Below are 84,198 nucleotides of genomic sequence, written 5' to 3' on the forward strand. Positions count from 1 at the left end.
CGCCACCGCCCGCCGGAGCCGGGCCCCTCCCCCGCGGCCGGCGAACCGTCGCCCCCCGCGCCGCCCGGCCCGGGCCCGACGCCCCGCCGCCCCGCCCCGCCCCAGTCCATGCTGCGCAGCGGCCTGCGCTCGCCGCTTGCCCGCCGCATCATCGGCATCAACATGATCGCGCTCGGCGCGCTGGTCTGCGGCATCCTCTACCTCACCCGCTTCGAGGACGCGCTGCTGCGCGAGCGCACCAGCGCGCTGGCGACCGAGGCCCGGCTGGTGGCCGGCAGCATCGCCATGCGCCCGGGCAACGAGCTGAAGGACCGCCTCCTGCCCGCCTTCGAACAGGCCCGGCTGTTCCAGCAGGTGAGCGGCAGCCGCCTGCAGATCTTCGACCGCGCCGGCAGGCTGGTGGTCGACACCGGGGAGGAGCCCGCCGCCCTGCCGAACCTCGAGGTGCCCCTGCCCCCCGAGATGCACGACGGCATCGAGGGCGCCGCGCGGCCCGACCTGTTCACCCGGCTCGGCGCGCTCATCACCGACCCCGACACGCCGGACGCCTCCGCCGCCGCGGCGGCCGCCGACAGCCTCGCCGGTGCCGCGCCGAGCGACGATCCCCGGGTGCGCGCCGCCCTCGTCGGACGCTCGGGCATCTACCACGAGACCGGCCCCGACCGGCAGACCATCATCGCCGCCGCCATCCCCATCGAGGTGGCCGAGGGCATCATCGGCGTGGTGCGTGTCGCCACCCGGCGCGGCGACATCGACGATCTCATCCGCTACGAGCGCAACCGCATCATCCAGATGGCCGCCGTGGCCGCCGCGATCTCGGTGCTGCTCTCGCTGGTGCTCGCCAACACCATCGCCCTGCCGATCCGCCGCCTCGCCGCCGCCGCCGAGCGCGGCCAGGGCCGCTCGCGCCGCTTCCTCGACCCCGGGCGCATCCAGATCCCCGATCTCACCGCCCGGCGCGACGAGATCGGCCATCTCTCCGGCGCCATGCGCGGCATGACCGCGGCGCTGCTTGAGCGGGTAGAGGCCACCGAGCGCTTCGCCGCCGACGTGGCCCACGAGATCCGCAACCCGCTCACCTCGCTGCGCTCCGCCGTGGAAACCCTGCGCGTGGCGCCCGGGCGCGGGCCCGCCCGCCAGCGCCTGATGCGGGTGATCGAGACCGACGTGATGCGCCTCGACCGGCTGGTGACCGACATCTCCAACTCCTCCCGCCTCGACAGCGAGATGGGCCGCGAGGACCGCACCACCTTCTCGCTCACCGGCCTGCTGCGCATGCTCACCGAGGTGGAGGCCCCGCCGGCGGACGGCCGCCGCGGCCACCTGCTCGCCGACCTGCCGGCCGACCCGCTGCTGCTCACCGGGCTCGAGACCCGCCTCGCGCGCGTGTTCATAAACCTCATCGACAACGCCGTCTCCTTCCTGCCCCCCGGCGGGCTGGTGGTGGTGAGCGCGCGCCGCGCCCCGGGCGGCGACATCGAGGTGAGCGTGCGCGACACCGGCCCCGGCCTGCCTCCGGAAAACCTCGACGACATCTTCCGCCGCTTCTACTCCGAGCGCCCGGAGCAGGAGTTCGGCGGCCATTCCGGCCTCGGGCTGAGCATCTCGCGCCAGATCGTCGACGCCCACGGCGGCCGCATCTGGGCCGAGAACCGCCCCGCCCGCCCCGACGGCAGCCCCGGCGGCGCCTGTTTCCGCGTGGAGCTGCCGCGATGAGACCTCCCCTGCCGCCCCCGCCCCCCGGCCGCATGACCCTCACGCAGGCAAGCTGCGTGGCGGTGGGCATGCGCGGGCTGCTGGTCACCGGCGCGCCGGGGGCGGGCAAGTCGCTCCTGTGCCTGCGGATGATCGCGCTCGGTGCCCGGCTGGTGGCCGATGACGGGGTGATCCTGCGCCGCGCCGGCTCGCGGCTGATCGCCGTCGCTCCCGCCGCCATCGCCGGGCGCATCGAGGCGCGCGGCATCGGCCTCGTGCAGATGCCGCGGGTGCGCGACATCCCGCTCGAGCTGCATGTCGACCTCGACGAGCCCGAGCCGGACCGCCTGCCGCCGCCGCGCTTCCGCAGCCTGCTCGACGTGGAGCTGCGCAGCCTGCGCGGCCGCGGCCACCCCGACCTCGCCGCCACGCTCACTGCCGCCCTGCGCCCCGGCGCCCGCCTGCTGGAGATCCCATGAGCACCGACCCGCGCGACAGCGCCTCCCACCCGTCGCCGCATGTGCCGCCCGGGCGCGACACCCAGGTGGTGGTCTTCGTCACCGGCCCGTCCGGCGCCGGGCGCAGCACCGCCATCCGCGCGCTGGAGGACCTGGGCTTCGAGGTGATCGACAACCTGCCGCTGAGCCTGGTGCCCCGGCTGCTGCAGGGCTCCGACACCTCCGGCCGGCCGCTCGCCATCGGCATCGACGCGCGCACCCGCGGCTTCACCCCCGGCGCGCTGGCCGAAACCGCCCTCACCCTGCGCGACGTGCCCAACCTCTCCGGCACGCTGCTCTACCTCGACTGCGCCGACACCGTGCTGCTGCGCCGCTTCTCGGAAACCCGCCGGCGCCACCCGCTCGCCCCCGGCGGCAGTCCCGAGGCCGGGCTCGCCCGCGAGCACGCGCTCCTCCACCCGCTGCGCGAGATGGCCGACATCCTGATCGACACCACCGACCTCACCCCGCACGAGCTGAAGGCCGAGCTGCAGAGCTGGTTCGGCGGTGCCGCCACCCAGGGGCTGGCGGTCTCGGTGGTGTCCTTCTCCTACAAGCGCGGCATCCCCGGCGGGCTCGACATCATGTTCGACATGCGCTTCCTGTCGAACCCGCACTGGATCCCCGAGCTGCGCCCGCTCGACGGCCGGGACACGGCAGTTGCCGAGCATGTGACCGCCGACCCCCGCTTCGAGACCTTTTTTTCACGTTTTACCGGTCTCATATCAGACCTCCTCCCGGCCTACCGGGATGAAGGCAAGGCATACCTGAGCATCGGCTTCGGGTGTACCGGCGGGCAACACAGGTCCGTCTGCGTGGCCGAGGCCGCCGCAAAACGGCTTGAACTCGCAGGCTGGCCTGTGTCTATTCGCCACCGTGAACTCGAGCGGCTGGGCAGGAGCGCAAATGCCCGGAAGGGGAAGTGACCGATGATCGGTCTTGTGATCGTGGCCCATGGCGGACTTGCTCGCGAGATGCTCGCGACGCTCGAGCACGTGGTCGGCAAGCAGCCCGGCGCCCGCGCCATCGGCATCGCGCCCGACGACGACCTGCGCGCCAAGCAGGAGGAGATCCGCCAGGCGGTGCGCGAGGTGGAGGACGGCTCGGGCACGGTGGTGATCACGGACATGTTCGGCGGCACCCCCTCCAACCTCGCCATGGGCACCTGCCGGATGGGCAACGTGGAGGTGATCTACGGCGCCAACCTGCCGCTGCTGGTCAAGCTGGGCAAGACCCGGCACCTGCCCCTGGGCGAAAGCGTGGCGCTCGCGCTCGACGCCGGGCACAAGTACATCAACTCCGCGGGCGCCATCCTCTCCGGCGGCCGCACCGAGCCCGTCCAGCAGTGACCCCGTCAGGCAGCGAAGGCGGCAGAGCCCCGCAGATGATCCCCAGATGACCCTGAGCCTCGAGATCCGCAACGAGAAGGGGCTGCACGCCCGCGCCTCGGCCCGCTTCGTCGAAACCGTGGAGCGGTTTGACGCCAGCGCCCGGGTGAGCCGCGACGGCATGACCGTCTCGGGCGACAGCATCATGGGCCTGCTCATGCTCGCCGCCGCCAAGGGCACCTCCATCGAGGTGGAAACCTCCGGCCCGGAGGCCGAGGCCCTCGCCGAAGCCCTGAGCGCCCTCGTCGCCGGCCTGTTCGGCGAAAGCCGCTGAAGCCACCCCGAGGGGCGCGCCGCGCTACTCCGCCAGCCCGTCCTGCTCCAGCAGGTGCCGGCCCTCGCGGCTCTCGACCTCGATCACCCAGATGTCGGGATCGAAACCGCGCTGGCGGGCGATGGCGGCATCGACCTCCGGCTCCGCGCCCTCGGCCAGCACGTCCCAGCGCCGGCCCTCGAGCGTGGTGATGCGGTGGAAGCACCGGGCGCGGCCGTCGAGCGTGCAGAGCTTCACCAGCACGGCGCCGGCCTCCTCGTCTCCGCGGGCGGTGACATAGACCGGGATGTCGGCGAGCCGCAGGCGCTGCAGGTAGGCGCCCACCCAGAAACCGGAGGCGAGCCGGGCCATCACTCCCCCCCGGCGGCAGCGCCGCGACCGGCCGGGCGCAGCGCCTCGGGGGGCATCGAGCCCCCGCTCGGCGCTCGCCACGCCCGCTCCGGGGCGCGGCGGGACCCGCCAGGACCGGAGGGCCCGCAAGGGCCCGACGCGCGTGCCGAGGCGGAGGGGGCCTGCCCCCTCCCCGAGGCGCGCGCTCGCCCTCTCATGCGCCGTCCTTGAAGTCGAGCCCCATCTCGGAGTAGCGCTCCGGCTCCTCCAGCCAGTTCGGCCGCACCCGCACCTGCAGGAACAGGTGCACGTCGCGGTCGAGGAACTCGCGCAGCTCGGCCCGGGCGGCGGAGCCCACGGCCTTGATCGTCTCGCCCTTCGCCCCCAGCACGATGCCCTTGTGCCCGTCGCGCGCCACGTAGACCACCTGGTCGATGCGCACGGAGCCGTTGTCGTGCTCCTTCCAGCTCTCGGTCTCCACGGTGAGCTGGTAGGGCAGTTCCTCGTGCAGGCGCAGGGTGAGCTTCTCGCGGGTCATCTCGGCGGCGATCATCCGCAGCGGCAGGTCGGCGATCTGGTCCTCGGGGTAAAGCCAGGGGCCGGCGGGCATGCGCTCGCCCAGCCAGGCCTTCAGGTCCTTCACGCCGTGGCCGCGCTCGGCCGAGATCATGAAGGTGGCGGCGAAGTCGCGCTTCGCGTTCATCGCCTCGGAGAGGGCGAGCAGCGCCTCGGCCTTCACCCGGTCGATCTTGTTGATCGCCAGCACCACGGGGCGGGTGCCGGCCTGCTCGGCCAGGGTCTCGAGGATCGCCTCCACCCCCGGGGTGATGCCGCGATGCGCCTCGATCAGCAGCACGATCACGTCGGCGTCCGAGGCGCCGGTCCAGGCGGCGGCCACCATCGCGCGGTCGAGCCGACGGCGCGGGCGGAACAGGCCCGGCGTGTCGACGAACACCACCTGCGCCGCCCCCTCCAGCGCCACGCCGCGGATGCGGGTGCGCGTGGTCTGCACCTTGTGCGTGACGATGGAGACCTTCGCCCCCACCATGCGGTTGAGCAGGGTCGACTTGCCGGCATTCGGCTCGCCGATCAGGGCCACGAACCCGCAGCGGGTCGCTTCCTCATTCATCTCCGGTCTCCAGTGACTTGAGCAGCGCAGAGGCCGCCGATTGCTGTGCCGCACGTTTCGACCGGGCCTGGGCCACGGCGCGCTCACCGCTCGCCAGCCGGACCTCGATGGTGAACACCGGCGCATGCGGCGGCCCGCTGCGCCCGATCTCGCAATATTCGGGCGGCACCTGGCCACGCCCCTGCGCCCATTCCTGCAGCGCGCTCTTCGCATCCGCCGCCCGGGCCTCCGCGGTCTCGATCCGCCCGGCCCAGGCGCGCAGGATGAAGGCGCGCGCCACGTCGAGCCCGGCGTCGAGATAGACCGCCGCGATCACCGATTCCATCGCGTCGCCCAGGATGGCCTGCTTGCGCCGCCCGCCCGAGAGCATCTCCGAACGCCCCATCACGATGGCCGCACCAAGGTCGAGCGCGCCCGCAACCTCGGCGCAGGTCTCCTTGCGCACCAGCGCGTTGAGCCGCGGCGCGAGCACGCCCTCGGCCGCGCCGGGATCCTGCTCGAGCAGCGCCTCGGCGATCACCAGCCCCAGCACCCGGTCGCCCAGGAACTCGAGCCGCTGGTTGTCCGGGCGCACGGCGGTGGAGAAGGAGGCATGGGTGAGCGCCTCGTCGAGCAGGGCGATGCGGGCAAACACGTGCCCGATCCGTGCCTCGACACGGGCCAGAACCTCGGCGCGCGCAGCCATCAGGCGCGGCCGGCCCGCCGGCCGGCCTGCGAGAGCCCCGCGAGGGGCCCGGCGGATGCGCGCGCGCCGCTCACTCGACGGCCTTGAAGAAACGGTCGGCGCGCCAGTCCCAGAAGGCGAGCAGGCTGTCGCCGGCGGAGGAGAAGATGATCCGGTCCGCCCGGCCGATCAGGTTCTCGAAGGGCACGAACCCCACCCCGCCCTCGGACTGCGAGAAGCGGCTGTCGATGGAATTGTCCCGGTTGTCGCCCATGAAGAAATACTCCCCCGGCGGCACGGTGAACTCGACCGTATTGTCGCCCCGCGTCTCGGTCACATCAAGGATTTCATGCGTGACACCGCCAGGCAGGGTCTCGGTGAAGGCGCGCTTCACGCAATCGGCGCCCTGGGCCACCGGGCCGTTGATGCAGTTCGGCCGCGAGCCGGGATGGGTCTGCAGCCCCTGGGCCACGTAGGGCTCGACGAAATCGGGGGCGACCTGCGTCTCCACGGCCGCGCCGTTGATGTAGAGCTGCGACTCCTTCACCTGCACCCGGTCGCCCGGCAGGCCGATGAGCCGCTTCACGTAATCCTCGCCGGTGCGCGGGTGGCGGAACACGATCACGTCGCCCCGCTCCGGCTCGCTGGCCCAGATGCGCCCGGAGAAGGGACAGGCCGAGAACGGGCAGGAATTGCGCGAGTAGCCGTAGGCGAACTTGTTCACGAACAGGAAATCGCCGATCAGCAGCGTCGGCTTCATCGAGCCCGACGGGATCCAGAACGGCTGGAACAGCAGGGTGCGGAACACCGCCGCGATGAGCAGCGCATAGACCACGGTCTTGACCAGTTCGACAATGCTGCTGCTTCCGCTCTTCGCCTTGGTGCTCATCTCGTTCCGTTCCATCGGAGCCCGCGCAGGGACGCGACCGGGCTGGTCAATCGGTGCCCGCCGCAGGACGCGGGAGGGCTGGTCAAATCTGTGCCCGGCGCGGGGGCGCGGCCGGGCGGGTTGTCGCGCCTCGGGCGGGCGCTGTCAAGGAAGGCCCGGCCCCTGTCACGGCGCCGCGAACCCCTGCCCCGCCCGGCCCCCCTCCGGCCAGGCCTCGATCACCACGAAGGCCTGCGCCCAGGGGTGATCGTCGGTGAGCGAGACATGGATGTGCGGCGCATGCCCCTCGGGCAGCATGCGCGCCAGCCGCTCCGCCGCGCCGCCCGAGAGCCGCATGGTGGGCTGGCCGGTGGGGAGGTTCACCACCTCCATCTCGATCCAGGCGATGCCCATGCGCAGGCCGGTGCCCAGCGCCTTGGAACAGGCCTCCTTCGCCGCCCAGCGCTTGGCATAGGAGGCAACGCGCTCGCGGCGGCGCTCGGAGCGGTTCTGCTCGATCTCGGTGAAGACACGGTTGACGAAGCGGGGGCCGAAGCGCTCCAGCGTGCCCCCGATCCGCTCGATGTTGGCAAGGTCGGTCCCGACCCCGAGGATCATGCGGCGCCCGCGTCGCCGAATGCCTCGCGCCGGGCCTCGTCCATCAGCGCGCGCATGCGGCGGATGGCGCTGTCGAGCCCGGAGAAGATCGCCTCGCCGATGAGGTAGTGGCCGATGTTGAGCTCCATCACCTGCGGGAAGGCGGCGACGGGCTTCACGGTCTCGTAGGTGATGCCGTGGCCGGCATGCACCTCGAGCCCGATGGAATGGGCAAAGGCGGCCATGTCGCGCAGGCGGGCGAGCTCGGCGTCGCGCGCCTCGAGGCGGCCCTCGTTATGCGCGTCGCAATAGGCGCCGGTGTGCAGCTCGATCACCGGGGCGCCGATGCGCGCGGCGGCCTCGATCTGGCGCTGGTCGGCGGCGATGAAGATGCTCACCCGGCAACCGGCCTCGCGCAGCGGCGCGATGAAATGCGCCAGCCGGTTCTCCTCGCGCGCCACCTCCAGCCCGCCCTCGGTGGTGCGCTCCTCGCGCCGCTCGGGCACGAGGCAGACGGCATGCGGGCGGTGGCGCAGGGCGATGGCCTGCATCTCCGCCGTCGCGGCCATCTCGAAGTTCAGCGGCACGGTGAGGGAGGCGACCAGCCGCTCGATGTCGGCGTCGCCGATGTGGCGGCGGTCCTCGCGCAGATGGGCGGTGATGCCGTCGGCCCCGGCGGCTTCGGCCAGGCGCGCGGCGCGCACCGGGTCCGGCGTGTCGCCGCCGCGCGCGTTGCGCACCGTGGCGACATGGTCGATGTTCACCCCGAGCCGCAGCCGGCCCAGGGGCCTTGCGGGGGGTGTGGCGGGCGTGTCGGTGGCCATCTCGGTCGGGTCCTCTGGTCGGCGTGCCGTGGACCGGGCCCGGTGGCGCGGTGCCTCGCGGCGGTGATCTCTCGGCGCGGGACGGGCCCGCGGGACAGTTTCGCGGGGGTGCCCGCGGGGGGTATCGCGGCGCAAGGCGCGCGCCGCGGGACGGTCACTCGGCGGGGTCGATCTTCGGCGTGAGCCCGGATTTCCCCTGCTGCTCGGAGCGTTTCCGCGCCGCAGCTTCCATCTTCTGCTTCACGCGCGCAAGCATCTGGCCGCGGCGGCGGCGCTGGTAGGCGCCCACGAGCACCCGGCAGATCACGTAGATCACCGCGCCGCAGCCGAGCCCGGCGATGGTGCCGCCGAGGAAATACGGCAGGAACACGTCGTGGAAGAACAGGAACAGCCGGTCGAGCGCGCTGGGGCCGTAGCCGAACCAGCTCTGGAACGTCTCCCAGATGCCGCCGAAAGCCTCGCCGAAGGCATGGGTCACCTGGTTGAAGGTCGAGCCCTCGTCGCCCCGACCCAGCAGCCAGCGGCCGATGCCCAGCGAGGTGATGGCGATGAAGGGGAAGGTGAGCGGGTTGCCCACCGCGGTGCCGATCAGCGAGGCAATGACATTGCCGCGCACCAGCCAGGCCACCGCCGCGGCATAGAGGAAATGCAGCCCGAACATCGGGCTGAACGACACGAAGGCCCCGGCGGCGAAGCCCATCGCGATGCGATGCGGGCTGTCGGGCAGCCGCTTCACCCGGTGGCCGAGATACTCGATGCCCCGCCGCCAGCCCTTGCGGGGATAGAAGAACTCCCGGGCCCGGTCTGCCAGGGGCAGCCTGTCACGCCGCTTGAAGACCATCAGCGCCCCCGGGACGCGCGCGATCCGCTACGCGTTCCGGGCGCGCGGGCTCCGCGCATGTCCCGGTCTACAGGCTCCACTCCACCGTCAAGCATTGCAGCCATCGCAGCTCGCTCTGCCTCCCCTTGTCTCCGGACGGACATCGCCCGGACGCGCCCGATCACTCGACCCCGGCCGTCACCCCTACGGCACTCTGGCGCACACGCGTGACCTGAGTGATAACCGACTCGGCCTCAAGCGCACGAATGATATGGTGAAGGTGTTTCACATCCCGCAACTCGAGATCAACATGGAGGCGGTAAAAATCGGTCTTCCGCTCGGTGAAGTCGATGTTCGAGATGTTCGCGCCCAGCTCTCCGAACAGGGTGCACACCCGCCCCAGTGCGCCGGGGTCATTGGCTAGAACGATCTCGAGCAGCGCATGGTTCGATGCGTTCCGCCCCGCGTCCGGATTCCAGCGCAGGTCGATCCAGCGCTCCATCTGGTCCTCGAAGGCGCCGAGGGAGGGGCAGTCGATGGCATGGATCACCACGCCGCGGCCGCGCTCGGCGATGCCGATGATGCGCTCGCCGGGCAGCGGGCTGCAGCAGGGGCCGGCGATGGCGTCCTGCCCGGCGGCGAGACCGATGTAGATCGGCCCCTCCAGGCTGGCGCGCAGCGGCTCGGACACCGTGGGAGTGGCGAGGTCGGGGTAGAGGCAGGCGACCACGTCATGCCCGGTGATCTCGGCCGAGCCGAGCTTGGCCAGCAGGTCGTCCCCCCGCCCCACCGCGAGGCTTTTCGCCGCGGTGTCGAGCGCCTTGTCGGTGGCCTGCTTGCCGATGCGCTCGAAGGCGATGCGCGCGATCTCGCGGCCCATGCGGATGTCGGCGGCGCGGCGGTCGTTCTTCAGCGCCCGGCGGATGGCGGATTTCGCCCGGCCGGTGACCACGATCTCCTCCCAGGAGGACTGCGGCCGCTGGCCCTCGGCGCGGATGATCTCCACCGCCTGGCCGTTCTTGAGCTTGGTCCACAGCGGCACGCGCCGGCCGTCGACCTTCGAGCCCACGCAGGAATGGCCGATGCGGGTGTGGATGGCATAGGCGAAGTCGATCGGCGTGGCGCCGCGCGGCAGTTTCACCACCTCGCCCTTGGGCGTGAAGCAGAACACCTGGTCCTGGAACATCTCGAGCTTCACGTGCTCGAGCAGCTCGGCCGGGTTCTCGGTGGTCTCGATCTCCTCGGCGAGCTGGCGCACCCAGCGGAACGGGTCGACCGCGAACGGGTTGTCGGAGGGCACGCCGTCACGGTAGGCCCAGTGCGCGGCCACGCCGGCCTCGGCGACCTCGTGCATCTCGCGGGTGCGGATCTGCACCTCCACGCGCTTGGCGTTGCGCCCCGACACGGTGGTGTGCAGCGAGCGGTAGCCGTTCGACTTGGGCTGCGAGATGTAGTCCTTGAACCGCCCCGGCACCGCCACCCAGCGCCGGTGCACGGCGCCCAGCGCGCGGTAGGTGTCGTCCACCGAGCGGGTGATGATGCGGAAGCCGTAGATGTCCGACAGCCGGTGGAAGGCCTCGCCCTTCGCCTCCATCTTGCGCCAGATCGAATAGGGGCGCTTCTCGCGGCCATAGACCTCGGCCTCGATCCCGGCATTGGCCAGCGCGCCGTTGATGTCGTCGGTGATCTGGGTGATCAGGTCGCCGCTTTCCTTGCGCAGGGTGGCGAAGCGGTGGATGATCGACTTGCGGGCATCGGGGTTCAGCACCTGGAAGGACAGGTCCTCCAGCTCCTCGCGCATCCACTGCATGCCCATGCGGCCGGCGAGCGGCGCATAGATGTCCATGGTCTCGCGCGCCTTGCGCTCCTGCTTGTAGGGCTTGAGGTGCTTGATGGTCCGCATGTTGTGCAGACGGTCGGCGAGCTTGACCAGCAGCACGCGCACATCGCGCGACATCGCCATCAGAAGCTTGCGGAAATTCTCCGCCTGCTCGGTCTCGCGGGAGGTGAGTTGCAGCTTGGTGAGCTTGGTCACGCCGTCGACGAGATGGGCGATCTCCTCGCCGAAGATCTCCGCCACCTCCTCGGTGGTGCAGCCAGCATTGTCCTCCACCGTGTCGTGCAGCAGCGCGGTCACGATGGTGCTGTCATCGAGCCGAAGATGGGTGAGCATCTTCGCCACCTCGATGGGGTGGTTGTAATAGGGCTCGCCCGAGGCACGGAACTGCCCGGCGTGCGCCCGGGCCCCGTAGACCCAGGCCCGTTCGATCAAAGCCTCATCTGTGTTGGGATTGTAGGCCTTGACGAGGTCGATCAGCTCGTCGGGGCGGGTCACCACACCCTTCACTCCTGCCAAGGGCGCGTCGGGGGCGGCCATGCTCCGGCTGCCCCCCTGCGTCGTCATTTCGGGTCCTGCGCCTCCATGAGCGCACGCAGGAGCTTCTCCTCGGAGAGGTCGTCTTCCTTGGGCGCCGGGGCGTCGGCCAGCAGCAGGGCGGCCATCTCGTCCTCCTCCGGCTCGTCGACCTCGATCTGGCGCTGATGGCTCTCGATCGCGGCCTCGCGCAGGTCATCGACGAGAATGGTCTCGTCGGCGATCTCGCGCAGGGCGACGACGGGGTTCTTGTCGTTGTCCCGATCGAGGGTCAGCGGGGCGCCGGTCGCGATCTCGCGCGCACGGTGGGCGGCGAGCATGACGAGCTCGAACCGGTTCGGGATCTTGTCGACGCAATCTTCGACTGTCACGCGGGCCATGTGCTGATGCTCCACTTGGTTCCGGAATTACGAAGGGGATGTATCTAAGGCCTCGCCGCGGCCAAGGCAAGAGGCGAATCATTCAACCCTGAAGCTCAATGACACCCTCCAGCGCCGCCTCCGGCAGGCGCGCATGCATCTCCCGCACGCTCAGCCCGGTGAGGGGATGCACCCAGTCCGGCGCCACGTGCAGTAGCGGGGCGAGCACGAATCCGCGCTCGTGCATGCGGGGGTGCGGCAGCACGAGATGCTCCGGCGCCGGCAGGTTTCCCGCCTCCAGCCCGAGGGCCATCAGGCGCTCCACCTCCGCCCTGTCGGGGGTCACGATATCGTTCCAGGCCAGCAGGTCGAGATCGATCACCCGCGGGCCCCAGCGCGTCTCGCGCACGCGGCCGAGAGCGTTTTCAACGCGCTGCAATGCAGCGAGGGTCTCCTCGGGGCCGAGCTGTGTCTCGGCGAGAAACGCACCGTTCACGAAATCGGGACCTATTCCCGCTGGCCATGCCGGGCTGCGGTACCACGGCGAGACTATCCGCGGGCGGATCGATTCGTGTATGATCGCCGTCAGGGCCGCGGAGAGCGGATCCGCGGCCCCGGCAGCGTCGGGACGCCTGTTTGACCCTACGGCAACATAAATCAGATTCATGTGTCCTCCACGCTAATCGCCTTTCCTTCTTCGGGCCAAATGCCTAAAACCGCGCTGTTGCCACGGGGGGATGTGGATGTCTCACCACGAAGCCCGCGGACAAAATCTATTTGGAGGTTCCCCAGATGTTTTACCGCGATGAACGCCTGGCGTTGTTCATAGACGGCTCCAATCTCTACGCGGCGGCCAAGGCCCTCGGGTTCGACATCGACTACAAGCTCCTCCGTTCCGAGTTCATGCGGCGCGGCAAGCTTGTCCGGGCCTTCTACTACACCGCGCTGATCGAGAACGAGGAGTATTCCCCCATCCGCCCCCTGGTGGACTGGCTGGACTACAACGGCTTCACCATGGTCACCAAGGCCGCCAAGGAATTCACCGATTCCATGGGCCGGCGCAAGGTGAAGGGCAACATGGACATCGAGCTCGCGGTCGACGCGATGGAGATGGCCCCGCATATCGAGCACATGGTGCTGTTCTCCGGCGACGGCGACTTCCGCCCGCTGGTGGCCGGCATCCAGCGCCACGGCGTGCGGGTGTCGGTGGTCTCGACCATCCGCTCCTCGCCGCCGATGATCGCCGACGAGCTGCGCCGCCAGGCCGACAACTTCATCGAGCTCGAGGAGCTCAAGGACGTGATCGGCCGCCCGCCGCGCCCGCAGCAGGCCCAGCCGCGCGAGGACGCCGAGATCAACGGCGACTGACGCCGACTGACCGGGGCCGCCCCTCCGGGGGCGCCCGCGTGCCCGGCCCCGCCCGGGTGCGCTCCCCTTGCCCGCGCCCGGCCCCCCGCGCTCCGCGCCCGCCGGACACCAGCAGGAGCTCCAGCCCTTGCCCGCCAGCCTCCCCGCCATCGCCGCCGCCCCGGAAGCCGAGCCCGGCTGCACCCTCTGCCCCCGGCTCGTCGCCTACCGCGAGGAGGTCCGCGCCCGCGAGCCCGGCTGGTACAACGGCGCCGTGCGCTCCTTCGGCGATGCGGACGCCCGGCTGCTGGTGATCGGCCTCGCCCCCGGCGTGACCGGGGCGAACCGCACCGGCCGCCCCTTCACCGGCGATTACGCGGGCGACCTGCTCTACGCCACGCTCACCCGCTTCGGCTGGGCGAACGGCAGGTTCGACGCCCGGCCGGACGACGGGCTCGTCCTCACCGATTGCATGGTCACCAACGCCGTGCGCTGCGTGCCGCCGCAGAACAAGCCGGTGGGCGCCGAGATCAACACCTGCCGGCAGTTCCTCGCGGCGCGCATCGCCGCCCTGCCCCGGCTGGAGGCGATCGTCTGCCTCGGGCGGATCAGCCACGAGAGCACGCTGCGCGCCCTCGGCGCGAAGCTCTCGGCCCATCCCTTCGGCCATGCCGCGCGCCACGAGATCGGCGGGCTGAAGCTCTTCGACAGCTACCATTGCTCGCGCTACAACACCAACACCGGCCGGCTGACCACGGAGATGTTCGAGACCGTCTTCGCCGCCGTGCGCACCGAACTGGGCTGAGCTGGGCTGAGCCGGGCCGAGCCCCGCGTTCACGATGCCGCGGGGCGGTTTCCTCCGCCCTCCACGCGCGGTAAGCTGCGCCCGACATCCGCCTTGGGAGACATTCATGCCTGAGCCGCTCATGCTCTATCTCGCCGCCCCCCGCGGCTTCTGCGCCGGGGTCGACCGGGCCATCCGCATCGTCGAGATGGCGCTGGAGAAATGGGGCGCGCCGGTCTACGTGCGCCACGAGATCGTGCACAACCGCTTCGTGGTGGACGGGCTGCGCGCCAAGGGCGCCGTCTTCGTGGAGGAGCTCGACGACTGCCCGGCCGACCGCCCGGTGGTGTTCTCCGCCCATGGCGTGCCGAAGGCCGTGCCGGCGGAGGCCGCGCGCCGCGAGATGCTCTTCGTCGACGCCACCTGCCCGCTGGTCTCCAAGGTTCATGTCGAGGCCGAGCGCCACCATGCCGCCGGCCTGCAGATGGTGATGATCGGCCACGCCGGCCACCCGGAGACGCTGGGCACCATGGGCCAGCTCCCCGAGGGCGAGGTGCTGCTGGTCGAGACCGCCGAGGATGTCGCCACCCTGACCCCGCGTGACCCCGAACGCCTCGCCTTCATCACCCAGACCACGCTCTCGGTCGATGATACCGCCGGCATCGTGGCGGCGCTGAAGGCCCGCTTCCCCGCCATCGTGGGCCCGCACAAGGAAGACATCTGCTACGCCACCACCAACCGCCAGGAGGCGGTGAAGGCCGTGGCGCCGAAGATCGACGCGCTGCTGGTGATCGGGGCGCCGAACTCGTCGAACTCCCGCCGGCTGGTGGAGGTGGGCAAGCGCGCCGGCTGCGCCTATTCCCAGCTCGTCCAGCGCGCCGCCGACATCGACTGGCGCGCCCTTTCCGGCATCCGCGCCGTGGGCATCACCGCCGGGGCGAGCGCGCCCGAGGTGCTGGTGAACGAGGTGATCGACGCGTTCCGCGCCCGCTACGACGTGACCGTGGAACTGGTGGAGACCGCGCAGGAGAACGTCGAGTTCAAGGTGCCCCGGGTTCTGCGCGAGAAGGTGGCCTGAGCTGCCCGCCGCAGGCGCGGCCGGCGAGCCCGACCGCGCCCCTGCACCAGCCGCCGGCCCTCGTCACCCGCCAGGCATGCCGCACAACTGCCCGTCCTGCCCCGCCCCTGCCAGCCGAGCCTGACACCTGACCCTTCGCACCAAGCCTGCCAGTCTGCACCGAGCCCGGCAGGCACGCCCGGTACCAGGCCACTCCGCCCCGCCTGCCACCACGCCCGCCCGTCCCGACCCGCCACGCAGCCCCGGAGCCTCCGCATGACCGACAGCCCGCCCGTCCCGGACACCCCCGCCACCATCACCGGCGGCTGCCAGTGCGGCGCGGTGCGCTACACCATCGGCGGGGCGCCGCTGGGCATGGCGCGCTGCCACTGCACCGCCTGCCAGGCGCAGAGCGCCTCGGCCTTCGGCCTGTCGCTGTTCGTGCCAACGGAAGGCTTCACCCTGACCGGCGAGACCGCCTTCTTCGAGGCGAAGGCGGATTCCGGCCGGGTGAAGCACTACCATTTCTGCCCGTCCTGCGGCACGCGCATCTACCACATCAACGCCGGTGGCGCGCCGAGCATCGCGGTGAAGGGCGGCACGCTCGATGCCGGGCACGGCTTCCGCCCGGCGGCCGACCTCTTCACCGCCCGGCGCCTGCCCTGGGTGGCGCCCATCCCCGGCGCGCTCGACTTTCCCCTGCAGCCGCCCGACATGAACGCCGTGTTCGACGCCTTCGCCACCACCCGCTTCTATGACAGCGAGGCCGCCACCTACGCCGCCTGGTCGACGCCCGAGCGCGTGCCCGGCAGCCTCGCGCGCTTCCTCGGCCGCTTCGAGGCGCCCTCTGACCTGCTCGACCTCGGCTGCGGCGCCGGCTGGGCGGCGGCGGAGATGCGGGCCCGCGGCCACCGGGTGAGCGCCATCGACGCCTCCCCCGGCCTCGCCGCCGAAGCCGCCGCGCGCCACGGGCTTGCCGTGCGCATCGAGCGCGTCGAGACCCTCGCCGACACCGCCGCCTTCGACGGCATCTGGGCGCATTACAGCCTCCAGCACGCCGCCCGCGCCGCGATGCCGGACATCCTCGCGCGCATCGCCCGCGCCCTGCGCCCGGGCGGGCACCTGCTCATCGGCCTGCAGGCCGGCACCGAGGACCGGCGCGACGGGCTCGGCCGCCACTACGCCTACTACGCACCGGAGGACCTGCGCAGCCTGCTCGCCGCCGCGGGTTTCACGGACATCAGCATCGACAGCCGGCCCGGAAAGCATTACGACGGCCACCCGTCCGAGAACCTGACCATCGAGGCCCGCCGCAATGCCTGAACTCTTCGCCTACACCGACGGTGCCTGCTCCGGAAACCCCGGCCCCGGGGGCTGGGGCGCCCTGCTGGTGGCGCGCGAGGGCGATGCCGTGCTCAAGGAGCGCGAGCTCAAGGGCGGCGAGGCCCAGACCACCAACAACCGCATGGAGCTGATGGCCGCGATCTCGGCGCTCGAGGCGCTGGAGCGGCCCACCACCGTCACCGTGATCACCGACAGCAACTACGTGAAGGGCGGCATCACCTCCTGGATGTTCGGCTGGAAGAAGAACGGCTGGAAGACCTCCGACAAGAAGCCGGTGAAGAACGAGGACCTCTGGCGCCGGCTCGACGAGGCGCACCGCCGCCACAAGGTGACCTGGGAATGGGTGAAGGGCCACGCCGGCCACCCGGAGAACGAGCGCGCCGACGCGCTGGCCCGCGCCGGCATGGCGCCCTTCAAGCCCGCCCGCGCCCGCGGCTGATCGGCTGATCGGCTGAGCGGCTGAGCGCCCGCCCCCGCCGGCGAGAGCGCCGGCACAGGCGCGGCGCGGCTCCCCCGCAGGGTGGCCCCGGGCCGGGCCCGCCTGCGGCTGGCCACGCGGGCTCGCACCCGGCTCGGGAGCGCCCCCGGCCGGCGGCCGGCTCAGTCCCGCCCGGCGGCGCGCCCGCGCCAGGTCAGCCAGCCGTTGAGCATCAGCAGCGCCAGAACCACCAGCGGCGGCACCGCATGGGCATGTTCGCCATTCGCCACGACCGTCACGGCGGCGGCGATCATCACCCCCGCGCCGAGCAGGCTGCCCGCCAGCCGGCTGAACGGCACCACGAGCAGCGCCGCCGTGACCCATTCGAGAATGCCGGTGACGATGTGGAAGGAGGCCGGGTAGCCCCAGCGCACGTAGTCGGCGCGGATCTCCTCGGAGGGGAAGAGGTTCAGCGAGCCGCCGAGCACGAAGAAGGCGGCGAGCAGCCCGGCACAGAGATGGCGCCAGGGAAAGGTCTTCACGGATAGGGTTTTCACGGGCGATGCGTCCTGTACCGGGGCGCGCCGGCGGCGGTGCCGCCGGGCGCGAAGCCTTGATGTCTTGCGCAGCGGGCTCACAGCGGCCTCACACCGCAGAAACGGCGATCGTGCCAGACCAGCGGCGCGCGGGTCTTGTCGAAATCGATGCGCCTGGGCACGGCGGCGAACAGCCGGTGCCCGGCCATCACCGCCTCGTCGCTCACCGTGCAATCCATGCAGGCCACCGCGCCCAGCAGCCGCGGGTGGCCCGAGGGCCAGGCCCGCCAGTCGCCGTGGCGGAAGCGCTGCTCTGCCGGCGTGCCGCCGGCGAAGGCCTCTGCCACCGGGCGCTGCACCTCGCCCAGCATGGCGAAGGACAGCCCGCCGGTGCGGCCGATCACCGCCGCGAGCTCGGAATCGGCCCGGATCGAGACCAGCACGCTCGGCGGCTCCACCGCCAGCGAGAAGGCCGCGGTCACGATGCGCCCGGTCCGCCGCCCGTCCCCGGCGGCGGACACGAGGCAGGTGGTGGCCGCCAGCGCCGCCATCGCGTCGCGAAAGCGCTGCGGGTCCGGCGGGCCCGCGGCTGCGGCCGGCGTGTCTGGAGAAGGGGTCATGATCGGTCTCCGCGCCCCGGTTCGGGCGAAAAATGGCTCTGCAGCTTGCCCGGCACCCCGTCCATGGCCTCGGCGTCCGGCGGCGGGGTGCCGGGGGTGTCGATCACCGGCCAGAGGGCCGCGTAGCGGCGGTTGAACGCCACCCAGCGCTCCATGTCCGGCGCGGTGTCCGGACGGATGGCATCCGCCGGGCACTCGGGTTCGCAGACCCCGCAGTCGATGCATTCCCCGGGGTCGATCACCAGGGCGTTCTCGCCCTCGTGGAAGCAGTCGACGGGGCACACCTGCACGCAGTCCATGTACTTGCAGGCGATGCAGTTCTCGGTGACGACGTAGGTCATGGCGCCTCGGAGGGTCGGTGTCGGGCGCCCGTCCCGCGCCCGCCGCGCGGGACGGGCTCGGGACGGGCTCGGGACGGGCTCGGGGCCGCTCAGCCGAGGTTGGCCTCGGCGAACTCGTAGTTCGCCAGGTTGTCGAGGAAATTGGCCACGTAGTCCGGCCGCCGGTTGCGGAAATCCACGTAGTAGCTGTGCTCCCACACGTCGAGGCCCAGCAGCGCCGTGCCCTCCCCGGTGGCCAGCGGGTTCACGCCATTGGGGGTCTTCGTGACACCGAGGCGCCCGTCGGGCTTGCGGATCAGCCAGGCCCAGCCAGAGCCGAACTGCCCCACCGCCGCGGCCTTGAACGCCGCCTTGAACGCGTCGACCGAGCCGAAATCCTCCACCAGCCGGGTCTGCAGCCGCGCGGGCATGCGGCCGCCCTCCGGCGAGAGCGCGTTCCAGAAATGGATGTGGTTCCAGTGCTGGCCGGCCTGGTTGAACACCCCGGCGCGCGCCGTGTCGCCATAGGTGAGGGTGACGATCTCCTCGAGCGTCTTGCCCTGCAGGTCGGGCTGGGCCTCCACGAAGCCGTTGAGCGCGGTCACGTAGGCCTGGTGGTGCTTGTCGTGGTGCAGCTCCAGCGTCTCCTGGCTCATGCCCCGCCCTTCCAGGGCGGAGGCGGAATAGTTCAGTGCGGGCAGGTCGAAGGCCATCTCGGTTCTCCTCTCGCGCCGGGCTTGCGCCGGGCCGCGCGCTTCGATATTAAAACAAGCAACATCTTTGAAAAAGATCGGAGCCATTATGTCAAGACATGACTTGGATAATTCCGCATGGTCGCCGCGGGCCCCTTCCGAGCGCATCCTGATGGCGCTGAAGATGCAGGGCGCCCTCACCTCCGCGCAGCTCGGGCACCGGCTGGAGACCACGGGCGAGGCGGCGCGACAGCAGCTCCAGAAGCTGGCGGAGGACGGGCTGGTGGCCGAGGAGCGCCGTGCCTCCGGGCGGGGGCGGCCGGCGGTGTGGTGGCACCTCACCGACAAGGGTCACGCCCGCTTTCCCGACAGCCACGCCGCGCTCACTGTCGACATCCTGCGCAGCATCTCCGAGGTGCTGGGCGACGCGGCGCGCGACAAGGTGATCGCCGCGCGCGAAGCCACGACCCGCAGGCTCTACGAGGCCGAGATGACCGGCTGCGCCAGCCTGGCCGCCCGGGTGGCGAAGCTGGCCGAGCTGCGCAGCGCCGAGGGCTACATGGCCCATGCCGAGGCCTGCGAGGACGGCAGCCTGCTGCTGATCGAGAACCACTGCCCGATCTGCGCCGCCGCCAGCCATTGCCAGGGTTTCTGCCGGGCCGAGCAGGCGGTGTTCGAGGCGGTGCTGGGCGAGGAGGCGGCGGTGAAGCGGGTGGAGCATATCGTGAGCGGCGGCCGGCGCTGCACCTACGTCATCAGCCCGGCGGGCGCGCCCGGCGAGGCGGGTCGATGAGCCGGCCCGCGCGCCCGCCCGTGCCGCCGGTGGCAGAGGCGCTGGCCGAGGGGCTCGACGAGGCGATGATCGGCCGGGTGGTGGCGCGATTCTACGACCTCGCCCGCGCCGACCCGGTGATCGGCCCGCTGTTCCGCGCCCATGTGCCGGATGCGAAATGGGCCACGCATGTGGCGCGGGTGGAGGATTTCTGGTGCTCCGCCCTGCTGGGCACGCGCGCCTACGACGGCAGGCCCATGCAGCGCCATCTCGGCATCGCCGGGCTGGAAGACGCGCAGTTCCGCCGCTGGCTGGCGCTGTTCCGCCACACGGCCACCACGCTCTGCCCGCCGAAGACCGCCGAGCTGCTCATCGGCCGCTCCGAGCGCATCGCCGAGGCCTTCCGGGTGAACATCGCCATGCACAGCCGCGACGGCATCACCTTCCCCAGGCCGCTGACCCGCGAACCCTGGCCCTGAGCCGCCGCGGCCGCACCCCCGGCCTGCGGGGGGGCTCGGCGGCCCTCTCGGGGCAGAAGAAACCGCAGCCGGCCCCGCCACCGCGGGCGCGCTTTGCCGGCGCCGGGGCGAAGACGTCCACACAGGGCCTGATCCGGCAGGCAGCAGGCAGCAGGCAGCAGGCAGCAGGCAGCAGGCAGCAGGCAGCAGGCAGCAGGCAGCAGGCAGCAGGCAGCAGGCAGCAGGCAGCAGGCAGCAGGCAGCGAGGATGGCTCAGGCAGGGCGGGCGATGGCAAGTCCGCCGGCGGAGCGGCCTGTCCCGGCGCTGCGGTTTGCGCGGGGCGGCGCCGGGAGCGCGGGCACGTCAGGCACCGGCGGCACGGGGCGCCGCGGCCGCAACGGGAGACGTGAGTGCCGGCGAGCGACGTCCCGGCTCAGTCGAACCGGGAGCCCGCCGCCAGCGGGAAGCCGCGCAGGAAGTCCTCTGCCTGCATGGCGCCCTTGCCCGAGCGCTGCAGCCGGGTGAGGCACACGGCGCCCTCGCCGCAGGCCACGGTCACCCCCTCGGGCCCGGTGGCCAGCACCTCGCCGGGCTCGCCCGCGCCGGGCACGACGCGGCTCGCGAGGAATTTCACCCGCTCGGGCGCAGGCCCGGGGCCCGTCTCCGCCCAGGCGCCGGGGAAGGGCGAGAGGCCGCGCACCAGCCGGTCGACCTCCGCCGCGGGGCGCGTCCAGTCCACCTTTGCCTCGGCCTTGTCGATCTTGGCGGCGTAGAGCACGCCTTCCTCCGGCTGCGGCTCGGGGGTGAGGCCGGGCTGCGCCAGCGCCTCCACGATCAGCCGCGCGCCGAGGGCGGAGAGCCGGTCGTGCAGGGCGCCGGTGGTCTCCTCCGGCCCGATGGCCAGGGCCTCGCGCAAGAGCACCGGGCCGGTGTCGAGCCCGGCTTCCATCTGCATGATGCACACGCCGGTCTCGGCATCGCCCGCCATCACCGCGCGGTGGATGGGGGCGGCGCCGCGCCAGCGCGGCAGCAGGCTCGCGTGGATGTTGAGACAGCCGCGCGCCGGCGCGTCGAGCACCGCCTGCGGCAGGATGAGCCCGTAGGCCACCACCACGGCGATCTCGGCGCCGAGCGCGGCGAAGGCCTCGCGCTCGGCCGGGTCGCGGAAGTTGAGCGGGGTGCGCACGGGCAGGCCCAGCGCCTCGGCCCGCGCCTGCACCGGCGAGGGGCGCGGCTTCTTGCCCCGGCCCGCCGGGCGCGGCGGCTGGGAATAGACGGCGGCCAGCTCGTGGCCCGCCGCCACCAGCGCCTCGAGCACCGGCACCGAGAACTCGGGCGTGCCCATGAACACGAGCCGCATCAGCGCCTCCCGGCCCGGGCCCGGGCCTTCATGTATTTCGCGAGCAGCATCTGCCGTCGCGCGGGCTTGAGCCGGTCGAGGTAGACGAGCCCGTTCAGGTGGTCGATCTGGTGCTGCACCGAGGTTGCCTCGAGGTGCACGAAATCGCGCTCCACCCAGGCCCCGCTCTCGTCCATGTAGCGCACGGTGACGGCGCGCGGGCGCTCCACCTCGGCATGGAGGCCGGGCAGGTTCGGGCTCGCCTCGGTGTGGGTGCGCGGCTTCACCGAGGCGTGCAGCACCTCGGGGTTCGCCATGCGGATGGGAGAATTCTGCGCCTCGGAGCAATCGACCACCGCAAGGCGGCGCATCACGCCGATCTGGCAGGCGGCGAGGCCCACGCCGGGCATCGCGTACATGCTCTCGAGCATGTCCTGCCAGGTGGCGCGCACGTCGTCATCCACGGCCTCCACCGGCTCGCAGGGCGTGCGCAGCCGCTTGTCGGGCCACTGGAGGAACGGGCGGATCACGCGCGCTGCCGCTTCAGCTTCTTCATCTTCGAGGTGATCATCGAGCGCTTCAGCGCGCTGAGATAATCGATGAACAGCCGGCCGTTGAGATGGTCGAGCTCGTGCTGGGCGCAGGTGGCCCAGAGCCCGTCGAACTCGCGCTCCTGCGGCTTGCCGTCCATGTCGAGGAAGGCCATGCGCACGCTCGCGGGGCGGGTGACGTTCTCGTAGATCTCGGGGATGGAGAGGCAGCCCTCCTCGTGGGTGTTCACCTCCTCCGAAGCCCAGGTGATCTCGGGGTTGAACAGCACCATCGGCTCCTCGCCCTCGTCCTTGCCCGAGCAGTCCATCACGAAGACGCGCGAGAGCACCCCCACCTGCGGTGCGGCGAGCCCGACGCCGGGGGCGTCGTACATGGTCTCCAGCATGTCCTCGGCGAGGCTGCGCATCTCCGGGGTGACCTCGGAGACGGGATCGCAGACCTTCTTCAGGCGGGCATCCGGATGGATGAGGATGTTGCGCGTGCTCATGCTCGCGATTTAGGCGATGCCGCGCGCGGGCGCAAGCACAGGCACCCCGGCGTTGCATCGGGTGCAACGGTGGCCGCCCTCCGGCCTTGGATTCGGCGGTAGCCGCCCTCCGGCTTTGGATTCGGCGGTAGCCACCCTCCGGGTGGACGCAGCTTCCTCCCCCGCGCCGCGCCGCAGACATCTTGCGCCCGGCGCTGCATCCGATAGCGTGGCGGCCGGAGAAGGAGTACCCCCTGATGAGTTTTGATTTCGACACGGTCGTCGACCGTCGCAACACGCATTCCGCCAAGTGGGACAATCTCGAACAGATCTACGGCGTCTCGCCCGACGAAGGGCTCGCCATGTGGGTGGCGGACATGGAGTTCCGCGCCCCCGACTGCGTGAACGAGGTGCTGGCCGAGGCCGTGCGCCACGGGGTGCACGGCTATTACGGCGCCGATGCCTCCTACCGTGCGGCGATCATCGGCTGGATGAAGCGCCGGCACGGCTGGGACGTCGAGAAGGAGTGGATCCACACCGCGCACGGGCTGGTGAGCGGGCTGGCGCTGTGCCTGCAGGCCTATACCGAGCCGGGCGACGGGGTGATCCTGTTCACCCCGGTCTACCACGCCTTCCACCGCATCATCCGCGCCAATGACCGGGAGGTGGTGCAATCCCCCCTCGTGCAGCGCGACGGGGTGTTCCACATGGACCTCGAGGCGCTGGCGGCGGAGCTCAACGGCCGCGAGCGCATGGTGGTGCTGTGCTCGCCGCACAATCCCGGCGGGCGGATCTGGACCCCGGAGGAGCTGCGCGCCCTCGCCGCGTTCTGCGCCGAGCATGACCTGATCCTGGTGGCCGACGAGGTGCACCACGACCTCGTGCTGCCGGGCAACACCCACACGGTGACGGCGCTGGCCGCCCCCGAACACCTCGACCGCATGGTGCTGATGACCGCGGCATCGAAGACCTTCAACCTCGCCGGCGGCATGACCGGCAACGTGATCATCCCCGACCCCGATCTGCGCCGGGCCTTCGCGGCGCGGCTCGCGGCCTCGGGCGGCTCGCCCAACCGCTTCGGCATGCTGATGGCCGAGGCGGCCTACACCGGCGGCGACGCATGGCTCGACGCGCTGGTGGCCTATATCGCCGGCAACGTCGCCCTGTTCGACGCGGCGATGAACGCGCTGCCCGGGGTGCGCTCGATGCCCATGCAGGCCACCTACCTCTCCTGGGTCGATTTCGCCGGCACCGGGATGAGCCCGGAGGAGTTCACCCGCCGGGTGGAGAAGGAGGCGAAGGTGCTGCCCAACCACGGCACCCCCTTCGGCGAGGGCGGCGCCACCTGCCTGCGCTTCAATCTCGCGATGCCGCGGGTGCAGGTGGAGGACGCGATCTCGCGCATCTCCGCGGCCTTCTCCGACCTGCAGTGACGGCAAGCGCGCACCGATCCGGGCGGGGGAACGCCTGCCTCGCCGAGGGCGCCTGCGGCGCCCGCAGCTCGGCAGGCGTGGCGAAGGGCCTCCCGGCCCTCCGCCCCGGGCGGCGGTGTCCGTCCCGGCAACCTTGCCGGACCGATGGCGCAGGACGGGCAGGCCGGTGCCCCGCGCACCGGCCCGCAGCGCGGGCCGGCACGGCCCAACGCGGAGGCGGCTTCCGCGCGCAGCGCGGCTGACCGCCGGAGGGGCGGGAGGCCCCCTGCCCCGACCCGTCTGCCTGGCCCTCCGGTGCCCGGATCTGACCTGCCCCATGCGGACCTGATGTAGCGAGCAGCCCCGCCGGAAGCTGAGGGCTGAGGGCTGAGGGCTGAGGGCTGAGGGCTGAGGGCTGAGGGCTGAGGGCTGAGGGCTGAGGGCTGAGGGCTGAGGGCTGAGGGCTGAGGGCTGAGGGCCTGCATGCCCCCGCCCGGCCTGCAACCGCCACGTCCGCCCTCTCCAACCCGCGTGTCCGGGGATCTCCGCCGGGCACGGAGGGTCGCGCCCGACCCCGGATGGGCGCAACACCACTCGTGATCGGCGGTTTACCCCGAAACTCCCGGACGAAAGGTGAGCGGCACAGCGAGATCGCCATCGCGCCTTGCCGGCGGGGTCGGGCGCGGCCGGGGCCGGTCGCCCGGGCGGTCGGGGGGAGCGGCGGCGGGAGTCAGTAGATCGTCACCGCCACGGGGATGCGCCGCGGCACGCCCTGGCCGCTGCGCTCGAGCAGCACGAAACGGTCCTCCCCGGTCGCGTCGCCCGCCGTGTAGGTAAGGCGCACGCCGGGGACCGGGCGTCCGGGACAGCCCGGGGGAGCGCCGGCGCCCGCGGCGACGGTGCCGCGCTCCTCGCGCACCAGGCCGAGGCGCGGGCCGGCACTTTCCGGCGCATACTCGGCATGGCCGGTCACCGAACAGCCGGGCCCGACCAGCGCCTGGATGCCAAGGCTGAGCCGTTCACCGGGCCGCAGGGAAAGGCGGGCGGAACCGGGGCTGCCCTCCGGCCCGGGCCCGTCCGAGGCGGGCGCGGAGACAGCCGCGAGCGGCGAGGCCGCACGTTCGGCACCGGTCTCGGCCGCGCAGGCCGAGAGCATGGCGACGGCGAGCGGAGCGAGGGGGCGAAGGGCACGGGCTGACACGGGCGGGAACCTCTCGGGTGCGCGGGAACATGCGAGAGGCTAGAGACCCCGACACCCGGCTGGCAAGCCACCGGCGCGCGCAGGCCGCACTGTCGTGCCCGCCGTGGCCGGGGTGCCGCACCGGTCGCGACAGCCGACGGCCCGGGTCGGCCGGGAGGATCGGGGCGCATCGCGGCGCAAGCCGCCGGGCGGCGGCTCAGGCACCACCGGGCGCAGGGTGAGCCGTCGGAACGGCCGCCCGGTCACGCCCCGGCCGGCAGGACGCGCCCGAGAGAAGGGCCCGGCGGTTCGAAGCGGCCGGCAGGCCGCCCCGTGGGCCAGGCAGGAGGTTCAGGCGGCGGCGTCCGGGCGCTGCGGCTTCGTCCGGCGCCCGGCCTCGGCCCGGGCGAAGGCCGCCGGCCAGTAGAGGATGGAGGCGATCTGCCCGGCCTCCTCGCCCAGCAGGTCGGCCCAGAAGGCCGCCGGCGCCGGGGCGAGGGCCAGCGCGCCCTCGGCGTCGCCATCCTCGAAGGACATGTTCAGCCCGGCCTTGCGCGCCACCGCGATCATCGGCCGGTTGTTCTGACTGGTGAAGATGCGGATCGCCTTCGCGCCCAGGGCCTGGGCGCGGCGGCGGGCGCGCTCAAGCAGCATCAGCCCGATGCCGCGGCAGCGGAACTCCGGCTCCACCGTGAGGGCGGCCTCCACGTCGTCCGCGCCGAAGCGCAGCTCGGCGGTGCCGCGCAGCACGCCGTCGCGGAACCAGCCGATCACCTGGCGGTCGCGGCGCAGCGGCTCGGCGGAATACTCCTCGAGGATGTCATGTGCGGGCAGGTTGCAGAAGCGGCGGCGCAGGTCGTCGGCGGGCAGGCGTTCGAGATGCGCGAGCAGGACCGGCCCCTCCCAGGGCATGAGCGAGCGGAAGCTGCCCGAAACCGAAGTGTTCATGTCGATCGTCTCCTGCACGTGTCGCATCTGCCGCCCCTCCACGCGGCCGTGTTCCCCGGGGCTGCCCCCGGTGGCGTTGCCGCCTATGTAGAGCCGCGCCCCCTTCCCCGCACCCCATATTCGCGCAATGCTGCTATGCCGCGCCAAGCCGCCGCAGGGGGCTGGCCACGGCCCGGAACCGACAGCTGGCCCCGCCCCGCGGCCGCGAAAGTTGACAGCTGTCAACGCAATATTCTAACCGTGATGTTAACAAATCCGGAATTTCCTTCCCCAGAGAGGTCACGATGAGCTTCAAGGTCCAGCCCGCTCCGCCGGCGCGTCCGAACCGCTGCCAACTCTTCGGCCCCGGCTCGCGCCCGGCGATCTTCGAGAAGATGGCCGCCTCGGCCGCGGACGTGATCAACCTCGACCTGGAGGACAGCGTCTCGCCGGCCGACAAGCCGGAGGCGCGCGCCAACGTGATCGCGGCGATCAACGACATCGACTGGGGCACGAAGACCCTCTCGGTGCGCATCAACGGGCTCGACACGCCGTTCTGGTATCGCGACGTGGTGGAGGTGCTGGAGCAGGCGGGGGAGCGGATCGACCTCATCATGATCCCCAAGGTCGGCTGCGCGGGGGATATCTACGCGGTGGACGCGCTCGTTTCGGCCATCGAGGCGGCGAAGGGCCGGGCAAAGCGCATCGGCTTCGAGGTGATCATCGAGACCGCCGCGGGCCTCGCCCATGTCGAGGAGATCGCCGCGGCGAGCCCGCGCATGCAGGCGATGAGCCTCGGGGCGGCGGATTACGCGGCGTCCATGGGCATGCAGACCACCGGCATCGGCGGCACCCAGGCGGGCTATTACATGCTGGCCGACGGGCCGGGCGAGCGCGCGGTCTCCCAGCCCGATCCGTGGCATTACCCCACCGTGGCGATCGTGGCCGCCTGCCGCACCCACGGGCTGCTGCCGGTGGACGGGCCTTTCGGCGATTTCTCCGACGATGCCGGCTTCACCGCGCAGGCCCGGCGCTCGGCCACGCTGGGCATGGTGGGGAAATGGGCGATCCACCCCAAGCAGGTGGCGCTGGCCAACGAGGTGTTCACCCCCTCCGAGGCCCAGGTGAGCGAGGCGCGCGAGATCCTCGCCGCCATGGCCGAGGCCGAGAAGGCCGGCCAGGGCGCCGCGGTCTACAAGGGCCGGCTGGTCGATCTCGCCTCCATCCGCCAGGCGCAGGTGATCGTGCGGCAGTCGGAGATGATCGGCGGCTGAGGGGCGCTGCGGCCCGCGCGTGTTGCAATCCGGCACCCGTTCAACATATATCGCGGCTGAGCGATGCGAACGGGTGCCCCAGTGATGCAGAACTATCTCGATTTCGAAAAAGGCCTCGCGGAGATCGAGGGCAAGGCGGAAGAACTCCGCGCCCTCTCCCGCAAGAACCCGGATGCGCCGGTGGAGAAGGAAGCCGCGGCGCTGGACCAGAAGGCCCATGACCTGCTGCGCGACCTCTACGCGAATCTCGACGCCTGGCGGAAGTGCCAGGTGGCCCGGCACCCGGACCGCCCCCACACCGCCGACTACATCCGCGCCCTGTTCACCGAGTACATGCCGCTGGCCGGCGACCGCAACTTCGCCGAGGACCGCGCGGTGCTCGGCGGGCTCGCCCGGTTCGACGACCGCCCGGTGGTGGTGATCGGCCACGAGAAGGGCAACGACACCCGCTCGCGCATAGAGCACAATTTCGGCATGGCCCGGCCCGAGGGCTACCGCAAGGCGGTGCGCCTGATGGACCTCGCCGACCGCTTCCGCCTGCCGGTGATCTCGCTGATCGACACCACCGGCGCCTACCCCGGCAAGGGTGCGGAGGAGCGCGGCCAGTCCGAAGCCATCGCCCGGTCCACCGAGAAGTGCCTCGCCATCGGCGTGCCCTTCGTGTCGGTGGTGATCGGCGAGGGCGGCTCGGGCGGCGCGGTGGCCTTCGCCACCGCCGACCGGCTCGCGATGCTCGAGCACTCGGTCTACTCGGTGATCTCGCCGGAGGGCTGCGCCTCGATCCTGTGGAAGAACGCGGAGAAGATGAAGGAGGCCGCGGCCGCCCTGCGTCTCACCGCGCAGGACCTGCTGAAGCTCGGCGTGATCGACCGCGTGATCCCCGAGCCGGTGGGCGGCGCCCAGCGCCACCCCGACGAGACGATCTCCCGCGTGCGCGAGGCCATCGCCTCCATGCTGGCCGAGCTCTCGGGCATGGCGCCCGAGGCGCTGCGCAGCGCCCGGCGGCGCAAGTTTCTCGACATGGGGTCGAAGTCGCTCGTCTGAGCGGCTCTCCCCCGGAGCACCGAGCGCGCCCGCCCCTCCCGGCGGGCGTTTTCGTCTGCGCCCTGCGCCGGCGGCGCCGCCTGCGCCTTGCCGGCTGCCGCCGGGCACGGAGGGCCGCGCCCGACCCTGGGTGGGCGCACCCACGCCTGTGGTCAGCGGTTTATCGTGAAAGCCCCGGACGAAGGCTGTGCGGCGACCGACATCGCCATCGCGCCCTCCCGGGGGGAGGGTCGGGCGCGGCCCGGGCTGGGCGCCCGGGCGGAAGGGGTAAGCGGGGAGTTCCTGAAGCATCCGCCCCCGGACGCGGGGGAGCGGGCGCGACGGTCTGGCTCAGTCCTGCGGGCGGAAGCCGGCCTCGGCCTCGAGCGCCTGGCTTGCCTCCTCGATCTCCACTGTCACGCGCTTCATGAAATCGCCGATGGGAAGGCCCTGCGGGACCGTCGGGAGAAACTCGATCACCGCGGTGCCGGGCCGGCGCCAGAGGCTGTTGCGGCCCCAGAACACGCCGGCGTTGGTGGCCATCGGCGTGCAGTCGAGCGCCATGCGCTGGTAGAGCACCCCGGCGCCGATCTTGTAGGGCGCGGTGACACCCGGCGCCACGCGAGTGCCCTGCGGGTAGATCACCACCTGGCCGGGGTCGTCGGCGGTGCCGGTCACGTCCTGCACCATCTGGCGCATGGCCGCCCCCTTGCGGTTGCGCTGCACCGGGGCACAGCCGATGCGCATCGCGTACCAGCCCAGCACCGGCGCCCATTTCAGCTCGGCCTTCATCACGAATTTCGGCCGCTCGAGGCAGTTCACCAGCATCAGGATGTCGAGGAAGCTCTGGTGCTTGGCCACCACCAGCGCCTCGCCCGAAGGCGGCGTGCCGCGCACCTCGGTGCGCAGGCCGCAGATCACCCGCAGCAGCCAGAGCGCGATGCGGGTGTAGCGCTTCACCGCCCAGTAGGCGCCATCGCGCGAGGCCAGCGCCAGCGGCGCGCAGAGGATGCCCATCACGGCCATCAGCCCGTAGAAGCAGGCGTCGAACAGGAAGGAGCGCAGCAGGATCATCGGGTCTCCCGGGGCGGCGGCGTCACAGCACCTGGCGCAGCGCGTAGCGCGTTGCCCAGCGCGTGGACCAGAAGGCGGCGAAAGCGGCGGTGAAGGGCACGAGCGGCATCATCAGCCAGCCCCAGCCGGTGGGCGTGAGCCCGGTGATGAAGGCGTCCTCGCGCCCCGCCCCGGGCAGGGCGAAGAGCACGATCAGCGCCAGCACGGTGCCGGCCAGCCCGCCGGCCAGCGCCCGCAGCGTGAAGCGGCGCACGAAGGCGCGCATGATGAAGGCATCCCCCGCCCCGATCAGCCGCAGGGTGAGGATGACCGACTGGTTCGCCGCCAGCGACGAGCGCGCCGCCAGCATCACCATCACCGCCATCAGCAGCACCACCAGCGTCACCGCCACCACGGCGAGCATCTGCATGCCGCCCGCGGCGCGCAGCAGCGGCCGTCGCCAGCGGGAATGGTCGTCGTAGATCGCGCCGGGCACCTCGCCGGCGAGGCGCTGGCGCAGGCTGTCGCGGTCCGGGCCGGCGGCGCTCTCGATCACCTCGATGAGCCGCGGCACCGGCAGGGCGTCGAAGGGGATGCCCTCGCCCAGCCAGGGGGTGAGCAGCGCGCGCTGCTCGCCTTCGGTGAGGGCCCGGGCCGAGACGATGCCGGGCGTCGCCTCCAGCAGCTCCAGCGCCGCACTCACCCGGGCGTCGAGCTCGGCCGAGGGGCCGGAGATGCGCACCGTAGCGGCATGGGCGAACTCGGTGGACCAGCGGTCGGCCAACCGCGCCGCGGCGAGGCCGAGGCAGATGGCCGCCACGGCGAGAAACGCCATCGCGGCCGAGGAGAAGCCGACCATGAGCGCGCTGAAGCCGGTGGCCGGCACCACGCCGTCGGCCTCCCGGTCGCCGGTCACGAGGCGGGTGATCTCGGCCCGGGTCACAGTGCTGCCCCGGCGGTGAGGATGCGCCCGCGCGAGATGCGCAGCACCCGCGCCTCCACCTGGCTCTTGGCGGCGCGGATCAGGTTGAGGTCATGGGTGGCGACGAGGATGGTCTTGCCCAGCCGGTTGAGCTCGATGAGCAGGCGCAGGATGCGCTGGCCCATCTCCCAGTCGAGGTTGCCGGTGGGCTCGTCGGCGAGCACGAGATCGGGCGAGCCGATCACGGCGCGGGCCAGGGCGGCGCGCTGGCGCTCGCCCCCCGAGAGCTCGGGCGGCAGCGCCTCGCCGCGCTCCTCCAGCCCCACCCAGGAGAGCAGGTCGGCGAGATCGTCGACATAGCTCTCCTCCGGGCGGCCGAGCACGCGCAGCGGCAGGCCCACGTTCTCCACCAGCGTGAGATGGTCGAGGAACTGGCAGTCCTGGTGGACGATGCCGATGCGCCGCCGGGCGCGGGTGATGCCCTCGCGGTCGAGTTCCTCGACCGGGGCGCCGAAGGCCAGCATCCGCCCTTCCGAGGGCCGCAGCGCGAGGTAGCACAGCTTGAGGAAGGTGGTCTTGCCCGAGCCCGAGGGCCCGGTGAGGAAGTGGAACGAGCCGGGCGCCAGCGACAGGTCGATCCCCTCGAGGATCGGCCCGATGCCATAGCTGAACCCGGCCTTCTGAAAGCTGATCACCGCGAACCTGTCCCCGCATGGTAAAGCGCGCCTCCGGCGCCGGGCGGACAATCGCAGAGCTTCGGGCCAATCTCAACCACCCGCAAGCCCCCGCGGCTGCGGCGCGAAGGCCCGGAGTCCGCTTGGCATGCGGGGGCGCACCGTCTATCTCTGGGGGCCGAGCACCGGCGCGCCGCCCGCGGCGCCCCCAGCGGCCAGAGGAACGATGCGACTTCAGTGCCCAAATTGCAGCGCCCGCTACCAGGTGCCGGACAGCGCCATCCCGCCCACCGGGCGTTCGGTGCAATGCTCCGCCTGCGGCACGTCCTGGACCCAGCCGGGCCTTCTGCCGCTGGAGGACCCCGAGCCGGCCCTGCCGATGCGCGAACGGCCGGCCGAGGACGGCGGCTGGTCGGTGCTGGGCCCGGACCCCGCGCCTCCCCCGGCCGAAGCCCCTGCTGATTCGGGCACGCGCGCGCCCTCCGGCCGCGACCCGCTCGATCTGGCGGTTGCCGCGGCGCTGGCCGCCGAACTCGGCCGCGGCCTCGAGAGGCCGGTGCCGCGCGATGCCCCGCCGCAGGACCAACCCCCCGCTGGCATCGCCCCCACCGGGCCCGAGCCGGCCGCGCCCGAGGACGCGGAACACGAGACCGCCCTGCCCCCGCTGCCCGACGGCGCCCGCCGTGCCCATGAGCGCGAGGACGCGCTGATACGGTCGCTGCAATCCCGGCTCTCGGAGCGCGAGCGCCGGGCCGAGGCGACAGCCGTGGCGGCGATCAGCACCCTGCTCTCGCGCCAGGAGGCGGCGCAGGAGGCAGGCCCCCGCCGCCCCGAACGTCCGCACGCCGAGCCCCCCCGCTCCGCGCCCCCCGCGCCGCCGCGCAGCCTGCCGGTGCGCGTGGCTCCGGCCGAGCCCGAAGCGGCCGGGCGCGCCGCGGGCACGCAGGGGCGCTTCGCCCTCGGCCTCGCGATCCCGCTCACGATCTTCGGCCTCGCGCTGCTGCTCTACGTGCTGCATGAGCCGGTGGGCACGCTGGCGCCCGGCGCGGCCCCGGCCCTGGGCTCCTATGTCGAGGGCATCGACACCGCCCGCGCCGCGCTGCAGGACGGCTGGCAGACTGCCGTGGCCTCCGTGCGGGAGCTGGCCGGGCGCTGAGCCCCCCGCCCCGGCGGGCCCGCGCTCTCGGCAGCCGTGCTCCGGCGCGTCGGGTCGTCGCCCCGGCGATGCTGCAGGGTGACGGAGCCGGCATCGCGCGGGCGTCTTTCAGGAATTTTCCCCGGCCCTTAGGGGTGGAGCGGCCGCGCGAGGCCAGGTTTGCGGCCTGTCGCCCGGCCGACAGGGATGACCCGCAAGGGGGCCACGCCGGACGGCGCCATTTCCGTGACGAACGACCGTCCCTGCCCCGCGATGCTCCGGGGCAGGCCGATGCCCCCGTCTCCGACCGCCGCGCCCGGCGGTGGCCTGTGTTCGCGATGCGCCCCGGCATGGCGCGGGAAGCGGCCGCCCGCAGGCCGCGGGTGCGGGCTTCCGGCGCCGCGCGCGCTTCGCAGCGCATTCCCTGTCCGCTCGCGGGGGAAGGCCGCTCGCAGTGCCCGGCCGGACGGACATCGGAGCAGGCGGGCCGCCGCTTCGCGCGCAGGACGCGCCCGGCCCCTTGCCTTCCGGCGGAGCGGCAGCGAGGGCACGGGGCGCGGCGGGCCCTCTCGGGGCCCGGGCCGGCTCAGAAACGGTCGAGCAGGCGGCGCAGGTAGTCGAGCTCGGGCTCGGGACGGTCCTGCTCGCCGGCGCGGCGGCGGATCTCGTCCTGCAGCTGGCGCGAGCGCTTCCAGGCCTCGGTGCCGGGGATCTGCACGTCGTTGCCCTCGATGTCGCCCTGGCTGCCCGTGGGGCGGCCGAGGGGGTCGCGCGGCTCGCCGGGGGCGTTTTCCGCCCGTTCGGGGCCGCCGGGGGAGCCCGGCTGGTTCTGGGCCTGCTGGCGCATCGCCTCGTCGAGCGAGCGCATGCCCTCGCGCAGGTTGTCGAGCGCCTGGGCCTGGTCGTCGACCGCCGAGCCGGGGTCGCCGTTTTCCAGCGAATCGCGGGCCGAGCCCATGTCGCGCTCGGCCTGCTCGAGCGAGCGGCGGGCCTGCTCGCCGGGGTCCTGGCCGTTCTGGCCGGGCATGCCGCCCTGGGGCATGCCGCGGCGCAGCTCCTCGAGCAGCTGGCGCAGCGCCTCCTGCTGGCGGCCCAGCGCGCCCGAGCCGTCGCCCTGCTGCTGGCCCTGGCCCTGCTGGCCCTCCTGCCCCTGCTGCCCCTGCTGACCCTGCTGGCCCAGCTGGCCCTGCTGGCCGAACTGGCGCTGCAGTTCCTCGAAGGTCTGGTCGCCCAGTTCCTGCTGCTCGCGCATAAGGTCCTGCAGGCCCTGCATCATCTGCTCGCCCTGGCCGGGCTGCGGCTGGCCGTTGCGCATGGTCATCTGGAGGTTTTCCATCAGCCGCTGCAGCTGCTGGAGCAGTTCCTGCGCCTCGGCGCGCTGGCCGTTCTGCATCATCTCGTTCATGCGGTCGAGCATCTCCTGCAGGTCCTGCATGGACATGTTCGGCTCCGCCTGGGCCTGGTCCTGGTCCTGCGGGTTCTGCTCCTGGTTCTGCAGCGCCTGGCGCATCATCTCCTGCAGGTAGTCCTGCATGGCCTGCTGCATCTCTTCCATCAGCCCGGCGATCTCCTCGTCCGAGCTGTCGGGGTCCTCCAGCGCCTGGGAGAGGCGGTCCTGCGCGCGGCGCAGCCGCTCCAGCGCCGAGGAGAGGTCGCCGTCCTCCACCAGCAGCGCCGCGTGCCAGAGCATGTCGGAGACCTCGGGCCGGCGCTCGGCCACGGCATTGCCCTCGCGCGCGTAGTCGAGCCGGCGGATGGCGGTGCGGGTGGCGAGATAGGCCTTGGTGTTGTCGAAGATGTCGTCGGGCCGGTGGGTGATCGCCTTCAGGAGCTGGCTCACCCGCGTGGTGTTCTCGAGGCTCCACAGCAGGTCGCGGCGCTGCTCGACGAGGGCGCGGGCCAGCGGCTCGTAGAAGCGCCGGCCGGGCAGAACCACCTCGTAGGGCTCGGAGACCGTCTCCTGCCCCGCGGCGTCACGCGCATGCAGCACCACCTTCACCGGCAGGCCCGCCCAGGGGTGCTCGGAGAGGTCGATGATCTCGCGCTCCTCGAAATCCTTCGCGACGCCGGTGCGCGGCAGGGCGAGGTCGAACTCGATGGGCTCGCGGGCCTCGGGCTCGGCCACGAGGCCATGCGCGCGCTCGATGCGCTCGAGGTCCAGCGTCACGCGGGCGAAGGCGGCGGTGATGCCGTAATCGTCCGCCCCGCTGTAGACGAACTGCGCGGCGCCCTCGGAGGTGCGCTCCGGCGGCTCGACCAGCGCGATGACGGGCGGTGCGTCGGGGGTCACGGTGAAGGCCCAGTCGCCCAGCGTGGTCCCCTCGTCGGAGATGGTCACCTGGCCGTTGCGGGTGACGGTGAACTCCGCCTCGGCGAGGCCGGGCTCGCCGGTGAGCGCGGCCGGGCTCGCGCCGCCGGACACCGCCTCCTCCAGCGCCGGGGCCTCGGAGCCGCCGTAGAGCCGCAGGGTGACGGTGGAGCCCACGGGCACCTCGAGGCTGTTCGCGTCGAGCTCGGAAAGGTAGACGACCGGGCGGCCGGTGTAGGCCGGCGGGCTGGCCCAGGCTTCCAGCACCGGGCCGGTCTCGTCGGCCGCCGCGGGAGGCAGCACGGCGCGGGGGTCGAGCTGCTCGCGCACCGAGCCCTGCCCGAAGACGAGCGCGGCGAGGAACAGCACCAGCGCGCCGTAGCGCAGCGCGCGGGGGTCGCGCGCGGTGAGGTTGATGTCGGGGAAGCGGGCGCGGGCCCGGTCGGCCTGGGCGGCGATGCGGGCCATGTGGATCTGCCACACGGCGCGGGCGGCGGGGTCGTCCTGCCCCAGCTCCTGCCGGTCGCCCAGCGAGGAGACCGGGCGGCCGGGCAATTCGTCGTCCAGCCGGCGCACCGCGTCACCGCGGCCGGGCCAGCGGAAGCTGCGCACACCGCGCACCGCGGCCCAGCCGAAGCCGGCGACAAGGGCCAGCAGCACCAGCAGGCGCAGCCACTCGGGCAGGATGCCGATGAGTTCAAGCCGGATGAGGGCGAAGGCAAGGAAGGCGATGCTCCACACCGGCCAGAAGGCCTGCGTGATGCGCTCGATCACCAGGGCCGCGCGGGTCTGGTCGATCCGCCTGCGCAGCCGGGCGAGCGCGTCCTGCGCGCCGGTCAGCGCCTGGCCGGCAGGGCTGCGGACAGCAGTCTGGCCCGAAGTCTGGGAGGACCTGGAGGAGGGAGTCGCCTGCTTCTCACCCTTCATTTCACCTCTCAATCGGCGGGCGAGGGGGGGATTCCCGACTCAGCCCATCCACGAGGGTATCGTATCGCGTGCCAGCATTTCCTCAATGGAGGGCCGGGCCCTGACCACGTCAAAGTGATCGCCCGAGACCAGCACTTCCGGCACCAGCGGGCGGGAGTTGTACTCCGAAGCCATTACCGCCCCGTAAGCGCCGGCCGAGCGGAAGGCCACCAGCGCCCCGGCGGAGAGCGGCGGCATCGGCCGGCCGCGGGCGAAGGTGTCGCCGGTCTCGCAGACCGGGCCGACGATATCCGCCGGCTGCGGCTCCAGGCCCGGCGCGGGCTCGACCACCGGCAGCACGTCGTGGTGGGCGTCGTACATCGCCGGGCGGATGAGGTCGTTCATCGCCGCGTCGAGGATGAGGAAGCGCCGGCCCTCCCCCTCCTTCACGTAGATCACTTCGGAGACCAGCAGCCCCGCGTTGCCCGCGATCAGCCGGCCCGGCTCGATCTCGATCTGGCAGCCCAGGTCGCCCACGGTGCGGCGGATCACCTCGCCGTAGTCGAAGGGCAGCGGCGGGGCCTCGTTGGTGCGGGTGTAGGGGATGCCCAGCCCGCCGCCGAGGTCGAGCCGGCGGATGTCGTGGCCGGCCGCGCGCAGGGTGCGGGTGAGCTCGGCCACCTTGGTGAAGGCGGCCTCGTAGGGGGCGAGCTCGGTGAGCTGCGAGCCGATGTGCACGTCGATGCCCACCACCACGATCCCCGGCAGCGCGGCCGCGCGGGCATAGACCTCCGGCGCGCGGGAGATCGGGATGCCGAACTTGTTCTCCGACTTGCCGGTGGCGATCTTGGCATGGGTCTTCGCGTCCACGTCCGGGTTCACCCGGATGGCGATCGGCGCGGTGGTGCCCATGGCGGTGGCGATCTCCGAGATCGCCTCCAGCTCCGGCTCGCTCTCCACGTTGAACTGGCGGATGCCGATGGTCAGCGCCTGCGCGATCTCGGCCCGGGTCTTGCCCACGCCGGAGAACACGATGCGGCTGCCCGGCACGCCGGCGGCCTGCGCCCGGGCGATCTCGCCGCCCGAGACCACGTCCATGCCCGCGCCGAGGTCGCCCAGCAGCTTGAGCACCGCGAGGTTGGAATTGGCCTTCATGGCGTAGCAGATCAGGTGGTCCATGCCGGCGAGCGCTTCCTCGAACACCCGGTAGTGCCGGGTGAGCGTGGCGCAGGAATAGACGTAGAAGGGCGTGCCCACGGCGGCCGCGATTTCCGGCAGGGCGACATCCTCGGCATGCAGGATGCCGTTGCGGTAGGTGAAATGGTCCATCGGTCTCGGCTCGCCCCGGCATGAAAGAGGGCCGGGCGCGCGGGGGCTCCGGCCGGGTAAGGATGCCGGCCCCGCGGGGCGCGCGCCACCGCCGGCCGGAGCGCGACGGTTAGCCCGCGGGGGGCTGCGTTTCAACCCTGTTGCACGCTTGTTTCCGGGCGTCGGGGGCCTGCCGCGGGCCGGAGGGCAACCCGCGCGCGAGGGGCGTGGCGCCGACATGCTGCCGGACCGGCGTCGCAAGGGAGGGCAGCCTGCAGGCGCGGGCCGCCCCCTGCCCCTCCCGGCCGGCCCGGGTGCGCGGCCCGCGCCAGCGGGCCGTTTCCCGAGCGGGGGCTCGATGCCCCCCGAGGGAAAGCCCCGGCCGGGCCCCTCGGGAAGGCGGCGACACCCCGCGGCTGCGGCCTACTGCACCTTCATGTGGAAGATCGACCAGATCCAGTAGTCGTCGTTCATCTCGGCGAGGTCGTCGCGCTCGGCCCGGGGAAAGACGATCTGCGTCGGGCCGAAGCCGCCGATGCCCATGGGCGCGCCGTCGCGCTTGAGCGCCAGGATGGCGCCGTTGCGCACCAGGTAGCTCACCGGCACCTCGATGGCGTAGCCGTCGAGCGCCATGGCGGTGAGCGTGTCGCCGTCCGCGCCCGCGGCCTCGAGCACCGCGGCGATGCTCGGGCCCTCGAACTCGTGCTCCTCGCCGCCCTTGGGGAAATCGGCGCGCACCTTCACCATGTCGAGCTTCTCGAGGCTGAGGTAGTCGAAGCCGGTGCCCTCGCCGAATTCCACCGCGTTGTGGCCGAAGAACTTGTCCACCTCGGGGTCGTAGCCGCCGCGGTTGGGCTTGGTCACGTCGCCGGTGACGGTGAGGATCACCGGCCCGCGCTCCTGCGCCGCCGCCCGTCCCGCGGGCCCGGAGGCAGAGGCGGCCGCGAGCGCGAGCCCGAGAGCCATGGCCAGCGCGGCCGGCCGGTGAAGGTTGAGAAAAGTGCCAAACATAATATCGGAACTCCCTGGCGGCTGCGCGATATGCTCCGCGCCGGCCGCCTTCCCTGTTGAAACGGGTGAGGGAGCCCCGATCGGCACAGACCGGGGGTCAGGACCTTGCGGGGTCCCTCACGGGTTGGGCCCCGTGGTGGCCTCCTGTCGGTCGGGCTGGTGCGGCGTCGGGGCGACGGGGTCGCCCTTCTTGCCGCACCCGGCGAGCACGAGGAACACCGCGAGAAACACCAGCCCGGCATAGCGTATCATGCGAGGTCCTCTTTCCAGCGTGCAACCTGCGCACGAACGCCTGCGGGTGATGTTCCCCCGTAGCTTGCCCGACTCGCGACAGAGTTGTCCACACCCAAGACTTCGAACACCCCTGCGTTGATACCCTGGTTAACCGCGCGCATTTCTTCCAGCGTCAGGTCCGGCAGGTCGCAATTCTTGTCTTCTGCCAGTTTCACCAGCGTGCCGGTGACGTGATGCGCCTCGCGGAACGGCAGTCCGAGCTCGCGCACCAGCCAGTCGGCGAGGTCGGTGGCGGTGGAGAAGCCCGAGCCCGCGGCGGCGCGCAGGTTGTCGGCCCGCGGCGCCATGTCGCGCACCATGCCCTCCATGGCGGCAAGCGCCAGCATCAGGCTGTCGGCGGCGTCGAAGACCTGCTCCTTGTCCTCCTGCATGTCCTTCGAATAGGTCAGCGGCAGGCCCTTCATCACCGTGAGCAGGCTGATGAGCGCGCCGTTGATGCGGCCCACCTTGGCGCGCACCAGCTCGGCCGCGTCGGGGTTCTTCTTCTGCGGCATGATCGAGGAGCCGGTGGAGAAGCGGTCCGACAGCGCCACGAAGCGGAACTGCGCCGAGGACCAGATCACCAGCTCCTCCGCGAAGCGCGACAGGTGCGTGGCGCAGATCGAGGCGAGGGAGAGGAACTCCAGCGCGAAATCCCGGTCCGACACCGCGTCGAGCGAGTTGGCCGCCGGCCGGTCGAAGCCCAGCGCCTGCGCGGTCATGTGCCGGTCGATGGGGAAGGAGGTGCCGGCAAGCGCCGCGGCGCCGAGCGGGCTCTCGTTCATCCGTGCCCGGGCGTCGCGCACGCGGGAGCGGTCACGGGCGAACATCTCGACATAGGCGAGCATGTGGTGGCCCCAGGTGACCGGCTGGGCGGTCTGCAGGTGGGTGAAGCCGGGCATCACCATGTCGGCCCCGGCCTCGGCCTGGGCGACATAGGCGCGCATCAGCGCGGTGAGCGCGCCATCGAGCGCGTCGAGCTGGTCGCGCACCCAGAGGCGGAAGTCCACCGCCACCTGGTCGTTGCGCGAGCGGGCGGTGTGCAGGCGGCCCGCCGCCTCGCCGATCAGCTCGCGCAGGCGGTTCTCCACGTTCATGTGGATGTCCTCGAGTGCCGTGGAGAACTCGAAGGTGCCGCCCTCGATCTCTGACAAGACCGTGAGCAGGCCTTCCCGGATCGCCTCCGCATCGCTATCCGTGAGGATGCCCGTGGCGCCCAGCATCGCGGCATGGGCGCGGGAGCCTTCGATATCCTGCCGGGCCAGACGCTTGTCGAAGCCGATGGAGGCATTGATCGCCTCCATGATCGCGTCGGGGCCGGAGGCGAAGCGCCCGCCCCACATCTGGTTCGAGGATCTGTCCTGTGTCATACCCGCATTCCTGTCATCCTGGAGGAAGAGACACCATGAAGCGTCGGGCGCCCCTCCTTTCCGCCCTGCTATACGCGGCGGCGCTGGCCGGCGCAAACCCTGCCGCGGCGCAGGAGGTGACACCGGAGCTGCTGGCCACGCTGAAGGCCGGGCTCTCGGGCGACATGCGCAAGCTCGCCCTCGCCGAGGCGCCGGGGCGGAGCTACGACGCAGGCTTCAGGACGGCGGCGGGCGAGGACACCACGCTCGCGGCCGAGGCCGCGGGCCGCATCGCGCTGGTGAACTTCTGGGCCACCTGGTGTGCGCCCTGCCGCGAGGAGATGCCGGCGCTGAACGCGCTGGAGAAGGAGCTGGGCGGGCCGGATTTCACCGTGATCACCATCGCGACCGGGCCGAACAACCCCGCGAAGATCGACAGGTTCATGGAGGACGAGGGCATCGACGCCCTGCCCCGCCACACCGACCAGCGCGCCGCCCTCGGCCGCCAGGCGGGGGTGCTGGGCCTGCCGGTGACGATGATCCTCGACCGGGAGGGGCGCGAGCTCGGCCGGCTCACCGGCGGTGCGGACTGGGCCTCGCCGGAGGCGCGCGCCCTGATCGAGGCGCTGATCGCGGGCGAGCCGGCGTCCTGAGGCCAGGCGGTGTTCCGGGGTTCGGAACGGCAGCGCAAGCCTTGAGGAAGCCTTCCCCTCGGGGGGCATCGAGCCCCCGCTCGGGGAACGATCCCGCCTGCGCGGGACGGGCGCCCTGCCCCGGCCGGGAGGCAGGACCGGGCGCGCCTGCCCCGGAGCTTGCTTCGGCGGCTCCCCCAGAGCCGCGTTTCACCCGGCAGCGTCGCGCCCTGGCCTTTCGCCGGATCGCCCCGCTCAGGCCCGCTTCGCCCGCGCCCGGCGCCGCCAGGCGAGGAGCAGCGCCAGCAGCCCCGAGACGAGCAGGCCCAGCCCGCCCAGCGGCAGGCTGACGAGCGCGAGCCAGCCGGCGACGCCCATGGCATAGAGCGTCTCGCCGAGGTTGGCGCCGAGCAAGACGCAATCATGCGCCGAGCCCTCGTCGAGCCGGCAGCCGAGCGCACCGGCGATGGCCGCCGCAGCCAGCACGCTCAGGATCGGCAGCAGGGCGACCAGCGCCGACAGGGAGGCGCCGGCAAGCAGCAGCCGGCGGGGTGTCACCGGGCGAGATCCGCGTGGCGGTGGCAGGTCACCACATGGTCGTTCACCATGCCCACGGCCTGCATGAAGGCATAGACGATGGTGGGGCCGACGAAGCGGAAGCCCTCGGCCTTCAGCGCCTTCGACATGGCGCGGGATTCGGGCGTCTCGGTGGGGACGGCGGACATGTCGGCCCGGGCGGGCTGCAGCGGCGCGCCGCCCGTGAAGGCCCAGAGGAAGTCGGAGAAGCCCTCGCGCGCCTCGATGCGCTCCCAGGCGCGGGCGCCGTCGATCGCCGCCTCGATCTTGCCGCGGTGGCGCACGATGCCGGGGTCGGCGAGGCAACGGGCCACCTCGGCCTCGCCCCAGCGGGCGATGCGCGCGGGCTCGAACCCCTCGAAGGCGCGGCGGAAGTTCTCGCGCTTGCGCAGGATGGTGATCCAGGCGAGCCCGGCCTGGAAGCCGTCGAGCATCAGCTTCTCGTAAAGGGCGCGGCCGTCGCGCTCAGGCACGCCCCACTCGGTGTCGTGGTAGGCGACATAGAGCGGGTCTGTGCCGCACCAGGCGCAGCGGGTGTCTGGGGTCATGTGGCTCTCGCTCCCTCGGGCGGATGGACGGTATCGGAACGGACATAGAACAGGCAGCGGCGATTCACAAAGCGAAAGGATTTCGGGCGTAGGAAAGGCGCAGCGGGACGCGGGCAAGGGGCGGCGAGACATGACGGATGAGGATGGCGTGGCGGGCTGCGGGACCGGGGGCGACAGCGTCGCGACCGGGCTGCTGAAGAGCTTCGGCGTGCGCCTCTACGAATGGGACCTGGCGAGCGACGCCATGCGCTGGGTCGGGGCGGATGGCCCGTTGCCGCAGGTGCCCGGCCTGGGGCGGGTGGGCGACGGCCATGCCTTCGCCGGCCTGCGCGCCGACGGGGCGGAGCGCACCGCCTGGGCCCTGCGCGCGGCGCCGGGAGAGATGAAGCGCTTCTGCTTCTCGGTGCCCAGCGGGCCGGTCACCCTCGCCTGGTTCGAGGACAGCCTGCGCCGCCTGCCCGACCCCGCAACCCGGCGCTTCGGCGGCATGCTGCGCCGCATTCCGCCGCCGCGCGCGACCGGCGTCGCACCGGCGCTCTCCGGCAGCATGGCGCCGGTCCATCCGCCCGTGGCACCGGTGCAGGAGGCCCGGGCCGCCCGCGCCCGGCTGCGCGAGCGGCTGGCCGGCGTCTCCCTCTCGGAGGACCGCTACTACGTGGTGCTCGGCGTCGACAACCTGCGCGACCTCAACCGCACCCTCGGGGCGGACGTGACCGACGAGATCCTGGAGGAGGTCTTCGCCCGCATCGCCCGCGCCCGGCCGGACCACTCGATCTGCGCCCGGGTGTCGAGCTCGAAGGCCGGTCTCGCCCTCTCCGGCCCCGCGCCGGAGGCCCTCGCCGCCGGGCTGCGCGCGGTGATGGAAGCGGTGGGCCGCAACACCATCGACACCGGCGCCGGTCCGGTGGCGGTGACCATATCGGCCGGCGTGCTGCACACGCCCCCCGGCGCGGTGCTGCCGCCCGACCCGCTCGCGGAGGCGCTCGTCGCCTTCGACCAGGGGCGCTTCGGCCGGGTGGAGGCGCTGCGGCTCACCCGCGGCGACGCCGCGCAGAGCCTGCAGCGCGAGCGCATGAGCGCCAGCGCCCGGCTGGTGATGGACGCCGTCTCCCGGGGGGGCATCGCGCTGGCCTTCCAGCCCGTGATGCGCGCCGGCGGCGCCGGCACGGTGGCCTTCCACGAATGCCTGGTGCGCATCCTCGACGCCGGCGGGGCGGAGGTGCCGGCCGGCGCCTTCATGCCCGCGATCGCCAATCTCGGCCTGGTGCGCCAGGTCGACCGGGCGGTGCTGCGCCACGCCCTGTCGGCCCTGCGCCGCAACCCCGGCCTGAGGCTGTCGGTGAACCTCTCGCCGCAGTCGATGCAGGACAGCGAATGGCTCTCCGCGCTGGAGGAGGCGGCCGCCGGGACGCCGGACGCGGTGGAGCGGCTGATCCTCGAGATCACCGAATCCTACGCCATCATCGACCCGATGCGCACGCTGGAATTCATGACCCGGGTGCGCGCGCTCGGCTGTGCCTTCGCGCTCGACGATTTCGGCGCCGGCTACACGTCCTTCCGCCATTTCAGGGACTTCCACTTCGACGCGGTGAAGATCGACGGCAGTTTCGTGCGCGGCATCGCGACGAGCGAGGACAACCAGATCCTGGTGCGCACCCTCGTCTCGATCGCCGGGCATTTCAGCATGTTCACGGTTGCCGAATGCGTGGAGACCGCGCAGGACGCCGCGCGCCTCACGGCCATGGGCATCGACTGCCTGCAGGGCTACCATTTCGGCCGCCCGCGCATCCGCGAGGACTGGTACCGCGGCGACGACCGGCCGACCGACCAGCGCCGCGCCTGAGGCAGGCCGGGCGGCGCGCGCCCGACCCGTTGCTCAGGAGAAGCGGCTCAGGGCTTGCCGACCAGCTTGGAAAGCTGCGCCTGCATCTCGGCGAGCTGGGACTTCATGTCCTCGAGCTCGGTGTCGCGGGCGGCGGGGGCGCTGCGCGGCTCGCCCCCCTCCTCCGCCGCCTTCTCGTTCTCCGCGGCCCGCGCGGCCCCGGCGAAGGGCGCGAACATGCGCATGGCGTTCTCGAACCACTCCATGTTGGTGCGCGCCATGGTCTCGAAATTCGCGAAGGCGGGATTCGCGTCGAAGGCGGCCCGCACCTTCTCGCGCATCGCCTCCTGGTTGGAGGCGAAGGTGTTCATCGAGGCTTCGAGGTAGCCCGGCACGAAGCCCTGCAGCGTGTCGCCGTAAAGCCGGATGAGCTGGCGCAGGAAGCTGATCGGCAGCATGCTCTGGCCGCGCGACTCCTCCTCGAAGATGATCTGCGTGAGCACGGAGTGGGTGATGTCGTCGCCGGTCTTGGCATCGTTCACCACGAAGTCGGTGCCCTCACGCACCATCTCCGCCAGATGCTCCAGCGTCACGTATGTCGATTTGGAAGTATTATACAGCCTCCGGTTGGCATATTTCTTGATGACAACCGGCGCTTGTTTCTCGGCATCCAACACGAGGCTCCTCCCCTATCCGCAGCCGGTTGAGACCGGTGCCCGTCATTGATAGGAGCACTTTACTACCCGGTTGCGGCATCGCAACGCAATTTTTGCATACGCGAGTGCGCGCCACGGGTTATAGGCTGTTCGAATGCAACGGAAAGAGGACCAGGCAGATGAAGGGGCGGAGGCCGCGGCGGCGGATCCTGAGCGCGCATCTGCCTACCTCGATCTCTGGGAGCGCAACATTTCTCGGCTGGCGGAGGAGGGTCCGGCGCCCGAAACCACCCCCGCCTGACCGCAGCGGCTTCCCCGCACCGCTGATCTTCCACCTCGCCTCGGGCGCCGCCATCCTGGAGAAGGGCGTGGCGCTCTCCCCGCTCTCGGGCGACGAGCGCTTCCCCTGGGCGCCCTCGCTGCTGGAGCGCGGCCGCGACATCGGTCGGCTGGAGCCGGTGGATGTGGCCCGAGAGGCCGCGCGCCGGCTGGGCGAATTCGTGGCCGGGGTGGAGCGCTGGCAGACCCACCCGCATGCCCGCACCCTGCCCGACCCGCCGGCGCTCTGGCGCGGCGGCGCTTCCCGGCTGCTCGATTTCGGCGGCGAGGGGCCGGCCGTCATCGCCATCCCCTCGCTCATCAACCGCGCCTACGTGCTCGACCTCTCGGCCGAGACCTCGCTCATGCGCCATCTCGCGCGCAGCGGGTTGCGGGTGTTCCTGGTCGACTGGGGCGTGCCGGGCGCGGCGGAGGCGGGGTTCGACCTCACCGCCTGGCACGACCTGCGCCTCGCCCCCATGCTGGAGGCGGCGCGCGCGGCCGCCGGGCCGCCGGCGCTGCTGGGCTATTGCATGGGCGGGGCGCTGGCCGCCGCCGCGGCGCAGATCGCGCCCGCCGGCCTGCGCGGGCTCGCGCTGATCGGCACGCCCTGGAGCTTCGAGGGCGGGCCCGGCATGGGCCCCACCCTGCGCGGCATGGCGCGCGAATACGGCGCCGAGCGGCTCACGCAGGAGCTCATGTCGATGGACAAGGCCTTCGGCGCCGTGCCCTCCGACCTGCTGCAACTGCTGTTCGCCCTGCTCGACCCCGGGCTGGCGCTGGCGAAGTTCCGCCGCTTCGCCCGCATGGACCCCGGCTCGGCCGAGGCGCGCCGCTTCGTGGAGCTGGAGGACTGGCTGAACGACCCCGTGCCCCTGCCCGGCCCCGCCGCGGTGGAAATCCTGGTGGACTGGCAGATCCGCAACCTCACCGGCGCGGGGCGCTGGTGGCTCTCGGGCAATCGCATCGCCCCGGAGCGGCTGGCCCTGCCCGCCCTCGCCTTCTGCTCGCGCACCGATCGCATCGCGCCGCAGGCCAGCACCCTGCCGCTGGCGCGGGCGATTCCGCACGCCCGCATCCTCGAGCCGATGTCGGGCCACGTGGGCATGATCGTGGGCAGCCGGGCGCGCCGCGAAGTCTGGGAACCGTTGAGGGATTTCCTTGCAGACCCCACGGAGGGGTACCAATATAGGAACAGTTGACCCGTGACAGGGCCGGTTCCCGCAACTATGTTGCGCCGCACAAACGACTGCGATGGGGAGCCCGCATCTGCGGGTCCGAAAGGAGAAACGCATGACGAACGTAGTGATCGCCTCCGCTGCCCGCACGGCGGTGGGGAGTTTCAACGGGTCCTTCGCCAACACGCCGGCCCATGACCTGGGCTCGACCGCGATCAAGGCCGTGCTGGAGCGCGCCGGCGTTCCCGCCGAGGACGTGTCCGAGACCATCATGGGCCAGATCCTCACTGCCGGCCAGGGCCAGAACCCCGCCCGCCAGGCCCATATCAACGCCGGCCTGCCCGAAAGCTCCGCCGCCTGGGGCATCAACCAGCTCTGCGGCTCGGGCCTGCGCGCCGTCGCCCTCGCCTGCCAGCACGTGATGCTGGGCGATGCCGACATCGTGGTGGCCGGCGGCCAGGAGAGCATGTCCATGGCGCCCCATGCAGCACACCTGCGTGCCGGCCAGAAGATGGGCGACATGAAGTTCATCGACACGATGATCAAGGACGGGCTCTGGGACGCCTTCAACGGCTACCACATGGGCCAGACCGCCGAGAATGTGGCCGAGCAGTGGCAGATTTCGCGCGAGATGCAGGACGAGTTCGCGGTGAAGTCGCAGAACAAGGCCGAGGCCGCGCAGAAGGCCGGCCGCTTCGCCGACGAGATCACCCCCTTCACGGTCAAGACCCGCAAGGGCGACATCGTGGTCGACCAGGACGAGTACATCCGCGCCGGCGCCACGCTGGAGAGCATGCAGAAGCTGCGCCCGGCCTTCGCCAAGGACGGCTCGGTGACCGCGGGCAACGCCTCGGGCATCAACGACGGCGCCGCCGCCGCCCTGCTGATGACCGACAAGGAAGCCGAGCGCCGCGGCATCGAGCCGCTGGCGCGCATCGTCTCCTACGCCACGGTGGGCCTGTCGCCCAAGATCATGGGCGTGGGGCCGATCTACGCCTCGCGCAAGGCGCTGGAGAAGGCGGGCTGGAAGGTCGGCGATGTCGAGCTCGTGGAGGCCAACGAGGCCTTCGCCGCCCAGGCCTGCGCGGTGAACAAGGACATGGGCTGGGACCCCGAGATCGTGAACGTGAACGGCGGCGCCATTGCCATCGGCCACCCGATCGGGGCCTCCGGCGCGCGCGTGCTCAACACCCTGCTGTTCGAGATGAAGCGCCGCGACGTGAAGAAGGGCCTTGCCACGCTGTGCATCGGCGGTGGCATGGGCGTTGCCATGTGCGTCGAGCGTCCCTGACGCTCCTGACCTCGGCCGCAGCCGGGCGCCCGTGCCCGGCTGCGACCGATTTTCCATTTAAACACTTGAAAAACACGATAGAAAAAGACTGCCTAACAGAGAGGAATCCCTACGAATGGCACGAGTTGCACTAGTCACGGGGGGCTCGCGCGGGATCGGCGCGGCCATTTCCAAAGCCCTCAAGGAGGCCGGCTACACCGTCGCGGCGAATTATGCCGGAAACGACGCGGCAGCGGCGACATTCACCGAGGAGACCGGCATCAGGACCTACAAGTGGTCCGTGGCCGACTACGAGGCCTGCAAGGCGGGCATCGCCGCGGTGGAAGCCGATCTCGGCCCGGTGGACATCCTGGTGAACAACGCCGGCATCACCCGCGATGCCATGTTCCACCGCATGACCCCCGAGCAGTGGCGCGAGGTGATCGACACCAACCTCTCCGGCCTGTTCAACATGACCCACCCCCTCTGGACCGGCATGCGCGAGCGCAAGTTCGGCAGGGTGATCTCCATCTCCTCCATCAACGGCCAGAAGGGCCAGATGGGCCAGGCGAACTACTCCGCCTCCAAGGCCGGCGACATCGGCTTCACCAAGGCGCTGGCGCAGGAAGGCGCGCGCGCCGGCATCACGGTAAACGCCATCTGCCCGGGCTACATCGCCACCGACATGGTGATGGCGGTGCCCGAGAAGGTGCGCGAGGGCATCATCGGCCAGATCCCGGTGGGCCGGCTGGGCGAGCCGGAGGAGATCGCGCGCTGCGTGGTGTTCCTCGCCTCCGAGGAGTCGGGCTTCATCACCGGCTCCACCCTCACCGCCAACGGCGGCCAGTACCTGGCCTGACGAGGACCCCCGGCGGGCGGCGCGCGCCGCCCGCCCCTGCCCCGCGAGAGAGCCGATTGCTCCCGCCGCGCGTTGCGATATTGTGCGCCGCAAACGGAGGCAGGCCATGCGAATCGGAATTCTCGAAACCGGCGATATCCCCCCCTACCTGGTCGCGGCCGAGGGCAGCTACCCGGCGATGTTCGCCCGGATGCTGCTGGCGGAAGACCCGCGCCTGAGCTTCCAGACCGTGAGCGTGGTCCACGGCGAGCAGCCGGCCGACCCGCGCCAGGCCGATGCCTGGATCATCACCGGCTCGCGCCACGGCGTGTATGACGGGCTGCCCTTCATCGAGCCGCTCAAGCAGTTCATCCGCGACTGCGTGGCCGCGGGCGTGCCGATGGCCGGCATCTGCTTCGGCCACCAGATCCTGGCCGAGGCGCTCGGCGGCAGCGCGGTGAAATCGGACAAGGGCTGGGGCCTCGGTGCGCAGGATTACCCGGTGGTGAACCGCCCCTCCTGGATGGCGGGCAGTGCGGCCGGCTACACCGGCCTCGCCGTGCACCAGGACCAGGTGGTGGCGCTGCCGGATGACGCGACCGTGCTCGCCGCCTCGCCCTTCTGCGAGATCGCCGCCGTGGCCTATGGCGATGCCGAGCGCCCCGCCGCCATCTCGGTGCAGAGCCACCCGGAGTTCAGCCCGCCGGTGGTGCGCGCCATCGTCGAGGACCGGCGCGGCCTGGCGGTGCCGGAGCCGGTGGCCGAGGCCGCACTCGCCAGCCTCGAGACCCCGCCGGCCGACAACCCCTGGCCGCGCTGGATCCTGTCCTACTTCCGCCGCATGGCGCTGGCCCGCGCGGCGTGAGCCGGCAGCGCGCCACGCTGATCGGCGGCATCGCCATCCTGCTCTGGGCGTCGCTCGCCCTGTTCAGCGTCGGCGCCGCCCCGGTGCCGCCCTTCCAGCTCAACGCCATGTGCTTTGCCGTGGGCGCGCTGGTGGGGCTGGCTTGGATGCGCGCCGGCGGGAGGCGCATCGCACTGCCGCGGCTGGCGCCGCGGGTGTGGGCGCTCGGCGTGGTCGGGCTCTTCGGCTACCACGCGCTCTACTTCACCGCCCTGCGCAACGCGCCGCCGGCCGCGGCCGGGCTCATCGCCTATCTCTGGCCGCTGCTGATCGTGATCTTCTCCGGCCTGCTGCCCGGCGAGCGGCTGCGCTGGCCGCATCTCGCGGGCGCGCTGGTCTCGCTCGCCGGCGTGGCGGTGCTGCTCGGCGGGGGGGCTGGCTTCGGCGCGGGCAACACGCTGGGCTATGCCGCGGCCTTCGCCTGTGCGCTGTTCTGGTCGGGCTACTCGGTGCTGAGCCGCCGGGTGGGCGATGTGCCCACCGATTGCGTGATGCTGTTCTGCGCCGTGACGGCGCTGCTCTCCGTGCCCTTCCACCTCGCTTTCGAGGAGACCGCCTGGCCGGTGGGCGCCGCGGGCTGGGCCTCGGTGCTCGCCCTAGGCCTCGGTCCGGTGGGCCTTGCCTTCTATGTCTGGGACGTGGGGGTGAAGCGCGGCGACATCCAGCTTCTGGGCGTGCTGTCCTATGCAGCACCGCTGCTCTCCACCCTGCTGCTGATCGTGACGGGTGTGGCGGCGGCGGAGGAGAGCCTCGCGATCGCGGCTCTCCTCGTTGTCAGCGGGGCCGCTCTGGCGGCCTGGGGCTCGGCCCGGCGCTGAGGGAACGCACCGGGCGGGAGACCGGATTCCTGCCTACTGGAGCTCCACCGAAAGGCGGGATATCTCCTCCTTGAGCCGCAGCTTCTCGCGCTTGAGCTCGGTGAGTTTCAGACTGTCGGTGGAGGGGCTGCGCGCCTCCATCTCGATACGCTCGGACAGCGTCTCGTGCTTCTTCTGAAGTTGGGAGATATGCGAACTCAGGCTCATGGAAGACTCCTCTCCAGTCCGTTGATCGTGCTCCGATTAGAGCATTGATTCTTTTTTGTGTCATCAGCGGAGTTTCGCGCATTGCGCGACAACTTGCCGATCATTGCGCGGACACCGTGTGCCACGCAATATACCAAGGCACTCCACCCGACAGCTGCAACGGTAGTGGAGGAATTCTGAATAAATCGTGATCCTGCACTGCAACCGTTCCGGGGTATCCGGGGAGGGCCACACGCGCGCGGGCGCTGTCCCGTTGCGCAGCAGCCATTTCCGGAGGACGACATGCTGAAGACCACTCTCCTTGCCGCCACTCTCGCCTGCCCTGCCGGGCTCGTTCTGGCCCAGGACACGCTGCCGCCCGCGGAAGTGTCCGACCCGATCACCCTGCGCCAGCACGCGATGGAGAACATCGGCAAGGCGATGGGGCTCGCAGGCGCGATGATGAAGGGCGAGGCGCCCTATGACGCCCGCGTGGCCGATGCGGCGCTGCGCGCCTTCAACAACGGCGCGCTGGGGTTCGGGCTGATGTTCCCCGAGGGCAGCAGCGAGGGCGAGACCGCTGCCGCCCCGGCGATCTGGGAGGACAGCGAAGGCTTCGAGGCCGCGGTGCAGAAGTTCATCGACGACACCGGCGCCGCCGTGGCCGCCGCCCCGGCCGACCTCGACGCGTTCAAGCCGGTGTTCGGCCAGGTGGCGCAGAACTGCCGCGCCTGCCACGAAGACTACCGCATCAAGCGCAACTGATGCTGAAGCTCGCTGCCGCCGGATGCCTTGTCCTCGCCGCCGGGGCGGCCTGGGTGCTGAGCGCGCCGCAAGTGGTGGAGGCGGAGGACCTGCCCGCCTACACCGCCGATGCGGGGCGCGGCGAACGCATCTTCGACATCGGCGGCTGCGCCTCCTGCCATGCCGCCGAGGAGGCGGAGGGGGATGCGCGGCTGGTGCTGGAGGGCGGGCGCGGCATCGTCTCGGATTTCGGCACCTTCCGGGTGCCCAACATCTCGCCCGACCCCGACGCGGGCATCGGCGGCTGGAGCGAGGCCCAGTTCGTCTCGGCAATGATGCACGGCACCTCGCCGGAGGGGCGGCACTACTACCCCGCCTTCCCCTACACCTCCTACGCGCGCATGCGCGAGGAAGACGTGCGCGATCTCTTCGCCTACATCCTCACCCTGCCGCCCTCGGGGCGGGCCGACACGCCGCATGACATCCCCTTCCCCTTCTCGGTGAACCGGGCGATCGGCTTGTGGAAGCTGCTCTACCTCGCGCCCGAACCGGTCATGGAGCTGCCGCAGGCGGATGACGCCGTGCTGCGCGGCCGGTACCTCGCCGAGGGCCCCGGCCATTGCGGCGAGTGCCACACCCGGCGCGACCTGATCGGCGGACCGGTGAGCGCCGCCTGGCTGGGGGGCGGGCCCAACCCGGACGGGCCGGGCCGCATCCCCAACCTCACGCCGGCCGGGCCGCTGGAGAGCTGGTCGGCCTCCGACATCGCCTATTACTTCGAGACCGGCTTCACCCCGGACTACGACAGCGTGGGCGGCTCGATGGCCGACGTGGTGACCAACCTCTCCCGCCTTCCGGCGGAGGACCGCGAGGCCCTCGCGGCCTACCTCAAGGCCCTTCCCCCGGTCACCTCCGAGGGCGCCCGCTGAGCGGGTGCCGGCGGGCGGGCAACGCCCGCCTCGCCGAGGGGGCCTCCCGGCCCCCGCAGCTCGGCGGTCGTGGCGCAGGCCCTTGCGGACCTGCGCCACGGAACGTCCCCGGAGGTACCCGTGATCCGGGCAGCGTTGTGGCCTCGGCAGGAGAGAGCCCCGGGGACCCGAGGCCTCGACGTACCCACCGCCCCTTCCCGCCTTCTCCACGCCGGACGCCGCCGGCGGAGGACCTCGGGTCCTTCGCCACGCCTGCCAAGCTGCGGGGGCCGCAAGGCCCCCTCGGCGCGGCGGGCGTCCCCCCGGCCGGGGCAGCGCGGTTCAGCGGTCGTTCGCGTCGTCGCGGCCGGACGGACGGCTGGGGGTCACCTCCACGTCGGAGAGGCCCAGCCCGTCGAGCACGTTGCGGAAGATGGTGCCGGTCATGCTGTCGGCATCGGGGTCGCTGCGCCGCGGCCGGTCGTCGGCGAAGAGCAGCGCGGGGGATTTCGGCTCCGGGGCGATGGCGGGCAGCGGGCGCGGCGGGTGGCCGGCCTCGATACGCGCCATGGTCTCGTGGAAGATGTCCGCCGGCAGCCCGCCGCCGGTGACACCGGTGAGCGGGCGGTTGTCGTCGTAGCCCATCCACACGCCCACCACGTAGTCGGCCGTGAAGCCGATGAACCAGGCGTCGCGCGCCGCGGAGGTGGTGCCGGTCTTGCCCGCCACCTCGCGGTCGGGCAGTGCCGCGCGCTGGCCGGTGCCCTTGCGCACCACCTCGCGCAGCATCCAGGTGACCAGCCCGGCCTGCTGCTTCGTGAGCAGCTGCTCCGGTTCGGCCCGGTCGGAGCCCATCAGCTCGCTGCGGTCGCTGCGCAGGCGGATCTCGCTCAGCCCGTAGGGCCGCGCCTGCCGGCCCTCGTTGAGGAAGGTGGCGTAGAGCCCGGTCATCTCCAGCAGCGGCGCCCCGGTGGTGCCGAGCGCGATCGCCGGCCCCGGCGCCATGTCGCCGCTCATCCCCAGCCTGCGCGCCATCGCCCGCACCTTGTCGCGCCCCACGTCCTCCGACACCCGCACCGCGGCGGTGTTGATCGATTTCGCCAGCGCCGTGGTGAGGGTGATGTGCCCGAGGTAGGAGCGCGTGTAGTTCTTCGGCGACCACTGGCCGTAGCCGGGCACGTCGATGGTGAGCGGCGCGTCCTCCACCAGGTCCTCGGGCGACTTGCCCGCCACGATGGCGGCGGCGTAGATCACCGGCTTGAACACCGAGCCGGTCTGCCGCGTGGCCTGGGTGGCGCGGTTGAAGGCGCCCGCGGTGGGGGAGATGTCGCGCCCGCCCACCATGGCGCGCACCGCACCGTCGGGCGAGAGCACCACCACCGCCGCCTGCGCCTCCGAGCTCTCCTTCACCTTGGTCTCGAAGACATGTGTCACCGCGGCCTCGGCGGCCTGCTGGATCTTCGGGTCGAAGGTGGTGAGGATGTCCACGTCCTCGCTGGTCTGGCGGGTGAGATAGGCCGGGCCGCTCTCCATCACCCAGTCGGCGAAATAGCCGCCGGCGCGCGCCTGGGCCGCGCCCGAGAGCTGCGCGGGGTTCGCCCGCGCCTCCGCCACCTGCGCGGGCGTGAGATAGCCCTGTTCGCCCATCAGCCCGAGGATGACCGAGGCCCGCCCCTCCGCCGCCGCGAGGTTCGAGGTGGGCGAGTAGCGCGAGGGTGCCTTCAGCAGCCCGGCCAGCATCGCCGCCTCGGCCGGGTTCACCTCGCGCGCGCTCTTGCCGAAATAGCGCTGTGCCGCGGCCTCGAACCCGTAGGTGCCGGCGCCCAGATAGACCCGGTTGAGATAGATCGAGAGGATGTCGTCCTTGGCGTATTTCAGCTCCATCGCCAGCGCGATGGGGATCTCCTTGAGCTTGCGCTCCAGCGTGCGCTCGTTGTCGAGGAACACCACCTTCGCGGTCTGCTGGGTGAGGGTGGAGCCGCCCTGCACCGCGCGCCCGGCGGCGATGTTGGCGGCCATGGCGCGCAGGATGCCCATCGGGTCGACCCCGGGATGGGCGTAGAAGCGCCGGTCCTCGGTGGCGATCACCGCGTCGCGCAGCCAGGGCGACACCTCGGTGGCGCGCAGCTGCCCGCCATACTGGTCGCCCCGCCAGGCGAAGACATCGCCCGAGCGGTCGAGCAGCGTGACCGAGCCGCGCGAGCGCCCGTCCAGCAGGTCGGTGAGCGGCGGAAGCCGGGCGTAGAACCAGGCCGTCGCCCCGCCGACGATGAGCAGCACGATGATGCCGACACGCAGCCCCACCCACCAACCGATGCGGAAGATGCCGCGCAGCAGCCGCCGCAGGCTGCGCTCGATCAGGCCGGGCTTGCGCCCGCCTGCCCCGCCCTTCGGCTTCGCCGCCGCGCCGGCCTTGCGGCCACGTCCCGGCTCATGCCGCGGCGCCGGCCGCTCGCGCGCCCGGCCGGTTTTCGTCTCACGCGTCATTGCCCGCCTTCGTCTGCTCGATGCGTCGCCTTGTTTGCGGTGCAGGATAAGGGCAAACGCCGGCTTTGTGGAGCCCGGGCGGCAAGATATAGCGGATGCTGCGCAAAAACATCGCGCCGCCCCCGGCCGGAGCCGCGCGGCACAACACTTTCTTAGCAGCCCTGTGGGACCAGTGAGGCAAGCAGTCGGAACCGGGGGCCCACACATGTCACTTGCCGGACGCATCCTGCGCATCACCCCCGTCGCGATCGGCGGCATGCTGCTCGTCGCCGTCATCGGCATCGTCGGCGACATGGTGCAGTCACGGTTCGAGCGCCGGCAGAGAGAGGCGGAAGACCTGGCGCTCGGGGTGGTGGAGCTCGAGCGCAGAATGCTCGACACCCGGCTGCTGGAGATGCAGCTCCTGCTCACCCGGGCGCCGGAGACGATAGAACAGCTCCGCGCGTTGCACGAGCGGATGCCCGCGCGGCTGGAGGCCCTCTCCGCCCGGCTCGCCGCCTTCCTGCCGGACGCGGACGGCAGCGCGCTGCAAAGCCTCACGGGCCACTGGACGCAGCATGCGCAGGAAACCGCGGAGCTGGTCGACGATCTCGTCCGCCTCGGGCTGGACGAGGACAGCGGGCTGCAGGGCCGCCTGCGCGAGGCCGTGCACGCCGCGGAGCAGAGCGTGGCCGAGGGCGCCACGCCGGAGCTCATGGTCAAGATCCTGATGCTGCGCCGGCACGAGAAGGATTTCATCCTGCGGATCGAGCCCAAATACGTCGAGCGGTTCCGCGAGCGGATGGACGAGATCCGCGCCCTGCCCGTGGCCGCCTTCGGCACGGCGGCACTGCGCGAGGAGGTCCTGGGCAACCTCGCGACCTACGAGACCGCCTTCGGCGAGTTCGCGACGCTGAGGATGCAGGCGCGCTCGGCGCGCGGCGCCGTTGCGGAGAGTTTCGCCGCGGCGCAGCCCGCGCTGGACGCGATCCACGGGCTGGCGATGACCGAGCTTGCGCGCGCCGAGGCCGCGGGCACGCGGGTCACCCTGTTGCGCTGGGTCGCGGTGGCGCTGATGATCTGCGGCGCCGTCGTCGCCGTGACCCTCATCACCCGGCGGCTCGCCCGGGCGATCAGCACGCCGCTGGCGGAAACCACCGCCGCGCTCTCCGCCTTCGCGGAGGGACGGACGGACGCCAGCCTCGGCGGCCGCAGGCGCGAGGACGAGATCGGCGAGATCGCCCGCGCCTTCGAGCGGTTGCAGCAGCGCATCCAGGCCGAGAGCGCCCGGCGCGAGGCCGAGATCCGCGCCCGCGCGGAAGCGGAGCAGGCCCGCTCCGAGGCGGAGAGCGCGCGCACCCGCGCCGAGAAGGACGCGCTGGACGCCACCCTGTCCCGGCTCGGCACCGCGCTCGACCGGCTGGCGCGCGGCGATCTCGCGGTGCGGGTGGACCAGGGCGTGGCCGGAGAGTTCGCGCCGCTGCGCACCGCCTTCAACGACACGGCCGACCGGCTGTCGGTGCTCGTCCGCCGCATCTGGAGCGCGACGCATGCCATCGCGGACGCCACCGGCCACATCGCCGGCGATGCGGCCGACCTCACCGAGCGGGCCACCAACCAGGCCGCCTCGCTGGAGGAAACCGCCGCCACCATCGAGCAGATCTCCGCCACCGTGCGCACCAACGCCGACGCCACCGGGCGCGCCGACACCGCCACCGGCGAGGTGGTGCGCCGGGCCCGTGCCGGGGGCGAGGTGGTACGGGAGGCCGAGACCGCGATGAACCGCATCGAATCGAGCGCCGCGCGCATCGCCGAGATCAATGGCGTGATCGGCTCCATCGCCTTCCAGACCAACCTCCTGGCGCTCAACGCGGCGGTCGAGGCCGCCCGCGCCGGCGAGGCGGGCAAGGGCTTCGCCGTGGTCGCCGCCGAGGTGCGCACCCTCGCCCAGCGCGCCTCCGAGGCCGCAAAGGACATCGGCACCCTGGTCCAGGAGAGCTCGGGGCATGTCGGCGAGGGCGTCCGCCTCGTGCGCGAAACCGGCCTGGCGCTGAGCCGGATCAACGATGCGGTGGGCTCGCTCACCACCGACATCACCGACATTTCCGCCGCCAGCCGCGAGCAGGCCAGCGCCGTGGCGGAGATCGCGACCAACGTGAGCGCCATGGACGCGATGACCCAGCACAGCGCCGAACTCGCCGAGCAGAGCGCGGCCCGCGCCCGCGACCTCGAGCGGGAGAGCGCCGGCCTGCGCGAACTGGTGGGCTACTTCGAGCTGGAGGCCGGGGGAAGGCTGAGCAGCGCCGCCTGAGCGGCGGGACATTCCCCCGCGCGCCGCCCGGCGCACCCCCGGCCGGAGCCCGCTCCGGCCGGCCTTCGCCTGCGCGGGTGCATCCGGCCTGTCTGACCGGAATCGGTCAGATGCCGCGAAATCAGGCAGTGTGGTTGACGCAACCGTGAGCGACCGGGCTGGTGCCCGAATGCAACCCCATGGAAATTCGCCGCTTTCGGCGAGTTTTTTCGTTTGGCACGGTCCTTGCATGGAGCTTAGCTGTCAAAACTGCAATGCAATCACGCTTCAGGAAAACGGACGCGGGGGATCTGATGAAACTGATCATAGCCGTCATCAAACCCTTCAAGCTCGAGGAGGTGCGCGAAGCGCTCACCACCACGGGCGTGCAGGGCCTGATGGTCTCGGAAGTGAAGGGCTACGGGCGCCAGTCCGGCCATACCGAGATCTATCGCGGCGCGGAATACGTGGTGAACTTCGTTCCCAAGATCAAGCTGGAGATGGTCGTTTCCGACTCGATGGTCGAAAAGGTGGTCGACACCCTGGCCGCCACGGCCAAGACCGGAAAGATCGGCGACGGGAAGATCTTCGTTCTCGACGTGGAACAGGCGATGCGGGTGCGCACCGGCGAGATCGGTGAAGACGCGCTCTGAGCCGTCGGGAAAACATCATCATGAGAGGGATGCAATGAATACCATCAGCAAATATCTCGGCCTCGCGGCCGGAGTGGCGCTCTTCGCCCTCCCCGCGTTCGGCCAGGATGCACCTGCCGAGGCGGCGGAGGCCCTGCCGCCGGTGCCGGGCGAAATCGGCTACATCTTCACCACGTTCATGTTCCTGGTCACCGGCTTCTTGGTGATGTGGATGGCCTGCGGCTTCGCCATGCTCGAGGCCGGCCTGGTGCGCTCCAAGAACGTCACCATGCAGCTCACGAAGAACATCGTGCTCTTCGCGCTCGCCGCCATCATGTACTACCTCGTCGGCTACAACCTGATGTACCCCGGCGACGGCTGGACCATCCCGAACTACCTCGGCGCCTTCTCCTCCACCGTGCTCGAGCCGGTCGGCCTCGAGGGCACGGAGACCGACCTCACCTACGCCTCCGTGGGCTCGGACTTCTTCTTCCAGCTGATGTTCTGCGCCACCACCGCCTCGATCGTCTCGGGCACGCTGGCCGAGCGCATCAAGCTCTGGCCGTTCCTGATCTTCACCGTGATCCTGACCGCCTTCATCTACCCGATCCAGGCCTCCTGGAAATGGGGCGGCGGCTGGCTCGACGCCGACTGGGGCTTCCTCGACTTCGCCGGCTCCACCGTGGTGCACTCGGTCGGCGGCTGGGCGGCCCTCGCCGGTGCCATCGTGCTCGGCCCCCGCATCGGGCGCTACCGCGACGGCCAGACCGTGCCGATGCCGGGCTCCAACCTCACCCTCGCCACGCTGGGTACCTTCATCCTGTGGCTGGGCTGGTTCGGCTTCAACGGCGGCTCGCAGCTCTACATGAACACCGCCGGCAACGTGGCCGACATCTCGCGCATCTTCGCCAACACCAACGCGGCCGCCGCGGGCGGCGTCGTCGCGGCTATGCTCACCACCATGGTGCTGTTCAAGAAGCCCGACCTCACGATGATCCTGAACGGCGCGCTGGCCGGCCTGGTCTCCATCACGGCCGAGCCGCTCACCCCCGGCCTCGGCGGTGCGACGCTGATCGGCGCCGTGGGCGGCGTGCTGGTGGTGATCGCGGTTCCGATGCTCGACAAGATGAAGATCGACGACGTCGTCGGCGCCATCCCGGTCCACCTCGTGTGCGGCATCTGGGGCACCCTCGCGGTCTGCCTGTCGAACCCGGACGCCTCCTTCTCCGGCCAGCTCGTTTCGATCATCGCCGTGGGCGTGTTCGTGTTCGTGGTGTCGCTGGTGCTGTGGCTCATCCTCAAGGCGGTCATGGGCATCCGTGCCAGCCAGGAAGACGAGGTCGCGGGCATGGACGTGGCCGAGCTGGGCATGGAAGCCTACCCGGAATTCTCGAAGTCCACGAGCTGAGGCTTCGGGAACGAAATCCCCAGGGAGGCCGGAGCGGCCTCCCCGACTTGAGCCCGGGCCCTGCAAGGCCCGGGCTTTTTTGTTGCCGACACACGAAAAAGGGCCCCCGCGGGGGCCCTTTGTGCTGTGCCGCGGAGGCGGGCTTACTCGGCGGCCTGGGCCATCGGGCTGCCGCCGGCACGGAAGGCGGCGAGCAGTTCCTCGCGGCGCTTCTCGGCCGCCGCGGCGTTGGCTGCCTTCACATGGCCGAAGCCGCGGATCTGCAGCGGCAGGCGGGCCAGCGCCTCGGCCACCTCGGCGGTGCGCGGGTCGATGCCGGGCATCAGCGCGGCCATGTCGGCCTCGTACTGGGCGATGAGCGCGCGCTCCATGCGCCGCTCCCCGGTGCGCCCGAACGGGTCGAACGCGGTGCCGCGCAGGCCCTTGAAACGGGCGAGCATTCCGAAGGCGCGCAGCATCCAGGGCCCGAAAGTGGATTTCACCGGCCGGCCCTGCGCGTCCTTGCGGCCCAGGATCGGCGGGGCGAGGTGGAATTTCAGCCGGCCCGTATCCTCGAACTGCTCGGCCAGCGCCAGCTCCAGCGTCTCGGCATGCAGGCGCGCCACCTCGTATTCGTCCTTGTAGGACAGGAGCTTGTGATAGCCCAGCGCCACGGCCTCGCCGAAGGCATCGCCGTGCTTGCGCGCTTCGGCCACGAGGGCGCGGTAGCGCGCGGCCAGCGCCGCGTCCTGGTATTTCTCCAGATGCGCGGCGCGGATGTCGATGCGGGTGTCGAGGCTTTCCTCCTCCGGGTGCACCTCGGGGGTGAGCGTCGCCTCGGCCTCGCGCGGGGCGAAGACCGCCCAGCGGCCGATCTCGAAGGCTGCGAGATTGCCCTTCACGCCCGCGCCGTTGAGCTCGATCGCCCGGCGCAGCGCCGCGCCCGAGAGCGGGATCAGCCCGGCCTGCCAGGCGGCGCCCAGCATCAGCACATTGGCGTAGATCGCGTCGCCCAGCAGGCGCTCGGCGAGCCTGGTGGCGTCGAAGAAGCGCGCCGCCTCCTCGCCGATGCGGGCGCGCAGGGCGAGCATCAGCCGGTCGGTGGGCAGGGCGAACTCGGTGTCGCGGGTGAAGGCGCCGGTGATGATCTCATGCGCGTTGCACACCGCGCGGGTGCGGCCGCGGGCCATCAGCCCGAGGGTCTTCGCCCCCGCCGCCACCACGAGATCGCCGCCGATCAGCCCGTCGGTCTCGCCCACGGCCACGCGCACGGCGGAGATGTCCGACGGCGTCTCGGCGATGCGGCAGTGGATGTGCACCGCGCCGCCCTTCTGGGCGAGGCCGGCCATCTCCATCATGCCGGCGCCCTTGCCCTCGAGATGGGCGGCCATCGCGAGCAGCGCGCCCACGGTCACCACGCCGGTGCCCCCCACCCCGGTGATGACGAGGTTCCAGGTGCCGTCGATGGCGGGCAGCGCGGGCTCGGGCATCTCCGGCAGGGTGAGTTCGGCGGCCTTCGCCTTGCGCAGCGTGCCGCCCTCCACGGTGACGAAGCTGGGGCAGAAGCCCTTGAGGCAGGAGAAATCCTTGTTGCACGAGCTCTGGTCGATCTGGCGCTTGCGGCCGAACTCGGTCTCCTTCGGCAGGATCGACACGCAGTTCGACTGCACGCCGCAGTCACCGCAGCCCTCGCAGACGGACGGGTTGATGAACACCCGGCGGGCGGGGTCGGGGAAGGCGCCGCGCTTGCGGCGGCGGCGCTTCTCGGCGGCACAGGTCTGGACGTAGACGATGGCCGAGACGCCGGGCACCTCGCGCAGCTCGCGCTGCACCGCGTCGAGGTCGTCACGCGTGGCGAAGGAGACGGTGCCGGGGAAGAGCGCGCGGTCCACCTCCTCCTTCGGGTCGGTGACGCAGGCGACCTTGCGCACCCCCATCGCCACCAGCTCATGCGCGATCTGCTGGGGCGAGAGGTCGCCCTCGTTGTGCTGGCCGCCGGTCATCGCCACGGCGTCGTTGAACAGGATCTTGTAGGTGATGTTGGTGCCCGCGGCGAGGGCGGCGCGGATGGCCTGCACGCCGGAGTGGTTGTAGGTGCCGTCGCCGAGGTTCTGGAACACGTGCCCGCGCGAGGAGAAATGGCTCTCGCCGATCCAGTTCGCCCCCTCGCCGCCCATGTGGGTGAAGCCCTCGGTCTCGCGGTCCATCCACTGCACCATGAAGTGGCAGCCGATGCCGGCGTAGCCGCGCGAACCGTCGGGGAGCTTGGTGGAGGTGTTGTGCGGGCAGCCGGAGCAGAACCAGGGCAGGCGTGCCGCGATCTCGGGGGCGTTGTCGGAGCGGGCGGCCGCCTCCAGCCGCTCGCGCGCGGCGGCGAGCGCTTCCGAGCCGTGGCCCTCCTCCTCCAGCACCTTGCCGAGCTGGCGGGCGATCAGCACCGGGTCGAGCGCGCCCTTCACCGAGAAGAGGAGATCGCCGTTCTCCTTCTTCCAGCCGATGATCCGGCGGCCGTGGCGGTCGTTGAAGATCGCCTCCTTCATCTGCACCTCGAGCAGCTTGCGCTTCTCCTCGACGCAGATGATGAGATCGAGCCCCTCCGCCCAGTCGCGGAACGAGGTCATGTCGAGCGGCCAGACCATGCCCACCTTGTAGGTGGTGATGCCGAGGCGCTCGGCCTCTGCCGCATCGATCCCCAGCAGGTCGAGCGCGTGCACCGTGTCGAGCCAGCTCTTGCCGGCGGAGACGATGCCGATCTTCGCGCCCCGCTTGCCGGACATGCGCCGATCGAGCCGGTTGGCGCGCGCGAAGGCCTCGGCGGCGAAGCGCTTGTAGTCGTGCAGGCGCGCCTCCTGGGGCACGCGGTCATCGCCGAGGCGGATGTTGAGCCCGTCCGCCGGCATGTCGAAATCCTGCGGCAGGCGGATGTCGAGCCGGTCGGGCCGGCCGTCGACCACCTCGGTGACCTCGATCGTGTCCTTCACCGCCTTCAGCCCCACCCAGCAGCCCGAGTAGCGCGACAGCGCCCAGCCCAGGATGCCGTAATCGAGGATTTCCTGCACGCCCGCGGGGCTGAGCACCGGCATCAGCGCGTCGACGAAGGCGAATTCGGAATGGTGGAGGGTGGTGGAGCTCTCGCCGGTATGGTCGTCGCCCATCACCGCGATCACGCCGCCGTGGCGCGAGGTGCCGGCCATGTTCGCGTGGCGGAAGACGTCGCCGCAGCGGTCGACACCGGGGCCCTTGCCGTACCACATGCCGAAGACACCGTCGAAACGGCCCTCGCCGCGCAGCTCGGCCTGCTGGCTGCCCCAGAGGGCGGTCGCGGCGATGTCCTCGTTGAGCCCGGGCTCGAAGGTGACCTGTGCGGCCTCGAGCAGCTTCTTCGCTTTGGCCATGTTGAGGTCGACACCGCCCAGCGGCGAGCCGCGGTATCCGGTGACGTAGCCGGCGGTGTTGAGCCCGGCGGCCGCGTCGCGCGCATGCTGCATGAGGGTGAGGCGCACCAGCGCCTGGGTTCCGTTGAGAAGCACCTGCCCGGCATCGAGGTCGTAGCGGGTGTCGAGGGTAACGGGACGAAGCTCCATGTTTCAGCCTCCCTGGCTTTGGGGGGCACTCACATGTCACCCCCTCGCTCCGCGCTGTTGGCCGCGCGTGATGCAATTTAGGGAAGCAGGCTTGACCCATCCTGTCAAGCGCCGCGGGCTTCCCTCCCCCGCGGCGCCCCTCCCGGGCCTAGAGGCCCGAGAGCACCGAGGCCACGGTGTTCATCGAGATCGCGGCTTCCGAGACCCGCTTGGAGGCGGGCTGGCAGACCTCGGGCTTCACGATATAGCCGCGCGCGCATTGCACCGAGACCATGAGCACCTCGCTCTCCTCCGCCACCCGGGCCTTGTAGGCGGCGAAGCGGCCGCCGCGCTGCACCTCGTCGATCTTGCGCAGCACCTGGTCGCAGGTGACGTTCTGGCCGCGCAGCGCCTCGCCCAGCACCGCGGGCTTGTAGGAGGAGGCGCAGAGCTTCCACAGCACGTCGGTCATCACCATCGGGAACAGGCCGAACAGCGGGCGGAAGCGCGGCTCAAGGCTCTCGTAGCCGAAGGCCACGCCCTCGGGCGGCCAGAACGGGTAGGAGATCAGGAAGGTGTCGGGGTCGACCACGCGCTTGCGGTAGGTGGGCGGCTGGTAGCCGGCGGGCACCTGCGGCACCTCCACGTCGGGCGGCAGGAAGACGAGGGCGTTGGTCTCGTCGATCACCGGCTGACCGGAGGCGTCGAGCGGGATGGCGATCATCCGCAGGCCCACGGCCTCCGGAAAAATCCGGATCTTCACTTTTCGTTGAGGAAACTCGATCACCGTCTCCGCGGCGGTGCCTGTGGAGGGGGCGTCGAACTCGGCGACGGTGCCGTTGGAATCGGTGAAGCGTCCGCGCAGTCCGCCTCCGGAGGGCGTGATGTCCAGCCGCATGCCCTGGGCCTCGGCCACGCCCAGGTAAGTGCCTTTCAACCTTTCCACCTGTGCCTGCGCCGGTGTAAGAACGGCCGAAATCACCAGGACGGCCAGGAGGGTTCCCAGGGTCCGGAAGAAGTTGGATGTCACGAAAAAGCTCCCGTTGATGCTCGCGCCTCTTGGCATAGAAGCATAAATAGGGCGATTGTGCAGCTTGTCCGCCGCCAGGGGAGAGTGAGAAGAAATGGGACTGACGATGGATTGGGACAGGCTGCGCATCTTCCATGCCGTGGCGGATGCCGGCAGCCTCACCCACGCGGGGGAGAGCCTGAACCTGAGCCAGTCGGCCGTCTCGCGGCAGATCCGCCACCTGGAGGAGGCGCTGGCCTGCACGCTGTTCCACCGCCACGCCCGCGGCCTCATCCTCACCGAGCAGGGCGAACTGCTGTTCGAGGCCACCAAGTCGATGGCCAAGCGGCTCGACAGCGCCACCGCCCGCATCCGTGATGCGGAGGACGAGGTGTTCGGCGAGCTGCGCGTCACCGCCACCACCGGTTTCGGCACGCTGTGGCTGGCCCCGCGCCTCGGCCGGCTCTACGACCAGTACCCCAACCTCAAGATCCAGCTCCTGCTCGAGGAGCGCGTGCTCGACCTGCCGATGCGCGAGGCGGATGTCGCCATCCGCATGAAGGAGCCGAGCCAGGCCGACATCATCCGCCGCCGGCTGATCGACATCCGCATGCGGCTCTACGCCTCGCCGGACTACATCGCCGCCAAGGGCCTGCCCCGCACGGTGGATGAGCTGTCGGACCACCGGCTGCTGTTCTTCACCATCGACAGCCACCAGGTGTCCGCCGGCCGGCAATGGATGCAGCGCTTTGTCGACAACGAGAACACCTCGCGGCTCTCGGTGAACAATTATTTCGGTGTCCTGCAGGCGGTGCGGCATGGCCTGGGCATCGGCGCGCTGCCGGAATACCTCGCCGTCGATTCCCCCGACCTGGTGAATGTGCTGCCCGAGGAGGCCTCGGACACGATTCCGGTCTATTTCGCCTACGCCCAGGAACTGCGCCAGTCCAAGCGCGTGGAGGCGTTCCGCGACTTCGTGCTGGCCGAAATTTCCGGGCTGCGCAAGGCCTTGGGGGGCTGAGCCCGGCGTTTTCAAACTGCCCAATAGATATGCATTTGCGCCATATCAGCCATGCATCTCGCATTTGCGGCATATTCCGACTTGATCTGCGGGGCCGACTCTCCTATCTCACCCTCATGACGAGCCGGGACGCAACACTGTTGCATTTCAGCACGTCATACCTCCCTGTTGGACTTGGGCCGAGCTTTGCTCGGCCTTTTTTTTGGCCGATTGCCATCTGAAGCAGTGCGGACGCTGCCGGGCTGCGCGCCATGGTTGCATTCCGGGTGGCACGGCCGGCCGGGGCCATGGCAGAAATACATCACAGCGGCGTGAACGAATGCCGTTCACCGCCTCTTAAAGACAAGCTGTCGAAGATGCCGCCGGCTTCACCATTTCCAAAGGCTGAGTGGCCATTGATAGGGCACGCGGGCGCTGCGCATTCCACGCTTCCCCCCTCGCGCCGCAATGACTAAAAGACCCGTGAATCGCAAGAGGAGCGAACGGTGACCGAACCCGAAGTGAACCCGGCCCTTGCAGCCGAGCATGGCCTCAAGCCCGACGAGTACCAGCGGATCCTCGACCTGATCGGCCGTGTCCCGACCTTCACCGAGCTCGGCATCTTCTCGGCCATGTGGAACGAGCACTGCTCCTACAAGTCGTCGAAGAAATGGCTCCGCACCCTGCCCACCAAGGGACCGCAGGTGATCTGCGGCCCGGGCGAGAACGCGGGCGTCGTCGATATCGGCGACGGCCAGGCGGTGGTCTTCAAGATGGAGAGCCACAACCACCCCTCCTACATCGAGCCCTACCAGGGGGCTGCCACCGGCGTGGGCGGCATCCTGCGCGACGTGTTCACCATGGGCGCGCGCCCGATCGCGGCGCTGAACTCGCTCTCCTTCGGCAGCCCGCGCCACCCGCGCACCAAGGCGCTGATTTCGGGCGTGGTGCGCGGCATCGGCGGCTACGGCAACGCCTTCGGCGTGCCTACCGTGGGCGGCGAGCTGCGCTTCCACTCCGCCTATGACGGCAACTGCCTGGTGAACGCCTTCGCCGCCGGCATCGCCGACGCCGACAAGATCTTCTATTCCGCCGCCTCGGGCGTCGGCATGCCGGTGGTCTACCTCGGCGCCAAGACCGGGCGTGACGGCGTGGGCGGCGCCACCATGGCCTCGGCCGAGTTCGACGACACGATCGAGGAGAAGCGCCCCACCGTGCAGGTGGGCGACCCGTTCACCGAGAAGCGCCTGCTGGAGGCCTGCCTCGAGCTGATGGAAACCGGCGCGGTCATCTCCATCCAGGACATGGGGGCCGCCGGCCTCACCTGTTCCGCGGTCGAGATGGGCGACAAGGGCGACCTCGGCGTGCGCCTCGACCTCGAGCGCGTGCCGGTGCGCGAGGAGCGCATGACCGCCTACGAGATGATGCTCTCCGAGAGCCAGGAGCGCATGCTCATGGTGCTGCGCCCGGAGAAGGAGGCCGTGGCCCGCGCCATCTTCGAGAAATGGGACCTCGATTTCGCCATCGTCGGCGAGACCATCGCCCAGGACCGCTTCCTGGTGATGCTGAACGGCGAGGTGAAGGCCGACCTGCCGCTCAAGGCGCTCTCCGGCACCGCGCCGGAATATGACCGCCCCTGGGTGGAGCCGGCCGCTCCGCCGCCGCTCACCGACATCCCGGAGATCGACCCCTCCACCGCCCTGCTCGCGGTGATGGGCAACCCGAACTACTGCTCGCGCGCCTGGGTGTGGGAGCAGTATGACCACATGGTGCTGGCCGACACGGTCGTCCGTCCCGGGCAGGATGCGGCCGTGGTGCGGGTGAACGGCGGGCCCAAGGCCCTCGCCTTCACCTCCGACGTGACCCCCCGCTACTGCAAGGCGAACCCGGTCGAGGGCGGCAAGCAGGCGGTGGCCGAGGCCTACCGCAACCTCTGCGCCACCGGTGCGACGCCGCTCGCCACCACCGACAACCTCAACTTCGGCAACCCCGAGAAGCCGGAGATCATGGGCCAGTTCGTGGGCTGCGTGAAGGGCATCGGCGAGGCCTGCCTCGCCCTCGACATGCCCATCGTCTCGGGCAACGTGAGCCTCTACAACGAGACCGACGGCACCGCCATCCTGCCCACCCCCACCATCTGCGCCGTGGGCCTGCTGCCCGATCTCGACGCCATCATCCCCACCGCCCCGCAGGAGGGCGACGTGGCGATCCTGATCGGCGAGACCACCGGGCACCTGGGCCAGTCGGCGCTGATGGCCGAGCTCTACAAGGCCGAGGAGGGCGACGCGCCCCCGGTCGATCTCGAGGCCGAGCGCAAGGCGGGCGAGCTGGTGCGCGCGCTGCATGCCGCAGGCCTGATCACCGCCGCGCATGACCTGTCGGACGGCGGGCTGGCGGTGGCGGCGGGCGAGATGGCGCTGGCGGCCAACATCGGCGTGATCCTCGCGGACAACGACCTGCTCACCGCCGCCGAGTGGTTCTTCGGCGAGGACCAGGGCCGCTACCTGATCTCTGTGCCGGCGGAGCGCCTGCGCGAGACCATGTCGCAGATCCTCGACGCCGAGGTGCCCTGCACGCATGTGGGCCATTTCACCGGCCACCGGCTGGACTTCGCCGGCCGCGCCATCGACCTCGCGGACCTGCGCGCCGCCCATGCGGGGGGGCTCGCCGCCTTCGCGGGCTGAGCCCCCGCCCTTGCGCGTGCCCCCGCGCCGTTCTACATCGGAGGAGATGCAGGAAGTGCGGGAGCATGCTGAATGGCGATCGAAGCGGCGGAAATCGAGAAGCTGATCCGGGAAGCCTTCCCGACGGCGGATGTCACCATCACCGACCTGGCCGGTGACGGGAACCACTACGCGGCAAACGTGGTGGCCGAGGAATTCCGCGGCATGAACCGGGTGCAGCAGCAGCGCGCCGTCTACGCCGCCCTGAAGGGCAAGATGGACGGCGCGCAGGGCGAGCTGCACGCGCTGGCGCTCACCACCAAGGCGCCCGACTGACGGAAGATACGCCGCGGCCCCGGCCCCCGGACCCGGCGAAGCGAACCCCAGAGCGCCCGCGCGGCGCGGACAAGGAGCATGGAACATGACCGATGCGGCGACCACGGATGTCCAGGCAGCGATCAAGGCCGATGTCGAAGGCAATGACGTGGTGCTCTTCATGAAGGGCACCTCCAGCATGCCGCAGTGCGGCTTCTCGGCCCGCGTGGCCGGGGTGCTGAACTACATGGGCGTCACCTTCAAGGACGTGAACGTCCTGGCCGACCCCGACCTGCGCCAGGGCATCAAGGATTTCTCCGACTGGCCGACCGTGCCGCAGCTCTACGTGAAGGGCGAGTTCGTCGGCGGGTGCGACATCATCACCGAGATGACCCTCTCCGGTGAGCTCGACGCGCTGTTCGACCAGAAGGGCGTTTCCTACAACAAGGAAGCCGCCGAGAAGATCCGCGAAGCCAACGGCTGAGCCGACGGCACCGCGATGCGGAAAGGGCGCCCCCGGGGCGCCCTTTTTCGTGTCCGCCCCCTGCCCCGGCCTCAGAAGAAGTCCAGCGGCCCGGGGTGGGTGCCCACGGGGAGCAGGTGGGTGGTCAGGCCCGCCCCCTCGCGCCAGTGGTGCAGCAGCAGCGCCGGCGGCTCGATGAAGGAGGCGGGCTCCGCCCCCGGCTCCAGCCGCAGCGCGATGGCTGTGGTGGTGCTGGGCGCGGTCATCAGCAGCGTGCCGCCGAAGCCGGTCACCACGTGGCGGTGCACGTGGCCGCAGAGCACGCGCAGCACCTCCCCGTGGCGGGCCAGCAGCGCGGCGAGCCGCCGGGCGCCGAAGCAGCGATAGGTGTCGATGCAGCTAATGCCGATCTCCACCGGCGGCTGGTGCATCACCAGCAGCGCGGGCCGGCCGCCGCCGCGCGCCAGCGCCGCCTCGAGCCAGGCCTCGGCGGCGTCGTCGAAGGCGCCGTGGTGCTCGCCGGGCACGGTGATGTCGAGCCCGAGCAGGCGCAGCGGCCCGGCCTCGGCCTCGAAATGCGCCGGGCCGGCGGCCGCCATGCCCGGCTGGCCGGCGAAGCAGGCGCGGAAGCCTTCGGGGCTGTCGTGGTTGCCGGGGATGGCCAGCAGCGGCGCGCGCAGCCGGGCGAGGGTGGCGCGGGCCTGCGCATAGTCCGCCGCCGTGCCGGTGTCGGTCACGTCGCCGCTCAGCAGCACCACGTCGGGCTGCGGCGTGAGGGCGTTGAGCGTGTCGATGGCCGCGTCGAACATCGCGTTCGAGGGCACCTGCCCCTGGTAGAGCAGGCCCGCGGCCCGCAGGTGCGGGTCGGATATCTGCGCGATCAGCATGGAAAAGGGCCCCTCCCCTCGCGTGGAAGGAGCACCCTAGGGCGAAAACGGCGCGAGGGGAAACGCTCTCCCCGGGCCGGGCTCAGCTCTCGGCCGGCTCCAGGCTCTCGGCGATGGCCTCCAGCCGGGCCGCGGTGCGGTCGAGCAGGTCGACCGCCTGGTCGGCGAGGTTCTCGATCTCGATGGCGCGGGGGTCCGGGGCGGCGTGATGGGCGGTCACGGCGGATTCCGCGGCGCGCAGTCGCGCCCGGGTTTCGCGCAGGGCCTCCTCGGTGCCGCGGTGGCGCGATTCCTGGCCGATCATCCGGTCGGCCAGCATCAGGCCGGCCATCAGCAGCATGCGGCTCTCGGGCACGGTGCCGATCGCCTTGGAGAGCGCGTCCGCCTCGGCGTCGAGCAGGCCCGCGGCGTCGCGCAGGCGCTCCTGCTCGCCGTCCTCGCAGGCCACGCGGAACTGCCGGCCGCCGATGTTCAGGGTAATGTCAGCCATCAGGAACGCTCCAGCAGGGGTCGCAGGTCGGCGAGAATGGCGGAGACGTCATCGGCGTCCTTGCGGCGCTCGGCCCGGATGCGGGCGAGGTCGTCGCGCAGGGCGGCGATCTCGGCGCTCTGCGCCTCGCCGGCGCTGGCCATGGCCTGCAGGGCCGCCGGCTCGGGCCGCTCGCCGAGCGCGGCCTCGATCCGTGCGAAGGCGGCATCGAGGCGCGCCTCCAGTTTCGTGAGTTTCGACATGGCTCTCCTGCCTCCTGGAGATCTTGGTGCCCGGGCTCCGTGCACGGATTTTTCCGCATCACGGGTGGTCTCGGACATTGCGAATCGCTGCGCCCGGCCGTCTGTATGACAGTCTAGCCCGATCCGACAGAGGTCAACCAGCCCGCGCCCCCTTCCGCGGGGTCGCACGCCGCAGCGCTTGACCGTATCGGGCGGGCTGCTAAACAGCCAGCAACCTTAACCGGCGCCGTCCGCGGCGCAAGACGACAGCGAGGCCCGAAGGTGGATATTTCCGAGCGGCGCAAGGCGCACCCCGAACACTGGATGAAGGCCGCGGCGCTCCGCGTGCTGGCCATGGACGCGGTTCAGGCCGCCAATTCCGGCCACCCGGGGATGCCCATGGGCATGGCCGACGTGGCGACCGTCCTGTTCGAGAAGCACCTGAAATTCGACGCGAGCACGCCTGACTGGGCCGACCGTGACCGGTTCGTGCTCTCCGCCGGCCACGGCTCGATGCTGCTCTACGGGCTGCTCTACCTCACCGGCTATCCGGAGATGACGCTCGAGCAGATCAAGAACTTCCGCCAGCTCGGCTCCATCACCGCCGGCCACCCCGAGTACGGCCACGCGCCGGGCATCGAGACCACCACCGGCCCGCTCGGCCAGGGCATCTCCAACGCCGTGGGCATGGCGATGGCCGAGGCCTCGATGGCCGCGCGCTTCGGCCGCAAGGTGGTGGACCACTACACCTACGTGATCGCGGGCGACGGCTGCCTGATGGAGGGCATCTCCCACGAGGCCATCGGCCTCGCCGGGCGCCAGAAGCTCGGCAAGCTGATCGTGTTCTGGGACAACAACGGCATCTCCATCGACGGCGAGGTCTCCAAGGCCGACGTCACCGACCAGATCGCCCGTTTCAAGGCCTCCGGCTGGGACACCGCGTCCATCGACGGCCATGACCCGGAGGCGATCGACGCCGCCATCACCGCCGCGAAAAAGACCCGTAAGCCCACGCTCATCGCCTGCAAGACCCATATCGGCTACGGCTCGCCCAAGAAGCAGGACAGTGCCGGCGCCCACGGCTCGCCGCTCGGCGCCGAGGAGATCGCCACCGTGCGCGAGATCTACGGCTGGAGCCACGAGGCCTTCGACATCCCCGCCGAAATCCTGAAAGCCTGGCGCACCATCGGCTCGCGCGGGCTGGGCACGCGCGCGGCCTGGGAGGCGGAACTCTCCGGCCTCTCCGCCACGAAGCGCGCCGAGTTCGAGCGGGTGATCTCCGGCGCGGTGCCCAAGCGCCTCTCGGCCACCATCAAGGCGCTGAAGAAGCAGATCTCCGAGGAGAAGCCGAACATCGCCACCCGGAAATCCTCCGAGAACGCGCTGGCGGCCATCAACCCGGTGATGGGCGAGACCATCGGCGGCTCGGCCGATCTCACCGGCTCCAACAACACGCTCACCAAGGATCTCGGCACCTTCGAGCCGGAGAACCGCAAGGGCCGCTACGTGTATTACGGCATCCGCGAGCACGGCATGGCGGCGGCGATGAACGGCCTCGCGGTGCACGGCGGCTGCGTGCCCTACGGCGGCACCTTCCTCACCTTCTCCGACTATGCCCGCGGCGCCATGCGCCTCTCGGCGCTGATGGGGATCCGGGTGGTCTACGTGATGACGCACGACTCGATCGGCCTGGGCGAGGACGGCCCCACCCACCAGCCGGTGGAGCATCTCGCCGCCCTGCGCGCCATCCCCAACATGCACGTGTTCCGCCCGGCCGACGCGGTGGAGACCGCCGAGGTCTGGGAGCTCGCGCTCACCATGCAGGATGCGCCCTCGGTGCTGTCGCTCACCCGGCAGAACCTGCCCACCCTGCGCACCGAGCACAAGAACAACAACCTCTCCGCCCGCGGCGCCTACGTGATGGCCGAGGCGGAGGGCAAGCGGCAGGCCATCCTGCTCGCCACCGGCTCCGAGGTGGAGATCGCCATGCAGGCCCGCGAGATGCTGCAGGCCGAGGGCATCGGCACCCGCGTGGTCTCCATGCCCTGCTGGGAGCTGTTCGAGGCCCAGGACGAGGCTTGGCGCAAGAAGGTGCTCCCGGCGGGCCCGGTGCGCGTCGGCATCGAGGCCGGCCTGCGCTTCGGCTGGGACAAGTGGCTCTCCGGCGAGCGCGGCCTCGACCGCAAGGCGGGCTTCGTGGGCATGGAGGGCTTCGGCGCCTCCGGCCCCGCGCCCGAGCTCTACAAGCATTTCGGCATCACGCCGGAGGCGACCGTGGCCCGGGTGAAGGCCCTGCTCTGATCGCGGGCCCTGCCCCGTACCGACCCGTCCTGATCTGCGGCCCGTCCCCTTCCCCGGGGGCGGGCCGCCTGCATTTGCGAAGGGGTCGCCTCGGTGCGCCCTGCCCTGCACCCTCGGCATACCACCTTTGCACGAGTGGCAATCTGCGCCTTTCTCGGCTGGCGCAAAGACTATATAGAGCCTAGCAATGCAGTCCTGCGGGGAGGATCCCCGCGCATTAACGGGAGCGAAAGATGGCAGTGAAGGTCGCAATCAACGGATTCGGTCGCATCGGGCGCAACGTGCTGCGCGCGATCGTGGAATCGGGGCGCACCGATATCGAGGTCGTCGCGATCAACGATCTCGGCCCGGTCGAGACCAACGCTCATCTGATGCGCTACGACAGCGTGCACGGCCGGTTCCCCGGCACCGTGACCGTCAACGGCGACACGATGGACGTGGGCCGCGGCCCGATCAAGGTGACCGCGATCCGCGACCCGAAGGAACTTCCCTGGGGCGATATCGACGTGGCGCTGGAGTGCACCGGCATCTTCACCGCGAAGGAGAAGGCGGAGCTGCACCTGGCCAACGGCTCGAAGAAGGTGCTGGTCTCGGCGCCCGCCTCCGGCGCGGACAAGACCATCGTCTTCGGCGTGAACGACAAGACGCTCACCGCCGCCGACAAGGTGGTCTCCAACGCCTCCTGCACCACCAACTGCCTCTCGCCCGTGGCCTATGTGCTCAACAACGCCATCGGGATCGAGAAGGGGTTCATGACCACCATCCACTCCTACACCGGCGACCAGCCGACGCTGGACACGATGCACAAGGATCTCTACCGCGCCCGCGCCGCGGCGCTGTCGATGATCCCGACCTCGACCGGTGCGGCCAAGGCCGTGGGCCTGGTGCTGCCCGAGCTCAACGGCAAGCTCGACGGTGTCGCGATCCGCGTGCCGACCCCGAACGTCTCGGTGGTCGACCTCACCTTCATCGCCTCGAAGCCGACCTCGGTGGAAGAGATCAACGCCGCGATCAAGGAGGCCGCCGAGGGCGAGCTGAAGGGCATCCTCGGCTACACCACCGAGCCGCTGGTGTCCTCGGACTTCAACCATGACCCGCATTCCTCGGTGTTCCACATGGACCAGACCAAGGTGATGGAGGGCACCATGTGCCGCATCCTGACCTGGTACGACAACGAGTGGGGCTTCTCCAACCGCATGGGCGACACCGCCGTCGCCATGGGCAAGCTCTGAGACCGACCGGCCGGCCGGGGGCAGCCCCGGCCGGCCAGGCCCGCCTGCGCGCGGGCCCTCGTGCCGCTGCGGGCGGCCGTGCACGCTCCGGGCCTCCCTGCCCGTGACGCCCGGGCCGCCGCCCCGCATCCCCGACCCTGGAGAGAGAACATGGCCTGGAAAACGCTCGACGACATGGATTTCGCCGGCAAGCGCGCCCTCGTGCGCGTTGACATCAACGTGCCCATCGAGGCCGGCCGCGTGACCGACACCACCCGCATCGACCGCATCGTGCCCACGGTGAAGGACATCCTCGCCAAGGGCGGCCGGGTGCTGCTGCTGGCGCATTTCGGCCGGCCGAAGGGCAAGGTGGTGCCGGAGATGTCGCTGAAGGTGACCGTGCCGGCGCTGGAAGCCGCCCTGGGCCAGCCGGTGGTCTTCTCCGAGGACGGCACCGCGGAGGGCGAGGTGGTGCTGATGGAAAACACCCGCTTCCACCCCGGCGAGGAGAAGAACGACCCCGATTTCGCCGCCTCCCTGGCGAAGCTGGGCGACATCTACGTGAACGACGCCTTCTCCGCCGCGCACCGCGCCCATGCCTCGACCGAGGCGATCGCCCGGCTGCTGCCGGCCTGCGCCGGCCGGCTGATGGCCGAGGAGCTGGGCGCGCTGGAGAAGGCCCTCGCTCACCCGGTGCACCCGGTGGTGGCGGTGGTGGGCGGCGCCAAGGTCTCGACCAAGCTCGATTTGCTGGGCAACCTGCTCTCCAAGGTCGATGCGATCGTGATCGGCGGCGGCATGGCCAACACCTTCCTCGCGGCCGAGGGCAAACCGGTGGGCAAGTCGCTCTGCGAGCATGACCTTGCCGACACCGCGCGCGAGATCATGGCAAAGGCGAAGGCGCAGGGCTGCGAGCTGGTGCTGCCGGTCGACGTGGTGGTGGCGCGCGAGTTCAAGGCCGGTGCGGAGTGCGAGACCGTGGCCGCCGACGCCTGCCCGGAGGACGCGATGATCCTCGACGCCGGCGCCCAGTCGGTCGCCGAGGTGGCGGAGCGCTTCAACGCCGCGAAGACGCTGGTGTGGAACGGCCCGCTCGGCGCCTTCGAGATCCCGCCCTTCAACGCCGCGACCGATGCGGCCGCCCTGCATGCGGCCGAGCTCACCGTGGAGGGCAAGCTGCTCTCGGTCGCCGGCGGCGGCGACACGGTGGCGGCGCTCAACAGCTCGGGGGCGGCGGCGAAATTCTCCTATGTCTCCACCGCCGGCGGCGCCTTCCTCGAGTGGCTGGAGGGCAAGACCCTGCCCGGCGTGGCCGCCCTCGAAGGCTGACCCCCCTGCCCCGGGGCCGCGCGCCGGCCCCGGGCACTCCGCCTGTCCGCCCCACGCCCCCAATCGCCCCCGCGCCTGCACCGCCCGGCCCGGGGGCCATGGCGGTCGGCCCTCAGGCTCAGGCTCAGGCTCAGGCTCAGGCTCAGATCCAGAAGATCCGGATCGCCGCCAGCGCCATCCCGAAACACACCAGTGTCACCGGCCATCCGGCCCGGGCGAAATCGGCGAAGCGGTAATGCGCGATGCCGAAGGCGAGCGTGTTGTTGTGATGCCCGAAGGGGGTGACGAAATCGAGCGAGGCGCCCAGCGAGACCGCGATCAGCAGCGGCTCGGGCGGCACGTTCGCGATGCGCGAGAGCTCGAGCGCGATGGGCGCGAGCACCACCGCCGTGGCCGAATTGTTCACGAAGGGCGTGACGAGGATCGCGATCCCCAGCAGGGCGGCGGTGAGCGGCAACGCTCCCGCCCCGGGCAGCGCGGTGCCGATCATCCCGGCAAGCTCGCGCGCCGCCCCGCCGCGCGCCACCGCCTCGCCGAGCGGGATCATCGCGGCGAGCAGGATGAGGATCGGCCAGTTCAGCTCGGCAAGTGCCGCCCGCAGGTCGAGCGCGCGGGCGAGGCAGAGCACCAGCACCACCGCGCCGAGCGCCACCGGGATCGGCACGAGGCCCAGCCCCGCGGCGAGGATGCCGGCGGCGAACACCGGCACCGGCAGGCGGGCGGGCGAGCGCGGCCGGGCGCGCGGCAACGGCGAGACCTGCAGGGCGCCCGCCTCCTCCAGCGCGTCGCGGATGGCGCCGGGGTGGCCGCGCAGGAACAGCACGTCGCCGATGCCGAGGCGGATATCGGCGAGCCGGCCCTCGATGCGCGGCGTCTCCACCGCGAGCGCCTCGATGGCGATGTCGCGCTCGGCAAAGCTCTCCAGCGTGGCGATGCGCGAGCCCACGAGCAGGCTCTGCGGCATCACCACCGCCTCGGCCCAGCCCTCGGGCCCCGGCGCGCCGGCAGGCGCACCCGGCCCGGGCAGCCGCAGCCAGCCCGCGCCGAGCCCCTGCTCCAGCCGCTCCAGCGTGGCCTCGACCAGCAGCATGTCGCCGGGGGCGAGGGCGGTGTCGGCGCGCAGCGGGAACAGGCGGCGGCCGGCGCGCAGCACGCCATGCACCTGGCCGTCGAGGGCCACGGACACCGCCTCGGGGCTGGCGGGGGCGCTGTCGCCACCAGCCAGCAGCACCTCGCTCACCACCCGGCGCGGCGCGCTGTCTGCCGCAGCGCCGCCCTCGGCCGTGAGCCCGCGCGGCACGCGCCACAGGATGACCGCGAGACCGGCGAGCGCCACCGTGACACCCACCGGCGCGAAATCGAAGAAGCCGAAGCCCTGCCCCCGCTCGGAGGCGAGGGCCGCGCTCACCACCAGGTTTGCCGGGGTGCCGATGGCCGAGCACAGCCCGCCGAGCAGCGTGGCGAAGGAGAGCGGCATCAGCAGCATGCGCGGGTCGCGGCCGCGGGCGCGGGCCACTTCCAGCGCCACCGGCAGCATGAGGGCGAAGGCGCCGATGTTGTTCATGAACACCGAGAGCCCGGCGCCCAGGCCGCAGAGCGCCACCAGCAGGCCGGTGTCGCCCGGCATGCGCGCGTCGATCCAGCGGGCGGCGGTGTCGAGCAGCCGGGTGCGGGCGAGCGCGCGCACGATGAGCAGGATCTCCACCACGGTCACCACCGCGGGGTTGGCAAAGCCCGAGAAGGCCTCCGCCGGCGGCACGAAGCCCGCCGCCACGCCTGTCGCGAGGCCGCAGAGCGCCACGAGCTCGATCCGCCAGCGGTCGAGCGCGAAGACCGCCAGCAGGGCGATCAGGAGGAGGATGAGGCCGATCTGCTCGAGGGTCACCGGTTTTCCCGTTGTGTCCGGAGCGCGCGCATCGGCGCTCCGGACCGGGAGAATGCCCCATTCGCGCGGGGCGCGAAACGGGGATCTTCAGGCGCGCCGCTCAGGCCGTGCGCACCGCGGCGCGCATGGCCACCAGGTCGCGCAGGGTCTCGGCCGCGCGGGCGGTCTGGCCGAGGATCTCCGGCACGCCGGTGATCTCGAACAGGCTGCCCTGCCCCAGCGGGCCGATGGCGAAGAGGCCCGAGAGATCGTCATCGGGCACCCACACCCGGCCGTCGGGCGCCACCTTCAGGCCGATGCCCAGCGGGTCGGGCACCGCGAGGCCCTCGCGCAGCAGGCCGCGCAGCAGCGGCGCCTCCATGTCCGGCCGGTGGCCCGAGCAGTCGAACACGATGTCCGCCAGCAGGGTTTCCGGCACGCTCTCACCGCGCCAGACCACCTCCAGCCGGGCCGGCTGGCCGGGCCGCGCCGCCACCACCCGGCCGGCGCGGTGGCAGGTCTCGGGCTTGTCGAACTCGGCCATCAGCCGCGCGTGCTGGCCGGCGGGCAGCCGGTGGCGATGCGCGTCCCAGATCCGGCGCAGGTGGCGCATGAAGCGGCTGCGGTCGGCCTCCGAGAGGGTGCGCCAGATGTCCTGCGCGAAGGGGCGCAGGCGGTTGATCTCGCCCTGCCAGGGCCGGCCCTCGGCCTCGGCCCGGGCCACGGCGCGGCGCAGCTCGGCATAGAGCACGCGCAGCGAGACGCCCTCGGTTACCTGCCAGGCCGGCGGGCGCACCGAGAGCGGCGCATGCGGCTGGGGCATCAGCCCGCGCCGCGAGATCACCGTGATCTCGGCGCGCGAGCCCATGGCCCGCAGGCGCAAGAGCGTGTCGACCATCGAGAGGCCGGAGCCGACGATGGCGATATGCCCGGCGTTCTCCAGCTCCGCCGCCTCGATGCCGGCGAAGGGCGAGCGGCCGAACCGGCCCTGCGCCTCGCCGTAGCCGGTGGCGAGCACCACGGCCTCCACGCTCACGCCCAGCCCCGAGACGAGATCGACCCGGAAGCCGCCGCCCGGGCGGCGGGCGATGCCGATCGCCTCCTCGCGCACGGTCTCCACCGTGACATGCGGCGAGCGCGACACCAGCTCGTCGAAGCGCCGGCGCAGGTAGTCGGAGAAGGCCGCGCGCGGGGCGAAGCGCTCACCCGCCGCGGCGAGATCGTCCCGTGTCGGTGCGCCGCCGGAGGTGAAGCCGGCCAGCCAGTCGGCGAAATCGCCGGGGTGGCTGGCGAGCAGCCCGAGGTCGCGGGCGCGCACGTTCAGGAGCTCCCCCGCATGGGCCCGGCCGAAGGCGAGCCCGCCGGCGCGGGCGGCATTGCCCTCGATCATCACGATGTGCAGCCGGTGATCCACCGCCTCGATGAGTGCCGCGGCCATCGCCATCCCGGAGAAACCGGCGCCGATGATCGCGATGCGGCCTTCCTGGCGGCGGGCAACCATCGCGTTCACCCGGGCCATCGCGCGTGTCCTCACGTCAAGCATATTTCACCTCCAGGGGGCGGTGCCCCTCGTCTGCGGCGGGCTCGGGATAGAGCCGCCAGTTGGTGGGACGGAACGTGATCGTGTCGCCGGTGCTCACCTGCTCGCCGGCGGGAATGTCGATCTCGACCCGCTCGCCATCATCCGGGCCGAGCGCGAGCTCGACCCGGCGCAGCCCGCCCACGCGCCGGTACGAGACCACCGTGCCGGACAGGCCTTCCCCCGGAGAGACGATCCGGGAGATCTCGTGCGGCCGGAAGTAGAGCGTGGAGGCCCCCCTCCCGTGCGCGCGCAGCCCCAGCGGGCGGCCCGCGTGCCGGATGATGCCCTGGCCGATCTCCACCGGCAGCTTGACGGACTCGCCGATGAACCCGTGCACGAAGGCCGAGGCCGGCGCGTCATGGATCTCGTCGGGCGTGCCCACCTGCTCGATGCGGCCCTGGCTCATCACCACCACCCGGTCGGCGAGCTCCATCGCCTCCTCCTGGTCGTGGGTGACGAAGATGGTGGTGTGGCCGGTGCGGTCATGCACCTCGCGCAGCCAGCGGCGCAGGTCGCGGCGCACCTGGGCGTCGAGCGCGCCGAACGGCTCGTCGAGGAGCAGCACGCGGGGCTCGATGGCCAGCGCACGGGCCAGTGCCACGCGCTGGCGCTGCCCGCCCGAGAGCTGGGCCGGATAGCGCCCGCCCAGCCCCGGAAGCTGCACGAAGTCGAGCAGCTCCAGCGCCCGGCGCCGGGTTTCCGACGCCGTGGGCCGGCTGGCGCGCGGCCGCACCGAGAGACCGAAGCTCACGTTTTCCAGCACCGTCATGTGGCGGAACAGCGCGTAATGCTGGAACACGAAGCCCACCCGGCGGTCCTGCACGGGGCGGCGGGCGGCATCCTCCTCGCCGAACATCACGGTGCCGGCGGAGGGGGTTTCCAGCCCGGCGATGAGCCGCAGCAGCGTGGTCTTGCCGGAGCCCGAGGGCCCGAGCAGCGCGATCAGCTCGCCGGAGCGGATGTCGAGCGAGAGCTCGTGCAGTGCCGCCGTGCTGCCGAATTCCTTGGCGATCTTGCGAAGGGTGACGTCCATGATCCTGTCTCCTGTGGGAAGGGTCAGTGCTTGCGGGTGGCGGCAAGCGCCGCGCCGTAGCGGATTTCGAGCAGGGTTTTCACCGTGAGGGTGACCAGCGCGAGGCAGGCCAGCAGCGAGGCCACGGCGAAGGCGGCGACGAAATTGTATTCGTTGTAGAGGATCTCGACATGCAGCGGCATGGTGTTGGTCTCGCCCCGGATATGGCCCGAGACCACCGAGACCGCGCCGAATTCGCCCATCGCACGCGCCGTGCACAGGAGCACGCCGTAGAGCAGGCCCCAGCGGATGTTGGGTAGGGTGACGCGCCGGAAGGTCTGCCAGCCGGAGGCGCCGAGGCTGAGTGCGGCCTCCTCCTCCGTCGTGCCCTGGTCCTGCATGAGCGGGATCAGCTCACGCGCAACGAAGGGGAAGGTGACGAAGATCGTCGCCAGCACGATGCCCGGCACCGCGAAGAGGATCTCCACCCCGTGATGCGCGAGCCAGGGCCCGATCAGGCTGCCCGAGCCGAAGAGCAGCACGTAGACCAGCCCCGAGATCACCGGCGACACGGAAAACGGCAGGTCGATCAGGCTGATGAGCAGCGCCTTGCCGCGAAACTCGAACTTCGCGATGGCCCAGGCCGCCGCCACGCCGAACACCACGTTGGCCGGCACCGCGATGGCCGTGACCGTGAGGGTGAGGCGCATGGCGGCGAGGGCGTCGGGCTCGGTGAGCGCGGCGAGCCAGGCCGCCGGCCCCTGCCGGAACGCCTCGGTGAAGACGGAGGCGAGCGGCAGCGCGAGGAACAGCGCGAGGAAGCCGAAGGCGGCGAGCATCAGCGCGCGGCGGGCCCAGGGGGCTTCCGTGGTGGGCGCCGGGATGCCGGCCCCGAGGGCGAGCGTGTCAGACGGCATGGCCATACCTCTTGCGGCTGCGGGCCTGCACCCAGTTGATGAGCAGGAGCATCGAGAAGGAGATCGCCAGCATCATCGCCGCGATCGCGGTGGCGGCGGGGTAGTTGAACTCCTCCAGCCGGATGACGATGAGCAGCGGCGCGATCTCGGAGGCATAGGGGATGTTGCCGGCGATGAAGATCACCGAGCCGTACTCCCCCACCCCGCGCGCCAGCGCCAGCGCGAAGCCGGTGAGCAGCGCGGGCGTGAGCGAGGGCAGCAGCACCCGCGCCACGGTCTGGAAGCGCCCGGCGCCCAGGGTGGCGGAGGCTTCCTCGACCTCCTTGTCGATCTCCTCCATCACCGGCTGCACGGTGCGCACCACGAAGGGCAGGCCGACGAAGATCAGCGCGAGCACGATGCCCGCCTGGGTGTAGCTGATGCGGATGCCGAGGGGCTCGAGCAGCCCGCCCACCCAGCCGTTCGGGGCATAGAGCGCGGTGAGGGCGATGCCCGCCACCGCGGTGGGCAGCGCGAAGGGCAGGTCGACCAGCGCGTCGACCACCCGGCGGCCGGGGAAGCGGTAGCGCACCAGCACCCAGGCCACCAGCGTGCCGAACACCAGGTTCACCAGCGCCGCGATGAACGCGCTGGAGAAGCTGATGCCCAGCGCCGCGAGCGTGCGCCGGTCCATCGCGAGCGCCGCGAACTTCTCCCAGCCCAGCGAGGCGGACTGGAAGAAGATGCCCGAGAGCGGCACCAGGATCATCACCACGAGCCAGACCAGCGTGACTGTCATTGCCAGCCGGAAGCCGGGGATGATGCCCGGCTTGCGGAAGCGCCAGACCGGGGCGCGGACGGCCGGAGCGGGCGTGCCCATGCTCAGTTTCCTTCCGCGAAGATCTGGTCGAACACGCCGCCATCGGCGAAATGCGTCTCCTGGATCTGCTTCCAGGAGCCGAAGACATCCTCCACCTTCACGCGCTCCACCTCAGGGAAACGCTCCATGTCGGCGGGGTCGGCCAGCTCCGGCTCGGCGGGGCGGTAGAAGTTCTTCGCCGCCAGCGTCTGGCCATCCTCCGAGTAGAGATACTCGAGATAGGCCTCGGCGAGCTTGCGGGTGCCCTTCTCGTCGACATTCGCGTCGACCAGCGCCACCGGCGGCTCGGCCAGCACGCTCACCGAGGGCACCACGATCTCGAAGGCGTCCGGGCCCAGCTCCTCGAGCGAGAGATAGGCCTCGTTCTCCCAGGCCAGCAGCACGTCGCCGATGCCGCGCTGCACGAAGGTGGTGGTGGCGCCGCGCGCCCCGGTGTCGAGCACCGGCACATGGCGGTAGAGCTCGGAGACGTATTTGCGCGCCGCCTCCTCGGAGCCGCCCGGCGCCTTCAGCGCGTGGATCCAGGCCGCGAGGTAGTTCCAGCGCGCGCCGCCCGAGGTTTTCGGGTTCGGCGTGATCACCTCCACCCCGTCGGCCAGCAGGTCGTCCCAGTCATGGATGCCCTTGGGGTTTCCCTTGCGCACCAGGAACACGATGGTCGAGGTGTAGGGCGCGCTCGCATGCGGCAGGCGGCTCTGCCAGTCGGGCGCGACGCGGCCGGTCATCTCCACGATCTGGTCGATGTCGGCGGAGAGCGCGAGGGTCACCACATCCGCCTCCAGCCCCTCGATCACGGCGCGGGCCTGCTTGCCCGAGCCGCCGTGGGACATGCGGATGGTGACGCTCTCGCCGGTCTCGGCTTCCCAGTGTTCGGCGAAGGCCTCGTTGTAGGCCTGGTAGAATTCGCGCGTGGGGTCGTAGGAGACGTTGAGCAGCGTGCTCTGCGCCCGCGCGGCCCCGAGGGCCGGGCTGAGGGCGGGGGCGAAGCTGGTCAGCGCGAGCGTCAGTGCCGCGCCGGCAAGCAGGGTTCGTCTTGAGCAGGTCATTCGGGCCTCCCGTGTTGGATGCCCTTTAACTCTACCTAGTAGGTCGTGTTAGTCAACAAAAACCGCGCAACCCTGGAGTGTATTGCCTAACCCTCTGATTTTTCAGGAAGCCTGGCCGATTTCCGGCAGCGCAGCGCCGCCGTTCAGCGCGTCGGCGATGGTCACGGTGTCGAGCACGGCGCGGCTGGCCTCGGCCACCCGGGCGAAGACATGGCGAATCTCGCACTCGCCCTCGTCCACGCAGCTCTCGCAGCGCCGGTAAGCCACGCGGCTGAGGCAGGGCAAGGGGGCGATGGGCCCGTCGATGATGCGCAGCACCGCGCCGAAGGTGATCTCGTCGGCGGGCTTGAGCAGCAGGTAGCCGCCGGCCTTGCCGCGGCGGCTCATCACCACGCCCTGGTGCTTGAGGTCGAGCAGGATCTGTTCGAGGAACTTCTTCGGGATGCGCTGGGCCTCGGCGATGTCGCCGATCAGCAGCGCCTCGTCCGGTTCCGCCCGGGCGAGGGCGAGCAGCGCCCTGAGTGCGTACTGGGCCTTCTGGGAAATCATCGGCGCCTCCGCCCGGTCCGGCCCGGCGCGGGGGCGCCGGGCGCTCTGCCCCGAATCTCTATGGGGCCAGTCGTCTCATACGCTCATGTGCGGGAATACGCAACGCGGGCGCTCAGCCCAGCTCGCGCACGTCGGTGAGGGGGGCTGCGCCGAAGGCATCGCCCAGCAGGTGGGCCACCATCCTCGCCGCCGTTTCGGCCGGGGTGGCGAGCGCGCCGGTCTCCTTGAGCGAGACGAAACTGTCGCGCAGGCCGAAGCGCTCCTCCGGGGTGCCGCGGATGGTGGCCTGCATGTCGGTGTCCACCACGCCCGGCGCCATGGAGGTGATGCGCAGGCCCGGCAGGCCGTCTTCCTGCACGGTGGCGGCGTGATGGTCGAGCGCGGCCTTGGTGGTGCAGTACACGCTCCAGCCCGCGTAGGGCTTGCGCCCCGCGCCGCTGGAGACATGCAGGATGCGCCGGTCGGCCCGCGCGCCTGTGGCGGCGATGAAGGCCTCGGCGAGCAGCAGCGGCACGGTGACATTGAGGCTCACCGCGCGAGCCACCGCCTCCGGCGCATGGGTGCCGGCCGGGCCGATGGGCTCCACCGTGCCGGCGTTGTTGATCAGCATAACCGGGCCCTCGCCGCCCTCGAGGAAGGCCGCCAGCGCGCCGCCCGTGGCCCAGGCGGCCACCGCCTGCGCGTCCGAAAGGTCGAGCGCCACTTCGCGGAAGCGCCCGGGGTACTGCGCCGCGAGCCCGGCAGCACTGCCGCGCGCGAGCCCCAGCACCTCCGCCCCCTGCCCCAGCAGCTCCGCCGCCAGCGCGGCCCCCAGGCCGCGGGAATGCCCCGTGATGATCGCCTTCATGCGCCTGTCCCCCTCGCATCTGTCGCCGCGCGCGCCGCGGCCTCACATGCTCATAGCGCATGGGCGGGGGCTTGGCACCCCCGTCGCGGCGGCCCGGCCAGCCGCGCGGCCCCGCGGGGAGGTGCCCGCCGCGGGGCCAGGGGGCCGGTTCCCGTCGACACGTCGCGCAGCGCGCTTTCGCCCGCGCGTCCCGCGCCGCGCTTTCAGCCACGCGTCCCGCAACGTGTCTTGCGCCACGCGTCCCGCCACGTGTTTTCAGCCACGCGTCCCGCGTGAGGCGGCGCACCGCCCCCTCAGCGGGCGGGAGAGCCGCCCGCCTCGCCGTTCAGCGCGTGCTGTTTCTGGTGCACCCCGGCGGGCATCTCCGGTGGGCGCGGCGCGTTGCGGCCGTAGCGGATCGCCACCGGCGCCGGGGCCGGGCGGGCGCTGAGCAGGGCCTCGAAATAGGCGATGGTGCGCTCCAGCCCGTCACGCAATGCGACGCGGGGCGCCCAGCCCAGCTCCTGCTCGGCGCGGGTGATGTCGGGGCGGCGCTGGGTCGGGTCGTCCTGCGGCAGCTCGCGGAAGGTGAGCGGCGAGCGCGAGCCGGTGAGCTCGAGCACGATGCGCGCGAGCTCGGCCACCGAGATCTCCACCGGGTTGCCGAGGTTGACCGGCAGCGGCACCCCCTCGGGCGCCCGCATCAGCGCGAGGAAGCCGCGGATCAGGTCGTCGACATAGCAGAAGGAGCGGGTCTGCCGGCCCTTGCCGTAGAGGGTGATCGGCTCGCCGCGCAGCGCCTGCACGATGAAGTTCGACACCACCCGACCGTCGTTGCGGTGCATGCGCGGCCCGTAGGTGTTGAAGATCCGCGCCACGCGGATGTCGAGCCCGTACTGGCGGTGATAGTCGAAGAACAGCGTCTCGGCGCAGCGCTTGCCCTCGTCGTAGCAGGCGCGCGGGCCGATGGGGTTCACGTTGCCCCAGTAGCCCTCCACCTGCGGGTGCACCGAGGGGTCGCCGTAGACCTCGCTGGTGGAGGCCTGGAAGATACGCGCCCCGGTGCGCCGAGCGAGCTCGAGCAGGTTGAGCGCGCCGTGCACGTTGGTGCGCACGGTGCGCACGGGGTCGGTGCGGTAATGCACCGGCGAGGCCGGGCAGGCGAGGTTGTAGATCTCGTCCACCTCCACGCAGAGCGGCTCGGTCACGTCGTGGCGCAGGAGCTCGAAGGCATGCACGTCGAGCAGGTGGCGGATGTTGTCGCGCGTGCCGGTGTGGAAATTGTCCACGCAGAGCACTTCATGGCCGGCGTCGAGCAGCGCCTCGCACAGGAACGAGCCGAGGAAGCCGGCGCCGCCGGTGACGAGGATGCGTCTTGAATGCGTCATTGCGATCTCCTGGTTCGGCGTTTGAGCGGCGCGCTGGCCGCGCCTCATGCCCCGGTTCCGCCCAGGACGGCCCGAACCGTCCTGAACAGGATCACGACATCGGACCATGCCGTGCGGGTGTCGATGTAGTGGGCGTCGAGCTCCTGCTGGCGGGCGGCGTCGGCCTCGGCGCGCTCGGAGACCTGCCACAGGCCGGTGAGCCCGGGCACCACGGTGGCGCGCTTCGCGCGCACCGCGCGCGGCATCGCCTCGAGGTGGTACTCGGGGAACGGGCGCGGGCCGACGAGGGTCATCTCGCCGGCGAGCACGTTCACCAGCTGGGGCAGCTCGTCGAGGCTGGTGGCGCGGAACAGCCGGCCGATGCCGGGCAGCAGGCGGGGGTCGTCGCGCAGCTTGAAATGCGCCTCCCATTCGCGGCGGGCGCCGGGGTCGCGGTCGAGCAGCGCGGCCAGCATGCGGTCGGCGTCGCGGTACATGGTGCGCAGCTTCCAGATGCGCACGGGGCGGCCGTGCAGGCCCGCGCGCTCCTGGCGGAACAGCACCGGCCCGGGGTCCGCCCGCCAGACCAGGGCCGCGGCCACCAGCAGGAGCGGGGCCAGCAGCACCAGCGCGGGCCCGGCCACCGCGATGTCGCGCAGCCGCGCGAGCGCGCCCGGCCCCCGGGCGTCGGCAGCGGGCGGGCGCAGCCGCAGGCCGCTCGCCCCGGCCATGTCGACCGGCAGCAGGCCGGCGCCCTTCAGCCCCACCCTGTCGGCGGGCAGGAACAGCTCGTCGTAGCGGGCGCGCAGCCCGGCGAGGCGCCCGGCCTCCGGCAGCCCCGCCCCGACCAGAACCGCGACCCGGGCCGTGCCGGCGCGCCCGGGCACGAGACCGAGCCGCCAGTTGCGTGCGAATTCCGCCCCGGCGGCCGCCGCGCGCTCCGGCGGGCCGAGAAACTCCGCCTCCACCGCCCAGAGGCCCAGCGCGTGCAGGCCGCGCAGCAGCAGCTCGCGCAGCAGCAGCTGCAGCGGCAGCGCGAGCGCGAGCATGATCAGCGCCACCCCCGCCGCCCGGGGATTGTGGAGCACGAGAGCTGCCGTCGCACCCGCCAGCGCCGCCGCCGCGGCGAGGGCGAGCGTGCGCCGGCGCAGCAGTTCCGCCGGCTCGAGCCGCATGCCGGGGTAGAGCCCAGCCGCCGCCAGGCCGGCCAGCGCCGCGAGGCCGGCGACGAGCGCGAGATCGCCCGCGGCGCCACCCGCCCCGGCCCCGGC

Annotated in this window: 82 protein-coding genes; 35 read left to right on the forward strand and 47 right to left on the reverse strand. The window is 71.5% G+C overall.

Going from position 1 to position 84,198, the window contains the following annotated elements:
- The 5 genes from D3P35_RS20600 to D3P35_RS20620 all read left to right on the forward strand — a co-directional run.
- Positions 1–1,716, forward strand: a 1,716-nt coding sequence (locus D3P35_RS20600) for an ATP-binding protein (protein WP_118137399.1), incomplete at its 5' end; no start/stop codon positions are given.
- Positions 1,713–2,174 (forward strand): HPr kinase/phosphorylase, encoded by a 462-nt coding sequence (locus D3P35_RS20605; RefSeq protein ID WP_232830584.1) that lies wholly within the window; start codon positions 1,713–1,715, stop codon positions 2,172–2,174. The genes D3P35_RS20600 and D3P35_RS20605, both read left to right, overlap by 4 nt.
- Positions 2,171–3,118, forward strand: a complete 948-nt coding sequence (gene rapZ / locus D3P35_RS20610; RefSeq protein WP_118137403.1) for an RNase adapter RapZ — start codon at positions 2,171–2,173, stop codon at positions 3,116–3,118. The genes D3P35_RS20605 and rapZ overlap by 4 nt, the downstream gene beginning before the upstream one ends.
- A gap of 3 nt (positions 3,119–3,121) precedes the next feature.
- The gene (locus tag D3P35_RS20615) at positions 3,122–3,541 is read left to right on the forward strand and encodes a PTS sugar transporter subunit IIA (RefSeq protein ID WP_118137405.1); all 420 of its coding nucleotides are present in this window, start codon (positions 3,122–3,124) and stop codon (positions 3,539–3,541) included.
- 46 nt (positions 3,542–3,587) lie between these two features.
- Positions 3,588–3,854: an HPr family phosphocarrier protein gene (locus D3P35_RS20620; RefSeq protein ID WP_118137407.1), complete on the forward strand. Its 267-nt coding sequence runs from the start codon at positions 3,588–3,590 to the stop codon at positions 3,852–3,854.
- Positions 3,855–3,878: 24 nt separating this feature from the next.
- Here the strand turns inward: D3P35_RS20620 and D3P35_RS20625 are convergent, their stop codons facing one another.
- The 10 genes from D3P35_RS20625 to folK all read right to left on the reverse strand — a co-directional run bounded on the left by D3P35_RS20625 (position 3,879) and on the right by folK (position 12,486).
- Complete coding sequence (locus D3P35_RS20625) at positions 3,879–4,205, reverse strand: DUF1491 family protein (RefSeq protein WP_118137409.1); 327 nt, start codon at positions 4,203–4,205, stop codon at positions 3,879–3,881.
- A gap of 193 nt (positions 4,206–4,398) precedes the next feature.
- On the reverse strand, positions 4,399–5,313 hold the full coding sequence (gene era, locus D3P35_RS20630) for a GTPase Era (protein ID WP_118137411.1): 915 nt from the start codon (positions 5,311–5,313) through the stop codon (positions 4,399–4,401).
- Positions 5,306–5,998 carry a ribonuclease III gene (gene rnc / locus D3P35_RS20635; RefSeq protein WP_118137413.1) on the reverse strand — a complete coding sequence of 231 codons (693 nt, stop codon included), beginning with the start codon at positions 5,996–5,998 and terminating at the stop codon, positions 5,306–5,308. The genes era and rnc overlap by 8 nt, the downstream gene beginning before the upstream one ends.
- A gap of 70 nt (positions 5,999–6,068) precedes the next feature.
- Positions 6,069–6,866, reverse strand: coding sequence for a signal peptidase I (gene lepB / locus D3P35_RS20640; protein WP_118137415.1), 798 nt, complete (start codon positions 6,864–6,866; stop codon positions 6,069–6,071).
- Positions 6,867–7,031: 165 nt separating this feature from the next.
- Positions 7,032–7,463 carry a holo-ACP synthase gene (acpS, locus tag D3P35_RS20645; RefSeq protein WP_118137417.1) on the reverse strand — a complete coding sequence of 144 codons (432 nt, stop codon included), beginning with the start codon at positions 7,461–7,463 and terminating at the stop codon, positions 7,032–7,034.
- Positions 7,460–8,266, reverse strand: a complete 807-nt coding sequence (locus D3P35_RS20650; RefSeq protein ID WP_118137419.1) for a pyridoxine 5'-phosphate synthase — start codon at positions 8,264–8,266, stop codon at positions 7,460–7,462. Before D3P35_RS20650 ends, acpS begins: the two co-directional genes overlap by 4 nt.
- A 154-nt stretch (positions 8,267–8,420) precedes the next feature.
- Entirely contained in the window at positions 8,421–9,107 is a 687-nt protein-coding gene (locus D3P35_RS20655) for a DUF2062 domain-containing protein (RefSeq protein WP_118137421.1), read from the reverse strand.
- 160 nt (positions 9,108–9,267) lie between these two features.
- Complete coding sequence (locus D3P35_RS20660; RefSeq protein ID WP_370032120.1) at positions 9,268–11,463, reverse strand: bifunctional (p)ppGpp synthetase/guanosine-3',5'-bis(diphosphate) 3'-pyrophosphohydrolase; 2,196 nt, start codon at positions 11,461–11,463, stop codon at positions 9,268–9,270.
- 23 nt (positions 11,464–11,486) lie between these two features.
- Positions 11,487–11,840 (reverse strand): DNA-directed RNA polymerase subunit omega, encoded by a 354-nt coding sequence (gene rpoZ / locus D3P35_RS20665; RefSeq protein ID WP_118137423.1) that lies wholly within the window; start codon positions 11,838–11,840, stop codon positions 11,487–11,489.
- Between the two features lie 82 nt (positions 11,841–11,922).
- Positions 11,923–12,486, reverse strand: a complete 564-nt coding sequence (gene folK, locus D3P35_RS20670) for a 2-amino-4-hydroxy-6-hydroxymethyldihydropteridine diphosphokinase (protein WP_118137425.1) — start codon at positions 12,484–12,486, stop codon at positions 11,923–11,925.
- Between the two features lie 125 nt (positions 12,487–12,611).
- On the opposite strand from folK, the gene D3P35_RS20675 reads away from it, so the two are divergent.
- From D3P35_RS20675 to rnhA, 5 genes are all read left to right on the forward strand, one after another.
- A complete protein-coding gene (locus tag D3P35_RS20675; RefSeq protein ID WP_118137427.1) occupies positions 12,612–13,187 on the forward strand; it encodes an NYN domain-containing protein in 576 nt (191 codons plus the stop codon).
- Between the two features lie 127 nt (positions 13,188–13,314).
- The gene (locus D3P35_RS20680) at positions 13,315–13,971 is read left to right on the forward strand and encodes a uracil-DNA glycosylase (RefSeq protein ID WP_118137429.1); all 657 of its coding nucleotides are present in this window, start codon (positions 13,315–13,317) and stop codon (positions 13,969–13,971) included.
- Positions 13,972–14,077: 106 nt separating this feature from the next.
- On the forward strand, positions 14,078–15,028 hold the full coding sequence (ispH, locus tag D3P35_RS20685; RefSeq protein WP_118137431.1) for a 4-hydroxy-3-methylbut-2-enyl diphosphate reductase: 951 nt from the start codon (positions 14,078–14,080) through the stop codon (positions 15,026–15,028).
- A 255-nt stretch (positions 15,029–15,283) separates the two neighbouring features.
- Positions 15,284–16,330 (forward strand): GFA family protein, encoded by a 1,047-nt coding sequence (locus D3P35_RS20690; protein ID WP_118137433.1) that lies wholly within the window; start codon positions 15,284–15,286, stop codon positions 16,328–16,330.
- Complete coding sequence (rnhA, locus tag D3P35_RS20695) at positions 16,323–16,790, forward strand: ribonuclease HI (protein WP_118137435.1); 468 nt, start codon at positions 16,323–16,325, stop codon at positions 16,788–16,790. The genes D3P35_RS20690 and rnhA overlap by 8 nt, the downstream gene beginning before the upstream one ends.
- A 161-nt stretch (positions 16,791–16,951) precedes the next feature.
- On the opposite strand, the gene D3P35_RS20700 is transcribed toward rnhA, so the two are convergent.
- From D3P35_RS20700 to D3P35_RS20715, 4 genes are all read right to left on the reverse strand, one after another.
- Positions 16,952–17,326, reverse strand: a complete 375-nt coding sequence (locus D3P35_RS20700; protein ID WP_232830585.1) for a DoxX family protein — start codon at positions 17,324–17,326, stop codon at positions 16,952–16,954.
- A 77-nt stretch (positions 17,327–17,403) separates the two neighbouring features.
- Positions 17,404–17,925 carry a flavin reductase gene (locus D3P35_RS20705; protein ID WP_118137439.1) on the reverse strand — a complete coding sequence of 174 codons (522 nt, stop codon included), beginning with the start codon at positions 17,923–17,925 and terminating at the stop codon, positions 17,404–17,406.
- Entirely contained in the window at positions 17,922–18,266 is a 345-nt protein-coding gene (gene fdxA, locus D3P35_RS20710; protein WP_118137441.1) for a ferredoxin FdxA, read from the reverse strand. The genes D3P35_RS20705 and fdxA overlap by 4 nt, the downstream gene beginning before the upstream one ends.
- Positions 18,267–18,355: 89 nt before the next feature.
- Entirely contained in the window at positions 18,356–18,958 is a 603-nt protein-coding gene (locus D3P35_RS20715; protein WP_118137443.1) for a superoxide dismutase, read from the reverse strand.
- 103 nt (positions 18,959–19,061) lie between these two features.
- Here D3P35_RS20715 and D3P35_RS20720 point away from each other — a divergent pair, with 103 nt between their 5' ends.
- Entirely contained in the window at positions 19,062–19,730 is a 669-nt protein-coding gene (locus tag D3P35_RS20720; RefSeq protein WP_232830586.1) for a metalloregulator ArsR/SmtB family transcription factor, read from the forward strand.
- Positions 19,727–20,188 (forward strand): group III truncated hemoglobin, encoded by a 462-nt coding sequence (locus D3P35_RS20725; RefSeq protein ID WP_118137447.1) that lies wholly within the window; start codon positions 19,727–19,729, stop codon positions 20,186–20,188. Before D3P35_RS20720 ends, D3P35_RS20725 begins: the two co-directional genes overlap by 4 nt.
- Before the next feature lie 413 nt (positions 20,189–20,601).
- Here the strand turns inward: D3P35_RS20725 and fmt are convergent, their stop codons facing one another.
- Genes fmt through def (D3P35_RS20740) form a run of 3 tightly spaced genes read right to left on the reverse strand, consistent with a single transcriptional unit; the run spans position 20,602 to position 22,546 of the window.
- Positions 20,602–21,528, reverse strand: a complete 927-nt coding sequence (fmt, locus tag D3P35_RS20730) for a methionyl-tRNA formyltransferase (protein WP_118137449.1) — start codon at positions 21,526–21,528, stop codon at positions 20,602–20,604.
- Positions 21,528–22,037 (reverse strand): peptide deformylase, encoded by a 510-nt coding sequence (def, locus tag D3P35_RS20735; RefSeq protein ID WP_118137451.1) that lies wholly within the window; start codon positions 22,035–22,037, stop codon positions 21,528–21,530. Before def (D3P35_RS20735) ends, fmt begins: the two co-directional genes overlap by 1 nt.
- Entirely contained in the window at positions 22,034–22,546 is a 513-nt protein-coding gene (gene def, locus D3P35_RS20740; protein ID WP_118137453.1) for a peptide deformylase, read from the reverse strand. Before def (D3P35_RS20740) ends, def (D3P35_RS20735) begins: the two co-directional genes overlap by 4 nt.
- A 236-nt stretch (positions 22,547–22,782) precedes the next feature.
- Here def (D3P35_RS20740) and D3P35_RS20745 point away from each other — a divergent pair, with 236 nt between their 5' ends.
- Positions 22,783–23,958: a MalY/PatB family protein gene (locus D3P35_RS20745; protein ID WP_118137455.1), complete on the forward strand. Its 1,176-nt coding sequence runs from the start codon at positions 22,783–22,785 to the stop codon at positions 23,956–23,958.
- A gap of 709 nt (positions 23,959–24,667) precedes the next feature.
- Here D3P35_RS20745 and D3P35_RS20750 read toward each other — a convergent pair.
- Both D3P35_RS20750 and D3P35_RS20755 read right to left on the reverse strand, forming a co-directional pair.
- Entirely contained in the window at positions 24,668–25,138 is a 471-nt protein-coding gene (locus tag D3P35_RS20750) for a hypothetical protein (protein WP_157982245.1), read from the reverse strand.
- 330 nt (positions 25,139–25,468) lie between these two features.
- Positions 25,469–26,065 (reverse strand): GNAT family N-acetyltransferase, encoded by a 597-nt coding sequence (locus tag D3P35_RS20755; RefSeq protein ID WP_198670722.1) that lies wholly within the window; start codon positions 26,063–26,065, stop codon positions 25,469–25,471.
- Positions 26,066–26,349: 284 nt separating this feature from the next.
- Here D3P35_RS20755 and D3P35_RS20760 point away from each other — a divergent pair, with 284 nt between their 5' ends.
- Positions 26,350–27,318, forward strand: coding sequence for an L-malyl-CoA/beta-methylmalyl-CoA lyase (locus D3P35_RS20760; protein WP_118137461.1), 969 nt, complete (start codon positions 26,350–26,352; stop codon positions 27,316–27,318).
- 84 nt (positions 27,319–27,402) lie between these two features.
- Positions 27,403–28,362 (forward strand): acetyl-CoA carboxylase carboxyltransferase subunit alpha, encoded by a 960-nt coding sequence (locus tag D3P35_RS20765; RefSeq protein ID WP_118137463.1) that lies wholly within the window; start codon positions 27,403–27,405, stop codon positions 28,360–28,362.
- 330 nt (positions 28,363–28,692) lie between these two features.
- Here the strand turns inward: D3P35_RS20765 and D3P35_RS20770 are convergent, their stop codons facing one another.
- The 3 genes from D3P35_RS20770 to D3P35_RS20780 are packed head-to-tail and all read right to left on the reverse strand — an operon-like array spanning position 28,693 to position 31,011.
- The gene (locus D3P35_RS20770) at positions 28,693–29,415 is read right to left on the reverse strand and encodes a 1-acyl-sn-glycerol-3-phosphate acyltransferase (RefSeq protein ID WP_118137465.1); all 723 of its coding nucleotides are present in this window, start codon (positions 29,413–29,415) and stop codon (positions 28,693–28,695) included.
- Positions 29,416–29,437: 22 nt separating this feature from the next.
- The gene (locus D3P35_RS20775; protein ID WP_118137467.1) at positions 29,438–30,337 is read right to left on the reverse strand and encodes an ABC transporter permease; all 900 of its coding nucleotides are present in this window, start codon (positions 30,335–30,337) and stop codon (positions 29,438–29,440) included.
- Entirely contained in the window at positions 30,334–31,011 is a 678-nt protein-coding gene (locus D3P35_RS20780; protein WP_118137469.1) for a cell division ATP-binding protein FtsE, read from the reverse strand. The genes D3P35_RS20775 and D3P35_RS20780 overlap by 4 nt, the downstream gene beginning before the upstream one ends.
- A 205-nt stretch (positions 31,012–31,216) precedes the next feature.
- Here D3P35_RS20780 and D3P35_RS20785 point away from each other — a divergent pair, with 205 nt between their 5' ends.
- On the forward strand, positions 31,217–32,146 hold the full coding sequence (locus D3P35_RS20785) for a zinc-ribbon domain-containing protein (RefSeq protein WP_198670723.1): 930 nt from the start codon (positions 31,217–31,219) through the stop codon (positions 32,144–32,146).
- 565 nt (positions 32,147–32,711) lie between these two features.
- On the opposite strand, the gene D3P35_RS20790 is transcribed toward D3P35_RS20785, so the two are convergent.
- The 5 genes from D3P35_RS20790 to argH all read right to left on the reverse strand — a co-directional run bounded on the left by D3P35_RS20790 (position 32,712) and on the right by argH (position 39,301).
- Positions 32,712–35,360 carry a TIGR02302 family protein gene (locus D3P35_RS20790; protein ID WP_118137473.1) on the reverse strand — a complete coding sequence of 883 codons (2,649 nt, stop codon included), beginning with the start codon at positions 35,358–35,360 and terminating at the stop codon, positions 32,712–32,714.
- 39 nt (positions 35,361–35,399) lie between these two features.
- Positions 35,400–36,668, reverse strand: coding sequence for a diaminopimelate decarboxylase (lysA, locus tag D3P35_RS20795; RefSeq protein WP_118137475.1), 1,269 nt, complete (start codon positions 36,666–36,668; stop codon positions 35,400–35,402).
- A gap of 402 nt (positions 36,669–37,070) precedes the next feature.
- Complete coding sequence (locus D3P35_RS20800) at positions 37,071–37,658, reverse strand: hypothetical protein (RefSeq protein ID WP_118137478.1); 588 nt, start codon at positions 37,656–37,658, stop codon at positions 37,071–37,073.
- A 117-nt stretch (positions 37,659–37,775) separates the two neighbouring features.
- Positions 37,776–37,910, reverse strand: a complete 135-nt coding sequence (locus tag D3P35_RS26900; RefSeq protein WP_255418374.1) for a hypothetical protein — start codon at positions 37,908–37,910, stop codon at positions 37,776–37,778.
- Entirely contained in the window at positions 37,907–39,301 is a 1,395-nt protein-coding gene (argH, locus tag D3P35_RS20805) for an argininosuccinate lyase (protein WP_118137480.1), read from the reverse strand. The genes D3P35_RS26900 and argH overlap by 4 nt, the downstream gene beginning before the upstream one ends.
- Before the next feature lie 35 nt (positions 39,302–39,336).
- Here argH and D3P35_RS20810 point away from each other — a divergent pair, with 35 nt between their 5' ends.
- Entirely contained in the window at positions 39,337–39,933 is a 597-nt protein-coding gene (locus D3P35_RS20810; RefSeq protein WP_118137482.1) for a TlpA disulfide reductase family protein, read from the forward strand.
- Between the two features lie 234 nt (positions 39,934–40,167).
- Here the strand turns inward: D3P35_RS20810 and D3P35_RS20815 are convergent, their stop codons facing one another.
- Entirely contained in the window at positions 40,168–40,470 is a 303-nt protein-coding gene (locus D3P35_RS20815) for a hypothetical protein (protein WP_118137484.1), read from the reverse strand.
- Positions 40,467–41,036 (reverse strand): DNA-3-methyladenine glycosylase I, encoded by a 570-nt coding sequence (locus tag D3P35_RS20820; protein ID WP_118137486.1) that lies wholly within the window; start codon positions 41,034–41,036, stop codon positions 40,467–40,469. The genes D3P35_RS20815 and D3P35_RS20820 overlap by 4 nt, the downstream gene beginning before the upstream one ends.
- 130 nt (positions 41,037–41,166) lie before the next feature.
- On the opposite strand from D3P35_RS20820, the gene D3P35_RS20825 reads away from it, so the two are divergent.
- Complete coding sequence (locus D3P35_RS20825) at positions 41,167–42,879, forward strand: EAL domain-containing protein (RefSeq protein ID WP_198670724.1); 1,713 nt, start codon at positions 41,167–41,169, stop codon at positions 42,877–42,879.
- 47 nt (positions 42,880–42,926) lie between these two features.
- Here D3P35_RS20825 and phaR read toward each other — a convergent pair whose 3' ends face one another.
- Positions 42,927–43,535, reverse strand: a complete 609-nt coding sequence (gene phaR, locus D3P35_RS20830) for a polyhydroxyalkanoate synthesis repressor PhaR (protein ID WP_118137490.1) — start codon at positions 43,533–43,535, stop codon at positions 42,927–42,929.
- A gap of 347 nt (positions 43,536–43,882) precedes the next feature.
- Between phaR and D3P35_RS20835 the strand changes: the two genes are divergently transcribed.
- From D3P35_RS20835 to D3P35_RS20855, 5 genes are all read left to right on the forward strand, one after another.
- Positions 43,883–45,034, forward strand: a complete 1,152-nt coding sequence (locus D3P35_RS20835) for an alpha/beta fold hydrolase (protein ID WP_157982246.1) — start codon at positions 43,883–43,885, stop codon at positions 45,032–45,034.
- Positions 45,035–45,125: 91 nt separating this feature from the next.
- Positions 45,126–46,301, forward strand: a complete 1,176-nt coding sequence (locus D3P35_RS20840) for an acetyl-CoA C-acetyltransferase (RefSeq protein WP_118137494.1) — start codon at positions 45,126–45,128, stop codon at positions 46,299–46,301.
- 115 nt (positions 46,302–46,416) lie between these two features.
- On the forward strand, positions 46,417–47,139 hold the full coding sequence (locus D3P35_RS20845) for a beta-ketoacyl-ACP reductase (protein ID WP_118137496.1): 723 nt from the start codon (positions 46,417–46,419) through the stop codon (positions 47,137–47,139).
- 106 nt (positions 47,140–47,245) lie between these two features.
- The gene (locus D3P35_RS20850; RefSeq protein WP_118137498.1) at positions 47,246–47,983 is read left to right on the forward strand and encodes a type 1 glutamine amidotransferase; all 738 of its coding nucleotides are present in this window, start codon (positions 47,246–47,248) and stop codon (positions 47,981–47,983) included.
- Entirely contained in the window at positions 47,980–48,840 is an 861-nt protein-coding gene (locus D3P35_RS20855) for a DMT family transporter (RefSeq protein ID WP_118137500.1), read from the forward strand. The genes D3P35_RS20850 and D3P35_RS20855 overlap by 4 nt, the downstream gene beginning before the upstream one ends.
- 33 nt (positions 48,841–48,873) lie before the next feature.
- Here the strand turns inward: D3P35_RS20855 and D3P35_RS20860 are convergent, their stop codons facing one another.
- Entirely contained in the window at positions 48,874–49,047 is a 174-nt protein-coding gene (locus tag D3P35_RS20860) for a YdcH family protein (protein ID WP_118137502.1), read from the reverse strand.
- 282 nt (positions 49,048–49,329) lie between these two features.
- Here D3P35_RS20860 and D3P35_RS20865 point away from each other — a divergent pair, with 282 nt between their 5' ends.
- Together D3P35_RS20865 and D3P35_RS20870 are read left to right on the forward strand one after the other, a co-directional pair.
- Positions 49,330–49,791, forward strand: a complete 462-nt coding sequence (locus D3P35_RS20865; RefSeq protein WP_118137504.1) for a cytochrome c — start codon at positions 49,330–49,332, stop codon at positions 49,789–49,791.
- Complete coding sequence (locus D3P35_RS20870; protein WP_370032122.1) at positions 49,788–50,699, forward strand: cytochrome c; 912 nt, start codon at positions 49,788–49,790, stop codon at positions 50,697–50,699. Before D3P35_RS20865 ends, D3P35_RS20870 begins: the two co-directional genes overlap by 4 nt.
- Positions 50,700–51,020: 321 nt before the next feature.
- On the opposite strand, the gene D3P35_RS20875 is transcribed toward D3P35_RS20870, so the two are convergent.
- The gene (locus D3P35_RS20875; protein ID WP_118137508.1) at positions 51,021–53,165 is read right to left on the reverse strand and encodes a transglycosylase domain-containing protein; all 2,145 of its coding nucleotides are present in this window, start codon (positions 53,163–53,165) and stop codon (positions 51,021–51,023) included.
- Positions 53,166–53,370: 205 nt separating this feature from the next.
- On the opposite strand from D3P35_RS20875, the gene D3P35_RS26315 reads away from it, so the two are divergent.
- The 3 genes from D3P35_RS26315 (at position 53,371) to D3P35_RS20895 (ending at position 57,474) form a co-directional block, all read left to right on the forward strand.
- A complete protein-coding gene (locus D3P35_RS26315; protein ID WP_198670726.1) occupies positions 53,371–55,455 on the forward strand; it encodes a methyl-accepting chemotaxis protein in 2,085 nt (694 codons plus the stop codon).
- Between the two features lie 293 nt (positions 55,456–55,748).
- Positions 55,749–56,087 (forward strand): P-II family nitrogen regulator, encoded by a 339-nt coding sequence (locus D3P35_RS20890; protein WP_118137512.1) that lies wholly within the window; start codon positions 55,749–55,751, stop codon positions 56,085–56,087.
- A 34-nt stretch (positions 56,088–56,121) separates the two neighbouring features.
- Complete coding sequence (locus tag D3P35_RS20895; RefSeq protein WP_118137514.1) at positions 56,122–57,474, forward strand: ammonium transporter; 1,353 nt, start codon at positions 56,122–56,124, stop codon at positions 57,472–57,474.
- 143 nt (positions 57,475–57,617) lie between these two features.
- Here D3P35_RS20895 and D3P35_RS20900 read toward each other — a convergent pair whose 3' ends face one another.
- Together D3P35_RS20900 and D3P35_RS20905 are read right to left on the reverse strand one after the other, a co-directional pair.
- Positions 57,618–61,037: an indolepyruvate ferredoxin oxidoreductase family protein gene (locus D3P35_RS20900; RefSeq protein ID WP_118137516.1), complete on the reverse strand. Its 3,420-nt coding sequence runs from the start codon at positions 61,035–61,037 to the stop codon at positions 57,618–57,620.
- Between the two features lie 148 nt (positions 61,038–61,185).
- Positions 61,186–61,953, reverse strand: coding sequence for a hypothetical protein (locus D3P35_RS20905; RefSeq protein ID WP_157982248.1), 768 nt, complete (start codon positions 61,951–61,953; stop codon positions 61,186–61,188).
- A 199-nt stretch (positions 61,954–62,152) separates the two neighbouring features.
- Between D3P35_RS20905 and D3P35_RS20910 the strand changes: the two genes are divergently transcribed.
- The 4 genes from D3P35_RS20910 (at position 62,153) to grxD (ending at position 66,487) form a co-directional block, all read left to right on the forward strand.
- Entirely contained in the window at positions 62,153–63,046 is an 894-nt protein-coding gene (locus D3P35_RS20910) for a LysR family transcriptional regulator (protein WP_118137560.1), read from the forward strand.
- Between the two features lie 485 nt (positions 63,047–63,531).
- On the forward strand, positions 63,532–65,709 hold the full coding sequence (gene purL / locus D3P35_RS20915) for a phosphoribosylformylglycinamidine synthase subunit PurL (RefSeq protein ID WP_118137520.1): 2,178 nt from the start codon (positions 63,532–63,534) through the stop codon (positions 65,707–65,709).
- Positions 65,710–65,781: 72 nt separating this feature from the next.
- Entirely contained in the window at positions 65,782–66,024 is a 243-nt protein-coding gene (locus tag D3P35_RS20920) for a BolA/IbaG family iron-sulfur metabolism protein (protein WP_118137522.1), read from the forward strand.
- Positions 66,025–66,109: 85 nt separating this feature from the next.
- On the forward strand, positions 66,110–66,487 hold the full coding sequence (gene grxD, locus D3P35_RS20925) for a Grx4 family monothiol glutaredoxin (RefSeq protein ID WP_118137524.1): 378 nt from the start codon (positions 66,110–66,112) through the stop codon (positions 66,485–66,487).
- Positions 66,488–66,558: 71 nt separating this feature from the next.
- On the opposite strand, the gene D3P35_RS20930 is transcribed toward grxD, so the two are convergent.
- From D3P35_RS20930 to D3P35_RS20940, 3 genes are all read right to left on the reverse strand, one after another.
- A complete protein-coding gene (locus tag D3P35_RS20930) occupies positions 66,559–67,353 on the reverse strand; it encodes a phosphodiesterase (RefSeq protein WP_118137526.1) in 795 nt (264 codons plus the stop codon).
- A gap of 82 nt (positions 67,354–67,435) precedes the next feature.
- Positions 67,436–67,843 carry a cell division protein ZapA gene (locus D3P35_RS20935; protein WP_118137528.1) on the reverse strand — a complete coding sequence of 136 codons (408 nt, stop codon included), beginning with the start codon at positions 67,841–67,843 and terminating at the stop codon, positions 67,436–67,438.
- Positions 67,843–68,085 (reverse strand): hypothetical protein, encoded by a 243-nt coding sequence (locus tag D3P35_RS20940; protein ID WP_118137530.1) that lies wholly within the window; start codon positions 68,083–68,085, stop codon positions 67,843–67,845. Before D3P35_RS20940 ends, D3P35_RS20935 begins: the two co-directional genes overlap by 1 nt.
- A gap of 261 nt (positions 68,086–68,346) precedes the next feature.
- Between D3P35_RS20940 and tkt the strand changes: the two genes are divergently transcribed.
- The 3 genes from tkt to pgk all read left to right on the forward strand — a co-directional run bounded on the left by tkt (position 68,347) and on the right by pgk (position 72,905).
- The gene (gene tkt / locus D3P35_RS20945; RefSeq protein ID WP_118137532.1) at positions 68,347–70,365 is read left to right on the forward strand and encodes a transketolase; all 2,019 of its coding nucleotides are present in this window, start codon (positions 68,347–68,349) and stop codon (positions 70,363–70,365) included.
- Positions 70,366–70,598: 233 nt separating this feature from the next.
- Entirely contained in the window at positions 70,599–71,597 is a 999-nt protein-coding gene (gene gap / locus D3P35_RS20950; protein WP_118137534.1) for a type I glyceraldehyde-3-phosphate dehydrogenase, read from the forward strand.
- Positions 71,598–71,747: 150 nt separating this feature from the next.
- Positions 71,748–72,905: a phosphoglycerate kinase gene (gene pgk, locus D3P35_RS20955; protein ID WP_118137536.1), complete on the forward strand. Its 1,158-nt coding sequence runs from the start codon at positions 71,748–71,750 to the stop codon at positions 72,903–72,905.
- 142 nt (positions 72,906–73,047) lie between these two features.
- Here the strand turns inward: pgk and D3P35_RS20960 are convergent, their stop codons facing one another.
- The 10 genes from D3P35_RS20960 to D3P35_RS21005 form a co-directional block, all read right to left on the reverse strand.
- Positions 73,048–74,790 (reverse strand): SLC13 family permease, encoded by a 1,743-nt coding sequence (locus D3P35_RS20960; RefSeq protein WP_157982249.1) that lies wholly within the window; start codon positions 74,788–74,790, stop codon positions 73,048–73,050.
- A 100-nt stretch (positions 74,791–74,890) separates the two neighbouring features.
- Complete coding sequence (locus D3P35_RS20965) at positions 74,891–76,312, reverse strand: FAD/NAD(P)-binding protein (RefSeq protein ID WP_118137541.1); 1,422 nt, start codon at positions 76,310–76,312, stop codon at positions 74,891–74,893.
- On the reverse strand, positions 76,305–77,384 hold the full coding sequence (locus tag D3P35_RS20970; RefSeq protein WP_118137543.1) for a sulfate/molybdate ABC transporter ATP-binding protein: 1,080 nt from the start codon (positions 77,382–77,384) through the stop codon (positions 76,305–76,307). Before D3P35_RS20970 ends, D3P35_RS20965 begins: the two co-directional genes overlap by 8 nt.
- Positions 77,385–77,407: 23 nt before the next feature.
- A complete protein-coding gene (gene cysW, locus D3P35_RS20975) occupies positions 77,408–78,280 on the reverse strand; it encodes a sulfate ABC transporter permease subunit CysW (protein ID WP_118137545.1) in 873 nt (290 codons plus the stop codon).
- Positions 78,270–79,139, reverse strand: coding sequence for a sulfate ABC transporter permease subunit CysT (gene cysT, locus D3P35_RS20980; RefSeq protein WP_118137547.1), 870 nt, complete (start codon positions 79,137–79,139; stop codon positions 78,270–78,272). The genes cysW and cysT overlap by 11 nt, the downstream gene beginning before the upstream one ends.
- A gap of 2 nt (positions 79,140–79,141) precedes the next feature.
- On the reverse strand, positions 79,142–80,185 hold the full coding sequence (locus D3P35_RS20985; protein WP_118137549.1) for a sulfate ABC transporter substrate-binding protein: 1,044 nt from the start codon (positions 80,183–80,185) through the stop codon (positions 79,142–79,144).
- A gap of 102 nt (positions 80,186–80,287) precedes the next feature.
- Complete coding sequence (locus tag D3P35_RS20990) at positions 80,288–80,734, reverse strand: Rrf2 family transcriptional regulator (RefSeq protein WP_118137551.1); 447 nt, start codon at positions 80,732–80,734, stop codon at positions 80,288–80,290.
- Between the two features lie 112 nt (positions 80,735–80,846).
- Positions 80,847–81,581 carry an SDR family oxidoreductase gene (locus D3P35_RS20995; RefSeq protein ID WP_118137553.1) on the reverse strand — a complete coding sequence of 245 codons (735 nt, stop codon included), beginning with the start codon at positions 81,579–81,581 and terminating at the stop codon, positions 80,847–80,849.
- Positions 81,582–81,874: 293 nt separating this feature from the next.
- Positions 81,875–82,948 carry a UDP-glucuronic acid decarboxylase family protein gene (locus D3P35_RS21000; RefSeq protein ID WP_118137555.1) on the reverse strand — a complete coding sequence of 358 codons (1,074 nt, stop codon included), beginning with the start codon at positions 82,946–82,948 and terminating at the stop codon, positions 81,875–81,877.
- A gap of 44 nt (positions 82,949–82,992) precedes the next feature.
- Positions 82,993–84,198: sugar transferase (locus D3P35_RS21005; RefSeq protein ID WP_157982250.1), on the reverse strand; the 1,206-nt coding region annotated here is incomplete at its 5' end.

This window comes from Oceanicella sp. SM1341 (assembly GCF_003448965.1).
Lineage (GTDB): Bacteria > Pseudomonadota > Alphaproteobacteria > Rhodobacterales > Rhodobacteraceae > Paroceanicella.

What these genes read in the sequence shown, in the direction of transcription:
- D3P35_RS20605 (WP_232830584.1), top strand. Translation starts at nt 1,713, where the DNA reads ATGAGACCTCCCCTGCCGCCCCCGCCCCCCGGCCGCATGACCCTCACG.
- rapZ (WP_118137403.1), top strand. Translation starts at nt 2,171, where the DNA reads ATGAGCACCGACCCGCGCGACAGCGCCTCCCACCCGTCGCCGCATGTG.
- D3P35_RS20615 (WP_118137405.1), top strand. Translation starts at nt 3,122, where the DNA reads ATGATCGGTCTTGTGATCGTGGCCCATGGCGGACTTGCTCGCGAGATG.
- D3P35_RS20620 (WP_118137407.1), top strand. Translation starts at nt 3,588, where the DNA reads ATGACCCTGAGCCTCGAGATCCGCAACGAGAAGGGGCTGCACGCCCGC.
- D3P35_RS20625 (WP_118137409.1), bottom strand. Translation starts at nt 4,205, where the DNA reads ATGGCCCGGCTCGCCTCCGGTTTCTGGGTGGGCGCCTACCTGCAGCGC.
- era (WP_118137411.1), bottom strand. Translation starts at nt 5,313, where the DNA reads ATGAATGAGGAAGCGACCCGCTGCGGGTTCGTGGCCCTGATCGGCGAG.
- rnc (WP_118137413.1), bottom strand. Translation starts at nt 5,998, where the DNA reads ATGGCTGCGCGCGCCGAGGTTCTGGCCCGTGTCGAGGCACGGATCGGG.
- lepB (WP_118137415.1), bottom strand. Translation starts at nt 6,866, where the DNA reads ATGAGCACCAAGGCGAAGAGCGGAAGCAGCAGCATTGTCGAACTGGTC.
- acpS (WP_118137417.1), bottom strand. Translation starts at nt 7,463, where the DNA reads ATGATCCTCGGGGTCGGGACCGACCTTGCCAACATCGAGCGGATCGGG.
- D3P35_RS20650 (WP_118137419.1), bottom strand. Translation starts at nt 8,266, where the DNA reads ATGGCCACCGACACGCCCGCCACACCCCCCGCAAGGCCCCTGGGCCGG.
- D3P35_RS20655 (WP_118137421.1), bottom strand. Translation starts at nt 9,107, where the DNA reads ATGGTCTTCAAGCGGCGTGACAGGCTGCCCCTGGCAGACCGGGCCCGG.
- D3P35_RS20660 (WP_370032120.1), bottom strand. Translation starts at nt 11,463, where the DNA reads ATGGCCGCCCCCGACGCGCCCTTGGCAGGAGTGAAGGGTGTGGTGACC.
- rpoZ (WP_118137423.1), bottom strand. Translation starts at nt 11,840, where the DNA reads ATGGCCCGCGTGACAGTCGAAGATTGCGTCGACAAGATCCCGAACCGG.
- folK (WP_118137425.1), bottom strand. Translation starts at nt 12,486, where the DNA reads ATGAATCTGATTTATGTTGCCGTAGGGTCAAACAGGCGTCCCGACGCT.
- D3P35_RS20675 (WP_118137427.1), top strand. Translation starts at nt 12,612, where the DNA reads ATGTTTTACCGCGATGAACGCCTGGCGTTGTTCATAGACGGCTCCAAT.
- ispH (WP_118137431.1), top strand. Translation starts at nt 14,078, where the DNA reads ATGCCTGAGCCGCTCATGCTCTATCTCGCCGCCCCCCGCGGCTTCTGC.
- D3P35_RS20690 (WP_118137433.1), top strand. Translation starts at nt 15,284, where the DNA reads ATGACCGACAGCCCGCCCGTCCCGGACACCCCCGCCACCATCACCGGC.
- rnhA (WP_118137435.1), top strand. Translation starts at nt 16,323, where the DNA reads ATGCCTGAACTCTTCGCCTACACCGACGGTGCCTGCTCCGGAAACCCC.
- D3P35_RS20705 (WP_118137439.1), bottom strand. Translation starts at nt 17,925, where the DNA reads ATGACCCCTTCTCCAGACACGCCGGCCGCAGCCGCGGGCCCGCCGGAC.
- fdxA (WP_118137441.1), bottom strand. Translation starts at nt 18,266, where the DNA reads ATGACCTACGTCGTCACCGAGAACTGCATCGCCTGCAAGTACATGGAC.
- D3P35_RS20715 (WP_118137443.1), bottom strand. Translation starts at nt 18,958, where the DNA reads ATGGCCTTCGACCTGCCCGCACTGAACTATTCCGCCTCCGCCCTGGAA.
- D3P35_RS20725 (WP_118137447.1), top strand. Translation starts at nt 19,727, where the DNA reads ATGAGCCGGCCCGCGCGCCCGCCCGTGCCGCCGGTGGCAGAGGCGCTG.
- fmt (WP_118137449.1), bottom strand. Translation starts at nt 21,528, where the DNA reads ATGCGGCTCGTGTTCATGGGCACGCCCGAGTTCTCGGTGCCGGTGCTC.
- def (WP_118137453.1), bottom strand. Translation starts at nt 22,546, where the DNA reads ATGAGCACGCGCAACATCCTCATCCATCCGGATGCCCGCCTGAAGAAG.
- D3P35_RS20745 (WP_118137455.1), top strand. Translation starts at nt 22,783, where the DNA reads ATGAGTTTTGATTTCGACACGGTCGTCGACCGTCGCAACACGCATTCC.
- D3P35_RS20755 (WP_198670722.1), bottom strand. Translation starts at nt 26,065, where the DNA reads ATGAACACTTCGGTTTCGGGCAGCTTCCGCTCGCTCATGCCCTGGGAG.
- D3P35_RS20760 (WP_118137461.1), top strand. Translation starts at nt 26,350, where the DNA reads ATGAGCTTCAAGGTCCAGCCCGCTCCGCCGGCGCGTCCGAACCGCTGC.
- D3P35_RS20765 (WP_118137463.1), top strand. Translation starts at nt 27,403, where the DNA reads ATGCAGAACTATCTCGATTTCGAAAAAGGCCTCGCGGAGATCGAGGGC.
- D3P35_RS20770 (WP_118137465.1), bottom strand. Translation starts at nt 29,415, where the DNA reads ATGATCCTGCTGCGCTCCTTCCTGTTCGACGCCTGCTTCTACGGGCTG.
- D3P35_RS20785 (WP_198670723.1), top strand. Translation starts at nt 31,217, where the DNA reads ATGCGACTTCAGTGCCCAAATTGCAGCGCCCGCTACCAGGTGCCGGAC.
- D3P35_RS20790 (WP_118137473.1), bottom strand. Translation starts at nt 35,360, where the DNA reads ATGAAGGGTGAGAAGCAGGCGACTCCCTCCTCCAGGTCCTCCCAGACT.
- lysA (WP_118137475.1), bottom strand. Translation starts at nt 36,668, where the DNA reads ATGGACCATTTCACCTACCGCAACGGCATCCTGCATGCCGAGGATGTC.
- D3P35_RS20800 (WP_118137478.1), bottom strand. Translation starts at nt 37,658, where the DNA reads ATGTTTGGCACTTTTCTCAACCTTCACCGGCCGGCCGCGCTGGCCATG.
- D3P35_RS26900 (WP_255418374.1), bottom strand. Translation starts at nt 37,910, where the DNA reads ATGATACGCTATGCCGGGCTGGTGTTTCTCGCGGTGTTCCTCGTGCTC.
- argH (WP_118137480.1), bottom strand. Translation starts at nt 39,301, where the DNA reads ATGACACAGGACAGATCCTCGAACCAGATGTGGGGCGGGCGCTTCGCC.
- D3P35_RS20810 (WP_118137482.1), top strand. Translation starts at nt 39,337, where the DNA reads ATGAAGCGTCGGGCGCCCCTCCTTTCCGCCCTGCTATACGCGGCGGCG.
- D3P35_RS20820 (WP_118137486.1), bottom strand. Translation starts at nt 41,036, where the DNA reads ATGACCCCAGACACCCGCTGCGCCTGGTGCGGCACAGACCCGCTCTAT.
- D3P35_RS20825 (WP_198670724.1), top strand. Translation starts at nt 41,167, where the DNA reads ATGACGGATGAGGATGGCGTGGCGGGCTGCGGGACCGGGGGCGACAGC.
- D3P35_RS20840 (WP_118137494.1), top strand. Translation starts at nt 45,126, where the DNA reads ATGACGAACGTAGTGATCGCCTCCGCTGCCCGCACGGCGGTGGGGAGT.
- D3P35_RS20845 (WP_118137496.1), top strand. Translation starts at nt 46,417, where the DNA reads ATGGCACGAGTTGCACTAGTCACGGGGGGCTCGCGCGGGATCGGCGCG.
- D3P35_RS20850 (WP_118137498.1), top strand. Translation starts at nt 47,246, where the DNA reads ATGCGAATCGGAATTCTCGAAACCGGCGATATCCCCCCCTACCTGGTC.
- D3P35_RS20860 (WP_118137502.1), bottom strand. Translation starts at nt 49,047, where the DNA reads ATGAGCCTGAGTTCGCATATCTCCCAACTTCAGAAGAAGCACGAGACG.
- D3P35_RS20865 (WP_118137504.1), top strand. Translation starts at nt 49,330, where the DNA reads ATGCTGAAGACCACTCTCCTTGCCGCCACTCTCGCCTGCCCTGCCGGG.
- D3P35_RS20875 (WP_118137508.1), bottom strand. Translation starts at nt 53,165, where the DNA reads ATGACGCGTGAGACGAAAACCGGCCGGGCGCGCGAGCGGCCGGCGCCG.
- D3P35_RS26315 (WP_198670726.1), top strand. Translation starts at nt 53,371, where the DNA reads ATGTCACTTGCCGGACGCATCCTGCGCATCACCCCCGTCGCGATCGGC.
- D3P35_RS20890 (WP_118137512.1), top strand. Translation starts at nt 55,749, where the DNA reads ATGAAACTGATCATAGCCGTCATCAAACCCTTCAAGCTCGAGGAGGTG.
- D3P35_RS20895 (WP_118137514.1), top strand. Translation starts at nt 56,122, where the DNA reads ATGAATACCATCAGCAAATATCTCGGCCTCGCGGCCGGAGTGGCGCTC.
- D3P35_RS20900 (WP_118137516.1), bottom strand. Translation starts at nt 61,037, where the DNA reads ATGGAGCTTCGTCCCGTTACCCTCGACACCCGCTACGACCTCGATGCC.
- D3P35_RS20910 (WP_118137560.1), top strand. Translation starts at nt 62,153, where the DNA reads ATGGATTGGGACAGGCTGCGCATCTTCCATGCCGTGGCGGATGCCGGC.
- D3P35_RS20920 (WP_118137522.1), top strand. Translation starts at nt 65,782, where the DNA reads ATGGCGATCGAAGCGGCGGAAATCGAGAAGCTGATCCGGGAAGCCTTC.
- grxD (WP_118137524.1), top strand. Translation starts at nt 66,110, where the DNA reads ATGACCGATGCGGCGACCACGGATGTCCAGGCAGCGATCAAGGCCGAT.
- D3P35_RS20930 (WP_118137526.1), bottom strand. Translation starts at nt 67,353, where the DNA reads ATGCTGATCGCGCAGATATCCGACCCGCACCTGCGGGCCGCGGGCCTG.
- D3P35_RS20935 (WP_118137528.1), bottom strand. Translation starts at nt 67,843, where the DNA reads ATGGCTGACATTACCCTGAACATCGGCGGCCGGCAGTTCCGCGTGGCC.
- D3P35_RS20940 (WP_118137530.1), bottom strand. Translation starts at nt 68,085, where the DNA reads ATGTCGAAACTCACGAAACTGGAGGCGCGCCTCGATGCCGCCTTCGCA.
- gap (WP_118137534.1), top strand. Translation starts at nt 70,599, where the DNA reads ATGGCAGTGAAGGTCGCAATCAACGGATTCGGTCGCATCGGGCGCAAC.
- pgk (WP_118137536.1), top strand. Translation starts at nt 71,748, where the DNA reads ATGGCCTGGAAAACGCTCGACGACATGGATTTCGCCGGCAAGCGCGCC.
- D3P35_RS20965 (WP_118137541.1), bottom strand. Translation starts at nt 76,312, where the DNA reads ATGCTTGACGTGAGGACACGCGCGATGGCCCGGGTGAACGCGATGGTT.
- D3P35_RS20970 (WP_118137543.1), bottom strand. Translation starts at nt 77,384, where the DNA reads ATGGACGTCACCCTTCGCAAGATCGCCAAGGAATTCGGCAGCACGGCG.
- cysW (WP_118137545.1), bottom strand. Translation starts at nt 78,280, where the DNA reads ATGCCGTCTGACACGCTCGCCCTCGGGGCCGGCATCCCGGCGCCCACC.
- cysT (WP_118137547.1), bottom strand. Translation starts at nt 79,139, where the DNA reads ATGGGCACGCCCGCTCCGGCCGTCCGCGCCCCGGTCTGGCGCTTCCGC.
- D3P35_RS20985 (WP_118137549.1), bottom strand. Translation starts at nt 80,185, where the DNA reads ATGACCTGCTCAAGACGAACCCTGCTTGCCGGCGCGGCACTGACGCTC.
- D3P35_RS20990 (WP_118137551.1), bottom strand. Translation starts at nt 80,734, where the DNA reads ATGATTTCCCAGAAGGCCCAGTACGCACTCAGGGCGCTGCTCGCCCTC.
- D3P35_RS20995 (WP_118137553.1), bottom strand. Translation starts at nt 81,581, where the DNA reads ATGAAGGCGATCATCACGGGGCATTCCCGCGGCCTGGGGGCCGCGCTG.
- D3P35_RS21000 (WP_118137555.1), bottom strand. Translation starts at nt 82,948, where the DNA reads ATGACGCATTCAAGACGCATCCTCGTCACCGGCGGCGCCGGCTTCCTC.